Below are 83,172 nucleotides of genomic sequence, written 5' to 3'. Positions count from 1 at the left end.
GGCATACAAGTATGAAGTGAAAGAACAAGCAGTAGACGGATATCAAACAGAAGTAAAAGGTTATGACATCACGAATACAAAGGTTGGTCAAACAAAAGTAGAAGGAACGAAGGTGTGGAAGGATGGAAACGGTGAAGGGCGTCCAGAAACAATCAAAGTCGACCTACTACAGAATGGCAAGGTAATCGATACAAAAGAAGTAAGCGCAGCAAGCGAATGGAAATATGCGTTTACAGATTTAGCGGCATACGATGCCGAAGGTAAGGCATACAAGTATGAAGTGAAAGAACAAGCAGTAGACGGATATCAAACAGAAGTAAAAGGTTATGACATCACGAATACAAAGGTTGGCAAAACAAAAGTAGAAGGAACGAAAACATGGAAAGACGATAACGCGAAAGATCGTCCGGAAATGATTAAAGTAGACCTACTACAAAATGGTACAGTGATTGCGACGCAAGAAGTAAGTAAAGCAACAGGCTGGAAATACGAATACAAAGATTTAGCGGCATATGATGCCGAAGGTAAGGCATACAAGTATGAAGTGAAAGAACAACCAATCGACGGATACAAATCCGAAGTGAAAGGTTATGACATCACGAATACAAAGATTGGTCAAACAAAAGTAGAAGGAACGAAGGTATGGAAGGACGGAAACGGTGAAGGGCGTCCAGAAACAATCAAAGTCGACCTACTACAAAATGGCAAGGTAATCGATACAAAAGAAGTAAGCGCAGCAAGCGAATGGAAATATGCGTTTACAGATTTAGTGGCATACGATGCCGAAGGTAAGGCATATAAGTATGAAGTAAAAGAACAACCAGTAGACGGATATCAATCCGCAGTCAAAGGATATGACATTACGAATACAAAAGTAAGCAAGACGAAAGTAGAAGGAACGAAAACATGGAAAGACGATAATGCGAAAGATCGTCCAACAATGATTAAAGTAGATTTACTACAAAATGGTAAAGTAGTAGACACAAAAGAAGTAAGCAAAGCAACAAATTGGAAGTACACATTTGAAAACCTACAAGCATACGATGCAAACGGAGTAGCATACAAGTATGAAGTAAAAGAACAAGCAGTAGACGGATATCAAACAGGAGTACATGGTTATGACATCACGAATACTAAAGTTGGTCAAACAAAAGTAGAAGGAACGAAAACGTGGAAAGACGATAATGCGAAAGATCGTCCGACGATGATTAAAGTAGACTTACTACAAAATGGCCAAGTAATCGCAACACAAGAAGTAACAGAAGTGACAGGCTGGAAATATGAATTCAAAGATTTAGCGGCATACGATGCTGAAGGTAAGGCATATAAGTATGAAGTGAAAGAACAAGCAGTAGATGGATATCAATCCGCAGTCAAAGGATATGACATCACAAATACAAAAGTAGGCGAAACGAAAGTAGAAGGAACAAAGACTTGGAACGATAACAACGCAACAGATCGTCCGAAAGCAATTAAAGTAGACTTACTACAAAATGGTAAAGTAGTAAACACAAAAGAAGTAACAGCAGCAACAAATTGGAAGTACACATTTGAAAACCTACAAGCATACGATACAAACGGTGTAGCTTACGAGTATAAAGTGAAAGAACAACCGGTAGACGGATACAAATCTAAGGTAAACGGTAATGACATCACAAATACAAAAGTAGGCCAAACAGAAGTAGAAGGAACGAAGACATGGAAAGACGATAATGCGAAAAATCGTCCTTCAATGATCAAAGTAGACTTACTACAAAATGGCCAAGTAATCGCAACACAAGAAGTGAGCGCAGCAAGCGAATGGAAATATGCGTTTAAAGATTTAGCAGCATATGATGAGAATGGTGTAGCTTACAAGTATGAAGTGAAAGAACAAGCAGTAGACGGATATCAATCAAAAGTCAAAGGTAATGACATCACAAATACAAAAGTAGGCCAAACAAAAGTAGAAGGAACGAAGACATGGAAAGACGATAATGCGAAAGATCGTCCTTCAATGATTAAAGTAGACTTACTACAAAATGACCAAGTAATCGCAACACAAGAAGTGAGCGCAGCAAGCGAATGGAAATATGTGTTTACAGATTTAGTGGCATATGATGCTGAAGGAAAAGCATATAAGTATGAAGTGAAAGAGCAACCAGTAGATGGATATCAATCCGAAGTCAAAGGATATGACATCACGAATACAAAAGTAAGCCAAACAAAAGTAGAAGGAACAAAAATGTGGAAAGACGATAATGCGAAAGATCGTCCGAAAGCAATTAAAGTAGACTTACTACAAAGCGGTAAAGTGATTGCGACGCAAGAAGTAAGCAAAGCAACAGGCTGGAAATATGAATTTAAAGATTTAGCAGCATATGATGCAGACGGAAAAGCATACAAGTATGAAGTGAAAGAACAAGCAGTAGACGGATATCAAACAGAAGTACATGGTTATGACATCACGAATACAAAGGTTGGTCAAACAAAAGTAGAAGGAACGAAAACGTGGAAAGACGATAATGCGAAAGAACGTCCTTCAATGATTAAAGTAGACTTACTACAAAGTGGCCAAGTAATCGCAACACAAGAAGTGAGTACAGAAAGTGATTGGAAATATGAATTTAAAGATTTAGCAGCATATGATGCTGAAGGTAAGGCGTACAAGTATGAAGTGAAAGAACAACCAGTAGCGGGATACAAATCCGAAGTAAATGGTTATGACATCACGAATACAAAAATCAAGGACGAACCAGGTGTAGATCCAAAAGATCCAAGCACAGATCCAAAAGATCCAAGCACAGATCCAAACACAAATACAGACAAAAATAGCGATTCAAAAGTTCCACCTAATAAAGAAAATGATAAGCCAACATTACTTCCTAACACAGGAGGAACATCAGCAGAAATGATTTCAATTCTTGGAGGTATGGTATTGTTCCTTTTAGGTGGAATTCTATTCGCTCGTCAGCGAATAGAATAATAAAAAAGCTTTAGATTATTGATTACATCGTAATCTGAGTAGCAGATAAATTAAAAAATTACTATTGATATTGCTCCCTTTAGGTAAGTATTCAAAAACACTTCACGATAAAGTGAAGGGAAGAATGCAACCTGAAGGGTTTTTTTTATAGAAAAAAGAGAACAGTTTCAAGTTGGACTCAATCAGCGGCCGAATAATATGGTCAGCTTTCATAGAGCTAAGCGGCTCTAAAGTAACAATGAAATCGTTTTTGATAAGTCGATTATGTATTGGACCATAAGCTTAGAATGTGGTGTGGTATCTCATGTAATTTAAGATCAATGACCATGTTCCGTTAAGTTTTGGATGAATGCATAGCCATTTTTATGGCTAATTTAGAAATAGTATTTTGTAAAGCTTTGCTCGTGAGTAGCTGCATCAGCGTTTGTTTCAGGAATAAAGGCATTTGTTCCTAAAAATAACTGTTAAAGCTAACACAACTGCAAGAATAATCTTTTCATAGTAGAAAGCCTTCTTTATTAGATGTAATTACTAGTATTATTCTACATGGTAATACCATTCAATAATACAATTACATTAATATATTACGTTTTATATTATACATAATAAATCGTATAATTGATATACTTAAATTAATGTAGTAAGATTTTTTTAGGGTAATAACGCCATGTAACAAATATGCTATTATACATATTTATTTTTCCTTAATAAAAAGCCACCGATTAATCGGTAGCTTGAAATAGTATTAAGCAGCTTTTTGACCTGTTTGAGTAACAGGTTTTTGAAGGGTGTTATAAACACCAGTTCCGATAACTTCTAATGCCATTTTCATACGTTCTGGTGAAATGTTCTCAAATACGTTATCTTGAGGCGTGTGATATACTTTTTCGATATGATAGATTAATGGATTCCAACTATCGACGCCCATCCAAATAAATAGTGCAGAAGGGATACCCACTTCAGCAAATGGTACGTGATCACTAGAGCCAAATTTTCCTTGAAGAACGAGGTTATTATTTAATTGTTTACCTGCTTGTAAGGCAGCATCTGTTACAAGGTTTGTTGAGCCATCAGGAGTCATTACATATAAATTCTTTGCTTTATCATAATTTGTTGCAACCATGTCTGCGTTAAAGACACCTAAAATTCGATCACGTTCCTTTTGGGACAGACTATTAACATAATAATCAGAGCCAAGTAGGCCAGTTTCCTCAGAACCAAAAGCAATAAAACGAATTTCTTTATCAGTTTCTACATTTTGAAAAGCACGAGCCAGTTCTAATACTAATCCTGTACCAGAAGCATTATCATTTGCCCCAGGTGCTCCAACGACACTATCGTAGTGTGAACTTACAACGACAGCTTTTTCATTACCTGTACTATTTTTTGGTTTCTTTTTAGCGATGACATTTAAGGATGTTAAATTAGATTCATGTCTCGATTTTAGGGAAAGAATTGTTGCCTCTTTTTTAGCGATTTCTTCTTTAAACGCATTTCCTTGAGCATAAGCAAGACCGAAGACAGGGATAGACTGTTTTTTAGTTAAGCGAGGATTGAAAGTTTGTCCGTAGTTTCCACGCCCTCCAATTAAACTGTATAAAAGAACACCTTTTGCCCCTTTACTAACAGCATTCTCAACTTGTTTATTATAATCTGCTACTGTTGCACCCCTTTCGAATAAAACAATTTTTCCGTTTACCTCATTTGGAATATCGTCCAATTTTGTACCACCTTGAACAAAGATAAGCGGAGCTGTAACAGCTTCTGTAGAAATTAGTGAATTTGGAGCAGCACCAGCTTGCCAATTACGCTTTGTCCCTAATGGTGATTCGATAAATCCAACGTATTGATCCGGCACTTGAAAGGGTTGGTACTCTACTTCATATCCCATTGATTTAAGCTTCATACCAACATAGCGAGAAGCCCATTCTTCTGATTTTGTACCACCTGGACGGGGACCGATTGTTTCGGATAAGAAACGGATATGCTCGATGGCGCGGTTTGCATCAACTTGTTTTGTAATAGGTGGAGTCTGTGTAATTTCTGACGTGGAATCAGCTTTTGCTTGTCCGATTGGAGCTAAGCTAACGGCGAGTGATACAGCAAGCAAGGAGCTTACTATTTTTTGTTTCAGTGATTTTCTCATTTTTTCCTCTCCCATTCTTCTATTCTCTCTGACTGACAAAAGAAGACGGTTAACGACTTTATTTTACCTTTATATGTATGAATTTTCAATAAATGTATGTTGAGAAATAAAAAACGCTATATGCATATTTACATATTTTTAGCGGAGATATGTATGCTATCATTTTAAATGAAGGATCGCTTTCAGTTCTGAAGGCTCCTACATTGCATGAATCTAGTGTACCCAAACTTTAGATTATGTAGGGAAAAGAGATCCGTTATAGGATTTCTTTTCTTTTGTTTGAATCATGTGATGATAACTATGTTTCCGCATTTCATAATTATCATCAGTGATATATGTAAGGCATCCATATGAAAATACGAGGCTGTTCAAGAGTTTTCCGTACTTTTGGACAGCCTCACCCCGTTAAAAAGGTGATACTTTGATGTATCACCTTTTTATTTTTATAAGCTTTCTGTTTATGGGGATGTTACATAATCAAAAACAGCCGCTTTAGTAGAAGGAATCTACAAAACGGCTATTTTTGATTATAGTTGAGTTAAAATAATTGGCTCGCCACGAGTGACGACAACTGTATGTTCACATTGTGCAACAAGGCTTTTATCTGGTGTAACGAATGTCCAACCATCATCACCGCGCTCAATGATATGATCAGCTTTCATAGAGATGAATGGTTCTACAGCGATAACAAGACCGTCTTTTAGAAGCGCATTATCCATTGGATCATAGTAGCTTAAGATGTGGTTTGGAGCTTCGTGTAAGCTAAGACCAATACCGTGACCAGTTAAGTTTTGAATAACGTTATATCCACTTTTATGTGCAAAGTTAGAAACAGCACGACCAATTTGATTTTGTTTTGAGCCAGCTTTTACTTTTTTCATTGCTTCCCAAAATGAGTCTACTGCTGCTTGGCAAAGTTTTTCTTTTTCTTCATCGTCACCAAGAACAAATGAGATACCTGTATCTGCATAATATCCGTCAAGTGCTGCCGATACGTCTACGTTTACTAAATCGCCTTCTTTTAATACGCGATCGCTTGGAATACCGTGAGCAACTTCTTCGTTTACACTAATGCAAGTTACACCTGGGAATTTATATTCTTTTTCAGGCGCTGAAATAGCACCGTTCTCGTCTAATACTTTTTTACCAATTAAATCAAGCTCTTTCGTTGTCATACCTGGCTTCGCTTGTTTTTTCATTTCTTCGCGTGCAAGTGCAACGATGCGGCCGATTTTTCGTAAACCTTCTAAATCTTGTTCATTACGAATAATCATGAAAACCACTGTCCTTCCTCGAATATATGTCTTATCCGATTGTATCATGTTTGTTTTTGTACTGCTACTCGCGTGCGGTATACAGGCTGATTCCTCTCATAAAGAATACATGACAATTGTCATATGGATATCATGACGCATCATACTGTTTCCTAACTTTTCCAGAACATACAATGTAAATATAAGAAACAGCGGGGGTGGAGAGATGGAAAAGATTATTGAAGTAAATGGTGTTTCTAAAACATTTAAACATAAAAAAGCAGTAAATAACGTTTCATTTCATGTAAATAAAGGGCAAATAGTAGCATTACTCGGCCCGAATGGTGCGGGGAAAACAACGACAATTTCAATGATGCTCGGGTTAAAAGATCCGACAGAAGGGAATGTTTCTATATTTGGAAAGAGCCCGAAACATAGAGATGTTCGTAATAGCCTCGGTGCGATGCTGCAAGAAGTAAGTGTAATTGACAGCATCACGGTAGAAGAAGCAATCGAGCTATTCCGTAGCTATTATACGAATCCAGTAGCGAAAGAAACATTACTTCAGCTATCAAATTTAGAATCAGAGCGAAAGCAAAGATGTGAGAAATTATCGGGTGGCCAAAAGAGAAGGTTAAATTTTGCACTGGCACTTGCAGGAAATCCAGAGTTGTTATTTTTAGATGAACCAACTGTAGGGATGGATATCACGTCTCGAAAAACGTTTTGGGAAACGATTAGAAAGTTAGCAAGTGAAGGGAAAACGATTATTTTAACGACGCACTATTTAGAAGAAGCGGATGCATTAGCAGATCGAATTTTATTATTTGCGAATGGAAAAATCATTGCAGATGGTACGCCAGATGAAATGAAAGCGACGATTTCTCGAAAAACGATCTCGTTTTATTCGAAAGAGAAAATTCCTAAGAGTTTACTAAAGGAATTACCGCATGTAACAGAAGTACAGTCAAATGAAGGGCGCTTCACTTTAACGACGGAAGATACAGATGCCACTTTACAAGCAATTTATCAGAGGAATCTACCTGTAACAGACGTTTCAGTTGAACGTGGAAGCCTCGATGAAGCATTTGAACAGTTTGTTGCAAATCAGAAGGAGGGAATCGCATGAGAGCATTATGGATGCAATGTAAAATAGAGGTTTTACGTACGTTCCGCAATAAATTATTCATCTTTTTCTCATTATTAATGCCAGTTATGTTTTATTACATCTTTACAAATGTTGTTCAAGTCCCGCAAAACGGAGATGCGTGGAAAGCACATTATTTAATTTCAATGGCGACTTTCAGTATTGTAGGGACTGCCCTTTTTAGTTTCGGTGTGAGACTTTCTCAGGAAAAAGGGCAAGGATGGACACATTTGTTAAAAATTACACCGCTTCCAGAGGGGGCATATTTAGCAGCTAAAATTATTGCTCAAACAGTAGTGAATGCTTTTTCAATCTTAGTTATTTTTATGGCAGGAATATTAATTAATAATGTTGAGTTAACGATAGGCCAATGGATTGGTGCAGGATTATGGCTATTACTAGGCGTGACACCATTTTTAGCCCTTGGAACAGTAATAGGTTCAATTAAGAAGGCGGATGCAGCAGCTGGTTTAGCCAATATTTTAAATATGAGTCTAGCTGTAATTGGCGGGTTATGGATGCCAATTGAAGTGTTCCCGAAAATATTAAGATCTATCGGTGAATGGACACCAACATACCACTTTGGAAGCGGTGCATGGGACATTGTAGCTGGAAAATCGATTGGGTGGGAAAATATCGCGGTACTAGGAGGTTATTTCCTTATATTTGTTGTAGTATCAATATATATAAGAAAAAGACAGGAAGCGGTATAAATGATAGAGAAGAAGAGGTTTGAAGTTTTTCCGAAACAGATGGGTTTCTTCCCGTATATGTGGTTAGTGTATCTGTTATTTCCGATTTACCATCTAACGCAGGTATCAGGGTGGAAACTTGGGATAGGGAGCGGTATGTTGGTGCTTTTTATTATCACATACCGTCAACTTTATTTTGTTAATAAGACGTTCATTTTATGGGCATGTATTCAAATGGTACTCATCTTTTTATTTGCCTTATTTTATAATGCTTTTATGATATTTTTTGGTTTTTTCACGGCAAGTGCGATGGGCTTTGCGCCAAGTAAGAAAGTATTTCGAGTGTTGTTAGGACTGTTGATTACAATGCTTGGGGCCTTTATATTCGTATATTTTAAGCATTTAACAACTACAAATTTAGTGAATATAGTTCCAATGTTTATTTTAATGCTTCTTACGCCATTTGGAATGCGTAATTTTAATCAAAAAAAGATGTTAAAGAATCAATTAAATGAAGCGAACGAGCAAATTAAAGATTTAGTAAAACGTGAAGAACGGCAGCGAATTGCAAGAGATCTTCATGATACGTTAGGGCATACGTTATCTCTTATTACTTTAAAAAGTCAGCTCGTGGAGAAGTTAATTGTAAAAAATCCAGAGCGTGCAAGTATAGAAGCGAAAGAAATTACACAAACATCTCGTACCGCTTTAAAGCAGCTAAGGGAATTAATTTCTGATATGCGCATGATTACAGTAGAAGAAGAGCTTGAACAAATAAAAGCGATTTTGCAAGCAGCTAATATTGAATTAGAAGTGAAGCAGGAAGCGAGTGCGAGTTCGTTATCACCAATTGAACAAAATATTTTAGGAATGTGTTTACGTGAGGCAGTAACGAATGTCGTGAAGCATAGTAAGGCAACAGTGTGCATTGTTTCCATATTAGAATCACAAGGTGAATTGATTTTAAAAGTAGAAGATAATGGCATCGGTTTAGAGGAGCAAAATCATGATGGAAATGGTATCCGTGGTATGAAAGAGCGAATTGCCCTAATTGATGGTCTAGTGGAGCTAGATACCGTTAATCCAGGGACGCTGTTAACGGTGAAGGTTCCAATTGTAATTAGAACGGGGAAAGATGAGGTGAGGGCATGATTCGAATTATTATTGCGGAAGATCAACGGATGCTTCGTGGTGCATTAGGAGCCCTGCTTGATCTAGAAGATGATATCGAAGTAATTGGGCAAGCAGCGAACGGGGAAGAGGCGCTAAAATTAATCGAATCGCTAAAACCCGATATAAGTATTATGGATATTGAAATGCCAATTCAAAGTGGTTTAGATGTTGCTGAAACGTTAAAGAAAGAAAAATCATCTTGTAAAGTAATGATTTTAACAACATTTGCACGACCGGGCTATTTTGAAAGGGCGATGAAAGCTGGTGTGCACGGATATTTATTAAAAGATAGCCCAAGTGAGGATTTAGCTTCGGCGATTCGTAACGTAATGAAAGGGAAACGAGAGATTTCTCAAGAGTTAATGTTTGGCTTATGGCAAGAGCAGAATCCGTTATCGGATCGTGAAAAAGAAGTGCTGGTACTTGCGAAAGAGGGAAAGACAGCAAATGAAATTGCGAAGGCACTTTATCTTTCACCTGGTACAGTGCGTAATTATATTTCTGAAGTATTAACGAAGCTCGATGCGAAAAATAGGATTGAGGCAATTACAATTGCGGAAGAAAAGGGATGGATATGAAAAAGAAGTTTACCTATAATCGGTAAACTTCTTTTTTGCTTATTTTCCTTGTTGTACTTCTACTACTTTACTAATTTTTGCTAGAGCCTTATATCCATGTGCTTGGAAAGCCTTTTCGAATTCTGTTGCTGTCATATTACCATATAAGTCTTTTGCAGCTTGTACAATGTGAGATTGAAGTGATTCAAAATCTTCTGCTGAAGTTGCGTAGTTTTGCAATGCACGCATAACAACTTTACTTACTTTTTCATTTCCTTGTCTTTGAACAGATATACCGTTATACGTTTTACCTTCAGCTAATTGATATAATACATGGCTGATAATTCCAGAATTCACGTGAGATTCTTGATCATTTCCATCATTATAGAAATCTTTTAAGTTTGTGTATAGTTTGTTGCCGCCGTCACCAATTTCCCCTGGGATGTCACGAATTGTTAGACCACCTAACGTATCACCCATAATCCAATTTCCTTTATCTTTCTTTACGTAATATTCTATTTGTGTACCCCAAAAATCTGCTAGACCTTCATTTAGCGCAGATGTTTCAGCACTTGGATATCGCACAATTTTATTTTTCGTCGTACCACTAAATACAGCATGTCCAAATTCATGAGCTGTTACGTCAAGAGCAGAGGTTAATTTTCCATTTAGCCCGTCACCAAAGACCATTTGATTCCAACCTGGATGCCAAAATGCATTTACATAGTTTTCTTTTACACCATCACTAACTTCAGTAGAATCAAATCCGTGGACGCTAGCAACAACTTTTGAGTCTTTATTATCGTAACTTTTCAGATTATGTTCTTTCTTAAAATAGTCGTAAATATCACTCATATTTTTCATAACACCAGCTGCTTCTTTATCTAAGAAGTTAGAGTTATCGCTTGAAATAAGTGTCCCTGGATAACCAGCTTGGCTATCGCCACCAAGGGAATCAGCGTAGTTTGCGTTGTAAATATAAAGACCATTTCCGCGGGATAAATCAGCTAAATAAAATTTTCCATCAGAGCCTTTCGCAATATTAAATAATACATTTTCTTGTAGCGCATTTTTCCCAGTTCCTTGTTCTTTCGCTGGTGATAGTTTAGGTGCTGTTACTTGATTAATAGTTTTATTCTCTTTATTTTTAATAAACTTTTCTTGGAAAAGTACTTCACCAGTTTGTAAGTCCATGATTGCATTTCCGTTTATAACTTGTTCATTGTTTTCATAAGTAAATGTAAGGACCGTTGCGTATGTATAGTAGCCATCTTTTTTCTTATAAACTACCGTTTCGCTAGAAAATTCTGTTTCTGTCGCATCACTTGGAATTTGAAGTATATTGCGTAATTTAGATTTTACTTCATTTTTCGACAAAAAATTTGTTATAGTAAGATTAAGTTGTTGGTCTAAATTTTGGGCAACTTTACCACTAACAGTTGTAATTACTCCATTTTTATCTACTTTTACAATGAGATCTTGACCATATACTTTATAATTTTTGTATGTTTGTGCAAGGCGTAATTCGGTTTGATTTTCTTTTGTTTCTTTATTTGTAGGTTGAAAATCGACATTCTTTTCAGTAGTAACTTGCTCTTGTTGAGCTTTAGCCCCATTTACCTCACCTTTTAAATACTTTTTAGCAATATTCTCTTTTGTATCGTTTTGAGGTTGTGTTAATTTTCCGATTGTTAAACCAGGCTGAGCAATTTCAACTTTCACTTCATTTTTATCTAATTCTTGAGCGTGAATAGCTTCTGTTGATAAAGGACAAAGAAGACCGAATGTAACGAAAGCACTAGCAAGTTTTCTATAATTCATCTATAAAACTCCTAATCTTGTATTGTGTATGTGAGATGAATTGTATGAGGAATTTGCCGAATTTTATATATATTATGCATTATTTCATATCAAAAATTGTCGAATTCACATTATTGTAGTGGTATGACAACTTAAAAAAATTAGATTGTTATAATGGGATGGTGAGTAAGTATGCACGCAGAAAAATTAGGAAGTGAAATAAAGAAAATTAGGGTAATGAGAGGATTAACACAGAAACAACTCTCCGATAATGTATGTCATCAATCGGAAGTGAGCCGAATTGAATCGGGCGCGGTATACCCAAGTATGGATATACTGCAAGGTATAGCAGCAAAATTACAAGTTCCCATTATTCATTTTTATGAGGTACTCATTTATTCCGATATTGAGAGGAAAAAGCTATTTAAAGATAGAATTCAAATGTTGAGTAAGAAGAAACAATATGCTGAAATTTATAGCATTGTTTCAAATGAATTAAAAAAAGAAAAGTTTCATCCAGAATTTAATCAGTTTCTTCTTTGGTACTATTACTTATCTGCATATGTTTTACAGAAAATTAATTTTGAATATTGCATTTTAGAGTTAAAAAAAATTGTACATCAATCATACGGAGGGATAGATGTATTTCAAAATTTATATATTGAAAATTCTATTGCAAGTATTTGTGCAGAAAATAATCAATTAGATAGGGCAATAACTTCATTTCGAGCTATTTTAGAACGGTTAGAATCGCTACATAATAATGAGGCATTCACAGTTAAGGTTCGATACAATTATGCAAAAGCTTTATATTTGAGTGATCAGTTTGAAGAGGCATTGTATCAAGTAAATGAAGCGATTGAAGCTTCTCGGTATATGGGAAGTATGGAATTAATCGGTCAATTGTATTATCAAAAGGGCGAGTGTCTTGAGAAATTAGAGTATTCATCAGATGATATTAAAGAAGTGTATAAAAAAGCGTCTTTCTTCTTTGATTTATTAGATTTACATTCTTACAAAGAGACGTTATTAAAAAAAAAGAAGTATTTAAATTAAAATGATTTGGAATATGTATAGTGGTATATTTCGTAAGTTACATCCACAAAAAGTAATTAAATATCCAAAAAATGGGTATGCATAATTGCATAAGTTGTGGATAAATTTTCATGATATATTAAAAGAAAACGATGTGGGTGATGGAATATGAAAAAACTACTTATTGGTAGTCTATTAACGTTAGCAATGGCATGGGGTATTTCATTAACAGATACAGCTTTAGAGAAAAGCCAAGTAATTTCTCATAATGATCAAGAGGTACAATTAGCTTCAGATTTACCATTTGAACATTAAAAAAACAACCGTCTTACTTAGACGGTTGTTTTTTTGTGGAGTAACCTCCAAACGTCTTTACTAGAAACAGGTTTGCTAAAGAGGAATCCTTGAATGTGGTCACAGTTTTGCTCGTGTAAAAACTTCCATTGTTCTTCTGTTTCTACACCTTCCGCAATAACCTCTAAATTTAATTCTTTTGATAGCGTAATAATGGAAGCGATAATGGCTTCTTCTAAAGGGCTATTTGTAATTCCACAAATAAATTCTCGAGCAATTTTTAATGTATTGATTGGATATTTCGTTAAATAAGCTAAAGAACTATAACCAGTTCCAAAATCATCAATTGAAATTTGAATACCGAGATTTTGAAGTTCTTCTAGTTTAGCAATTACAGAATGATTTTGATTAATCGCGATACTTTCCGTAATCTCAATATCTAGTGCTTCCGGTTTTAGTTCGGTTTCTTCCAAGACTTTTGAAATAGTTGGGATTAAATCTGAACGGTTAAATTGAACAACAGATAAATTCACACCAACCTTTAAGTGAGAAAACCCTTGGTTATGCCACTTCTTTGCTTCTAAGCAGGCTGTACGTAAAATCCAATTACCAAGTTCAATAATAAATCCTGTCTCCTCTGCTAGAGGGATGAATTGGGCAGGTGATACAATTCCGAGTTTTGGGTGTTTCCAACGAATTAACGCCTCGAAACCGATAATTTGTTTTGTTTTTGTGTTTACTTGTGGCTGGTATTCAAGGAAAAATTCATTTTGTTGTAGTGCTTTTGAAAGCTCACCTTCTAGGAAGTGTATTTCATTTTGCGCAATACTCATTTCTTTTGAGAAGAAAACGAATCTGTTTTTTCCATTTGCTTTTGCTCGATACATAGCCATATCTGCATTTTTCATTAATTCGGTTACATCGGTTCCATAGTCAGGGTACATTGCAATTCCGATACTCGGTGTAACAGAAAGTTCTTCATCTTTAATAAAGTAAGGCTTATTTAAGATAGTTAAAATTTGTTCAGCTATAAAAGAAGCACTTTTTTCAGAATACATATCTGGTAATAGAATCGTAAATTCATCTCCGCCTTGGCGGGCAACGATATCTTTTGAACGTAAACATCCACGTAATCTTTTTGCTACTTCAATTAATAATAAATCCCCGACATCATGGCCGAGTCGATCGTTAATTTTTTTAAATCGATCTAGGTCGAGGAACATAACCGCAACGTCATTAGTGTTGTTTTGAGCTAGATTTAAAATCGTTTTTAAATCTTTTTCGAATTTCCGTCGATTCGGTAGTCCTGTAAGTGCATCATGGAAAGCCATATGCTCTACTTGCTTTTGTTTTTCATATAAAGTTGTAATATCACGTGCTATACCAAACATCCCAACAACTTCTTTATTTATAAAAATAGGGATGAATGTAATGTGAAGGTGATAATAATAGCCTTCTTTTTCTTTTGTACGAATTTCTAGAGTTTGTGGTCTACCTTCTTTTGTAATTTGTAAAGATTTCTTCAATAATTCATGATCTTGTGGATCAATGAAGTGTTGAAGAGAATAGCTTGTTACTTCACAATAATAGGCTGTAAATAAACTTTCACAAGCCTTATTAGATTGTTGAAAAATCCCGTTCATATTTAAAGAAAAAACAGCATCAGGATGATCTTCGAATAAAGATTTATAACGTTGTTCACTTTTTGATAGTGCAGATGCGCCTTCTTCAACTTTACCTTCTAGTTGTGTAGTCAACTGTTCGTACGTATCGATTAATACTTGATTATCTTTCCACATGTAAAGTTGTCGTAGGAATAATAAGATAAGTGATAATACGAGACCGATTAACATGAACTTATCATCCCAAGGTTGAATGACAATAAAGGAAAAAGTAATGATTATACTAAAATAAGGTAATATAAAGCGTACATAATCGAATCGATAATATTTAGTCTTAGTTTCATGTTGCATTGGTTTATCTAAAATGTATAGTATGGACGATAAACCGATTAATAAAATTGAAGCAGTATGTATTAAATAAGAGACTTCAGAAGAAGTTTCCATTCCTGATCTTAACTGGAACAGGTGTATATATCCGTAAACAAGTATGATAGTGAAGCCGACAATTAATGAGATTCTACTAGAAGAATACTGTTCTCTTCTATATAAGCTAATAACGGCGTAAATTACTAATGATTGTGCAATGAAATATCCAATTAAAACCCATGTATCTGTTGTTAACATACGAAAGCTTGAAATGTCTAAAATAAAGGTTAAGGTAAAGTAAATATTCATAATGACAATAAAGATGCTATCGAATGAAAATTGAGCAAGGCCTCTAATAGAGTAATGTTTTATAAACTTTATAGCAAAGCCAGAAAAGAGCAAAATATATTGTATGATGAAGAAAGGCAATGCCTTATATGAGAATATGACTTGATCATATATAGAAAGTGAATGAAGAAATAAAGTTATCTCCATAGCTAATCCACATATACAAGTGCATAGTACTAGAACCCAAAATAGTTTGTCACCGTGCTTCATCTTCTTAATTGCTTTATATAAGCAATAGCAAGAAAAGAGTGCAGCAAAACAAAATAAGAAGAGAATTCCAATTTCTTTTATATTCAAGTCCTTAGGGATAAGGAATATCCAAAGAGAAAATATAATAATATACATCATGACAAATTGTACATATTTTTTTTGATTGATCATATAATGGCTCCGTTTCAATAAAGTTGAATCACAGGGGGAAAATGCTAATTTAAATAATAGCATATAAAACAGGAGCTTTTTTACTATAAGAAATACTTTTTGAAAAAAATAGCGCAACGTTACAATTTACCATTGTATTGTTGCGCCTTTTATTCTTTTCACTCCCCTTATAGAAGAGATTTCATCTATTAACTGAAGAAGTGCTAAATCCTTTTGTTTACTTTCAATCATAATATCGAAATCATGGTCAATTTTTTTTGTAATGTGTAAAAAGGGTTTAATAAACTCTAAATCAATATAATTTGCGTGAGCCCTAAATTCTTTTACGGATTTAGGAGAAGAAATATGAACTTTAGGAAGGACATTTGTATGTGACCAAGTTTTAAATATCATAGGAAGTAATTCTTCTAGCGGTTCATTACAAAGGTTCGCTATGTGGTGATGATAATCGAACACGAAAGGGATTTGCTCTTTTTGACAAATAGCCAAAGTTTCAGAAGTTGTATATGTTTTATCGTCATTTTCAAGAGTCATTTGTCTTTTTACATGGTATGGAAGTTTTTGTATGTTTTCATGAAAACGTTCGATTGCCTTTTCCTTATTTCCATACGCGCCACCTACATGGATATTAATGTAGGAAGAATCTGCAATTCCCATAGCATTTAACACGTTATAATGATAGGTCATATCTGTAATTGCATTAGTTGTAATATGTGGTTTGTCGCTTGTAAATAGTGTGAATTGATTGGGATGGAAACTTATGCGCAAATTGTGTTCCTGAATTAATGCCCCTATTTTACGCCAAAGCGGTGCAAATATTTGGATGTAATCAAATTTAACTTCAGGATGTGTTGCAAGCGGGACGATAGAAGATGATAAACGATATAATGGAATTTCGTGTGCAATATTGTAATGAAGGATGCGTATTGTGTGTTCTAGATTTTGCAGTGTAACATTATACAATTTATCTGCACGCTCTTGTTTTTTTAGTTTTTTCCAGCTTGTAAATGTTATTGTTTTGGCAGGCGAACAGTCCCATAATGCCATAGCATGTGAGACATATCCAAATCGAATTATCATATGTGATGCACCTCCTTGGCCCTTGAAATTTCTCTATAAAAAGAACGCGAGTATCGTTCCTATCCATTCCTTTCCTCTATCGATAATGGAGAGGGGATTGACATCTTCAAAGGAAAGTAATAAGGAGCGTTCCAAATCTTCCTCGAATTTACGTTTTACTTCTTGTATGAAATGTTTATCGTATAAAAGGCAATTGATTTCATGGTTAATATATATACTTCTCATATCGAAATTAGCAGTTCCGATATCACAAGTATGATCGTCTACTATAATAATTTTTGCGTGGAAAAATCCTTGCTGAAAAGCGTAAATATCACAACCAGCTTGTATTAACTTTCGGCAATATGGGAATTTTGCTTCTCGAACGAGGGCGTGATCAGCTTTTTGTGGAACGAGAATAGTTATTTGAACCCCACGTTTTCGCGCTTTTAATAATGCATTCATAATTTTTTTTCCAGGAATAAAATATGGTGTACCGATAAAGAGTTCTTTTTTCGCGCTTTCGATTAAATGTAAAAATGTATTTTGTAAATAGGCACCATCAGTAGGGATGAAACGATGTAGAATGGTCCCTGGTTGTTGCATAGGAAAATAAAGAGATGAATCTAATAAATTTTGGTCTGTATCGTCGAGCCAATCATGTAAAAATTGTTTTTGTAAATCTTGTATCCCTTCTCCTGTAAGACGTAAATGATAATCTCGCCATAACCCTAACCTTTGATTATGCCCTAAATATTCTTCGCCAATGTTAAATCCACCAATATAACCAATTTTCCCGTCAATAACTGTAATTTTTCTATGGTTTCTTTGATTTGCAGAAAAGAAAGGAAAAGGAAATTTCACTTTATGACAAAATGAAAAAGAGACACCATGCTTTTGTAGCGAGTAAATCGCTTCTTTTGATAAATAATGACTTCCAAACCGGTCGAGTAAAAGTCTTACTTCAATTCCTTCTTGTGCTTTATCGATAAGTAACTTTAAAAACGTACGACTTATATCATCGTTTTTTACAATAAAAAATAAAACGTGCACATGGTGTTTAGCTTGTTTTATATCAGTAAAGAGAGCATCGTATAGATCATTTCCGTATGTATAAAGGCGAAAATCACTTTGACGTAAAGGGAAAGAACGAGAACGTACACGCTTTAAATGAACAATTCTCCCATATGAAAGGTCGATTGTAATCCAGAGAGCGCTGCCTAATAACAAGAGAGATAAGAAAAACATAAGTAAATTCCCTCCTTCACGGTCTTTTCACCATCAATTTTTTACAAATCAAAATTTCACTGTATCCCGCTATTTGCGGGCAGTAAGACTCCCACCTCGAAATTGGGTTAAAGCAAAGAAGTTGGTTTGGATTCGGACCGCCCGTAAAATCCCGATTGGTGAGGACTAATAATCAGTAGGGAATAAACAGCTCCCTACTGATTAAAGTTTCACTTTATAGTTTCACCGAAATAAACAGCTTTATTAAAAAATGTGTTGTTGTATAACAAAAAACTGTTGACTGAATGCTCACTCATTATATAATGGGAATAGGGGATATAATTCAGAAAATTATATATTTTCGAAGATTCTAAAAAAGAAAGAGAGCTTACAAAGAGAGGGGTAGCATAAAATGAATAGCTTACTAATCATTAATTGGCTGGCTGCCATTGCTGTTATTGCTTATGCGGGGTATTTGTTTGTATATCTTATACGAACAAGGATGGCCTACATACAATTAGGAAAAAAGATTGAATTTGACCGTCGTTTTAAAGAGCGTTGGGATCTTCTTAAGGTCAATGTTTTCGGTCAGAAAAAGCTGCTGAAAGATAAAAAGAGCGGCATCATTCACGTTATGTTCTTTTACGGATTTATTCTTGTCCAATTTGGAGCAATTGACTTCGTTTGGAAAGGACTTGCACCAGGATCGCATCTTCCACTTGGACTACTATACCCTGCATTTACATTCTTCCAGGAAATTGTCACACTCGTTATTTTAATTGCAGTCTTTTGGGCTTTTCATAGACGCTATATTGAAAAGCTTGTTCGTTTGAAACGTAATTTTAAATCAGGCCTTGTTCTTATCTTTATTGGTGGCTTAATGATTTCTGTGCTACTTGGTAATGGGATGGGAATTATATGGCACGGCGAGGAGCTTTCATGGAGTGAACCTATCGCTTCTGCAATCGCTTACGTTTTCTCGGGATTAAATGAAACCGTAGCCATTTCAGTGTTCTATTTCTCTTGGTGGGTGCATTTACTAATTTTGTTAACGTTTTTAGTTTATGTTCCACAATCAAAACATGCGCATTTAATTGCTGGACCAGTTAACGTGTTTTTTGGTCGTCTTTCAAATCCGGGAAAACTTGAAAAAATTGATTTTGAAGATGAAACACAAGAAACATTCGGTGTTGGTAAAATTGAAGACTTTAGACAAAATCAACTTATCGACTTATATTCCTGCGTCGAATGTGGTCGTTGTACAAATATGTGTCCGGCAACAGGAACAGGGAAAATGTTATCACCGATGGATTTAATTTTAAAACTTCGTGATCATTTAACTGATAAAGGAGCAGCGGTAACATCAAAAGCACCGTGGGTTCCAGTTGTTGCTTTTAATAATACACAAGGAAATCAGTTAGCGATGATGGCAGCTGGAAAAGGACAACAAGAATCAGCGGCTACAGCGCTAGCGTACGACCCAAGTTTAATCGGAGACGTTATTACAGAAGAAGAGATTTGGGCATGTACAACGTGTCGTAACTGTGAGGACCAGTGCCCAGTTATGAATGAGCATGTTGACAAAATTATTGATTTACGCCGCTATCTCGTTTTAACAGAAGGAAAAATGGACGCGGAAGCGCAGCGTGCAATGACAAACATTGAGCGTCAAGGTAATCCGTGGGGACTGAACCGTAAAGAGCGTGAAACATGGCGCCAAGGTGACGATGAAGTAACAGTTCCAACTGTAAAGGAGAAATCAAAAGCTGGCGAAGAGTTTGAATACTTATTCTGGGTCGGATCAATGGGTTCGTATGACAATCGCAGTCAGAAGATTGCGATATCATTTGCGAAGCTAATGAATGAAGCAGGCATTTCATTCGCAATTCTTGGTAATAAGGAAAAGAACTCTGGTGATACACCGCGCCGCCTTGGAAATGAATTTGTATTCCAGGAAATGGCGACTAAAAATATTGAAGAATTTGAAAAAGCAGGAGTGAAGAAAATCGTTACGATTGACCCTCATGCTTATAACACTTTTAAAAATGAGTACCCGGACTTTGGCTTACAAGCAGAAGTCTATCATCATACAGAATTACTAGCCCAGTGGGTGAAGGAAGGTCGTTTAAAACCTGTCCATTCTATTGAAGAGACAGTTACGTACCATGATTCCTGTTACTTAGGAAGATACAACGAAGTATACGAAGCGCCGCGCGATATTCTAAAAGCAATTCCAGGTGTAAACCTTGTAGAAATGGCGCGTAACCGTGAAACGGGAATGTGCTGTGGTGCGGGTGGCGGCCTAATGTGGATGGAAGAAACGACAGGTTCTCGTATTAACGTTGCTCGTACAGAACAAGCGCTAGCTGTACAGCCGTCAATTATCGGTACAGGATGCCCGTATTGCTTAACGATGATTAGTGATGGCACGAAAGCGAAAGAAGTTGAAGAAACAGTTCAAACTTTGGACGTAACAGAGATTTTAGAACGCTCAGTTATCGGACAGAAGAAAGAAGCAATGTAGTTTGTAGGAATTCATTCAAATTTAGAAAGAGGTGCAATAATTGCACCTCTTCTAGGCGCAAGGATACCGAGCGAGCGCTCGGTGCTAAAAAAAGAAATGGGGGAAAGAAACATGAGTAAAACAGTTATTTTAAGTGCTGCAAGAACACCGGTTGGAAAATTTGGAGGAACTTTAAAAGACGTGAAAGCAACAGAGCTTGGAGGAATCGCAATTAAGGCAGCGCTTGAAAGGGCGAATGTTTCCGCTAGTGATGTTGAAGAAGTTATATTTGGAACGGTTATCCAAGGAGGGCAAGGACAAATTCCATCACGCCAAGCAGCAAGAGCGGCCGGCATTCCTTGGGAAGTGCAGACAGAAACAATAAATAAAGTTTGTGCATCAGGGCTTCGCGCAGTTACGTTAGCAGATCAAATTATTCGTACTGGTGATCAATCACTGATTGTAGCTGGTGGAATGGAATCGATGAGTAACAGCCCTTACATTTTACGAGGGGCAAGATGGGGATACAGAATGGGTAACAACGAAGTTATCGATTTAAACGTTGCAGACGGTTTAACATGCGCATTTTCAGGTATACACATGGGTGTTTATGGCGGAGAAGTTGCGAAGGAAGATGGAATCTCTCGCGAAGCACAAGATGAATGGGCATATCGTAGCCATCAACGTGCGGTTTCGGCACATAAAGAAGGGCGTTTTGAAGAGGAGATTGTACCAGTAACAATTCAGCAAAGAAAAGGCGATCCTATCATCGTGGCTAAGGATGAGGCGCCACGCGCGGATACAACGATTGAAAAATTAGCGAAATTAAAGCCTGTATTTGATAAGACGTCAGCGGTGACAGCAGGTAATGCTCCGGGACTAAATGATGGCGGTGCTGCACTTGTATTAATGAGCGAGGACAGAGCGAAGCAAGAAGGAAGAAAACCATTAGCGACAATTTTGGCGCATACGGCGATTGCGGTAGAATCGAAGGATTTCCCAAGAACGCCAGGTTATGCAATTAATGAATTGCTGAAAAAGACAGGTAAGACAATTGAAGACATAGATCTATTTGAAATCAATGAGGCATTTGCGGCTGTAGCAATTGCAAGTACAGAAATCGCAGGGATCGATCCGGAAAAATTGAATGTAAATGGCGGTGCTGTAGCAATGGGGCATCCAATTGGAGCGAGCGGAGCACGTATTATCGTTACACTTATCCACGCACTGAAGCAGCGCGGCGGCGGAATTGGAATTGCTTCTATTTGTAGCGGTGGCGGTCAAGGTGATGCAGTGATGATTGAAGTTCACTAATTAAGATTAGAAGATATATAGTTTATTAACAATTAAGGGGGAAGAAAAAATGAGTGTACAAAAGATTGTTGTAATTGGTGCAGGGCAAATGGGTTCAGGTATCGCACAAGTGTGTGCAATGGCAGGCTATGATGTGAAAGTGCAAGATTTAAAGCAAGAGCAATTAGATAGAGGGCTAGCTGTTATTTCGAAAAATTTAGCCCGCCAAGTAGAAAAAGGCCGTATGAAGGAAGAAGAGAAAGATGCGACTTTAAATCGTCTTACATGGACGCTTGATTTAAATAGTGTCAAAGAAGCTGATCTTATTATTGAAGCGGCTGTTGAAAAAATGGATATTAAAAAGAAAATTTTTGCGAATTTAGATGAAATCGCTCCAGAACACGCAATTTTAGCGACGAATACGTCATCGTTACCAATTACGGAAATTGCAGCGGTAACGAAACGTCCTGAGAAAGTAATCGGCATGCACTTTATGAATCCAGTTCCAGTTATGAAACTCGTTGAAATTATTCGTGGTTTAGCTACAGATGATGCAGTGTACGAAACGATTGAGGATATTACGAAAAAAATCGGGAAAGTGCCAGTTGAAGTAAATGATTTCCCAGGGTTTGTATCGAACCGTATTTTATTACCGATGATTAACGAAGCGATTTATACGTTATACGAAGGAGTGGCGACGAAAGAAGCAATTGATGAAGTAATGAAACTCGGTATGAATCATCCGATGGGACCACTTACGTTAGCTGACTTTATCGGTTTAGATACGTGTTTATACATTATGGAAGTGTTGCATGAAGGATTAGGAGATAGTAAATATCGCCCATGTCCATTATTACGTAAGTATGTGAATGCAGGATGGTTAGGACGTAAAACGGGTCGTGGTTTCTACGTTTACGAATAAAGGCCTCCCTTTATTGAAGTAGTGGTCTTACCAGATTGTTAAAAAGATATATAGCAAACGGAGGCGAAGTACATGAATTTTCACTTTACTGAAGAGCAACAAATGATGAGGAAAATGGTTCGAGATTTTGCACAGAAGGAAATAGCTCCCTTTGTTCCTAGTATGGAACAAGGGGTGTTCCCGAAAGAGATTTTGCAAAAGATGGGTGAGCTTGGACTAATGGGTATTCCAGCGCCTGCAAAATATGGCGGGGCAGAAATGGATTTTATTTCTTACATCCTAGCAATTAAGGAAATTTCAAAAGTAAGTGCAACGGTTGGTGTAATTTTGGCTGTACATACGTCAGTTGGAATGAATCCGATTTTATACTTCGGAACAGAAGAACAGAAGCAGAAATATGTTTCTAAACTGGCGACTGGTGAATATTTAGGCGCATTTGCTCTAACAGAACCGAATGCAGGATCAGATGCAGGTAGTTTGAAATCAAGAGCTGTAAAGAAAGACGATCACTACATCATTAATGGATCGAAAGTCTTTATTACAAATGGTGGTGAAGCAAGTACATATATCGTCTTCGCGTCTACAAATCCAGATGCGGGGAAAAGCGGGATTTCAGCATTTATAGTAGAGAAAGATACACCAGGCTTAATCATTGGAAAAGATGAGCATAAGATGGGTCTTCTTGGTTCTCGTACAGTGCAACTTACGTTTGAAGATATGAAAGTGCCGGTCGAGAATTTACTTGGTGAAGAAGGACAAGGATTTAAGGTGGCGATGGCGAATTTAGATGTTGGGCGAATTGGAATCGGAGCGCAAGCATTAGGAATCGCGGAAGCGGCGCTTGCATGTGCGATTGATTATGCGAAAGAGCGTGAGCAATTCGGAAAGCCAATTGCGGCGCAGCAAGGACTCGGATTCAAACTTGCAGATATGGCAACAAGTGTAGAAGCATCGCGATTACTTGTATACAGAGCAGCATCGCTAAGAGCACAAGGATTACCATGCGGTAAAGAAGCTTCTATTGCGAAATTATTTGCTTCTAAGACGGCTGTTGAAGTTGCGATTGAAGCGGTGCAAGTATTTGGTGGTTATGGTTATACGAAAGATTATCCAGTAGAAAGATTTTTCCGTGATGCGAAGATCACACAAATATATGAAGGAACGAGCGAAATACAAAAGCTTGTAATTAGTCGAGCTTTATAAAAAGGCAGAGGGGGAGACGGGAATGCATTTTAAATTATCAGAAGAACATGAAATGATAAGAAAAATGGTTCGGGATTTTGCAAGGAATGAAGTAGCACCGACAGCAGCAGAGCGTGATGAGGAAGAGCGATTTGATCGCGCTTTATTCGATCAAATGGCAGAGCTTGGTTTAACCGGTATTCCGTGGCCTGAAGAATACGGCGGAATTGGAAGCGATTACTTGGCGTATGTAATTGCCGTTGAAGAATTATCCCGCGTTTGTGCTTCTACAGGTGTAACGTTGTCTGCACATACTTCACTTGCTGGATGGCCAATTTTTAAATTTGGAACGGAAGAGCAAAAACAAAAGTTTTTGCGCCCAATGGCTGAAGGGAAGAAAATTGGTGCATATGGCTTAACAGAACCAAGCTCTGGATCAGATGCTGGTGGAATGAGGACGACTGCAAAACGAGATGGAGACCATTACATTTTAAATGGTTCGAAAATCTTTATTACAAATGGCGGTATTGCTGATATTTATGTTGTTTTTGCATTAACAGATCCTGATTCGAAGCAGCGCGGCACGAGTGCATTTATTGTGGAGAGTGATATGCTAGGATTTTCGGTTGGGAAGAAGGAAAGTAAGCTAGGGATTCGTTCTTCGCCAACAACTGAAATTATATTTGAAGACTGCCGTATTCCTGTAGAGAATTTACTAGGGGAAGAGGGCCAAGGATTTAAAGTTGCGATGCAGACATTAGATGGCGGCCGTAATGGTATTGCGGCACAAGCAGTCGGTATTGCACAATCCGCTTTAGATGCTTCTGTAGAATATGCAAGAGAACGTCATCAGTTTGGGAAGCCAATTGCGGCGCAACAAGGAATTGGCTTTAAACTTGCGGATATGGCAACGGATGTAGAGGCAGCGCGTCTTTTAACATATCAAGCGGCTTGGCTTGAATCTGAAGGGCTTCCGTATGGGAAAGAGTCAGCGATGTCAAAAGTATTTGCAGGTGATACAGCGATGAAGGTAACGACTGAAGCGGTACAAGTATTTGGTGGTTATGGTTATACGAAAGATTATCCAGTAGAGCGTTATATGCGCGATGCAAAGATTACACAAATATATGAGGGAACACAAGAGATTCAAAGGCTTGTAATTTCTCGTATGTTAACGAAGTAGGAACAAAAGCGTAGGTATTTTCCTACGCTTTTTACTTCCAAAAATAATAGAGAGAGGTGAAGGGATGGTTAAACATAATGTACATGCGTCAGTGAAAGATGAAAAATTAGTTGCGTTAAGACGTGAACAAATGATTAAAGGTGCGGTGCAGCTGTTTAAGCAAAAAGGATTCCCACGTACAACAACGAGAGAAATTGCGAAAGCGGCTGGATTTAGTATCGGAACACTTTATGAGTATATTCGCACAAAAGATGATGTATTATATTTAGTTTGTGATAGTATTTATGAACATGTAAAAGAGCGGTTAGAGGAAGTAGTGTGTACAGAGAAGGGAAGTATAGAAAGCTTAAAGATAGCGATAATGAATTATTTTAAAGTGATGGATGAATTGCAAGAAGAAGTATTAATTATGTATCAAGAGGTACGTTTTTTACCGAAAGAATCACTCCCATATGTATTAGAAAAAGAGTTTCAAATGGTCGGGATGTTTGAGGATATTTTAGAGCAGTGTACGGAAAATGGGACATTTACACTAAATAAAAAGGAAATACAGCTTCTTGCACATAATATTTTCATACAAGGACAAATGTGGGGATTTAGACGTTGGGCCCTGCAAAAACTGTATACTCTCGAAGAATATACAGAAATGCAAATTAGGTATGTACTGCAAGGAGCACATATGTCTCCGAAATAAAGAATGGACAAATTATAATTTTATTGCCCGTAAATAGCGGGATAAAAGTTTCCCGTTTTTTTTGTAGCATATTTGTGCGACTTTTGTTTATAATGAATAGTATGGATTTTTTTAAGCAGACCGTTATATATAAGCTTATATTTGAAGAAAGGAAGTGCCGCATAAGTGGGTTTTAAGCAATATTCACCAGAAGAGCTAAAAGAATGTTCAATGATTGAAGTTGTACATAGTGTTTTAGGGAATAAAAGACAAGCAACGACATTCAACGAGTTGGTTCAAGAAATCGCTCAAGTGCTGGGACTATCTCAAGGGCAAGTTAATACGAAACTCGCACAATTTTATACAGATTTAAACATCGATGGACGTTTCATTAATTTAGGAGAAAATCGTTGGGGGCTACGTAGCTGGTACCCATATGAGCAAATTGATGAAGAAATTCTGCCTCAGCCAAAACCGAAGAAGAAACGTAAAGTTGAAGAAGACGGTTTTGACGACTACATTGAAGAAGATGATGTAGAAGAAGTAGAAGAAGAAGTAGAAGAAGATGTAGTAGATTTGGACAAAGTTCTTGAAGACGAAGACGCAGATGATGAAGATGATGATCTTGATGATTTAGAAGAAGATAATGAAGACTTCGCAGAAGAAGAACTTGAGTATGATGAAACTGAAGAAGAAGAAGAGGAAGAGCGGTAGTTCTTGACTTTTCATTATCGTCCATGTAGAATCATTTTTGGGCTCTTTAAAAAAAGACGATAATACTTTTAAAGTGTAAATATAAAAGAAAATTGCTCCCTACTTATTACTTTATGTGATGAGGGGAGCAATTTTCTTTTTTGTTTTTTGTTTAGAAAATAAAAAGAGCCTAACAATAAGATAGATACAGTGTTATCTACATACGTTGCGCTTTGCAACGGTGATTATATAACAACGAAGTAGAAGGGAGTATTTTCATGACTAAGTATATTTTTGTAACAGGCGGTGTAGTATCGTCTTTAGGTAAAGGTATTACAGCAGCATCTCTTGGAAGACTTTTAAAGAATCGTGGTTTAAACGTAACTATTCAAAAGTTTGATCCATACATTAACGTAGACCCAGGGACTATGAGCCCCTACCAACACGGTGAGGTATTCGTAACAGATGATGGTGCAGAAACGGACTTAGACCTAGGTCACTATGAGCGTTTTATCGACATCAACTTAAACAAATACAGCAACGTAACAACAGGTAAAATTTACTCTTCAGTTCTTCAAAAAGAGCGCCGTGGTGAATATTTAGGAGGAACAGTTCAAGTTATTCCTCACATTACTAACGAAATTAAAGAACGTGTATATCGTTCTGGTCGCGAAACAAATGCCGACGTTGTTATTACAGAAATCGGTGGAACTGTTGGTGATATCGAGTCTTTACCATTCTTAGAAGCAATTCGTCAAATTAAGAGCGACATCGGTCGTGACAATGTAATGTACATTCACTGTACGTTAATCCCGTACTTAAAAGCAGCGGGTGAAATGAAAACAAAACCAACGCAACATAGCGTTAAAGAGCTTCGCAGCTTAGGTATTCAACCAAATATTATCGTTGTTCGTACAGAACTACCTGTTTCTCAGGACATGAAAGACAAGCTTGCATTATTCTGTGACATCGATACAAAAGCAGTTATCGAAGCACGCGATGCAGATACTTTATATGCGGTTCCATTATCTCTTCAAGAACAAAACATGGACCAAATCGTTTGTGATCACTTGAAGTTAGACAATCCAGCTGCAGATATGACAGATTGGACTGCGCTAGTTAATAAAGTACGTAACCTTTCTAAGAAAACAAAAATCGCTCTTGTTGGTAAATACGTAGAGCTTCAAGATGCATACATTTCTGTTGTAGAAGCGCTTCGTCATGCAGGTTATTCATTCGACACAGATGTAGAAGTGAAATGGGTAAATGCTGAGCACGTAACAGCAGAGAACGTAAAAGAATTAGTTGGCGACACAGATGGTATCCTTGTACCAGGTGGCTTCGGCGATCGTGGTGTAGAAGGTAAAATCGTTGCAATTCAATATGCTCGTGAAAACAAAGTTCCATTCTTAGGAATTTGCCTAGGTATGCAACTTGCATCAATCGAATTCGCACGTAACGTATTAGGATTAGAAGGGGCTAACTCTTCCGAAATTAATCCTGACACACCTTATGCAATCATCGATTTATTACCAGAACAAAAAGATGTAGAAGATTTAGGTGGTACACTTCGCCTTGGTCTATATCCATGTAAGCTTGCTGAAGAAACAAATGCTTACAATGCTTACAATGAGCCGGTTGTATATGAGCGTCATCGTCATCGTTATGAGTTCAACAATCAATTCCGTCCAGATATGGAAAAAGCAGGATTTGTATTCTCTGGTACAAGCCCAGACGGTCGTCTAGTGGAAATTATTGAATTACAAGATCACCCTTGGTTCGTGGCAGCACAGTTCCATCCAGAACTTGTATCTCGTCCAAACCGTCCACAACCATTGTTCCATGACTTCGTAAGTGCTTCTATTACGAATAAAGAGAGCAAGTAATAAAAAAAAGCGCCTGAAATAGGGCGCTTTTTTTAATATTCGTTTAACATTTCATCAATTGTAAATTTCAATCCGTGATAAGCAAATAAAGCTATAATTAAACTTGGGAACCCATAGCGGTTACCTTCATCATCTGGAATAAGACCTTTTAACAGCTTTGTATCAATATGTACATCTGTATATTGTTCCAGTGATTCAACACCTTCTTGAATAGCCGAGATTCCAACGATAGATTGGCCTTCTGCATGAAGTTTTTTCGCGGTTTTTATAATTTCTTCATCTGTCGAAAAACGACTAATAAGAAGTACGCGGTCCGCAGAAGTCACTGCCGCCGGTTCACCGTTTTCTATTAAACGTTTTGCTTGTTTCATTGGTTCGGCGCCAAATAATGCTTCTGAAACAATACCTTCCATTTCGTTTGTACCATGCAAGTAAATGAAGCCATCGCCAACTAACGCCTGGGCAAGTAGACGAGCGCTATCTTCTATATTCATTTCCTCTTTTTGAGAAATTTTGGAGAAATATCCACTTAATTGAGTCGAGAAAATTTTTAACATGTTGTTGCTCCTTTCTTTCGTGTTAGCTGGTTCTCATTATAGCTTATTTTTTTTGGAAAGGGGAAATAGTAGGGTGGCATAACAAAATAGGAAACGGTAAAATAAGAAAGAATAGGAAGGGATTTGGCAAAGAGTAGCGAAAATAAACCGATAAGATATAAGAAGCTTTAAATCTTGTACTTACACAGAAAGGTTGGGAGTTATGGAAGGGAAAATTTTAATCGTTGATGATCAATATGGCATTCGTGTTTTATTGCATGAAGTGTTCCAAAAAGAAGGTTATCAGACGTTCCAAGCAGCGAATGGATTTCAAGCTTTAGATATCGTGAAAAAAGATAATCCGGATTTAGTAGTGTTAGATATGAAAATCCCAGGTATGGATGGTATAGAGATTTTAAAACATGTAAAAGAAATTGATGAGAGTATTAAAGTGATTTTAATGACTGCTTATGGAGAATTGGATATGATTCAAGAAGCGAAAGATTTAGGAGCTTTAATGCACTTTGCTAAACCGTTTGATATTGATGAGATTCGTCAAGCAGTGAGAGATCAGCTTGCTGTAGAGGCGTAAAAAATGAATTTTTTATAAAAAATATGGAAAAAAGCGTTTACATGGACTATTGAGCAGGTGAATACAGTTGAGTTTTTGAGTACAAGTTGTTATCCTATTGAGTGTAGAAAGAAGTCCGGTATGTAAATATACATATTTTACCTTATTCTGGTCATACTACCAGCGATAAGAATTTATCGGATACAAAAAACGTTTTTTAGGAGGATTCACCATGCCTTTAGTTTCTATGAAAGAAATGCTAAACACAGCACTAGAAGGAAAATACGCAGTTGGTCAATTCAACATGAACAACTTAGAGTGGACTCAAGCTATCTTAGCTGCTGCGGAAGAAGAAAAATCTCCTGTAATCTTAGGTGTATCTGAGGGTGCAGCTCGTCATATGACTGGTTTCAAAACAGTTGTAGCTATGGTTAAAGCTTTAATCGAAGAAATGAACATTTCTGTTCCTGTAGCGATTCACCTTGACCATGGTTCAAGCTTCGAAAAATGTAAAGAAGCAATTGATGCAGGTTTCACATCTGTAATGATCGACGCTTCTCACCACCCATTCGATGAAAACGTTGAAACTACTAAAAAAGTGGTAGAATACGCACACGCTCGTAACGTATCTGTTGAAGCTGAGCTTGGAACAGTTGGCGGACAAGAAGACGACATCATCGCTGAAGGCGTAATTTACGCTGATCCAGCAGAGTGTAAGCACCTTGTTGAAGCAACAGGTATCGATTGCCTAGCTCCAGCTCTAGGTTCTGTACACGGTCCTTACAAAGGTGAGCCTAACTTAGGATTCGCTGAAATGGAACAAGTTCGTGACTTCACTGGCGTACCTTTAGTATTACACGGTGGTACTGGTATCCCAACTGCTGATATCGTAAAAGCTATTTCTCTAGGTACTTCAAAAATTAACGTAAACACTGAGAACCAAATTGAGTTTACAAAAGCTGTTCGTGAAGCATTAAACAAAGACCAAGAAGTTTACGATCCTCGTAAATATATTGGACCTGGCCGCGACGCTATCAAAGCAACTGTTGCTGGTAAAATGCGTGAGTTCGGTTCTAACGGTAAGGCGTAAGAATAAAATTCCGTTTTGGAAACCGTCTAGTCTTTTAGACGGTTTCCTTTCGTTGTATAATGAAAGCGCGAACAAGTCTAAAGATTTTATAAAGTGAATTTTTGGTTTGCAAATATAGAAAATAATGTGCATAGTCCTATTAATAAATGTGGTAAGTATCTGAATTGAGTAATTTGATTCGATGAATAGTTAATCTTCATCTATTTGTACAGCAGGGGAGCTACAGGTGATGGTTTTCTACTTATTGAGTTTCGGGATGGAAAGAGTGATTGAGATTCTTAAGGGGGAATCTTCTACTTCTTATAAAGAAGTAGAAGATAAATACATTCACAAGAAGGGAGCTCAATATGGAAAAGTTGCTAATTGAAGGCGGAAGAGCTTTAAATGGAACAATTCGTGTGAGTGGTGCAAAGAACAGTGCTGTTGCACTAATTCCAGCGACAATTTTAGCAGATACTCCAGTAACTATTGGCGGTGTTCCTAATATTTCGGACGTGAAAATGTTAGGAGACTTACTAGAGGAAATTGGAGGGAAAGTAACTTATGGGCAGGAAGAAGAGATGGTAGTCGATCCTTCTAACATGGTTGCGATGCCTTTACCAAATGGAAAAGTGAAAAAATTGCGCGCCTCTTATTATTTAATGGGTGCAATGCTTGGCCGTTTTAAAAAAGCTGTTATTGGGCTTCCAGGTGGATGTCATTTAGGGCCACGACCGATTGATCAGCATATTAAAGGGTTTGAAGCGTTAGGGGCATATGTTACAAATGAACAAGGTGCCATTTATTTAAGAGCAGACGAACTACGTGGGGCACGTATTTATTTAGATGTTGTTAGTGTAGGAGCTACAATTAATATTATGCTAGCGGCTGTACGAGCGAAAGGTAGAACTGTTATTGAAAATGCAGCGAAAGAACCAGAGATTATTGATGTAGCTACATTGTTAACGAGTATGGGAGCACGTATTAAAGGTGCTGGTACAGACGTAATCCGAATTGATGGTGTGGATTCACTGCACGGTTGTCACCACACTATTATTCCAGACCGTATTGAAGCTGGTACGTATATGATTTTAGGAGCAGCATCAGGAGGAGAAGTAACAGTTGATAATGTTATTCCTCAGCATTTAGAATCCGTTACTGCGAAGCTAAGAGAAGCTGGTGTTCAAATTGAAACGAACGATGACCAAATTACAGTGAACGGCAATAGAAGGTTAAAAGTAGTTGATGTAAAAACGCTTGTATATCCAGGGTTTCCAACGGATTTACAACAGCCGTTTACAACGCTTTTAACAAAAGCGCATGGAACAGGAGTTGTAACTGATACAATTTACAGCGCACGTTTCAAGCATATTGATGAATTGCGCCGTATGAACGCGCAAATTAAAGTAGAAGGCCGTTCAGCAATTGTGACTGGACCGGTTTTATTGCAAGGTGCGAAGGTGAAAGCGAGTGACCTCCGAGCTGGTGCGTCCCTTGTTATTGCGGGTTTAATGGCAGATGGCATTACAGAAGTAACGGGACTTGATCATATTGATCGAGGTTACGAAAATATAGTAGACAAGCTTAAAGGGCTTGGTGCAAACATTTGGCGAGAACAAATGACAAAGCAAGAAATTGAAGAAATGAAGAATGCATAAAGTGAAACTTTAATCAGTATGGGGTATCCCACGCCGATTATTAACCCTCACCAATCGGGATAAGGTGGTGATACTTCCGTTAATGGGGAGCGAAGAATCACTACTAACGGAAGTACACTTTATAGAAAAACAAGGTTCACAAAATACGGCAGAAATATAAAGACTTAAAGGAGAGGGATTATCGTGGAAAGAAGTTTATCTATGGAGTTAGTACGTGTAACAGAGGCTGCAGCATTATCATCAGCGCGTTGGATGGGGCGCGGAAAAAAAGATGAGGCAGATGGTGCAGCAACATCAGCTATGCGTGATGTATTTGATACAATTCCGATGAAAGGTACAGTTGTAATTGGCGAAGGTGAAATGGATGAAGCGCCAATGCTATATATCGGAGAAAAATTGGGTACAGGATATGGACCACGCGTAGACGTTGCAGTTGATCCTTTAGAAGGGACAAATATCGTAGCGGCTGGCGGCTGGAATGCGCTTGCTGTTATTGCAATTGCAGATCACGGCAATTTGTTACATGCTCCTGACATGTACATGGATAAAATAGCGGTTGGTCCAGAAGCAGTTGGTGCAGTTGATATTGACGCACCTATTATCGACAACTTACGTGCAGTTGCGAAAGCGAAAAATAAAGATATCGAAGATGTTGTAGCGACAGTTTTAAACCGTCCACGTCATCAAGCAATTATCGAAGAAATTCGTAAAGCTGGTGCTCGTATTAAATTAATTAACGATGGAGATGTAGCTGGAGCAATCAATACAGCATTTGACCGTACTGGTGTAGATATTCTATTCGGTTCTGGTGGAGCACCTGAAGGTGTATTAGCTGCGGTCGCATTAAAATGCTTAGGTGGAGAAATTCACGGGAAGCTCTTACCTCAAAACGAAGCTGAACTAGCTCGTTGTAAAAGAATGGGTATTGAAGATATCAATCGTATCCTTCGTATGGAAGACTTAGTAAAAGGTGACGATGCAATCTTTGCAGCAACAGGTGTAACAGACGGAGAACTATTACGAGGCGTTCAATTTAAAGGTAGCGTCGGAACAACACAATCCCTTGTTATGCGTGCAAAATCAGGCACAGTACGCTTCGTAGACGGCCGCCATAGCTTAAATAAAAAACCGAATTTGGTTATTAAATAAAAAGCGGAGGTGGCTCGTTTAGAAGGGGAAGGCATTGGAGCTCCTGACGAAGAGGCGTTTTTTGCCTCGCAGGAAGGGGTGAAGTGGCTGACCCTTCTAGCCACCGGAGCTGGATTAAATAAAAAGCGTAAGCGGCTCGTTTAGAATCGCAGGACACTTTAAGCTCTCGACCTTGAAGCGCTCTTTGCTTCGAGTGAGAGAGCGAAATGACCGGAGATTCTAGCTGCTGAAGCTGGATTAAGTAAAAAGTGCAAGCAGCTCGTTCAGAATGGGAGGGGGATGGAGCTCCTGACGAAGAGGCGCTTTTTGCCTCGCAGGAAGAAGCGAAACCACCGGAGATTCTAGCTGCTGAAGCTGGATTAAATAAAAGCAGAAATGCCTTATCTATTCTGCCTTAAAATCAGGTGAGTAGAAAAAAGAAAGAAATATGAAAAGGCGAAGACAAATTTTCTTGTCTTCGCTTCTTGTATTTGTGTTTCAACGTATTGATTAAAACTAGATAAAAGGGTTACAATAGTGAATATTATCCTACTTGAACTTATTGCCTTTCATTATTATTTATTTGCCTTCCGTATTTTTCCCTTTACCCATGTGAAAAGAGAATAAAGTTAAAGTGTGGTGTCTGAATGAATTTGTCAATTGCAGCATTAGAAAACATGAAATTAAAAGAGTTATACGAGCTTGCGAAGGAATTTAAGATTTCGTATTACAGCAAGTTAACGAAAAAAGAGCTAATCTTCTCTATCTTAAAAGCTCGAGCAGAAAAAGAAGGTTTCTTTTTCATGGAAGGCGTATTAGAAATTATTCAATCAGAAGGATTTGGATTCTTACGTCCTATCAATTATTCTCCAAGCTCAGAAGATATTTATATCTCGGCTTCGCAAATTCGTCGTTTCGATTTACGTAATGGAGATAAGGTTTCTGGTAAAGTACGACCTCCGAAAGAAAATGAGCGCTATTTTGGATTGCTACAAGTTGAAGCTGTAAATGGAGATGATCCAGACTCAGCAAAAGAGCGTGTACATTTCCCTGCATTAACACCGTTATACCCAGATCGCCAAATGAAATTGGAGACGGAAACGAAAAAGTTACCGACACGCATCATGGATTTAATCGCACCAGTTGGATTTGGACAACGTGGTTTAATTGTTGCGCCTCCAAAGGCTGGTAAAACAAGTCTGTTAAAAGAAATTGCACACAGTGTCACAACAAATCATCCGGAAGCAGAATTAATTGTACTTTTAATTGATGAGCGTCCAGAGGAAGTAACAGATATTGAACGTTCTGTTAAAGGTGATGTTGTAAGTTCTACTTTTGATGAAGTGCCAGAGAATCATATTAAAGTAGCGGAGCTTGTATTAGAGCGTGCAATGCGTCTTGTAGAACATAAAAGGGACGTTGTCATTTTAATGGATAGTATTACCCGTTTAGCGCGTGCTTACAACCTTGTTATTCCGCCAAGTGGTAGAACCTTATCGGGTGGTATTGATCCTGCTGCTTTTCATAGACCGAAGCGTTTCTTTGGGGCTGCGCGTAATATCGAAGAGGGCGGTAGCCTAACGATTTTAGCAACAGCGCTTGTTGATACAGGGTCTCGTATGGATGATGTAATTTACGAGGAGTTTAAAGGAACTGGAAATATGGAACTTCACTTAGATCGCTCATTAGCTGAGCGCCGTATCTTCCCAGCGATTGATATTCGTCGCTCTGGTACGCGTAAAGAAGACCTATTAATTCCGAAAGAACATTTAGACAAGCTGTGGGGTATTCGTAAAACAATGCGTGATACACCAGACTTTGTTGAAGGCTTCTTACGTAAACTTCGTCAAACAAAGACAAATGAAGAATTTTTACAAAACATTGTTGCAGACTCAAAAAGGTATGTAACCACTAAGTAAAGGGAAAAGATGGGGACTCGCTTATTTCGTAGTAAGCGAGTTTTTTATGTTTTTAAGGGAATGTTAGAGAGAGTAATATATGGAAAAAATTTGTTTTTTAAGATGGAAATCATATTTGGATTGAGAGCTTGAAGTGCCCTACGATTCTGGGCGAGCCGCTTGCGCTTTAAGGTGTATCTAGTTCCATCTCCAGCGGCTAGAATGGTCGGTGGCTTCGCGTCTTCCTACGAGGCAAAAAGCGCCTCTTGGTCGAGAGCTTGAAGTGATCTGCGATTCTAAACGAGCCGCTTGTGCTTTTAGGTATTATCCAGCTCCAACGGCTAGAATCTCCGGCCATTTCGCTCTCTCGGTCGAAGCAAAAAGCGCTTCTTGGTCGAGAGCTTGAAGTGACCTGGATTCTGAACGAGCCGCTTGTGCTTTTAATTTTTAAAAAGACAAAAACAGGTAGTTGCAAAATGGAGTTAGCCTTGTTATAATTTCATCATATGTGTTTCATCAATATAGTTGTGTAAGCAGCTGAAGATGAAAAACTCTGTTTCGAAAATGATTCAGGGCGGAAGGAGATGAAAAGAATGAAAGCAGGAATCCATCCAAATTACAATAAAGTTGTATTTATGGACACGAACACTGGCTTCAAATTCTTAAGCGGGTCTACAAAAGGCTCTAGCGAAACTGTTGAGTGGGAAGATGGTAACACTTATCCATTACTAAAAATTGAGATCAGTTCTGATTCTCACCCATTCTACACTGGACGTCAGAAGTTTGCTACTGCAGACGGACGTGTTGACCGCTTCAATAAGAAATACGGCATCAAGTAATAAAGAACATAAAACAGGCAAGTGTATGTATTCGCTTGTCTGTTTTTTTTGCAAAAATATTAAACCTTTACCCTACTTTGGATTAGGAAAGTAGATGAAAGGAGAGCTCAATGTACTTAATGAATCAAAATGGTTGGATTGAAGTGATTTGCGGGAGTATGTTTTCTGGGAAATCAGAAGAGCTCATCCGCCGTATACGCCGTACACAATTTGCGAAACAACATGCGATTGTATTTAAACCATGTATTGATAATCGTTATAGTGAAGAAGATGTTGTATCACATAATGGATTAAAGGTTAAAGCAGTTCCTGTTTCAGCTTCAAAAGATATATTTAACCATGTAACAGAAGAAATGGATGTTATTGCAATCGATGAGGTACAATTTTTTGATGGGGACATTGTGGAAGTGGTGCAAGTATTGGCAAATCGTGGCTATCGTGTCATTGTAGCTGGATTAGACCAAGATTTCCGTGGTCTACCATTTGGACAAGTTCCTCAGCTGATGGCGATTGCTGAACATGTAACTAAATTGCAGGCAGTTTGTTCTGAATGTGGATCTCCTGCAAGTCGTACGCAACGTTTAATCGATGGAGAACCAGCGGCATTTGATGATCCAATTATTTTAGTTGGGGCTTCAGAATCGTATGAACCACGTTGTCGTCATTGTCATGCAGTACCTACAAAACAAAGATAAGTGAAACTCGCTATGTAGAGCGGGTTTTTTTCGAAAATAGATGAAGATTGGTGGCAAGCTCTTCGTGTCTAAGAACCGCCGCTACTCAAGGTGAAAAGCACCTTTTGTGCGAGAGAACCTTAGCCAGTCAGAGCTGAGCGAGCCGCTTGCGCTTTAAATATTATCTAGCTCCAGCGGCTAGAATGGTCGGTGGTTTCGCTTCTTCCTGCGAGGCAAAGAGCGCCTCTCTGTCAGAAGCTCCAACCTCCTCCCATTCTGAGCGAGCCGCTTGCGCTTTAAATATTATCTAGCTCCAGCGGCTAGAATGGTCGGTGGTTTCGCTTCTTCCTGCGAGGCAAAGAGCGCCTCTCTGTCAGAAGCTCCAACCTCCTCCCATTCTGAGCGAGCCGCTTGCGCTTTAAATATTATCTAGCTCCAGCGGCTAGAATCTCCGGCCATTTCACTCCCTCGCTCGAAGCAAAAAGCGCTTCAAGGTCGAGAGTTCCAATGTCCTGCGATCCTGAGCAAGCCGCTTGCGCTTTTAAATATAATTTGCGTTTTTTTGATTAAGTACCATATACTATTTGTATTAGATACTAGGATGTAGAGGTGAATGGTGTGTTAGATCGTTTGCAAGCTGTAGAAGATCGTTATGAGAAGTTGAATGAGTTGTTAAGTGACCCAGAGGTTATTAGCGATACAAATAAGCTTCGTGAGTATTCAAAAGAGCAATCTGATATTCAGGACACGGTAGAGGTGTACCGTGAGTATAAAGATGTTCGTGAGCAATTACGAGATGCAAAAGCAATGTTAGAAGATAAGTTAGACGCTGATATGCGTGATATGGTAAAAGAAGAGGTTTCTGAATTAGAAGGACAAGAGAAAACATTATCAGAACGTCTGAAAATTTTACTTGTTCCAAAAGACCCTAATGATGATAAAAACGTTATCGTTGAGGTTCGTGGCGCTGCTGGTGGTGACGAGGCAGCTTTATTTGCTGGTGATTTATATCGTATGTATAGCCGTTATGCTGAGGTGCAAGGTTGGAAAACTGAAATTATCGAAGCAAGCTATACAGAGTTAGGTGGATATAAAGAGATTATCTTTATGATTAATGGTAAAGGTGCTTTCGCGAAGCTGAAATTCGAGAATGGTGCTCACCGTGTGCAACGTGTTCCTGAAACGGAATCTGGCGGACGTATTCATACATCTACAGCAACTGTAGCTGTACTACCAGAGGCAGAAGAAGTAGAAATTAATATTCATGAAAAAGATGTTCGTGTTGATACGTTTGCTTCTAGTGGTCCTGGTGGACAAAGCGTTAATACAACGATGTCAGCGGTACGTTTAACGCATTTACCGACTGGTGTAGTTGTATCTTGTCAGGATGAGAAATCACAAATTAAGAATAAAGAAAAAGCGATGAAAGTATTACGCGCACGTGTTTATGATAAATTTAGACAAGAAGCGCAAGCTGAGTATGATCAAAACCGTAAACAAGCTGTTGGTACGGGAGATCGTTCAGAGCGTATTCGTACGTATAACTTCCCGCAAAACCGTGTTACAGACCATCGAATCGGTTTAACGATTCAAAAGCTAGATCAAATCCTACAAGGTAAGTTAGATGATTTCATCAATGCCTTAGTGATGGAAGATCAGGCGCAAAAGATGGAGGCAGCTGAGTAATGCGTGTCTATGAAGCCCTGAAATGGGCTTCTTCTTTTTTACAGGAAAATGGACGAGATGAAAATGCGGGAGAAGTTGTCCTTTGTCATGTATTAAAGACGAACAGAACCGGAATGCTCATGAATATGCGTGAAGAAATAACTGCGGAACAAGAGAAAAGTTTTGCACAATTTATCCACAAGCATGTGGAAGGTATTCCAATCCAATATATGCTCGGTTATGAAATGTTTTATGGCCGATCATTCTTTGTAAATGAAGAGGTATTGATACCAAGACCGGAAACAGAGGAACTTATAGTTGGAGTGCTAGAGAGAATTGAGCGCCATTTCGGTAATGAGGAGCTTCACATAGCGGATATTGGAACAGGTAGTGGAGCGATTTCTATTACGCTCGCTTTAGAAAATAAAAATCTTCATGTGTATACAGTAGATATCGCACAGGAGTCGATTGAAGTTGCAAAAGAAAATGCAAAAACTTTAGGGGCGGATGTAACTTTCTATCACGGCGATTTACTGTCTCCGTTTTATGAAACAGGTCAGAAGTTAGATGTTGTTGTTTCCAATCCTCCGTATATACCAGAGGAAGATTGGCGTGGTCTTTCTACTGTTGTGAAGGAGCATGAGCCGAAGCGTGCGCTTGTTGGTGGGGAAGATGGACTAGATTTCTATCGTCGTTTTATGGAGGAATTGCCGAATGTATTACAGAACAAGGCGATTGTGGCGTTTGAAATTGGTGTAGGGCAAGGTGAAGATGTGAAAGCATTATTACAGCAAACTTTCCCGCGCGCTCAAGTTGAAGTTGTATTTGATATTAATGGAAAAGATCGCATGGTATTTGCAGAGATGGAGTAAGGCATAAGCCTTACTCTATTTTTTGTATGAAAAATTCGTAACTACTCAGCCATACATTTTATTTAGAATTTTGGTAAGGGGAATTATTTCAGCGAAAATACGCACCTTATTACCTATACATAGCCAGTTACTCTCGCCAATTAAAAAAATGCTTTTCTATCGGTTTTTTATATAGATTTTGAATTTAATAGTTTAGAAAGATGAAAGTCTGTCCACACTGTTTCTAGAGGGGACGGTGGAGGAAATGAAAAAACAAGTTATTGCTTACTTTCTTTTATTATTAATTGGTGCACAGTTACTTGTGCAGTTTGGATATATGAAAGCTGATGCAAAAGGGCCTACTGTTATTCCGAAAGAGGCCGTTCGATTACGTATTTTAGCTAATAGTGATTCCGATAAAGATCAGGCGTTAAAGCGTAAAGTACGCGATGAAGTAAAAGCGCAAATTGATGGATGGGTAGCGGATTTAACGTCATTTGAAGAAGCTCGAAAAGTAATTCAAAATCATATTCCTGAAATTGAAAAGACAGTGGCAAATACACTGGAAAGAGAAGGAAGTAAAGAGGCGTTTCAAGTGAAATTCGGTAAGAATGTGAAATTTCCTACAAAGGTATATGGGAATTTTATTTATCCGGCAGGAGAATATGAAGCGGTACTTATTACAATTGGAAAAGGTGAAGGTGCAAACTGGTGGTGTGTATTATTTCCACCGATGTGTTTCTTAGATTTTTCAAGTGGTACAGCTGTAAGGAAAGAAGAACATGTTGTGAAAGCTGAATCTCCTGAAGAGGAGCAGGTGAGACAATCAGATGAGGAAGTAGTGGATGTACCGGAGAAGAAAGAGGATAAGGTGAAAGAAAAGAAAGTAGTAAAGCCGGAAAAAGCTGAAAAAGTAACAGCACAGGAAAAGAAAGTAGTAAAACACGAAACACAAGTAGAAGAACAGCCTGTAAAAAAAGTAGAAACAAAAACTGTGGAAAAAGTGGAGAAACCTGTGGAGCAAAAACAAGAAAAGAAAAATGAGTATGTAACAGTAGAAGAGGAAGAGAAACCAGAGGTTAAATTATTTATCGTCGAAGCTTTTACATCTTTATTCTCTAAATAGTGCTATTAATAAATCCTTCCTCATATATATCAATGAGGAGGGATTTACTATGAAGAACGTGTATTTTGCTACGAAAGCAGATGTAGAAAGATTACATTCTTTTTTCGGACAAGCTAATAAAAAAGATGATAAAATAAATGAGTTGTACGCACAATTTATGATCTTGGAAGAGGCGGGAGAAATACGAGCGGTAATTGGATATGAACAAAGTGGAGAAAATGCACTTATCCGTTCTTGTTTATTCACACCTAATGTGGATAAACAGACTTTCTTATATTTTTTCGAGATGTTTTTGCAGTATATGAAAGAAAAAGATATTCGACAATTGTACTTACTCACAAATCATCCACAATCTGTGACCATCTTTCAGTTTTTTAACTTTGTCATTATAGAGAAAGAGGAAGTGCCAGAGGAAATTCGACAGTTAGAACACTTTTGTAAAAATATAAAAGAGCTAAATGCAATAATACTAAATTGTCAGCTATTCACAAAGTTATCCACGGATTAACAAGGTTTATCCACATTTTGTGGATAAACCTTGTTTGTCTTTTGGATAAATCTCATAGTAAACTAAAAATAGACAAGTATTTCATGGTAGAAAAGGACGTGGGAAAAAATGCATACAAATATGTGGGTTGTGGATAATGTTGTGGAAAGAAAAAAATATTATCCACAATTAAAAGAAGCAGCGAGATTATTAAGAGAAAATGAAGCGGTGGCCTTCCCAACGGAAACGGTATATGGGTTAGGAGCAAATGCAATGGATGATGAAGCGATAGCGAAAATTTTTGAAGCGAAAGGGAGACCGAGCGATAATCCACTGATTGTCCACATAGGAACAAAATCTCAGTTAGATGGTATCGTAAGAGAAATTCCGCCGGTTGCAGAAAAGTTAATGGAGCATTTTTGGCCAGGACCATTAACAATCATTTTACCGAGAAAAAAAGGGATTTCAGAGAGGGTTACGGCAGGACTTAATACAGTCGGAGTGAGGATGCCAGATCATCCAGTAGCGCTCGCCCTTATTGAAGAGGCAAACGTGCCTGTTGCGGCACCGAGTGCGAATCGTTCAGGACGCCCAAGTCCAACGTTAGCTTCTCATGTGTATGAAGATTTAAATGGGAAAATTGCTGGTATTGTTGATGGCGGGGCAACAGGAGTAGGCGTTGAATCAACTGTAATTGATTGTACGAGCGAGGTTCCGACGATTTTACGTCCAGGTGGGATTACGAAGGAGCAATTAGAGGCCGTGATAGGAAATGTTTCTTTAGATCCAGCTTTAAAGGATGAGAAAGAAAAACCGAAATCACCTGGAATGAAATATACACATTATGCACCGAAAGCGCCACTTAGTATTGTTGAAGGGTCCCGTGAGTTTATTCAACGTATTGTGGATGAGAAAAAGAAAGAAGGATTTAAAGTAGGTGTATTAACGACAGAAGAGTATCAGCATGTGTATAGTGCAGATGTTGTATTGTCTTGTGGTGTGCGAAGCGATTTAGCCAGCGTTGCGACTAAGTTATATGATGTGCTTAGAACGTTTGATGCAAGTGAAGTAGATGTTATTTTTAGTGAATCATTCCCGAATGAAGGCATAGGAAATGCAATTATGAATCGTTTAACAAAAGCTGCGGGACATCAGATTATTATTGAATGATAATGTACCTTTAGCAAACAGAATATTTCTCCTCGGATAAGCATATTGTGAAGTAGCACGTCCGAGGGGGGATATGAATGACACTTGAACAATTAATACCTTTAATAATTATGGCATTTGCCCTGGGGATGGATGCATTTTCAGTGAGCCTCGGTATGGGGATGGTAACATTAAAGTTAAGACAAATCCTTTATATAGGTATGACGATTGGAATATTTCATATTATTATGCCATTTATCGGAATGGTACTAGGACGTTTTCTATCAGAGAGGTATGGGGATGTCGCAAATTTTGCAGGAGCTATTTTATTAATTGGGCTAGGGTTCTATATCGTATATTCGTCTATTTTAGAAGGGGAAGAGACTAGAACTGCTCCAATTGGAATTAGTTTATTTGTATTTGCATTTGGTGTCAGTATAGATAGTTTTTCAGTAGGTCTTAGTCTTGGAATTTACGGAGCAGAGACAATTATTACGATATTATTGTTCGGACTAATAAGTATGTTACTGGCTTGGATGGGTTTATTGCTTGGTAGCCATGCCAAAAATATACTTGGCACATACGGTGAAATAGTAGGTGGTATTATTCTTGTTGGGTTTGGATTGTATCTCCTTTTTCCTATATAATTTTATGTAGGAGGGAATTATGAACAAGCTATTGGAATGGTATGTTAAGCTTTTAACCTTCTTTCCTCGATGGCTAAGAAGACTTATAATATTGGGTGTTATTTTGCAAATTTCGATGTTAGGTTGGATTAAGTTAATTCGTGAATGGTGAGATAGTTCCTTTCTGTGCATAGTTTCGTTTGTACTATATTGATCACACTAAAAAATTAGAAATATAGAAAGGATGAGATGAATGACGAGATTGAAGCAAGTTTTTGGTATTATTATTAGTTTTTTTGTTTTTTGGTTCAGTATGCTCGGTGTACAAATGTTTGCTGAGTTTTTAGATATTGAGTCATTGAAGTTTGTTGCAGGAAAATCAGAGGCGGCGCGTACTTTTTATTCTCCGTACCCGTTTTTAATTGTTTTCCTTATTACGTTACTTTCCTTATATTTCTTTGTAATAAAGCTTGGTAGATCTAAAAAAGAGAAATTCCCGGCATTAGAGGAGAAGAACGAAGAATTACGATAAAAAACCCCCCGCTTTCAGCGGGGGGTTATGTTTAGGTGATGGAAGTGAACGGGCCCCTTGCGCTTTTAGGGGATATATCCAGTTCCAGTGGCCAGCTTCACCTCCTAGGCCCTTGAGTCTAAGAACCTTCCCCACGAGAAGATAAAAAGCATCTTCTGTGAGGAAGAATCTTAGCCACCGGGTCTGGGCAGTCGGTTCCGCTTTTAAATGTATCCAGCTCCAGCGGCTAGAATGGTCGGTGGCTTCGCGCCTTCCTGCGAGGCAAAAAGCGCCTTTAGGACGAAAGAACCTTAGCTGGTCAGAGCTGAACGAGTCGCCTCCACTTTTAGATAGGCCTCACTAATTCAAATTGTTCTCCTAGTTTTGCATAGTTGTGTCCTGCTAGGCGGCTTATTGGTTTTAGTTCTTCGGCGTGAATTCGACCGTTTTCGTATAAGTGTTCAGCGACGTGAAAGCGAACGACGCGGCCGATTAGTAGGTCACAAGCTGGCGAGTCTTCGGTTCCGCCGAGTGGGATAGCGCGTTCTAATATGCACTCCATTCGAATGTTTGCTTCTTTAACCCCTGGTACTGAAATGACATCACTGTCAATCGGTGTTAGTTTTGCTAATTCGATTTCACTTTCATTAGGAGGGAGGTTGGCTGCTGTTTCGTTGATCGCTTCTACGTAAGATTCATCAGAAATATGTACGACAAATTCCCCTTTTTCTATTGCGTTTCTGGAAGTGTCTTTCGGTTTTCCTTCTTTGCGTTGTACGGAAACTGAGATAAGTGGTGGATTGGCAGCGACGATATTGAAATAACTATAGGGCGCACCGTTCAATACACCATCTTTAGTTACAGAAGTAACGAATGCAACAGGACGTGGAATGATACTTCCTGTTAGTAATTTGTAATTATCTTTTTCGGTTTGTTCGTTTGGATTAATGGATAACATGTTGTAATCCCCTTTCTAAATATGAATACTTATTGTTTGTTTACAAGATATCAATGGGAATCTCCTGCTGAAAATAATATTTTTTTGATGATGTGAAAAAGAGATTACCTCAATTTGAAGTAATCTCTTTTTTGGTAAATATCTCGAAATAGAGATAAATATTAAAGTAAAACGTATGCGCCAGGACCGATTAAAGCTACACCAACTGCAACGGCGATTAAAATTAAATTATATTCAAATCCGTCTTGTGTTACCCAGTAACCATTTTTTCCGTGAACAATGAAGATTGCCATTAACATTGTTCCAACGATAAATAATGAACCAATTACAGTGAAAATACCTGCTGCAAATAAGAAACCACCTAATAATTCAGTTGCGCCAGCCATAAATGCCATGAATACACCAGGGCGTAACCCGATTGATTCCATCCAGCCACCTGTTCCTTTTAAGCCATAACCGCCGAACCAACCGAATAATTTTTGAGCGCCATGACCCATGAATGTAATACCTATAATAAGACGAATAATAAGAAGACCGATATCCATCATTTAAAAAACCTCCTAAAAGTTATTAACTTATCTTATGTAAGTAATAATAAAATAGTTACTTACTTTAGTCAAGTGGATTTTGAAAAAAGTTTGAAATTAATTTTACAAATTAACAACAAAAAATAAAATGTAGTAAAGACCTCTAGACAAGTAAGTGAAAAAAAGAGAAAATATAAGTAGAAGTTAACTTCTTATTGTTATTCAGACAATCAGAATTGACTGGAATTTTGTGAGGCGCTACAATAAGAGTCTAGTAGTAATGACATGATTTATTTCGAAAGCGTTTTTACAGTATAACATTCGAAGTATGAAGTCTTACGTGTATTTCGATCTTGAATAGAGATTGCCCTATAAACTTTTAGGTAAATTATAAGGAGGACTATCCTATGTTTAAAAAATTATTCGGTTTTGGTTCAAAAACAAATGAAGAAACAATCGTAGCTCCATTAACTGGAGCAGTGAAAAATATTGAAGAAGTACCAGATCCAGTATTCGCTGGTCGTATGATGGGTGACGGTGTTGCAATCGATCCTACTGAAGGTGTAGTTGTATCTCCAGTTGATGGTGAAATCGTACAATTATTCCACACGAAACATGCTATTGGAATTAAAGCGAAAAACGGTACAGAAATTTTAATCCACGTTGGATTAGAAACTGTAAAAATGGAAGGTGAAGGTTTCGAAGCTCACGTTTCTGAAGGACAAGCTGTAAAAGCTGGAGATAAATTAATCTCATTCGACTTAGAATTAATTCGTGAAAAAGCGAAAAGCACAATTACTCCAATCGTTATTACAAACACAGATGCAGCTGAGTCTATTAAGACAACTGTAGGTGTAACAGCTACAAAAGGTTCAACAGAAGTAATGAAAGTTACAATGAAATAATTATTGTATGAAAGGAATCTATTTCGTATGAAATGGATTCCTTATTTTGTTTCGTAGTGTGTTCATTATGTATGGTAAAATACTTTGGGCACTTGGAAATAGGGTTTCACATATGTGAATAAGGCGCATTTTTCTTAGAAAAAATATAAGAGAAATGCGCCTTTCGTATATTCACATTTCTTTTGTTCTATTCTAATGTACGCTATGATGAATGGTAAGAAATTGAACAAAGGGGTGGGTTTAGATGAAACGAGTGTTATTTGTTTGCACTGGAAATACATGCCGTAGTCCGATGGCTGAGGCTTTGCTTCGTCATTATGGAGAAGGTAAATTTGAAGTGCAATCTGCTGGTGTTTTCGCCTATCCTGGAAGCGATGCGTCGGTACATGCAAAGGAAGCTTTGGCCGAAAAAGGAATTGTAATCGATCATGCCGCGCAGCAGGTAAACGATACTTTGGTTGATTGGGCGGATATTGTAGTAACAATGACGGAAAACCATAAGCAAATTGTACTTGGGCATTATCCGAGTGTTGAAAAGAAATTGGATACATTATATGGATTAACTGAAGGTGTAAGTAAGGATATTTCAGATCCATTTGGCGGATCGCTTTCTACTTATAAAGAAACGTTAGAAGAGATGGAAAAACTTGTACAAACTTTACTGAAAAAACATTCAGAAGGTTGATGTTTCGTGTATAATACGATATTGGAGATCACTTCGCTTCATTAAAGGTAGCGAGTGTGAAATGAAGATGATTGATTGAAACTTTGGAGGGGTAAAAATGAAAGTAGTAGTAGCATCTGATCACGGCGGTATGAATATCCGTAAAGAACTTGTAAGTTTATTAGAAGAGTTAAATATTGAATATATTGATTTAGGTTGTGAATGTGAAGCTGGTTCTGTTGATTACCCTGATTTTGCGTTTCCAGCAGCAGAAATGGTCGCGAATGGTGAGGTAGATCGTGGCATTTTAGTTTGCGGGACAGGCATTGGCATGTCAATCGCAGCAAACAAAGTAAATGGTATTCGTTGTGCATTAGTTCATGATACTTTCAGTGCGAAAGCGACGAGAGAGCATAATGACACTAACATGTTAGCGATGGGCGAGCGTGTAATTGGAGCTGGTCTAGCGCGTGATATCGCGAAAATTTGGCTAACAACTGACTATGAAGGTGGCCGTCACGAAAACCGCGTAGGAAAAATTAAAACGTACGAAACAAAGTAATAGATTCTAACTATAAGTAGTATGAAATATAATTTGGTGAACCAACCTGTGAAAGGAAGAGGCGTAATGACAGAAATCGTAAAGGTAAGAGAACAGCTACAAATGTCGCTTTCTGATTTCCAAGAACAAGCCACGCTGCAAAGAGGCCAAATTTTTGTAGTGGGGTGTAGCACGAGCGAAGTGCTAGGTGAAAGAATTGGAACATCAGGAACGATGGAAGTGGCAGAGGCGATTTTTTCTGAATTAAAACAATTTCAAGAGAGAACAGGTATTGAATTGGCGTTTCAATGTTGTGAGCATTTAAATCGTGCTTTAGTAGTTGAGAGAGATGTAGCGATGAAATATCAATTTGAAATTGTAACAGTTACGCCTGTTAGATCAGCAGGTGGTGCATTAGCGACGTATGCGTATCACAATTTTAAAGATCCGGTAGTAATTGAGTTTATTAAAGCAGATGCAGGAATGGATATCGGCGATACATTTATCGGTATGCATTTAAAGCATGTAGCTGTACCGGTTCGTACAAGTGTGAAGGAAATAGGAAGTGCGCATGTAACGATGGCGAAAACACGTGGGAAACTAATAGGTGGAGCACGTGCTGTTTATGCGGCAAATGAAGAAGCTATTTCTTGCCGTTAAACATTATAAAGTCTTATAACAGCCTTATATCGAAAGGTAAAAGGTATGTAGTCTGACTTTATAATAGAAGAAAGAAAAGACCAATTTTGGTCTTTTTTTTTCTTTTATGATATAGAAAGTCATGTTAGAATGTAGTTGAAAACATGAAGGTTCGAAAGAATTACAACCTGAATTTTCGTTTTTTCTGAATAAATGAGAAAAAACTATTGGGAATTGATGTAATTCGTTCAGAAAAGGGGGATTTTGGTGAATCATTTAAAACGTCAAGATGAAAAGGTATTTGCTGCAATTGAGGCAGAACTAGGAAGACAGCGTTCAAAGATCGAGTTAATTGCTTCGGAAAACTTCGTAAGTGAAGCAGTAATGGAGGCGCAAGGTTCTGTTCTAACGAATAAGTATGCTGAAGGATATCCTGGAAAACGTTACTATGGTGGTTGTGAACACGTAGACGTAGTAGAAGATATCGCACGTGATCGCGCGAAAGAAATTTTTGGCGCAGAGCATGTAAATGTTCAACCACATTCTGGTGCACAAGCGAACATGGCAGTATACTTCACGATTTTAGAGCAAGGCGATACAGTACTTGGCATGAATTTATCTCATGGTGGTCACTTAACACACGGAAGCCCTGTTAACTTCAGTGGAGTACAATATAATTTCGTAGAATATGGCGTGGATGCTGAATCTCACCGTATTAATTACGATGATGTATTAGCAAAAGCGAAAGAACATAAACCAAAATTAATCGTTGCAGGTGCAAGTGCATATCCTCGTGTTATCGATTTCAAACGATTCCGTGAGATTGCAGATGAAGTGGGCGCGTACTTAATGGTTGATATGGCACATATCGCCGGTTTAGTAGCAGCGGGTTTACATCCAAATCCAGTACCACATGCACATTTTGTTACAACAACAACACATAAAACATTACGCGGCCCACGTGGCGGTATGATTTTATGTGAAGAGCAATTTGCAAAACAAATTGATAAATCAATCTTCCCTGGTATTCAAGGTGGCCCACTTATGCATGTAATTGCTGCAAAAGCTGTTGCATTTGGTGAAACACTACAAGATGAGTTTAAAACATATGCACAAAATATCATTAATAATGCGAATCGTTTAGCTGAAGGTCTTCAAAAGGAAGGACTTACACTTGTTTCTGGTGGAACAGACAATCATTTAATCTTAATTGATGTTCGTAACTTGGAAATTACAGGTAAAGTAGCAGAGCACGTATTAGATGAAGTTGGTATTACAGTGAATAAAAATACGATTCCATTTGAAACAGCAAGTCCATTTGTAACAAGCGGTGTACGTATCGGTACAGCGGCGGTAACATCACGTGATTTCGGTTTAGAAGAAATGGATGAGATTGCAGCAATTATTGCTCATACATTAAAAAATCATGAGAATGAAGCTGAACTAGAAGAAGCGCGCAAACGTGTAGAAGCGTTAACGAGCAAATTCCCAATGTATACAAATCTATAATAGATTAAAAAAGACTGCTGAAACGTAATTGTTTTAGTAGTCTTTTTTTGTGGACATATATTGTTTTTAAAGTATGTATACAAATGATGAATAAATTTTGGCGATATAATGAAGGATACAGCTCCCATAATTGGTAAAGATACTAGATAGATTCATCGTAAAATCATGATTTTACCAAATTTGCCCTTGAATATTAGTAGCGTTTTCTTTACAATCGTAAATAGTGTAAAGAAGCGTGTAAACGCATGAATATCATCTAAAGGAGAGATTCACATGGGAAAACTGTATGTATTTGATCACCCGTTAATTCAACATAAGATTACATATATTCGCGATAAGAATACAGGTACGAAAGATTTTCGTGAATTAGTGGACGAAGTAGCAAGCTTAATGGCTTTCGAGATTACTCGTGACCTTCCACTTGAAGACATTGAAATTGAAACACCTGTAAGCAAAGCGACAACAAAAGTGATCGCTGGTAAAAAACTTGGTTTAATTCCGATTTTACGTGCAGGTTTAGGAATGGTTGATGGAATTCTGAAATTAATTCCAGCAGCAAAAGTAGGACACGTTGGCTTATACCGTGACCCTGAAACATTGCAACCGGTAGAATACTATGTGAAACTTCCAACGGATGTAGAAGAGCGTGACTTTATCGTACTAGATCCGATGCTAGCAACAGGTGGTTCTGCGGCTGAAGCAATTAATTCTCTGAAAAAGCGCGGTGCAAAGCAAATTAAATTAATGTGTATCGTAGCTGCTCCAGAAGGAGTAAAAGTAGTGCAGGAAGAGCATCCTGATGTTGATATTTATGTAGCGGCATTAGATGAGAAGTTAAATGACCATGGTTATGTAGTTCCAGGTCTTGGTGATGCTGGTGACCGTTTATTCGGAACGAAGTAAGACAACAGACGAGAGGGGGATTCCCCGCTCGTTTTTTTTTCGCCCTCAGCGCACGGGGGAGGGGGAGATAAATATACAGGGTATATACAACATAAGTTATATACACATCACATATAATATAGAAGTCTTACGTCTCGGGGACACTATATTATGGAAGGAAAGCGCTATATCTTAAAAATATAATAGTGACAAACTTGTGAACATTTTCTTCTATTATAAAGAGAAAACTGTTAGAAATTGCATATCTCTAACCAGTATTTAGAAGGGGAACGTTTTCATTTTTGGGAGGAAATGCCTAATACTCAAATTTTTTGATTTTTTACGATTTCTCGTTGACACTGTTAATACCCTATTGTATGCTAACAACGGGGATAGATGGTAGGGCTTTCAGTGACAAAAATGCATCTATTCCGTGACGAAAATGTAAACTTTTTATTTTGTATAGAATTTATGCAGAAAAATGAGTTATTATTAACACATCGTGAATGAGGGTTACATATTGGAGGGATGAATCCTTGCAAAAAAACGATCGCAGCCATATAAAAGCGTATGCTTTAATGTCAGGAATACTTGCTCAGTTAGTTGGTTCTATTCTTATTGGAATCTTTGGTGGGCAATGGATTGATAATAAGGTTGGAACGTTTCCGTTGTTTCTTATTATAGGGTTATTACTCGGGTTAGGAACAGGGGTATACGCAATGATTCGACTCATTCAACATTACTATTCGGGAGAGCAATGATGATAGACGTACATGGACTTGTCCAACGACAAAAGAAATATATGTACTACTTGCTTGCGCTTCTAGTGCTAGGATGGGGAATTACCTCTTACAAGGATGTATTTCTTGGGCTGATTATCGGAACGATTTTCAGTTTTCTTAGTTTGCGCATCATTGCACGTAGAACAGACAAGCTATTAGATCGCGTAACAAATGGAGAAAACGTGAAGTTTAAGGCGACAGCGGTAAGTACATATTCAAGATTCGCCACGATTGGGTTATTAATTTTATTTGCAGCCAAATATCAAGAGTTAATTGCGATGTGGGGCTTAGGTGTAGGATTGCTGACAGGATACCTTGTCATGATCATAGATTTTCTTTATTTAGAGTATACGAGCAGGGAAGAGAGGTGAATTACTAGTGGAACACGGTAAATTAGTTGAATTTCTAGGTTTAACGTTCGATTTGTCATCAGTTATGATGGTTACTGTAGCAGCAGTTATTGTTTTCTTAATCGCTGTTATCGGAACTCGCAGCTTAGCGCTTCGCCCAACCGGGATGCAAAATTTCATGGAATGGGTGTTTGACTTCGTGAAAGGGATTATCAATAGTACGATGGATTGGAAAACAGGTGGACGTTTCTTAACGCTTGGCGTTACGCTTATCATGTTTATCATCGTATCGAACTTCCTTGGTTTACCATTCATGTATTCAACAGTTGAGGCTGGCGAACATATTGCATGGTGGAGATCACCAACGTCTGATCCAGCAGTTGCATTAACATTAGCCGTGATGGTAGTTACCCTCACCCATTATTATGGAATTAAGATGAAGGGTACGAAAGAATATGTTAAAGGTTATTTCCAACCTATGAAATTCTTATTCCCATTAAAGGTTATTGAGGAGTTTGCTAACACATTAACGTTAGGTCTTCGTTTATTTGGTAACATTTACGCAGGTGAAATCTTATTAGGATTACTTGCTAAGTTAGGCGGGGCATCATTCTTAGGAGCATTAGGTGCACTTGTACCGATGTTAGCATGGATGGGATTCAGCGTATTCGTTGGTTCAATCCAGTCATTTATTTTCGTAATGTTAACGATGGTTTATATGGCCCATAAAGTAAGCCATGACCATTAATATAATTTAAGTAAGAAAAAATTTATTTTTTTATAATACAAAGGAGGACAAATTAAATGAGTTTAGGTGTAATCGCAGCTGCAATTGCAATTGGTTTATCAGCATTAGGTGCAGGTATTGGTAACGGTCTTATCGTATCACGTACAATCGAAGGTGTTGCTCGTCAACCAGAATTAAAAGGCGCACTTCAAACAATTATGTTCATCGGGGTTGCATTAGTTGAGGCACTTCCAATTATCGGTGTAGTTATTGCTTTCATCGTAATGAACAAATAAGGGAGACTCCCCTTACATAGATGGCGAAGAGTGTTTTTCCGAACTTTCTTCGCCATTGCTTTATGAACGAAACGTATGTCTTTTTTTTTCATATGATCAATTTAGATATTTTGAAGGGAGTGAATCCTTGTGCCAACTTTATTATTAGGGGCTTCCATTCCATTTGGAACGATTGCTTATACATTGTTCATTTTCTTACTTCTATTAGTAATGCTACGCAAATTCGCGTGGGGTCCTTTAATGGGAATTATGAAAGAACGTGAAGAGCATGTTACTAATGAAATCGACGCTGCAGAAAGAAGTAATGCTGAAGCGAAGAAATTAGTAGAAGAACAACGTGAAATGTTAAAACAATCGCGTGTTGAAGCACAAGAGTTAATCGAAAGAGCGAAGAAACAAGCTGTAGATCAAAAGGATGTTATTGTTGCTGCTGCGAAAGAAGAAGCAGAATCAATTAAAACATCTGCTGTACAAGAAATTCAACGCGAAAAAGAGCAAGCGATTGCTGCTTTACAAGAACAAGTTGCTTCTTTATCTGTTCATATTGCTTCTAAAGTAATTGAAAAAGAATTAAAAGAAGAAGATCAAGTGAAGTTAATTCGCGATTATATTAAAGAAGTAGGAGAAGCGCGATGAGCAATGGGATTGTAGCAAAACGTTATGCTGTCGCTCTTTTTAAAATTGCAAAAGAAAAACACGTATTAGAAATGTTTGAAGAGGAATTACGCCTTGTACAAAACGTTTTTACAAAGAACGGAGAACTACATAGCTTTTTAACGCAACCGAACATTTCAAAAGAGCAGAAGAAAACGTTTCTTGCAAACGTATTCGCATCTGTTTCTGAATCTATTTTAAATACGTTATATATTTTAATTGATAACAAGCGTATTGATATCCTACCTGAAATTGCAAATGAATATGTTGTTCTTGCTAATGAAGAACGTAACGTAGCGGATGCAACTGTATATTCTATTCGTCTTCTATCGGAAGAAGAAAAACTTAACATTGCAGAAGCATTTGCAAAAAAAACAGGAAAAGATGCAATTCGCGTGAAAAATGTTGTGGATGAAGATTTACTAGGCGGCATTAAAGTACGTATTGGAAATCGCATTTACGACGGAAGCTTACAAGGAAAATTAGCACGTATTCAGCGTGAATTAATGAAGAATAGATAGGGGTGAAGCACATGAGCATCAGAGCTGAAGAAATTAGCGCACTGATAAAGCAACAAATCGAGAACTATCAGTCTGAAATCGAAGTTAGTGATGTTGGTACAGTTATCCAAGTCGGTGACGGTATTGCGCGTGCTCATGGTCTTGATAACGTTATGGCTGGTGAACTTGTAGAGTTCTCTAACGGCGTTATGGGACTAGCACAAAACTTAGAGGAAAACAACGTAGGTATCATTATTTTAGGACCTTACACAGAAATCCGTGAAGGTGACGAAGTTCGTCGTACTGGTCGCATCATGCAAGTACCAGTAGGAAAAGAACTAATCGGTCGTGTTGTAAACCCATTAGGTCAACCAGTTGATGGTTTAGGCCCAATCAATACAACAAACACTCGTCCAATCGAAAGTCCAGCACCAGGTGTAATGGATCGTAAATCTGTTCATGAACCACTTCAAACAGGTATTAAAGCGATCGATGCTCTTGTACCAATTGGCCGTGGTCAACGTGAGTTAATCATCGGTGACCGTCAAACAGGTAAAACAGCAGTTGCACTTGATACAATCATTAACCAAAAAGATGAAGATATGATTTGTATCTATGTAGCTATCGGACAAAAAGAATCAACAGTACGTAACGTAGTAGAAACACTACGTAAGCACGGTGCATTAGATTACACAATCGTTGTAACTGCATCAGCTTCTCAACCAGCTCCATTATTATACCTAGCTGCTTATGCTGGTGTAACAATGGGTGAAGAGTTCATGTACAATGGTAAACACGTATTAGTAGTATATGATGACTTATCAAAACAAGCAGCGGCTTACCGTGAGCTTTCATTACTATTACGTCGTCCTCCAGGTCGTGAAGCATATCCAGGGGATGTATTCTACTTACATTCTCGCTTATTAGAGCGTGCAGCAAAATTAAGTGATGCAAGAGGCGGCGGTTCTTTAACTGCACTACCTTTCATCGAAACACAAGCAGGGGACGTATCAGCTTACATCCCAACAAACGTAATTTCGATTACGGATGGACAAATCTTCTTACAATCTGACCTATTCTTCTCTGGCGTACGTCCAGCGATCGATGCGGGTACTTCTGTATCTCGTGTTGGTGGATCTGCTCAGATTAAAGCAATGAGTAAAGTATCAGGTACACTTCGTCTTGACCTTGCATCTTACCGTGAGTTAGAAGCGTTCGCTCAGTTCGGTTCTGACCTTGATAAAGCAACACAAGCGAAATTAAACCGTGGTGCTCGTACAGTTGAGGTATTAAAACAAGGATTACACAAACCATTGCGTGTAGAGAAACAAGTTATCATTCTTTACGCTTTAACACGTGGATTCCTAGATGATATCCCAGTAGCAGATATCACTCGTTTCGAAGAAGAATTCCATGCTTGGTTAGATTCAAATGCAACTGACTTATTAGAAGAAATCCGCACAACTAAGAAACTTGCGGATGACGACAAGTTTGCAGCAGCAATTAACGGATTTAAAAAAGTATTCGTAGCTTCTGAATAATAATGAAAAGTGAAGTCGACTGTTCAGCCCCATCGGCTAAGGTTCTTTCCCACAAAAGGTGCTTTCTACCTTTTGGTGGGGAAGGTTCTTAGACGAAAGGGGCTAGGAGACGGAACTAGATAAATAAAAGCGGAAGCGGCTCGTTCTGAATGTGAGGGGGAAGAAGTGAAGCCACCGAGCATTCAAGCCGCTGGAGCTAGATAGTATATATAAGGCATCTCAAGTTCTGAGATCGCCGACGGTTATGTAAAGGAAAAGAGTAGGTGCACCTATTCTTTTCCTTCAATCATGAGCAAGAATATCTTGCAACGTAGATTAGAAAGAGGATTCTTACTAATCGTGCCAACTTCCGGAAAAAAGGTGGTGAAAACCTGTGGCATCTTTACGCGATATAAAAGCGAAGATTACCTCGACAAAGAAAACGAGTCAAATTACGAAAGCGATGGAGATGGTATCTGCATCTAAGTTAAACCGTGCAGAGCAAAATGCTAAATCTTTCGTTCCGTATATGGAAAAGATTCAAGAAGTAGTAGCGAGCATTGCGCAAGGAAGTAAAGGAATTAATCATCCAATGCTAAATGCGCGTCCTGTAAAGCGTACAGGATACATCGTTATTACATCTGATCGCGGACTAGCAGGTGGTTATAACAGTAACGTATTACGTACAGTAAGTAACGTAGTTCGTGAACGTCATAATATGGATTCAAACCAATATTCAATTATTGTGCTTGGACGACTAGGACGTGATTATTTAAAACGTCGCGGCTTTAACATCATTGATGAAGTAGTTGGATTATCTGACCACCCATCATTTACTGATATTAAAGATCTTGCTTCTCGAGCAATTGCGATGTTCGCAGACGGTGCTTATGATGAGCTGTACATTTACTACAACCATTATGTAAGTAAAATTTCACAAGAAGTAACGGAAAATAAAATTTTACCGCTTACGGATGTGGCGTCTAATAAACCGACGACAGCTTATGAATTCGAACCTTCTGAAGAAGAAATTTTAAAAGTATTATTGCCACAATACGCAGAAAGCTTAGTGTACGGTGCATTACTAGACGGTAAAGCAAGTGAGCACGCGGCGCGTATGACAGCAATGAAGAGTGCTACAGACAACGCAATGGAAGTTATCGATTCACTTACACTTTCATTCAACCGTGCGCGTCAAGCAGCGATTACGCAAGAAATTACGGAAATTGTTGGTGGAGCAGCAGCGTTAGAATAGTAATAAAAAATTAAAAGCCGACTTCTCTTAGAAAGCTGGCTAATTAAAAGAAAGCTAGGAGGGAACCCGATGAATAAAGGGCGCGTTACGCAAATCATGGGTCCGGTTGTAGACGTTAAGTTTGATGGCGGAAAGCTACCAGCAATCTACAACGCCCTTACGGTAAAACAAAGCAACGAAAACGGAGCGAGCATCAACTTAACATTTGAAGTTGCACTTCATTTAGGTGATGACACAGTTCGTACAGTTGCGATGTCTTCCACAGATGGACTTGTTCGTGGCACAGAAGTAGAAGATACTGGTAAAGCAATCTCTGTACCAGTTGGTGATGTAACACTTGGTCGCGTATTCAACGTATTAGGTGATGCAATTGACTTAGATGGTGATGTTCCTGCGGATGTACGTCGTGATCCAATTCACCGTCAAGCACCTGCATTCGAAGAACTATCTACAAGAATAGAAATTCTTGAAACTGGTATTAAAGTAGTAGATTTACTTGCTCCTTACATTAAGGGTGGTAAGATCGGTCTATTCGGTGGTGCCGGTGTAGGTAAAACGGTATTAATTCAGGAATTAATTAACAACATCGCACAAGAGCACGGTGGTATCTCTGTATTCGCTGGTGTAGGTGAGCGTACTCGTGAGGGTAATGACTTATACCACGAAATGAGCGATTCTGGCGTAATTAAGAAAACTGCGATGGTATTTGGACAAATGAACGAGCCACCTGGAGCACGTCAACGTGTTGCATTAACAGGTTTAACAATGGCTGAACATTTCCGTGATGAGCAAGGACAAGACGTACTATTGTTCATCGATAACATCTTCCGTTTCACGCAAGCAGGTTCTGAAGTATCTGCCCTTCTTGGTCGTATGCCATCTGCGGTAGGTTACCAACCAACACTTGCAACAGAAATGGGTCAATTACAAGAGCGTATTACATCTACAAATAAAGGGTCTATCACGTCTATCCAAGCGGTATACGTACCAGCCGATGACTATACTGACCCAGCACCAGCTACAACGTTCGCTCACTTAGATGCAACAACAAACTTAGAGCGTCGTTTAACACAAATGGGTATTTACCCAGCCGTAGATCCATTAGCATCTACGTCTCGTGCACTTTCTCCAGAAATCGTAGGAGAAGAGCATTATGAAGTAGCTCGTCAAGTACAGCAAACTTTACAGCGTTATAAAGAGCTTCAAGATATCATCGCTATCTTAGGTATGGATGAGTTATCTGAAGAAGATAAGTTAGTTGTGCATCGTGCTCGTCGTATTCAATTCTTCTTATCTCAAAACTTCCACGTAGCTGAGCAGTTCACAGGTCAAAAAGGTTCTTACGTACCTGTGAAAAATACAGTTAGTGGCTTCAAAGAAATTCTAGAAGGAAAATATGATGACCTTCCAGAAGATGCATTCCGTCTTGTTGGTAGCATTGAAGAAGTTATTGAAAACGCGAAGAAAATGATGGCGTAAGGCCTTAGGAGGGACGAATTATGAAGACATTTCCAGTCAGTATTGTAACTCCTGATGGACCGGTTTACGAAAAAGAAGTAGAAATGGTAAGCGTAAAAGCAGAGAGTGGGGAAATGGGGATCTTACCAGGTCACATTCCAACTGTTGCACCGTTAAAAATTAGTGCAGTTCGTCTGAAAAATGGTGGGCACACTGATTATGTAGCAGTAAGCGGTGGCTTTATCGAAGTTCGTCCAGATAAAGTAACTGTATTATCATCATCTGCTGAAGAAGCAAACCATATCGATATCCATCGTGCAAATGAATCGAAACGTCGCGCTGAGCAACGTATGCAAGATAAACAAGCGCATGTTGACTTTAGACGTGCAGAAATGGCCTTGCAGCGTGCTGTGAACCGTTTAAACGTTTCTGATATGAAGTAAAAAAATCCGTAAGGGCTCTGACCCTTACGGATTTTTTGTTATGGATATAAATTAAAAGAGGAAAAAAACGCCTCTTTTTTAGGTAGGAGAGAGCATCCAACCATGCATAGAAGCGGTCAGAGCCTTTTTCTGCCCGATGCCAAGTGAAAATCGAGAAATAAAAAGAACTGCAGGTTATCTTTTTGTTATGCATAGCTGTGTTTTATTTAAATGTCGAAACTGAAACTCAATTTAATAGATAGAATGAACTGACAAAATTGGTATAATTATATTGTTGTTTGTATAAGTAGAGAATATATAACAATTTATATTTCATAAAGGAGATGAACAAATGATCGGTGAAATGAAACGAGAAGCATTGTACTCTTTAAAAGGAAAATGGGGACTAGGTGTTGGATCAACGATTTTACATATTATTTTAAGTTATGTTGTTTCAATGGCTGCAATGCTTATACTTTTAATTCCAGGAATTATTATATTTTTCTTAGTTGTTGGTTTAGCGGGTTCAATTGAAGAGGAAGCAATATCAGTCGGTGCAGGTATTACATTTGGAATTTTTTATTGCATAATGATCATTTTGAGTAATGCATCTTATGGTATTACATCATACGGTTATACGAATGTGTTGCTACAAATTAGTAAACGAGAAGATGCTAGAGTAGATTATTTATTTGAAGGATTTCGTGGCTTTAAAAGAATGATGAAAACAATGTGGGCTATGCTTGCGATTTTGTTATATACAGGTACGTGGATTCCGATGTTGTTACTAGGTGTATTCGCGTTTTTTGGTGAGGAAGGGAATGTATCGTTAACGATTGCTTTCTTTGTACTATTAGCTATTTCGATTGTTGTAATGATTGTGATGTATTTTTCTTATGCGATGACGTATTATGTTATGATTGAAAATCCAGATTATAGCGTTTCACAGGCGATGAAGGAAAGTAAGAACCTTATGAAGGGACATAAACTAGACTTATTTCTTCTATGGCTTAGCTTCATAGGATGGGCTATTTTAGCAATTCTTACTCTTGGAATAGGGTTTCTTTGGCTTAGTCCATATGTAGGTACTACGACAGCACATTTTTATCGCTATATTGCAAAAGATGAATTGCAGTAGGGACGTGCTATACTAATAGAATTGTTACGTATTGGAGGCTAATTATGATTAGTGATTTAAAAGGAGAAGCGCTAGATTCACTGGAAGGGAAATGGGGATTAGGTGTAGGGGCTACATTACTTATTTGGATTCTTACGTCAGCTTTTAGTGTTAGTATTAAATTTATTTTTTCACAAGTATGGAACTGGGGAGAATGGAATAGTTCGCTTTCGATAGAGATTATTACAATTTTTATAGTGGGTCCATTAACGCTAGGTGGCTATTGTTTAGCGCTACATATAATTCGGGAAAAAGAAGTTCGTATTGGGCATCTATTCAGCTGGTTTACAGAAGGTACAAAGTTTCTAAAGTCATTTTTAGTATATATACTAGTAAATGTTTATATTTTTTTATGGTTCTTGCTTTTTATTATTCCAGGCATTATTAAATCATTTTCTTATGCGATGACGTATTATGTTTTAAATGATCATCCTGAGTACTCATTGAACCAAGCTATTACAGAAAGCCGTCATATGATGGCTGGACATAAAATGGAGTATTTCATTTTATGTTTAAGTTTTATTGGTTGGTTTATATTAAGCGTGATTACATTAGGAATTGGATTCTTATGGTTAACTCCATATTTTTATACAACAAAAGCAGCTTTTTATGAAGAGATTGCAGAAGAATATTATGAGAAAAAAATTCCAACAATATAAAAACGCCCAGTGTGAACTATTGGTTCATACTGGGTGTTTTTTGTAGGAATTTTATAAACTGTTTACTTGTTAGAGGTTTACTGAAATAGTAACCTTGCATGTATTTACAGTTGTTTTTTTGCAGAAACTTAAGCTGTTTTTCTGTTTCAATTCCTTCAGCAACGACAGAGAGATTTAAAGTATTTGCAAGGGAAAGGATAGTGGAAACGATGGCTCTTTCTTCAGGCCGATGATCGGCTAGTTGTGTAAATTCTTTTGGTACTTTTAATGTATCGATAGGGAAAATTGATAAATAAGCAAGAGAAGAGTAGCCGGTACCGAAGTCATCAATGGACGTTTGAATACCATATTCTTTTAATTGCTTTAGTCTCGATAATGTTTCTTTTTCATCAATCATCGCAATTCGTTCTGTTAGTTCAAGTGTTACATCTTTCGGGTCAATTTTAACGTCCTTTAGTATTTGTGAAATATTTTCGATTAATTGATTTTGTTGAAATTCTTTCGCTGATAAATTGACACTCATTTTTAAGTTTGTGTATCCAAAACTTTGCCATATTTTTAGTTGACGACAAGACTCTCGTAGCACCCAATGCCCAAGTGGGATGACCTGCGGAGTCTCTTCCACAATTGGAATGAACTCACATGGTGAAATGTCACCTAATAGTGGATGTTTCCAACGGATTAAAGCTTCGGCACCGATGATTTTATTCGTTGTAATGTCAACTTGTGGTTGATAGACGAGAAAGAATTCTTTATTTACTAAAGCAAGTGGTAAATCTTTTTCAATTCGAGCTTTTCGCTCCATTTTTTTATATAACTCTTTCGTATAAAGTGAGCTACCATTCTTTCCTTTATTTTTGGTTTCGTACATGGCCATATCAGCATGTTGTAAAATAGATAACGGATCCTCGCCTGCTTCTGGGTATATTGCAATCCCGATACTTGGCGAGATTTGTAAATGTTGATTTTCAATTTCGAATGGCTCATTCATAGATAGTACAATCATATCAGCTATTTTTTGTACATCTCTATCTTCTTTATAATCTTCTATAAGAATTGTGAACTCATCCCCAGCTAACCGAGCAAGTTTCATATTTGACGTCGATATTCGTTCTAGTCTTTTTGCTACAGCAATTAAAAGAAGATCTCCTACCCGGTGACCGAGAGTATCGTTAATAACTTTAAAACGGTCTAAATCGAGAAACATAACAGCAAAAGGTCTTTTCGATAGTTTTGCTCGTACAATTGCTTGTTCTAACTGCAGATGAAATGAACGGCGATTTGCAAGTTCCGTTAAAGTATCATGATATGCTAGGAAATTAATTTGCTCTTGTTGCTGCTTGCTTTCTGTAATATCTTTAATCATTAAATAGGCCCCAGAAATATGTTCCTTTAAAAAGATGGGAACAGCTGTAACATGTAAGTAGTAAATATCTCTATTTTTATGATATGCCCGTATTTCTAAAGAAATAGATTTCCCTTTTTTCACGTGATGAAAGGCAGTAATGATTTCTTCTAAATCTTCTTCATACATAAGTGAATAGTATGGTTGGTTTAATAATTCATTCGTTTGATAACCGAGTAAAGTAGTTCCAGCGTTGTTCACATTGAGAAAATTACCGTACAAATCTAATGTGAAAATTGGATCTGGATGATGCTCGTATAAAGATTTAAACATTTGTTGGTTATGATATAACTCATTTTTTTGTTCTACTAAATCTTCTGTACGTAGTTCGATTTGTTTCTCGAGTTCTAAGCTGAATTGCATTTGTGCTAGCAATAATATTTTATTTTGTCTTCGAACTAACATATGGCGTATGAGAACGAAGGCGAAAGTTACCATAAGTCCAATTACTACGATAGGTGCAAAAACATTTTCGACCAATACAAAAACAATAAGCATCACGACAGAAATATACGGTAATGATAATCGGATTGATTCACCAAATTGAGGCGTTAGTAATATTTGTTCTTGTTTTTCGGGCTCTTTTGTGTGAAGTATACAAGCGATTGCTACCAATAATAAGGTTACTTGATATAATGGAGCAACTGTGAACATAGAGTGCTCAGGCTGGAAGTATTTTATATAAGCATAAATAGAATCCGTAGTAGCATACAAAATTAAAGCACTGCCAAGAAGAGCACCAACTTGCTTTGGTAGTAAGGATAATGGTCTGAATAAAAGGTTGATTCCTATTAAAAGAAAGAGTAGATCAGCCATTGGATACGTGAGTTGAACAAACATGTCGATATATGATGTTGTAAAAATATGAATGGTTCTTTCAATAAGTAAATAGTAGCTTAAAGTAAATTGAGCAGTAACAATAATACAAATATCACATATCGTAAAAAGCTGTTCCAATAAATCTCGGCCATAAATAATTTCATATAGAAAGGCAAATGCAAAGCTAATTAAAAATAATAAGTAAAAAAAGTCTGATGGATCAACGAATGTATAGTAGTCATGCAGAATTAAGCGTTGATAAGCAACTACTATATCGCCGATGAAATAAGAGAAGGATCCGATAGTTAATGTTATCCAAAACAAACGAGATAACCCTTGTTTTATATTTGAAAAATAAAATATATAACTACAAATTGTAATATCAATTAATATGGTACTTATTCCAGTTAATATTTGAAATGGGAGTGCGTACTCATATAAAAAGGACATTGATACGTAATGAATAGCTATATACAACAATGAAATGCTTATAAGAATACTTACATGTGTTTGTTTTTTCATTTATATCACCCACTGTATATACATAAGAACCACCTTTTTTTAGTTTATGTTTTTTATGATTGCTTGAAAACATATAGAATTTCTATATTTATTTTACACATTTATAATGAGTTGTAAAAATAGATTTGCTCAGCAAGTATTAATTGTTGTTTCTGTTCCCAATATATCGACATAGGAATTTGAAGTTTGCTATAATGAATTAAATAGTTGCATTATTTAGAAAAATTTAAAAATAATAAATAATGCAAGTAAGACATATTGTTTACTATGTGAACTTGTTCTTAATTCAGGGGGGAGGGTTTCACAATGGCAAGTGTATATGAAAATAGTTATATGATCGTTTTGATTTTCTTGCTATTAGGTATATTGCTGCCGGTAGTGGCTCTTACATTAGGGAAAATGCTGCGTCCAAACAAACCGAGTGCAGCGAAAGCGACGACGTATGAGAGTGGAATTGAGCCTTTTCATGATGCAAATATTCGGTTTCATGCTCGTTATTACATTTTCGCTTTATTGTTCGTCATCTTTGATGTAGAAACTTTATTTTTATACCCATGGGCTGTTGCATATGACAAGCTTGGTTTATTTGCACTGATTGAAATGCTCATTTTTGTTGTGATGTTGCTAGTTGGATTAGCGTATGCTTGGAAAAAGAAGGTGTTACAATGGTTATAAATTTTGAGGAATTACACCCACAGGAGCGAGCGGAATTAGAAAGGAATATCTTTTTTTCTACATTGGAACAGTTGAAGGGATGGGCGCGGAGCAACTCTTTATGGCCGATGACATTTGGACTGGCATGCTGTGCGATTGAAATGATGGGAGTAGGCTCATCACATTACGATTTAGATCGATTTGGGTCATTTTTTCGGACTTCACCAAGACAATCGGACGTCATGATTGTGTCAGGAACGGTAACGAAGAAAATGGCACCTATTGTTCGGCGCCTATATGATCAAATGCCTGAACCGAAGTGGGTAATTGCGATGGGATCTTGTGCAACGGCCGGTGGTCCGTATGTGAATTCGTATGCTGTTGTGAAAGGTGTAGATCAAATTGTACCAGTTGATGTGTATATTCCTGGATGCCCTCCAAATCCTGCTGCTTTAATTTATGGAATTAATAAATTAAAAGAAAAAATTCGTTACGAGGCAAGGACCGGGAAGCAGGTGACGAATAAATGAGTGATCCAAATAAAGACTTAGAAAGTATGAAAAGAGAAGCGGCCCGTCATGCGAAAGAGGAAGCGCGAAAACGTCTTGCTGCGAAACATGGGGCGGAAATGTCTAAACTTGAAGGAGAACATCGAGAAAAAGAGAAAGCGCTACCAAAAGATAAGGGGATTAATGTAGAAGAAGCAAAGGCGAAAGCCGCAGCAGCTGCAAAGGCAAAAGCAGCGGTATTAGCGAAGCAAAAGCGAGAAGGATCAGAAGAAGTAACGGATGAAGAAAAAGCCAAAGCGAAGGCCGTAGCAGCTGCAAAAGCAAAAGCAGCAGCGTTAGCGAAGCAGAAAGCCTCACAAGGTGAGGGGGATTCTGGAGATGAGAAAGCAAAGGCAATTGCAGCCGCAAAAGCGAAAGCCGCTGCTGCGGCAAGGGCAAAGGGATCTGTAAATAAGATAGAAGACGAACTGCAGCAGGAAGAACCATCAGTTAACCAACCATATTTAAATCGCTATGTGGAGGTTGTTAAGGAGAGGTTAGGAGAATATGCATTAGTAGATTCCTATATTAATAAGCTTTCAAAAGATGTTCCAACGCTTGTGGCGGAGCCTTCGAAATATTATGAAGTGATGGAATTGCTAAGATTCCATGAGGGACTTGCTTTTGATTATATGTCAGAGCTACATGCGACGGATTTTGTGACACATATGGAAGTATACGTTCATTTATTTTCATATGGAAAGAAACAGTCAGTAGCAGTGAAGGTAAAGCTGGATAGGAAAGCGCCGCAAGTAAAATCGGTGACGCCGCTTTGGAAAGGGGCAGATTGGCCGGAGCGTGAAACGTATGATTTGCTCGGTATTGTATTTGAAGGTCATCCTAATTTATCTCGCATTTTAATGCCGGATGATTGGGTGGGGTATCCGCTTAGGAAGGATTATGAACCGTATGATGTGGAGGTGTAGCTTGTGATCCGTACGGAAGAGATGCTCTTAAATGTAGGGCCGCAGCATCCGAGTACACATGGTGTGTTTCGGCTTGTGATTAAGATTGACGGGGAAATTATTAAAGAGGCTACACCGGTTATCGGATATTTGCATCGCGGAACAGAAAAGATAGCTGAGAGCTTGCAATATACACAAATTATCCCGTATACAGATCGAATGGACTATTTATCAGCAATGACGAATAATTACGTCCTTTGCCACGCTGTAGAGACGATGATGGATCTTGAGATTCCAGAGCGTGCTGAATATTTACGGGTACTTGCGATGGAGCTTGGGAGAGTTGCGAGCCATCTCGTCTGGTGGGGAACGAACCTGCTTGATATAGGAGCGGTTAGTCCATTTTTATATGCCTTTCGTGAACGAGAGATGATTATAAATTTATTAAGTGAATTGTGCGGTGCAAGGCTTACTTTCAACTATATGAGAGTCGGTGGCGTGAAGTGGGATGCGCCAGACGGCTGGATTGAAAAGGTGAAAGAGTTTGTTCCGTATATGAGAGAGCAATTGGCAGGTTACCACGACCTCGTTAGCGGAAATGAAATTTTCTTAAATCGTGTGAGGGGCGTTGGCGTATATAGCGCGGAAGAGGCGATCTCGTATTCTTTAAGCGGCGCAAATTTGCGATGCACGGGAGTCCGCTTTGATCTTCGCAAAGATGAGCCGTATTCTATTTATGATCGTTTTGACTTTGATGTTCCTGTTGGGATCTCGGGAGATGCTTGGGACCGCTACGTTTGCCGGATGGAGGAAATTGAGGAGTCATTGAAAATTATTGAGCAAGCAGCCGAGCAGTTCCCGAAAGACGGCGCTGTGCTGGCGAAAGTGCCGAAAATTATTAAAGCACCTAAGGGAGAAGCGTTCGTCCGTATAGAGTCACCGCGGGGAGAGATTGGCTGTTATATTGCTAGTGATGGAAAGAAAGAGCCGTACCGCTTGAAATTTCGCAGACCGTCTTTTTATAATTTGCAAATCTTACCGAAGTTATTGAAAGGTGAAAACATCGCCAATTTAATTACGATTTTAGGTGGGGTTGATATTGTACTTGGGGAGGTTGACGGCTAATGATTGAGACGCTCTTACAATCACCTTCAAGCTGGACGAATTTCTTCATTTTTTTCGGGTTAGCGGTGCTTCTATTATTTGCAGTCCTTGGCTTCGTTACATACGGTATTTTGGCAGAACGGAAAGTGATGGGATTTATGCAAGGACGGATTGGACCAAACCAAGTTGGGGGCCGGTTCGGTTTACTCCAAACGGTAGCTGATGTTTTGAAACTATTATTAAAAGAAGATAGCATTCCGAAAGCTGCAGATAAACCGTTGTTTATATTAGCACCTGTTATTGCATTCGCACCAGCATTTATGGTGCTTGCGGTTATCCCGTTTACTGATAAATTTCAGTTCGCGGATATTGGTGTAGGATTGCTGTATTACATTGCTGTTTCTGGGATTACGACGATCGGAGTTGTAACTGGGGGATGGGCATCAAATAATAAATATTCCCTTTTAGGAGGGATGCGTGCGGCAGCGCAAATGATTTCTTATGAGATTCCACTTGTGATGAGTGTAATTGGCGTCGTTTTGTTAGCTGGTAGTCTTAACTTGAATGAAATTGTAGCGGCGCAGGAAAAGGTATGGTACATTTTCGCACAGCCAATCGGTTTCGTCATTTTCTTAATCGCGGCAGTTGCAGAGTTAAATAGGACACCGTTTGATTTACCCGAAGCGGAGTCAGAACTTGTTTCAGGATACCATACGGAATACTCAGGTTTTCGCTGGGCGTTTTTCATGCTTTCAGAGTATGTGTATTTCTTCGGGATGTCATCTTTAATTACAGTACTCTTTTTAGGAGGCTGGAATCCAGTTATGTTCCTTGGGTTTATTCCAGGAGCTGTATGGTTTGCTTTGAAATTCAGCAGTGTGGTCTTTCTATTGATTTGGTTCCGCGTTACGTTCCCGCGCATAAGAGGTGACCAGTTAATGGAGTTTGGTTGGAAAGTATTATTACCAATCGCACTTGCAAATATTTTCTTAACGGCATTGATTAAGGAGCTATTCTTCTAATCTATAAAGGGGGTGCCAGTAAGAGATGAAAGGACTATTTAAAGGGTTAAAATATACGCTTAGTAATTTGAGTAAGAAAAAGGTGACGTATGATTATCCAAATCAACCGTTGCCATTACCAGACCGATTTCGAGGTATTCAAAAGTTTTATCCAGAGAAATGTATTGTTTGTAATCAGTGTTCCAACATTTGTCCGACAGATTGCATTCAATTAACAGGAAAAAAACATCCTGATCCTACGAAAAAAGGGAAAATTATCGACACGTATGATATTAATTTTGAAATTTGTATTCTTTGCGATTTATGTACAGAAGTTTGTCCGACAGAGGCGATTGTAATGACAAATAACTTTGAACTTGCAGAGTATTCACGTGATGATTTATTTAAAAATCTGCAGTGGCTTGACGAGAACGACGAGAACATCAGGAAGGAGAATAAAGCATGAACGGCGAGTTTGTAGCTTTCTTTATATTATCCTTGTCTGCGATTATCGGCGGCGTTCTTATGCTGAATTTAACGAAAGTAATGCATATGATGCTGGCCCTTGTACTTACGTTCCTTAGCATTGCGGGTTTGTACTTTCTCTTATCAGCCGAATTTATCGGAGTGGCACAAATTTTACTTTACTCTGGTGCAATCACTATTATTATGATTTTTGGCATTATGTTAACGAAACATAACGCGGAAAATGAATCGCGCCTTACTCTTCGAAAATGGATTATCTTCTTTGCGGTTGTAGCATTTGGAGCAGTTATGTATTTCGCTGTTAATAGTATCGATTTTTCAAATCAAAGCACACAAGGAAGTTTACCTCTCCATGAAAATAACACACTTCAAATCGGTACACTTCTCTATTCAAAATATATTATTCCATTCGAATTAACCTCAGTTATTTTACTTGTAGCACTTGTAGGAGCGATTATCCTTGCGAAGAAGGATGAGGGAGAGGAGGATTCCCATGAGTAGCGTTCCGGCTTCTGCGTATTTAACACTTGCGATTATTTTGTTTTGCATCGGCTTATTTGGAGCTTTAACAAAGCGAAATACAGTAATTGTACTAGTTTGTATCGAATTGATGTTAAACGCCGCCAATTTAAATCTAGTAGCGTTTAGTAAATTAGGCTTGTTTCCGAATTTAACAGGACAAATTTTTTCGCTGTTTACGATGTCTGTAGCGGCAGCGGAGGCAGCGGTAGGTCTTGCAATTTTGATTGCTTTGTACCGTAATCGCCCGACAGTTCATGTAGATGAGATGGATACGCTCAAAGGATAGCATTGTGACCGAAAAGGGGGAAGGAAACAATGATCGATTATGCATGGCTCATACCGCTTTTCCCGCTTGTTTCGTTTTTGTTACTTATTGTGTTCGGGAAGAAAATTAGAGAGGGAAGTAGTGTACTAGGTATTTTCTTTACCTTTCTCTCCTTTATATCCGCGGTAGTGGTACTAATAGAACGATTTTCATCCGAGGCAGTGAAGCATAAGTGGGTATGGCTTAGGGTAGGAGATATAGACATATCATTTGGTTTTGAAGTTACCGCATTAGGGGCTTTAATGTTGTTTATCGTTACACTTGTAAGTTTTCTTGTACATGTGTACTCAAAAGGTTATATGAAAGGTGACACCAGATTACCAACCTTTTATGCATATTTAGGGCTCTTTACCTTTGCGATGCTTGGGCTAGTTATATCGACGAATTTATTACAGCTTTATATATTTTGGGAGTTAGTCGGCCTTGGTTCGTTTTTACTTATCGGTTTTTATTTCTTTAAAGAAGAAGCGAAGGCTGCTGCGAAAAAGGCTTTTATTATGACACGCATTGGGGATGTTGGGCTATTTATTGGGATGATATTAATTTTTTGGCACGCAGGTAGTTTTGAATATGACGCGATTTTTAAAGCGATTCATACGGGCGACCTCTCTCCTTCTATGATTACAATAACGGCGATATTAATTTTTATCGGTGCGATGGGGAAATCAGGTCAGTTCCCGCTTCATACATGGTTGCCAGATGCAATGGAAGGACCGACACCTGTTTCGGCGCTTATTCACGCGGCAACGATGGTTGCAGCCGGCGTATATTTAGTAGCGACGATGTTCCCGCTATTTTCAGCAAGTGCGGTAGCGATGCAAACTGTGGCAATCGTTGGGGCGTTCACCGCAATCTTTGCGGCCTCTATCGGTCTAGTGCAAACTGATATTAAGAGGGTTCTTGCTTACTCTACAGTTAGTCAGCTCGGGTATATGATGCTTGCGCTAGGCTCGGCTGGTTATGTAGCTGGTATCTTTCACTTAACGACACACGCCTTTTTTAAAGCATTATTGTTCCTGGCAGCAGGAAGTGTAATTCATGCAGTCCATACGCAAAACATTAATAAAATGGGCGGTTTACAGAAAAAGATGAAAGTAACCGGTGCACTATTTTTAATAGGCACACTTGCAATTAGTGGTGTTCCCCTTCTTTCCGGATTTTTTAGTAAAGATGAAATTTTAGCGGCGGCTTGGATGAATGGCAATTACTTTCTATTCGTTTTAGCAGTAATTGCGGCATTTCTAACAGCATTTTATATGTTCCGTCTATATTTTCTTGTCTTTACGGGGGAAACGAAGACGAAGGAAGAGGTGCATGAATCGCCTCGCACCATGACGTATCCGATGATTGTCCTTGGTGTCCTTGCGGTAGTGGCAGGTTATATAAATACACCGTGGTTCGGAATGTTTCTTGGGGATTGGCTTACGAAAGATATAGGATTCCAGGTGAAGGAAGTGCATGGACCTGTTTGGATTATGGTTGTTGCGACGCTCGTTTCATTTGCGGGAATTGCCCTCGCATATTTCATATATGGCAAGAAATCTATCTCTAGAGATTGGGCCGGCGGAGAAGGGACGTCTCTTTATAACCTTTTGAAAGAAAAATATTATGTGGATGAACTATACAATGCGGCAGTACTTCCTATTACGAAAGGAATCGCTCATGTGCTTCGCTTATTTGAAGTATACGTTGTAGAAGGAATCGCAGTTTTAATTGCTGGACTCGTTAAAGGTATGAGTGGACTAGGATCACGGCTTCAAAACGGGAATGTACAAGTGTATGGAACTGTAACAGCAGTTTCGCTCGCAGTGCTCCTAATTATTTTGTTATATACGGGAGGGGATTTACGGTGAATGGATTGCTATTAACGTTCTTCATTTTTTCCCCGCTTTTAGGAATTCTCTTGCTTTTATTAACGCCGAAACGAGAATCGCGTACAGTGCAGGCGCTTGGTTTATTCGGAACGGCGCTTCCATTTGGAATTGCTATCGTCCTTGCTTGTACATACGCTTCAGGAAAGAGCTTATCGATATTTGATGAAAAGGTGAAATGGATTCAATTTGGGGATTTCACAGCAGTGGACAAAAGGTGGTTTTCAATTTATTACGAGCTCGGCATTGATGGTTTATCGCTTGTAATGATGGTGCTCACAGCCCTTCTAGCGATGCTTGCAGCAATTGCGGCATTTTCTATTAAAAGAAATTTGAAAGCATTCTACATGCTGTTACTCATGTTAGAAATAGGTATGCTCGGTGTCTTCGCTGCTCAAAATTTAATGTTGTTCTTCATGTTCTTTGAGATTACGTTGCCACCAATGTTTTTATTAATTGGCAAGTGGGGGAAATTGTCGAGTGAAAAGGCTGCATATAGTTATTTAATATATAACGGTATTGGATCAGCTATTTTACTTATCGTTTTCTCGGTTTTATTTGCGAAAACAGGTACAACAAATATTGCGGAGCTTAAAGAAATATTAACGAGTGTAGGTGCTGGGAGAGGAATGGCTGTCTCAAGTAGCGTACAGTTCGGCTTGTTTCTTGCCATAATGATTGCTTTTGCGATTAAACTCCCTGTTTTCCCTTTGCATCGCTGGATGGTCAATGTACACATAGAAGCGCATCCTGCTGTAGTTATGCTTCACGCGGGGGTTTTGCTGAAGATTGGCGCGTACGGTATTGTTCGCTTCGGGAAAGGATTATTCCCAGAATATTTTCGTGATTTTGCAACGCTAATTGCGGTTTTAGGGGTAATTAATTTATTGTATGGGGCCTTTCTAGCACTCATCCAAACGGACTTTAGAAAGGTACTTGCTTACTCTAGTATTTCGCATATGGGCATTGTATTAATGGGGCTGGCGGCGTTAAATGCACCAGGTATACAAGGGGCATTGTTCCAAGTTGTGTCTCACGGTTTAATTGCGGCCTTACTCTTCTTCTTGCTTGGCATTATTGAAGAGCGTTTCGGGACTTCGGATATTACAGCACTTGGTGGACTTGCAAAAAGTGTTCCGGTGCTTAGCGGTTTCTTCCTAGCGGGCGGTATGGCATCGCTTGGAATGCCAGGGATGTCCGGATTTATTAGCGAATTCCTTGCCTTTCTCGGTTTATTCCAAGGGAAACCTGTTATCGCCGCCGTCGGTGTAATTGGAATTATTTTAACCGCTGTATACGTATTAAGAGCGACACTTCAAGTGATATTTGGTAAGAAAGAATGGGAAGCGAAATCTGATATACACGGATGGGAGTACGTTCCTGTTATAGTGCTTATCGTTTGTATTATTGCAATTGGGGTAATGCCAGAACTACTAGGGGATCCACTTCAAACTACATTGAAAACATTGGGGGTGAAGTAGGATGGATATGAACACGTTACTTAGCTTATCATGGCATCTCATGGTACCAGAATTCATTATTCTCGGGGCAGCCATCCTTCTTTCCATATGTGATTTGTTTTTTAAGCTAAACCATAGGTACGTTGCGATTGGTGCAATTGCCGCTTCCTTGTTAGCGATAGTGTCATTAATGACGCTATATAGCGAACCGGCAGGAGATATTTTAAATGGATCGTTTGTACTAGATGGATTTTCAAAAGGATTTAAAACGTTGTTATTAGGCGGAGCAGCTCTCGTTTTATGTATGGCAATAAGCGATGACAAAAAGGAGCCTATTCAAGATAAAGGAGAATATTATTATTTGTTTTTAATGGCGCTTCTTGGAGCGATGTTCATGGCTTCTAGCGTTGATTTCATCACATTGTTCGTTGGTTTAGAGTTGCTTTCGCTTTCTTCCTATATTTTAGTAGGAATCCGAAAAAGAAACCGCGCATCGAATGAGGCTGCAATGAAATATGTCATTAACGGAGGAATTGGAACAGCAATTACACTCTTTGGAATGAGCTATTTATACGGTATTACAGGGTCGACCAACATAGTAGAAATGCAAAAGGCATTTACGCAAGGATTGGCCGGGGGCATTCAGTTATTGTTAGCTCTCGCATTTCTACTTTTGCTCGTTGGACTCTCATTCAAAATTGCAACAGTGCCATTTCATATGTGGGCACCAGATGTGTATGAGGGAGCGGCTACACCTGTCACTGCTTTTCTCGGAACGATTTCTAAAATTGCTGGTTTTCTACTCATTACGCGTTTGTTTCTTATGGTGTTTGCAGGTGTGGCAATCCAAGGAGACGCACAATCTTTGTACGGGCGTATGAGTATATATATTGCGGTACTAGCTAGTATTACGATGATTGTTGGGAACGTAGTAGCATTAAAGCAATACAACGTAAAACGTCTATTTGCCTATTCAGGTATCGCGCATGCTGGGTATTTGCTAGTCCCTCTTGTAGCGCTATCGCAGTTTACGATGGATAGTATGTGGTTTTATATGCTTGCATATATGCTTATGAATATAGGAGCATTTGCAATCATCCACGGATTAATCTTACAAAATGATAAGGAAAACATGACGATTTTTACAGGGTTATATAAGCGATCCCCCTTTACAGCTATAGTGATGACGGTCTTTATTTTATCGTTAGCTGGAATACCGGGGACAGCAGGTTTCATCGGAAAAATTAACATTTTTTTAGGGGCACTTCATGTTGAACCTGCTCATTACGTATTAGCTTCTATTATGATGGGGACGACGGTTATTTCATTCGTATATTATTTCCGAATATTACAGCAAATGTTTTTCCGCAAGGGAGAGACAGAAGAAAAGCTCCGATTACCGTTAAATATAAAGATTGTCATGAGTCTTTGCGCAATTTCAATTGTAATACTAGGGATTATGCCGATGATTGGTTACAATTTCTTTTATGAACATTTTCCATTAATGAAGGATTTCTTCTTCTTGGGGAACGTGGTACAATAGTGGAAATAAAAGGTGTAGAGTCCGTACTCTACGCTTTTTATTTTGGAGTAACAGCAAATGAAAACGTCTATAGGTATATGTTTTCCGAGAGAAAATTACGATGTAAGATGCTTATTTGCGTTTGAAAAAGTGTGGCTCCTACTTATTTATGGTATCGTTTTTTACATTTTGCGTAAGTAGTAGCCAAGCAAAAAAAGGGGTCGATTTTTTGGCACATCTTTTAGGGCAACAAGCACTGATTGCCATTGTTTCGCATTTATTGTTTATTACCATTACGTGGTGGGCCTTACAAGGTATTCATATTGAGCGCTTAATGAAGTCTGGAAAAGTGATGCAGACGAGAGTATTACTTATCCTAATTACAATTGCAATTGGGACATCTGTAAGTAACTTTTTCCTTGATTATTTAGGCTATTCAAAGAGTTTAACGTATTTAGTAAAGTAAGTGTATAGAACCTCATATCTCCGTTAACAATGGGGATAGGAGGGGATGAAATTGAAGTTTAAAGCCATTCTTATCGTTATCGTAAGTGTTGTTTTATTTTTGGTTGGATATAAAGAGATGAAACCTATAAGCGATGAACAGAAAATGGAGAGCATGATTGCAGCTTTAGAGAAGAACGATGCAAAAGTAGAGCGGTGGTCATGGTTAGCGCGAGAAACGAAAACAATTTCTAATATACATACGTTTCAAAAATTGTTAAACGATGTGAAGGAAGAGGCAAACATCGAAAGTTGGGAATTAGAACAATCTCCAGATGGATATAAGGCTACATCCTATAAAAAATCTTCTTCACATGAAGAACGAATAGTAGTAACTTGGAGTAAGGAAAATACTAAAGAAAACACTTTTATTATTTTTGAAGTGAGCGGGGCGAAATGGGACCCGAAGTACGTTCAGAACATGGATAAAATTTTTAGTGAAAAACCTATAATTTACACTTGTGTTCAAGGTGTACTGAATGATAAGATTGAAGGTGTTTTGCAAAATAAAACCAATCAGGTTTTGAAAGATCTTTCAGCAAGAGCGATCGAACAGATAGAAGAAAGAGCATTTGTATCAGTCTCCGCATATAATAAAAAGTGGAATGACGCTCTTTCAACAAATAGAGAGAAAATAAATGTGCAAATAGCAATACGTTCTACAAACAACAAAGATACAATTGTGGTTGGCACACCGATCATAACTTCTGAGTATTGAGTGAATAGATACTGAAAAAAGGACACGGAGGGGAATAATTTGGAAAAGATCATCGTCCGTGGCGGAAAGCGGTTAAGCGGCACAGTGCGTGTTGAGGGCGCAAAAAATGCTGTATTACCTATAATCGCTGCAGCCCTATTAGCGAGTGACGGAAAGAATGTACTATCTGAAGTACCAGTATTATCTGATGTATACACAATTAACGAGGTATTACGTCATTTAAATGCTGAAGTCGTATTTGAAAATAACCAAGTAACAATCGATTCTTCTAAAGAATTAAACATTGAGGCACCATTTGAGTATGTACGTAAGATGCGTGCATCTGTTCAAGTAATGGGACCATTATTAGCACGTAACGGTCGTGCTCGTATTGCACTTCCTGGTGGATGTGCAATTGGTTCACGTCCAATTGACCAACATTTAAAAGGCTTCGAAGCAATGGGAGCGAAAGTAAAAGTTGGTAACGGATTTGTTGAGGCACACGTAGAGGGCGAACTAAAAGGAGCTAAAATTTATTTAGACTTCCCAAGCGTAGGCGCGACAGAAAACATTATGTCTGCAGCTACATTAGCAAAAGGGACAACAGTCCTTGAAAACGCAGCGAAAGAGCCAGAAATCGTTGACTTAGCTAACTTCTTAAATGCAATGGGAGCGAAAGTACGCGGAGCTGGAACTGGAACGATTCGTATTGAAGGCGTTGAAAAATTATATGGTGCAAACCACCCTATTATTCCTGACCGTATTGAAGCAGGAACATTCATGGTTGCAGCGGCAATTACAGGTGGAGACATCTTAATTGAAAATGCTGTGCCTGAACATTTACGCTCAATTACAGCGAAAATGGAAGAAATGGGTGTTAAAATTATTGAGGAAAATGAAGGTGTACGTGTTATCGGCCCAGATAAGTTAAAAGCGGTTGACATTAAAACTATGCCTCATCCAGGTTTCCCAACAGACATGCAATCACAAATGATGGCATTATTACTACATGCTGATGGAACAAGTATGATTACAGAAACGGTATTCGAAAACCGCTTTATGCACGTTGAAGAATTCCGTCGTATGAATGCTGATATTAAAATCGAAGGTCGTTCTGTAATTATGAACGGTCCAAGTAGCTTGCAAGGAGCTGAAGTTGGCGCAACTGATTTACGTGCTGCAGCAGCATTAATCTTAGCTGGTTTAGTATCAGAAGGTTATACTCGTGTAACAGAGTTAAAACATCTTGACCGCGGTTATGTAGACTTCCATAAGAAATTAGCTGCATTAGGTGCAACTATTGAACGTGTAAACGAAAAAGTAGAAGAAGTGAAAGAACAAGAAGTTTCTGATCTTCACGCTTAATTGAAGTAGTCTCTATGTCTTTTGACATAGGGGCTATTTTTTTTGGGTTATTACTGTTATAGTCAATAAATTCCATACTTATGCACGTCTCAGTGAAAATATTTAGAAAATTTTTGTTTTATTCCACTATTTGCGGTCAGTAAACCCCCACTGATTATAGTTTCACTTTATATCGATACCCCCAAGTATGTTCTAAAAGATCCCGTATTTCCATAAGAATGAAAGGAATCCAACTTTATCCCGCTATTTGCGGTCAATAAAACTCCCACCTCAAAATTCGGCTGAAGCAAAGTAGTTAGGTGTGAGTCGGGCTGCCCGTAAATGCCCGATTGGTTCAACTAATAATCAGTGGGGGATGAACAAAACCCCCCACTGATTAAAGTTTCACTTTATATTGGGGGAATAGGATGAAATTTTCAAAGCCACTTTTCATTACAGTAGCGCTCTTAATAGCGCTCGTTATCATTGTACCTGCTGCTCTTGTTATTCCGTTTGCGAAAGCAAAAGTAGGGGAAGAAGCAGCTTCTAAAACTCCTCCAGCGATAGAAAGTATACCAGCTCCAGGGAAAGTGGATACAGCGGTTCAAGTTGCTGTATATCGTGATCAGCAGAAGAAGGTAGAGACATTACCTATGGAGGAGTATGTGGCCGGTGTAGTAGCTTCTGAGATGAATGCCAGCTTTGAAATAGAGGCGCTAAAGGCGCAGGCATTAGCAGCAAGAACATTTGTAGTGCAGCGTATGCTAAGCGGAGGTAAGAAAAACAACGCGGATGTGACAGATACAGTGAAAGATCAAGTGTACAAAAGCAAAGAGGAATTGAAGAAACAATGGGGTAATAACTACGAAAATAATTTAAAGAAAATTGAGGAAGCCGTTTCGAAAACCGCAGGACAAGTTTTAACGTATGATGGAAAACCAATTTCAGCATCCTTCTTCTCAACGAGTAACGGACGAACAGAAAATGCAGCTGATTATTGGGGAAATGATTATCCGTACTTGAAAAGCGTAGATAGTCCGTGGGATCAAGCCTCTCCAAAATTTACGAGTGAACAAAAATTCACAGTAGCTGATTTTCAAAAACGTCTCGGTGTGAAAGTACTAGCAAACGGAAAGGTTGGTAATATTAAAGACCTTACGGAAGGAAAGCGAGTAAAGGATGTAGAGTTCCAAGGGAAAACATTAACAGGAAAACAAGTTCGTGAAAAGTTAGATTTACGCTCCTCAGACTTTACGTGGAAACAAGAAGGGGATAACATCACCGTTACAACGAAAGGATTCGGTCACGGCGTCGGTATGAGCCAGTACGGTGCGAATGGTATGGCAGCGGAAGGTAAGAAATATACAGAGATAGTCGCTCATTACTATAAAGGCATTGAAATAAAGACGATGAATGATTATGAAGGAAAATTGATGGTGAAGAAGTAGGTGTCAGGGGTTTCCTGATACCTACTTCTTTTTTGTTTAAAATATCATAATCTTCCATTAATCATTTGGTATAATTAGGGAAAACATTTGGGGGAGACAGAATGGCGTTATTGGAGTTGAAACAGGTAGGGAAGATGAACCAGTTGCCGGCAATTGAACTGGAGGTTGAAAAAGGACAATGTGTTGTTTTGCAATGCAATAATCATACAGCTAAGGTGTTGCACCGCATCATTATCGGTGAAGAAGAAGCTTCAACTGGCAATGTACTATTTGAAGGCACAACGATTGGAAAGAAGAATTATTCCCGCATTGGTTTTTGTTTTTTGAAAGATGAAGCATACGATCGTTTGAAAGTGAGGGAGTACTTCAAGTTTATATTAGGGCTTTATGAATCTAACATGAGTATGGAAGAAGTAGTACAATATGTCGGTCTTCTAGATAAGTTAAATGTTAAAATAGAAAAACTGTCATTTTCAGAAAAACGTCGCCTTCATATCGGGCGAGTTATGATTCATAATCCGGATTTAGTTATTTTAGAAGAGCCGGAGCAAAATGTCGATACAGAAAGTACGATCATTATTCGAAAAGCGATTATGAAAATGAAAGAGCAAGGAAAGGCAATCTTTATTACGTCCTCCTTTTTATCAGATGCCCTTTCGCTGACAGAAGATGTGTACATATTAAACAACGATGGTGTGAAAAAGATAGAAATAGAGCAAGAGGAAGTTGAAGAAGTCGATGAAGAAAAAGTAGTTCAAATGATTCCGCAAATGAAACTTGAACGAATCCCAGCGAAAGTGAATGATAAAATCATTTTACTGGATCCGATGGAAATCCATTTCATTGAAACACAAAATGGAGTGACACATATTCATGTGCGCGAAGGTGATTTCGTATGTGCATTAACATTAAGTGAACTAGAAGTGAGATTAACAGGATTCGGGTTCTTCAGATGTCATCGCTCGTACCTCGTTAATTTACAAAGAGTACGAGAAGTCATTACGTGGACACGTAATAGTTTTAGTTTAATTTTGGATGACGAAAGAAAAAGTTCAATCCCGCTTTCAAAAGGAAGAATGGATGAATTAAAAGGTGTAATTGGGATATAAAAATGCTCCAATAAGCTCAAAATACGATTCATTCAACAGTAAAAATACTCCTTTTACTGGTATTTTACTGCGTAAACCCTTTGTTTTTCATATGATTGAGTCAAGAAAAGCGAAACAAACAAACGAAAAGTGCTAAAGCGACCTTCATCTATAAAAAGAAAAACAAAGGGGATGACGAAATGACATTGGCAATTGAAATGAAAGATGTAATGAAAAGTTTCGATGGAAAAACGGCCCTTCGAAATGTAAATATTGAGGTAAAGCAAGGAGAAATCTTTGGATTCCTCGGACCGAGTGGATCTGGAAAAACGACAACCGTAAAAATATTAACATCTCAATTGCTTCATAGTATTGGAACGGTACGAGTGTTGGGGAAAGACATTACAGAACCAAGCAGCATCGATTACAAACGAATCGGCATTTTAACAGACAATAGCGGCTTATACGAAAGACTTAGCATTTATGATAACTTACTATTATTTTGTGACTTATACGATTGCAAAAAAGAACGAATTGATGAAGTGTTAGCACAAGTGAACTTATTGGATGATAAAAAAACACAAGTGAAAAAATTGTCAAAAGGAATGAAGCAGCGCGTCACACTAGCGAGAGCGATTCTTCACAAACCAGATATCCTCTTCTTAGATGAACCAACATCTGCACTTGATCCAGTAAATGTGCAAAACATTCATAAAATCTTAAAAGACTTAAATAAAGAAGGAACAACGATTTTTTTAACGACGCACAACATGGACGAAGCAGAGACGCTTTGTAACCGTATTGCCTTTCTGTGCGGCGGAGAAATTGTAGCGCTTGATACACCAGAAAACTTGCGATTAAAGTACGCGAAAGATCAAATACAAGTTGTGTTAAAAGATAAACAAAAAGAAACAGTGAAAAAAGACGAATTAGGTGCAAAACGTATTTCAGAATGGATGAACAAAGGAGAATTACTATCCATTCATTCACACGAACCAACTTTAGGTGATATCTTTATTGAAGTTACTGGGAGGGGATTATAATGACATTTTCAATGAGACGTGTATCGGCTATTTTTAGAAAAGAAGTACAAGATTTTAAGACGAATTCACAAGTGTTGTTAATGGCATTTTTACCAATTATATTTTCATTTTTATTTAGCAGATTTGGAGCGGGAAAGGAAATGTTAGGCACTACTACTATAACGGCCTTCCTATTTGTCGCAGGCTTTGTTCAATCTATGGTAATCGCAGAAGAAAAAGAAAAACATACACTACGTGTGTTAATGTTATCCCCAGCATCTTCTGTTGAAGTTCTTCTTGGAAAGAGTTTATTAACAGCGGGTCTGACGATGGTCATTTGTATTGCAAATTTATTCATTTTAGATCAGTTAAATATCAATCTTCCATTGGTAGGATTGATATTCCTATGTGGAACTATTTTATTTATCGTGCTTGGAACAATGATCGGATTGCTTGCATCTTCTGTACCACAAACATCATTAATTGGAATGCCTATTTTAATGACGATGTATTTAGCTGTACAATTTGAGTCACTAGTTGAAAATAAAATAATTAAGACGATGATTGAATATCTTCCAACATCTCATATTGTAAAAGCAATTAACAGCTTAGTAGGTGGGGCAGGATTTAGTAGTATTGGTGGGCATGTATTAAATATTGCAGTTTGGCTTATCATTTCGCTTATTGTATGTTTAATCGTATATAAAAAGAAACAATTAGACTAAAAACTGAGCCAAAAGTGCTCAGTTTTTTCCTTTTTCTATCATTTCCTCGGAAATTTTGCAATTCCTATACATATTTTTACAGATTTTGTCGAAAAGTAATTAGTTATAGGTTGTATAGGATGAGTGAATATTGTTCAAAATGATTGCTGAGGTGATGATGGAATGCGAGGAAGAAATAGTAAAAAGTCGCAAAAAGTAGTACATTTATTTCAAAAAAGATGGGTGTTTCCGGCACTATACATTGCTTGTGCAGCGGTAATCTTAATGGTTGCGCTATGGTTCCAGGGAGCTAATCCAAAGAAAGCTCCGAACCAAGGTCAAGCAACACCGTATACACAAACGGAAGATCCGGCAGTACCAGTAACAAAATCTTCAGAAGTAGTGAAAATGCCAACTGCAGCAAATGCAGAAGTAGTAGTACAGAAGAAATTCTATGAAGATGCAGCATCAGAGGCGGAACAAGAAAAAGCACTTGTCTTTTATAACAACACATATTCCCCGAATAAAGGAATTGACATTGCTGCGAAAAACGGAAAAGAATTTGATGTTACAGCTGCTTTAAGTGGTACAGTAACGAAAGCTGAAAAAGATTCACTTCTTGGTTATGTTGTAACAGTAGATAGTGGAAATGGTGTAGCAGCATCTTATCAAAGCTTAGGCAGTGTGAAAGTAGAAAAAGGTGCAAGAGTCGCGCAAGGTGAAGTGTTAGGAAAATCAGGTCTAAATGCAATGAATAAAGATGCAGGTTCTTACGTTCACTTTGAAGTACGTAAAGACAATGTGGCTGTGAACCCTGAGCGTTATTTAAATAAATCAGTAGCAGAAATTAAAGCTGATGCAGGTGCTGCAAAGGCGACAAATGCTTCTGGTAAAAAAGCTGATGACAAATCTCAAAAAGAAGAAAAGTCAACAAGCACGAAACCAGAAAGTAAAACAGAAGATAAGTCTCAAAAAGAAGAGAAATCGACAAGCGGTTCGACTAGTGATAAAGAGACGAACGGTAAACAAGATGAGAAATCTCAAAAAGAAGAGAAATCAACAAGCGGTTCGACTAGTGATAAAGAGACGAACGGCAAACAAGATGACAAATCTCAAAAAGAAGAAAAATCAACGAATGGTTCTACAGAATCATCTAACGGTTCTTCTTCACAAGAATAATAAAGTAAAAAAATCAGTTCTCATTAGGAGAGCTGATTTTTTTATCCCGCTATTTGCGGGCAGTAAGACTCCCGCCTCAAAATTCAGCTGGAGCAAAGAAGTTAGGTGGGAGATCCACTGCCCGTAAACGCCCGATTGGTGAAGGCTAATAATCAGTGGGGGGATGAACCCCTCCTCACTGATTATTTTCATATAAAAATAATCAGTTTCGGGAAAAAATTTGCAATAACAAGGAAAAATGACGAGATTCTCGAATATATATTACAAAAGGGAGGGGATACTGTGTCATTTTTATCTGTTCTGTCGATTGCTATCATTTTATTGTTTGTTTTATTCGCTTTATATTATTATATTGCCGGTAAGAAAGAAGTCCCCCACCATCAGTTGTTAGAAGAAGAATATGAAAGAGAAGAGTGACACCTTTTATAAAGAGGTGTCACTTTTTTTCGCCATAATTGTCATCGTTAACGTATTTCTCACAAAAAAACGTAATTTTTCTTAACTTAGTCCGCAAAAATAGTGAACATGTAGCATATATCAGTAGTGCGGGCAATACAATGGTATAAACCAATGCAAAGAGAGTGTTTGAGGTGAGAAATCGTGAATCATTTCATTATAAATCCAAGAATGTTTAACGCTTACAAACAGCACTCACATTTACTTCATAGTCGTATGCAGCGAGTCTCATTTCACACTTCTCACATCCAATTTAGGGAGGCGAGTGGTGTGCACGATTACATCAAAGAGAGAACTATCAAGATTGGCAAGTATATCGTGGAGACAAGAAAGACAGTGCGTGTAATCGCAAAGGAGTTTGGGGTATCAAAGAGTACAGTCCATAAAGATTTAACAGAACGTTTGCCAGAAATTAATCCAGAGCTCGCAAATGAAGTGAAAGAAATTCTTGATTATCATAAGTCTATTCGTCATTTAAGAGGTGGAGAAGCAACAAAGCAAAAGTACCGAAAAGAAGATACAGAAAACCCTGTGCGCCAATAAATCTAAAATAGCAAACATTCCTTGCGAATTCGGTAATATTTTTCAGAAGAATTCTTTTTGCGAATATTACGTTTCTGTTAAATTTATGATAAAATCAGAAATTAGGTGTAAAAGAATTCGGGTGTAACCTGATTTTGAATATCGAGGAGGAAATGACGGGAATGTTTGCGCGAGATATCGGAATTGACCTAGGTACGGCTAACGTATTAATTCATGTTAAAGGTAAGGGTATTGTATTAAATGAGCCATCTGTTGTGGCAATTGATCGTAATAGTGGAAAAGTATTAGCAGTAGGTGAAGAAGCAAGAAGTATGGTGGGACGTACACCTGGTAATATTGTAGCAATTCGTCCGCTTAAAGATGGTGTAATCGCAGATTTCGAAATTACAGAAGCAATGTTAAAGTATTTCATTAACAAATTGGACGTGAAGAGCTTCTTTTCAAAACCTCGCATTTTAATTTGCTGTCCAACAAATATCACATCTGTAGAACAAAAAGCAATTCGTGAGGCTGCTGAACGTTCAGGTGGTAAAACAGTATTTTTAGAAGAAGAACCAAAAGTAGCCGCAGTTGGTGCTGGTATGGAAATCTTCCAGCCAAGCGGAAACATGGTTGTTGATATTGGTGGAGGTACAACAGATATTGCCGTACTTTCTATGGGTGATATTGTTACCTCTTCCTCTATCAAAATGGCTGGCGATAAGTTTGATATGGAAATCTTAAACTACGTTAAACGTAAGTATAAGCTATTAATTGGAGAACGTACTTCAGAAAATATTAAAATTAAAGTTGGTACAGTATTCCCAGGTGCACGTAGTGAAGAGCTTGAAATTCGCGGACGTGACATGGTAACAGGTTTACCACGTACAATTACAGTATGCTCTGAAGAGATTACAGAAGCACTAAAAGAAGACGCAGCTATCATTGTACAAGCTGCAAAAGGCGTACTAGAGCGCACACCACCAGAACTATCTGCGGACATTATCGACCGCGGTGTTATTCTAACAGGCGGTGGAGCTTTATTGCACGGTATCGACATGCTTCTAGCAGAAGAATTAAAGGTACCAGTATTAATCGCTGAGAACCCAATGCAATGTGTTGCTATTGGTACAGGTATTATGTTAGAGAATATCGATAAATTACCACGTCGTGCATTGAAATAAAGTGAGAAAGAGCTAAGGGAAAACCTTAGTTCTTTTTTTTGATTTTTTTAATTCTAATTTTTTACGAAAACGGAAGAAAAATAGAGGAAAATAAAGAAATAAGGTGATATATCCATATATATGGTTAAATTTAATGTTTTCTTATTTGAAAACGTATGTAATATAATGATTCGGAATACGACATTAAGGCAAAGAATGTTTAAATACATATTGCCTTTCCCTAATTTGGGCACACACTCTTTTCTACCTCCGTGTCAGTTGCTGAGA

The 83,172-nt window shown here is 38.1% G+C and carries 82 protein-coding genes; 72 read left to right on the top strand and 10 right to left on the bottom strand.

Annotated features, from left to right (window positions below; translation table 11 throughout):
• Positions 1 to 2,965, top strand: a 2,965-nt coding sequence (locus tag SB773_RS04470) for a Cna B-type domain-containing protein (RefSeq protein ID WP_410588767.1), incomplete at its 5' end; no start/stop codon positions are given.
• A 745-nt stretch (positions 2,966 to 3,710) separates the two neighbouring features.
• Here SB773_RS04470 and SB773_RS04465 read toward each other — a convergent pair.
• Positions 3,711 to 5,111, bottom strand: a complete 1,401-nt coding sequence (locus tag SB773_RS04465; RefSeq protein WP_410588765.1) for a M28 family metallopeptidase — start codon at positions 5,109 to 5,111, stop codon at positions 3,711 to 3,713.
• Positions 5,112 to 5,638: 527 nt separating this feature from the next.
• Positions 5,639 to 6,433 (bottom strand): type I methionyl aminopeptidase, encoded by a 795-nt coding sequence (gene map, locus SB773_RS04460; protein ID WP_016121123.1) that lies wholly within the window; start codon positions 6,431 to 6,433, stop codon positions 5,639 to 5,641.
• Between the two features lie 157 nt (positions 6,434 to 6,590).
• Here map and SB773_RS04455 point away from each other — a divergent pair, with 157 nt between their 5' ends.
• The 4 genes from SB773_RS04455 to SB773_RS04440 are packed head-to-tail and all read left to right on the top strand — an operon-like array spanning position 6,591 to position 9,954.
• On the top strand, positions 6,591 to 7,493 hold the full coding sequence (locus SB773_RS04455; protein ID WP_061673819.1) for an ABC transporter ATP-binding protein: 903 nt from the start codon (positions 6,591 to 6,593) through the stop codon (positions 7,491 to 7,493).
• Positions 7,490 to 8,224, top strand: coding sequence for an ABC transporter permease (locus SB773_RS04450; RefSeq protein ID WP_016093649.1), 735 nt, complete (start codon positions 7,490 to 7,492; stop codon positions 8,222 to 8,224). Before SB773_RS04455 ends, SB773_RS04450 begins: the two co-directional genes overlap by 4 nt.
• The gene (locus SB773_RS04445) at positions 8,225 to 9,355 is read left to right on the top strand and encodes a sensor histidine kinase (RefSeq protein WP_410588762.1); all 1,131 of its coding nucleotides are present in this window, start codon (positions 8,225 to 8,227) and stop codon (positions 9,353 to 9,355) included.
• Positions 9,352 to 9,954 (top strand): response regulator transcription factor, encoded by a 603-nt coding sequence (locus SB773_RS04440; RefSeq protein ID WP_410588760.1) that lies wholly within the window; start codon positions 9,352 to 9,354, stop codon positions 9,952 to 9,954. The genes SB773_RS04445 and SB773_RS04440 overlap by 4 nt, the downstream gene beginning before the upstream one ends.
• A 39-nt stretch (positions 9,955 to 9,993) precedes the next feature.
• On the opposite strand, the gene SB773_RS04435 is transcribed toward SB773_RS04440, so the two are convergent.
• Entirely contained in the window at positions 9,994 to 11,754 is a 1,761-nt protein-coding gene (locus SB773_RS04435; RefSeq protein WP_410588758.1) for a M4 family metallopeptidase, read from the bottom strand.
• Positions 11,755 to 11,925: 171 nt separating this feature from the next.
• Here SB773_RS04435 and SB773_RS04430 point away from each other — a divergent pair, with 171 nt between their 5' ends.
• Positions 11,926 to 12,789, top strand: a complete 864-nt coding sequence (locus SB773_RS04430) for a helix-turn-helix domain-containing protein (protein WP_002130082.1) — start codon at positions 11,926 to 11,928, stop codon at positions 12,787 to 12,789.
• A 147-nt stretch (positions 12,790 to 12,936) separates the two neighbouring features.
• Complete coding sequence (gene papR, locus SB773_RS04425) at positions 12,937 to 13,083, top strand: quorum-sensing peptide PapR (RefSeq protein ID WP_000734740.1); 147 nt, start codon at positions 12,937 to 12,939, stop codon at positions 13,081 to 13,083.
• A 17-nt stretch (positions 13,084 to 13,100) separates the two neighbouring features.
• On the opposite strand, the gene SB773_RS04420 is transcribed toward papR, so the two are convergent.
• The 3 genes from SB773_RS04420 to cls form a co-directional block, all read right to left on the bottom strand.
• Positions 13,101 to 15,779 (bottom strand): DUF4084 domain-containing protein, encoded by a 2,679-nt coding sequence (locus SB773_RS04420; RefSeq protein ID WP_016121121.1) that lies wholly within the window; start codon positions 15,777 to 15,779, stop codon positions 13,101 to 13,103.
• A 126-nt stretch (positions 15,780 to 15,905) separates the two neighbouring features.
• Entirely contained in the window at positions 15,906 to 16,859 is a 954-nt protein-coding gene (gene uvsE / locus SB773_RS04415) for a UV DNA damage repair endonuclease UvsE (protein ID WP_410588755.1), read from the bottom strand.
• Between the two features lie 33 nt (positions 16,860 to 16,892).
• Entirely contained in the window at positions 16,893 to 18,086 is a 1,194-nt protein-coding gene (cls, locus tag SB773_RS04410) for a cardiolipin synthase (RefSeq protein WP_002143887.1), read from the bottom strand.
• 391 nt (positions 18,087 to 18,477) lie between these two features.
• Between cls and SB773_RS04405 the strand changes: the two genes are divergently transcribed.
• From SB773_RS04405 to pyrG, 8 genes are all read left to right on the top strand, one after another.
• Positions 18,478 to 20,589 (top strand): (Fe-S)-binding protein, encoded by a 2,112-nt coding sequence (locus SB773_RS04405; protein ID WP_410588752.1) that lies wholly within the window; start codon positions 18,478 to 18,480, stop codon positions 20,587 to 20,589.
• 9 nt (positions 20,590 to 20,598) lie between these two features.
• The gene (locus SB773_RS04400) at positions 20,599 to 21,882 is read left to right on the top strand and encodes an acetyl-CoA C-acetyltransferase (protein WP_410588785.1); all 1,284 of its coding nucleotides are present in this window, start codon (positions 20,599 to 20,601) and stop codon (positions 21,880 to 21,882) included.
• A 49-nt stretch (positions 21,883 to 21,931) separates the two neighbouring features.
• Positions 21,932 to 22,783: a 3-hydroxybutyryl-CoA dehydrogenase gene (locus tag SB773_RS04395; RefSeq protein ID WP_002016322.1), complete on the top strand. Its 852-nt coding sequence runs from the start codon at positions 21,932 to 21,934 to the stop codon at positions 22,781 to 22,783.
• 72 nt (positions 22,784 to 22,855) lie between these two features.
• Entirely contained in the window at positions 22,856 to 23,986 is a 1,131-nt protein-coding gene (locus SB773_RS04390; protein WP_410588750.1) for an acyl-CoA dehydrogenase, read from the top strand.
• A 22-nt stretch (positions 23,987 to 24,008) separates the two neighbouring features.
• Complete coding sequence (acdA, locus tag SB773_RS04385) at positions 24,009 to 25,148, top strand: acyl-CoA dehydrogenase AcdA (protein ID WP_410588748.1); 1,140 nt, start codon at positions 24,009 to 24,011, stop codon at positions 25,146 to 25,148.
• A gap of 64 nt (positions 25,149 to 25,212) precedes the next feature.
• Positions 25,213 to 25,842 carry a TetR/AcrR family transcriptional regulator gene (locus SB773_RS04380; RefSeq protein WP_002034889.1) on the top strand — a complete coding sequence of 210 codons (630 nt, stop codon included), beginning with the start codon at positions 25,213 to 25,215 and terminating at the stop codon, positions 25,840 to 25,842.
• 165 nt (positions 25,843 to 26,007) lie between these two features.
• Positions 26,008 to 26,535, top strand: a complete 528-nt coding sequence (rpoE, locus tag SB773_RS04375; protein ID WP_002143883.1) for a DNA-directed RNA polymerase subunit delta — start codon at positions 26,008 to 26,010, stop codon at positions 26,533 to 26,535.
• 257 nt (positions 26,536 to 26,792) lie between these two features.
• Entirely contained in the window at positions 26,793 to 28,400 is a 1,608-nt protein-coding gene (pyrG, locus tag SB773_RS04370; RefSeq protein WP_002016314.1) for a CTP synthase, read from the top strand.
• 32 nt (positions 28,401 to 28,432) lie between these two features.
• On the opposite strand, the gene SB773_RS04365 is transcribed toward pyrG, so the two are convergent.
• A complete protein-coding gene (locus SB773_RS04365; protein WP_410588745.1) occupies positions 28,433 to 28,957 on the bottom strand; it encodes a DUF2529 domain-containing protein in 525 nt (174 codons plus the stop codon).
• Positions 28,958 to 29,159: 202 nt separating this feature from the next.
• On the opposite strand from SB773_RS04365, the gene spo0F reads away from it, so the two are divergent.
• From spo0F to SB773_RS04285, 16 genes are all read left to right on the top strand, one after another.
• On the top strand, positions 29,160 to 29,528 hold the full coding sequence (gene spo0F / locus SB773_RS04360; RefSeq protein WP_000398592.1) for a sporulation initiation phosphotransferase Spo0F: 369 nt from the start codon (positions 29,160 to 29,162) through the stop codon (positions 29,526 to 29,528).
• A 211-nt stretch (positions 29,529 to 29,739) separates the two neighbouring features.
• The gene (locus SB773_RS04355; protein WP_002016312.1) at positions 29,740 to 30,597 is read left to right on the top strand and encodes a class II fructose-bisphosphate aldolase; all 858 of its coding nucleotides are present in this window, start codon (positions 29,740 to 29,742) and stop codon (positions 30,595 to 30,597) included.
• A 347-nt stretch (positions 30,598 to 30,944) separates the two neighbouring features.
• Positions 30,945 to 32,234: a UDP-N-acetylglucosamine 1-carboxyvinyltransferase gene (gene murA, locus SB773_RS04350; protein WP_002034893.1), complete on the top strand. Its 1,290-nt coding sequence runs from the start codon at positions 30,945 to 30,947 to the stop codon at positions 32,232 to 32,234.
• Between the two features lie 183 nt (positions 32,235 to 32,417).
• On the top strand, positions 32,418 to 33,383 hold the full coding sequence (gene glpX, locus SB773_RS04345; protein ID WP_002016310.1) for a class II fructose-bisphosphatase: 966 nt from the start codon (positions 32,418 to 32,420) through the stop codon (positions 33,381 to 33,383).
• 248 nt (positions 33,384 to 33,631) lie between these two features.
• The gene (locus tag SB773_RS04340; RefSeq protein ID WP_410588741.1) at positions 33,632 to 33,781 is read left to right on the top strand and encodes a hypothetical protein; all 150 of its coding nucleotides are present in this window, start codon (positions 33,632 to 33,634) and stop codon (positions 33,779 to 33,781) included.
• 228 nt (positions 33,782 to 34,009) lie between these two features.
• Entirely contained in the window at positions 34,010 to 35,281 is a 1,272-nt protein-coding gene (gene rho, locus SB773_RS04335) for a transcription termination factor Rho (RefSeq protein ID WP_002016308.1), read from the top strand.
• A gap of 572 nt (positions 35,282 to 35,853) precedes the next feature.
• The gene (locus tag SB773_RS04330; RefSeq protein ID WP_000643447.1) at positions 35,854 to 36,099 is read left to right on the top strand and encodes a type B 50S ribosomal protein L31; all 246 of its coding nucleotides are present in this window, start codon (positions 35,854 to 35,856) and stop codon (positions 36,097 to 36,099) included.
• Between the two features lie 110 nt (positions 36,100 to 36,209).
• The gene (locus SB773_RS04325; protein WP_002016305.1) at positions 36,210 to 36,794 is read left to right on the top strand and encodes a thymidine kinase; all 585 of its coding nucleotides are present in this window, start codon (positions 36,210 to 36,212) and stop codon (positions 36,792 to 36,794) included.
• A gap of 597 nt (positions 36,795 to 37,391) precedes the next feature.
• Positions 37,392 to 38,459 (top strand): peptide chain release factor 1, encoded by a 1,068-nt coding sequence (gene prfA, locus SB773_RS04320; RefSeq protein ID WP_002113060.1) that lies wholly within the window; start codon positions 37,392 to 37,394, stop codon positions 38,457 to 38,459.
• Entirely contained in the window at positions 38,459 to 39,310 is an 852-nt protein-coding gene (gene prmC / locus SB773_RS04315; protein WP_410588738.1) for a peptide chain release factor N(5)-glutamine methyltransferase, read from the top strand. Before prfA ends, prmC begins: the two co-directional genes overlap by 1 nt.
• 244 nt (positions 39,311 to 39,554) lie before the next feature.
• Positions 39,555 to 40,415 carry a stage II sporulation protein R gene (spoIIR, locus tag SB773_RS04310; RefSeq protein WP_131246472.1) on the top strand — a complete coding sequence of 287 codons (861 nt, stop codon included), beginning with the start codon at positions 39,555 to 39,557 and terminating at the stop codon, positions 40,413 to 40,415.
• Positions 40,416 to 40,464: 49 nt separating this feature from the next.
• On the top strand, positions 40,465 to 40,923 hold the full coding sequence (locus tag SB773_RS04305; protein WP_002016300.1) for a GNAT family N-acetyltransferase: 459 nt from the start codon (positions 40,465 to 40,467) through the stop codon (positions 40,921 to 40,923).
• A gap of 108 nt (positions 40,924 to 41,031) precedes the next feature.
• Positions 41,032 to 42,072 (top strand): L-threonylcarbamoyladenylate synthase, encoded by a 1,041-nt coding sequence (locus SB773_RS04300; RefSeq protein ID WP_002016299.1) that lies wholly within the window; start codon positions 41,032 to 41,034, stop codon positions 42,070 to 42,072.
• Positions 42,073 to 42,149: 77 nt separating this feature from the next.
• Entirely contained in the window at positions 42,150 to 42,698 is a 549-nt protein-coding gene (locus SB773_RS04295; RefSeq protein ID WP_002016298.1) for a manganese efflux pump MntP, read from the top strand.
• A gap of 19 nt (positions 42,699 to 42,717) precedes the next feature.
• Positions 42,718 to 42,849 carry a hypothetical protein gene (locus SB773_RS04290; protein ID WP_002139014.1) on the top strand — a complete coding sequence of 44 codons (132 nt, stop codon included), beginning with the start codon at positions 42,718 to 42,720 and terminating at the stop codon, positions 42,847 to 42,849.
• 81 nt (positions 42,850 to 42,930) lie between these two features.
• The gene (locus tag SB773_RS04285; RefSeq protein WP_002034899.1) at positions 42,931 to 43,209 is read left to right on the top strand and encodes a DUF3935 domain-containing protein; all 279 of its coding nucleotides are present in this window, start codon (positions 42,931 to 42,933) and stop codon (positions 43,207 to 43,209) included.
• Positions 43,210 to 43,534: 325 nt separating this feature from the next.
• Here the strand turns inward: SB773_RS04285 and SB773_RS04280 are convergent, their stop codons facing one another.
• Together SB773_RS04280 and SB773_RS04275 are read right to left on the bottom strand one after the other, a co-directional pair.
• On the bottom strand, positions 43,535 to 44,146 hold the full coding sequence (locus tag SB773_RS04280) for a flavin reductase family protein (protein WP_002034901.1): 612 nt from the start codon (positions 44,144 to 44,146) through the stop codon (positions 43,535 to 43,537).
• Between the two features lie 161 nt (positions 44,147 to 44,307).
• Positions 44,308 to 44,694 carry a DoxX family protein gene (locus tag SB773_RS04275; protein ID WP_410588733.1) on the bottom strand — a complete coding sequence of 129 codons (387 nt, stop codon included), beginning with the start codon at positions 44,692 to 44,694 and terminating at the stop codon, positions 44,308 to 44,310.
• 386 nt (positions 44,695 to 45,080) lie between these two features.
• Between SB773_RS04275 and SB773_RS04270 the strand changes: the two genes are divergently transcribed.
• The 19 genes from SB773_RS04270 to SB773_RS04180 all read left to right on the top strand — a co-directional run bounded on the left by SB773_RS04270 (position 45,081) and on the right by SB773_RS04180 (position 59,613).
• On the top strand, positions 45,081 to 45,578 hold the full coding sequence (locus SB773_RS04270; protein WP_002016294.1) for a PTS sugar transporter subunit IIA: 498 nt from the start codon (positions 45,081 to 45,083) through the stop codon (positions 45,576 to 45,578).
• 244 nt (positions 45,579 to 45,822) lie between these two features.
• Positions 45,823 to 46,263, top strand: coding sequence for a low molecular weight protein arginine phosphatase (locus SB773_RS04265; RefSeq protein WP_215576716.1), 441 nt, complete (start codon positions 45,823 to 45,825; stop codon positions 46,261 to 46,263).
• Positions 46,264 to 46,360: 97 nt separating this feature from the next.
• Positions 46,361 to 46,804: a ribose 5-phosphate isomerase B gene (gene rpiB, locus SB773_RS04260; RefSeq protein WP_000869917.1), complete on the top strand. Its 444-nt coding sequence runs from the start codon at positions 46,361 to 46,363 to the stop codon at positions 46,802 to 46,804.
• Positions 46,805 to 46,870: 66 nt separating this feature from the next.
• Positions 46,871 to 47,443, top strand: coding sequence for a TIGR01440 family protein (locus SB773_RS04255; protein WP_410588730.1), 573 nt, complete (start codon positions 46,871 to 46,873; stop codon positions 47,441 to 47,443).
• Positions 47,444 to 47,689: 246 nt separating this feature from the next.
• Positions 47,690 to 48,931: a serine hydroxymethyltransferase gene (glyA, locus tag SB773_RS04250; RefSeq protein WP_002034906.1), complete on the top strand. Its 1,242-nt coding sequence runs from the start codon at positions 47,690 to 47,692 to the stop codon at positions 48,929 to 48,931.
• 273 nt (positions 48,932 to 49,204) lie between these two features.
• On the top strand, positions 49,205 to 49,834 hold the full coding sequence (upp, locus tag SB773_RS04245; RefSeq protein ID WP_002034907.1) for a uracil phosphoribosyltransferase: 630 nt from the start codon (positions 49,205 to 49,207) through the stop codon (positions 49,832 to 49,834).
• 375 nt (positions 49,835 to 50,209) lie between these two features.
• Entirely contained in the window at positions 50,210 to 50,323 is a 114-nt protein-coding gene (locus tag SB773_RS04240) for a DUF4024 domain-containing protein (protein ID WP_000232963.1), read from the top strand.
• A gap of 26 nt (positions 50,324 to 50,349) precedes the next feature.
• Positions 50,350 to 50,574, top strand: coding sequence for an AtpZ/AtpI family protein (locus tag SB773_RS04235; protein WP_002089742.1), 225 nt, complete (start codon positions 50,350 to 50,352; stop codon positions 50,572 to 50,574).
• A complete protein-coding gene (locus SB773_RS04230) occupies positions 50,574 to 50,966 on the top strand; it encodes an ATP synthase subunit I (protein ID WP_002016288.1) in 393 nt (130 codons plus the stop codon). The genes SB773_RS04235 and SB773_RS04230 overlap by 1 nt, the downstream gene beginning before the upstream one ends.
• Before the next feature lie 7 nt (positions 50,967 to 50,973).
• The gene (gene atpB, locus SB773_RS04225) at positions 50,974 to 51,693 is read left to right on the top strand and encodes a F0F1 ATP synthase subunit A (RefSeq protein ID WP_000399874.1); all 720 of its coding nucleotides are present in this window, start codon (positions 50,974 to 50,976) and stop codon (positions 51,691 to 51,693) included.
• A 56-nt stretch (positions 51,694 to 51,749) separates the two neighbouring features.
• Complete coding sequence (gene atpE, locus SB773_RS04220) at positions 51,750 to 51,968, top strand: F0F1 ATP synthase subunit C (protein ID WP_000052064.1); 219 nt, start codon at positions 51,750 to 51,752, stop codon at positions 51,966 to 51,968.
• Positions 51,969 to 52,097: 129 nt separating this feature from the next.
• The gene (gene atpF / locus SB773_RS04215) at positions 52,098 to 52,604 is read left to right on the top strand and encodes a F0F1 ATP synthase subunit B (RefSeq protein ID WP_002016287.1); all 507 of its coding nucleotides are present in this window, start codon (positions 52,098 to 52,100) and stop codon (positions 52,602 to 52,604) included.
• Positions 52,601 to 53,143 carry a F0F1 ATP synthase subunit delta gene (gene atpH / locus SB773_RS04210; RefSeq protein ID WP_002130060.1) on the top strand — a complete coding sequence of 181 codons (543 nt, stop codon included), beginning with the start codon at positions 52,601 to 52,603 and terminating at the stop codon, positions 53,141 to 53,143. Before atpF ends, atpH begins: the two co-directional genes overlap by 4 nt.
• Positions 53,144 to 53,154: 11 nt before the next feature.
• Positions 53,155 to 54,663, top strand: coding sequence for a F0F1 ATP synthase subunit alpha (gene atpA, locus SB773_RS04205; RefSeq protein WP_002034911.1), 1,509 nt, complete (start codon positions 53,155 to 53,157; stop codon positions 54,661 to 54,663).
• A gap of 373 nt (positions 54,664 to 55,036) precedes the next feature.
• Positions 55,037 to 55,897, top strand: a complete 861-nt coding sequence (gene atpG / locus SB773_RS04200) for a F0F1 ATP synthase subunit gamma (protein ID WP_002034912.1) — start codon at positions 55,037 to 55,039, stop codon at positions 55,895 to 55,897.
• A 69-nt stretch (positions 55,898 to 55,966) separates the two neighbouring features.
• The gene (gene atpD, locus SB773_RS04195; RefSeq protein ID WP_002034913.1) at positions 55,967 to 57,376 is read left to right on the top strand and encodes a F0F1 ATP synthase subunit beta; all 1,410 of its coding nucleotides are present in this window, start codon (positions 55,967 to 55,969) and stop codon (positions 57,374 to 57,376) included.
• Between the two features lie 20 nt (positions 57,377 to 57,396).
• A complete protein-coding gene (gene atpC / locus SB773_RS04190) occupies positions 57,397 to 57,798 on the top strand; it encodes a F0F1 ATP synthase subunit epsilon (RefSeq protein ID WP_002016279.1) in 402 nt (133 codons plus the stop codon).
• 331 nt (positions 57,799 to 58,129) lie between these two features.
• The gene (locus tag SB773_RS04185; RefSeq protein ID WP_060749194.1) at positions 58,130 to 58,915 is read left to right on the top strand and encodes a DUF975 family protein; all 786 of its coding nucleotides are present in this window, start codon (positions 58,130 to 58,132) and stop codon (positions 58,913 to 58,915) included.
• 44 nt (positions 58,916 to 58,959) lie between these two features.
• Positions 58,960 to 59,613, top strand: a complete 654-nt coding sequence (locus SB773_RS04180; RefSeq protein ID WP_002143866.1) for a DUF975 family protein — start codon at positions 58,960 to 58,962, stop codon at positions 59,611 to 59,613.
• A gap of 16 nt (positions 59,614 to 59,629) precedes the next feature.
• Here the strand turns inward: SB773_RS04180 and SB773_RS04175 are convergent, their stop codons facing one another.
• Entirely contained in the window at positions 59,630 to 62,359 is a 2,730-nt protein-coding gene (locus SB773_RS04175) for an EAL domain-containing protein (RefSeq protein WP_131246476.1), read from the bottom strand.
• Positions 62,360 to 62,665: 306 nt separating this feature from the next.
• Between SB773_RS04175 and nuoA the strand changes: the two genes are divergently transcribed.
• From nuoA to mreB, 22 genes are all read left to right on the top strand, one after another.
• The gene (gene nuoA / locus SB773_RS04170) at positions 62,666 to 63,034 is read left to right on the top strand and encodes an NADH-quinone oxidoreductase subunit NuoA (protein ID WP_000179270.1); all 369 of its coding nucleotides are present in this window, start codon (positions 62,666 to 62,668) and stop codon (positions 63,032 to 63,034) included.
• Positions 63,025 to 63,543, top strand: a complete 519-nt coding sequence (nuoB, locus tag SB773_RS04165) for an NADH-quinone oxidoreductase subunit NuoB (RefSeq protein ID WP_002089729.1) — start codon at positions 63,025 to 63,027, stop codon at positions 63,541 to 63,543. Before nuoA ends, nuoB begins: the two co-directional genes overlap by 10 nt.
• The gene (locus SB773_RS04160) at positions 63,540 to 64,487 is read left to right on the top strand and encodes an NADH-quinone oxidoreductase subunit C (protein WP_410588721.1); all 948 of its coding nucleotides are present in this window, start codon (positions 63,540 to 63,542) and stop codon (positions 64,485 to 64,487) included. The genes nuoB and SB773_RS04160 overlap by 4 nt, the downstream gene beginning before the upstream one ends.
• A 3-nt stretch (positions 64,488 to 64,490) precedes the next feature.
• A complete protein-coding gene (nuoD, locus tag SB773_RS04155) occupies positions 64,491 to 65,591 on the top strand; it encodes an NADH-quinone oxidoreductase subunit NuoD (RefSeq protein ID WP_063219445.1) in 1,101 nt (366 codons plus the stop codon).
• The gene (gene nuoH, locus SB773_RS04150; RefSeq protein ID WP_002068471.1) at positions 65,591 to 66,592 is read left to right on the top strand and encodes an NADH-quinone oxidoreductase subunit NuoH; all 1,002 of its coding nucleotides are present in this window, start codon (positions 65,591 to 65,593) and stop codon (positions 66,590 to 66,592) included. Before nuoD ends, nuoH begins: the two co-directional genes overlap by 1 nt.
• A gap of 25 nt (positions 66,593 to 66,617) precedes the next feature.
• The gene (gene nuoI / locus SB773_RS04145) at positions 66,618 to 67,037 is read left to right on the top strand and encodes an NADH-quinone oxidoreductase subunit NuoI (protein ID WP_002016193.1); all 420 of its coding nucleotides are present in this window, start codon (positions 66,618 to 66,620) and stop codon (positions 67,035 to 67,037) included.
• The gene (locus tag SB773_RS04140; RefSeq protein WP_001012819.1) at positions 67,034 to 67,558 is read left to right on the top strand and encodes an NADH-quinone oxidoreductase subunit J; all 525 of its coding nucleotides are present in this window, start codon (positions 67,034 to 67,036) and stop codon (positions 67,556 to 67,558) included. Before nuoI ends, SB773_RS04140 begins: the two co-directional genes overlap by 4 nt.
• Positions 67,551 to 67,865, top strand: coding sequence for an NADH-quinone oxidoreductase subunit NuoK (gene nuoK, locus SB773_RS04135; protein WP_000100081.1), 315 nt, complete (start codon positions 67,551 to 67,553; stop codon positions 67,863 to 67,865). Before SB773_RS04140 ends, nuoK begins: the two co-directional genes overlap by 8 nt.
• 29 nt (positions 67,866 to 67,894) lie before the next feature.
• The gene (gene nuoL / locus SB773_RS04130; protein ID WP_410588717.1) at positions 67,895 to 69,757 is read left to right on the top strand and encodes an NADH-quinone oxidoreductase subunit L; all 1,863 of its coding nucleotides are present in this window, start codon (positions 67,895 to 67,897) and stop codon (positions 69,755 to 69,757) included.
• Positions 69,754 to 71,256, top strand: a complete 1,503-nt coding sequence (locus SB773_RS04125) for an NADH-quinone oxidoreductase subunit M (RefSeq protein ID WP_410588715.1) — start codon at positions 69,754 to 69,756, stop codon at positions 71,254 to 71,256. The genes nuoL and SB773_RS04125 overlap by 4 nt, the downstream gene beginning before the upstream one ends.
• 7 nt (positions 71,257 to 71,263) lie before the next feature.
• The gene (gene nuoN / locus SB773_RS04120; protein ID WP_410588783.1) at positions 71,264 to 72,778 is read left to right on the top strand and encodes an NADH-quinone oxidoreductase subunit NuoN; all 1,515 of its coding nucleotides are present in this window, start codon (positions 71,264 to 71,266) and stop codon (positions 72,776 to 72,778) included.
• Between the two features lie 208 nt (positions 72,779 to 72,986).
• Complete coding sequence (locus tag SB773_RS04115) at positions 72,987 to 73,223, top strand: DUF1146 family protein (protein WP_002016201.1); 237 nt, start codon at positions 72,987 to 72,989, stop codon at positions 73,221 to 73,223.
• 51 nt (positions 73,224 to 73,274) lie between these two features.
• Positions 73,275 to 73,979, top strand: coding sequence for a YwmB family TATA-box binding protein (locus SB773_RS04110; RefSeq protein WP_002139032.1), 705 nt, complete (start codon positions 73,275 to 73,277; stop codon positions 73,977 to 73,979).
• Between the two features lie 39 nt (positions 73,980 to 74,018).
• Positions 74,019 to 75,323, top strand: a complete 1,305-nt coding sequence (gene murA / locus SB773_RS04105) for a UDP-N-acetylglucosamine 1-carboxyvinyltransferase (protein ID WP_002068497.1) — start codon at positions 74,019 to 74,021, stop codon at positions 75,321 to 75,323.
• Between the two features lie 407 nt (positions 75,324 to 75,730).
• Positions 75,731 to 76,750 carry a stage II sporulation protein D gene (spoIID, locus tag SB773_RS04100; protein WP_002035202.1) on the top strand — a complete coding sequence of 340 codons (1,020 nt, stop codon included), beginning with the start codon at positions 75,731 to 75,733 and terminating at the stop codon, positions 76,748 to 76,750.
• A 101-nt stretch (positions 76,751 to 76,851) separates the two neighbouring features.
• On the top strand, positions 76,852 to 77,859 hold the full coding sequence (locus tag SB773_RS04095) for a LytTR family transcriptional regulator DNA-binding domain-containing protein (RefSeq protein WP_328056975.1): 1,008 nt from the start codon (positions 76,852 to 76,854) through the stop codon (positions 77,857 to 77,859).
• A 179-nt stretch (positions 77,860 to 78,038) separates the two neighbouring features.
• Entirely contained in the window at positions 78,039 to 78,881 is an 843-nt protein-coding gene (locus tag SB773_RS04090; RefSeq protein ID WP_328056976.1) for an ABC transporter ATP-binding protein, read from the top strand.
• A complete protein-coding gene (locus SB773_RS04085) occupies positions 78,881 to 79,585 on the top strand; it encodes an ABC transporter permease (RefSeq protein WP_002143850.1) in 705 nt (234 codons plus the stop codon). The genes SB773_RS04090 and SB773_RS04085 overlap by 1 nt, the downstream gene beginning before the upstream one ends.
• A gap of 162 nt (positions 79,586 to 79,747) precedes the next feature.
• Positions 79,748 to 80,743, top strand: coding sequence for a stage II sporulation protein SpoIIQ (gene spoIIQ / locus SB773_RS04080; RefSeq protein WP_410588711.1), 996 nt, complete (start codon positions 79,748 to 79,750; stop codon positions 80,741 to 80,743).
• Positions 80,744 to 81,025: 282 nt separating this feature from the next.
• Positions 81,026 to 81,160, top strand: coding sequence for a hypothetical protein (locus tag SB773_RS04075; protein WP_002016211.1), 135 nt, complete (start codon positions 81,026 to 81,028; stop codon positions 81,158 to 81,160).
• A gap of 309 nt (positions 81,161 to 81,469) precedes the next feature.
• Entirely contained in the window at positions 81,470 to 81,742 is a 273-nt protein-coding gene (spoIIID, locus tag SB773_RS04070; protein WP_002089714.1) for a sporulation transcriptional regulator SpoIIID, read from the top strand.
• Between the two features lie 161 nt (positions 81,743 to 81,903).
• Positions 81,904 to 82,905 (top strand): rod shape-determining protein, encoded by a 1,002-nt coding sequence (gene mreB, locus SB773_RS04065; RefSeq protein ID WP_002130035.1) that lies wholly within the window; start codon positions 81,904 to 81,906, stop codon positions 82,903 to 82,905.
• Positions 82,906 to 83,172: the final 267 nt, after the last annotated feature.

This window comes from Bacillus sp. SIMBA_074 (assembly GCF_046534555.1).
Classification (GTDB): domain Bacteria; phylum Bacillota; class Bacilli; order Bacillales; family Bacillaceae_G; genus Bacillus_A; species Bacillus_A mycoides.
Note: the sequence above shows the minus strand (reverse complement) of the source record. Positions and strands in the feature narration are given on the sequence as shown.

What these genes read in the sequence shown, in the direction of transcription:
- SB773_RS04465 (WP_410588765.1), bottom strand. Translation starts at nt 5,111, where the DNA reads ATGAGAAAATCACTGAAACAAAAAATAGTAAGCTCCTTGCTTGCTGTA.
- map (WP_016121123.1), bottom strand. Translation starts at nt 6,433, where the DNA reads ATGATACAATCGGATAAGACATATATTCGAGGAAGGACAGTGGTTTTC.
- SB773_RS04455 (WP_061673819.1), top strand. Translation starts at nt 6,591, where the DNA reads ATGGAAAAGATTATTGAAGTAAATGGTGTTTCTAAAACATTTAAACAT.
- SB773_RS04450 (WP_016093649.1), top strand. Translation starts at nt 7,490, where the DNA reads ATGAGAGCATTATGGATGCAATGTAAAATAGAGGTTTTACGTACGTTC.
- SB773_RS04445 (WP_410588762.1), top strand. Translation starts at nt 8,225, where the DNA reads ATGATAGAGAAGAAGAGGTTTGAAGTTTTTCCGAAACAGATGGGTTTC.
- SB773_RS04440 (WP_410588760.1), top strand. Translation starts at nt 9,352, where the DNA reads ATGATTCGAATTATTATTGCGGAAGATCAACGGATGCTTCGTGGTGCA.
- SB773_RS04435 (WP_410588758.1), bottom strand. Translation starts at nt 11,754, where the DNA reads ATGAATTATAGAAAACTTGCTAGTGCTTTCGTTACATTCGGTCTTCTT.
- SB773_RS04430 (WP_002130082.1), top strand. Translation starts at nt 11,926, where the DNA reads ATGCACGCAGAAAAATTAGGAAGTGAAATAAAGAAAATTAGGGTAATG.
- papR (WP_000734740.1), top strand. Translation starts at nt 12,937, where the DNA reads ATGAAAAAACTACTTATTGGTAGTCTATTAACGTTAGCAATGGCATGG.
- SB773_RS04420 (WP_016121121.1), bottom strand. Translation starts at nt 15,779, where the DNA reads ATGATCAATCAAAAAAAATATGTACAATTTGTCATGATGTATATTATT.
- uvsE (WP_410588755.1), bottom strand. Translation starts at nt 16,859, where the DNA reads ATGATAATTCGATTTGGATATGTCTCACATGCTATGGCATTATGGGAC.
- cls (WP_002143887.1), bottom strand. Translation starts at nt 18,086, where the DNA reads ATGTTTTTCTTATCTCTCTTGTTATTAGGCAGCGCTCTCTGGATTACA.
- SB773_RS04405 (WP_410588752.1), top strand. Translation starts at nt 18,478, where the DNA reads ATGAATAGCTTACTAATCATTAATTGGCTGGCTGCCATTGCTGTTATT.
- SB773_RS04395 (WP_002016322.1), top strand. Translation starts at nt 21,932, where the DNA reads ATGAGTGTACAAAAGATTGTTGTAATTGGTGCAGGGCAAATGGGTTCA.
- SB773_RS04390 (WP_410588750.1), top strand. Translation starts at nt 22,856, where the DNA reads ATGAATTTTCACTTTACTGAAGAGCAACAAATGATGAGGAAAATGGTT.
- acdA (WP_410588748.1), top strand. Translation starts at nt 24,009, where the DNA reads ATGCATTTTAAATTATCAGAAGAACATGAAATGATAAGAAAAATGGTT.
- SB773_RS04380 (WP_002034889.1), top strand. Translation starts at nt 25,213, where the DNA reads ATGGTTAAACATAATGTACATGCGTCAGTGAAAGATGAAAAATTAGTT.
- pyrG (WP_002016314.1), top strand. Translation starts at nt 26,793, where the DNA reads ATGACTAAGTATATTTTTGTAACAGGCGGTGTAGTATCGTCTTTAGGT.
- SB773_RS04365 (WP_410588745.1), bottom strand. Translation starts at nt 28,957, where the DNA reads ATGTTAAAAATTTTCTCGACTCAATTAAGTGGATATTTCTCCAAAATT.
- spo0F (WP_000398592.1), top strand. Translation starts at nt 29,160, where the DNA reads ATGGAAGGGAAAATTTTAATCGTTGATGATCAATATGGCATTCGTGTT.
- SB773_RS04355 (WP_002016312.1), top strand. Translation starts at nt 29,740, where the DNA reads ATGCCTTTAGTTTCTATGAAAGAAATGCTAAACACAGCACTAGAAGGA.
- murA (WP_002034893.1), top strand. Translation starts at nt 30,945, where the DNA reads ATGGAAAAGTTGCTAATTGAAGGCGGAAGAGCTTTAAATGGAACAATT.
- rho (WP_002016308.1), top strand. Translation starts at nt 34,010, where the DNA reads ATGAATTTGTCAATTGCAGCATTAGAAAACATGAAATTAAAAGAGTTA.
- SB773_RS04330 (WP_000643447.1), top strand. Translation starts at nt 35,854, where the DNA reads ATGAAAGCAGGAATCCATCCAAATTACAATAAAGTTGTATTTATGGAC.
- SB773_RS04325 (WP_002016305.1), top strand. Translation starts at nt 36,210, where the DNA reads ATGTACTTAATGAATCAAAATGGTTGGATTGAAGTGATTTGCGGGAGT.
- prmC (WP_410588738.1), top strand. Translation starts at nt 38,459, where the DNA reads ATGCGTGTCTATGAAGCCCTGAAATGGGCTTCTTCTTTTTTACAGGAA.
- spoIIR (WP_131246472.1), top strand. Translation starts at nt 39,555, where the DNA reads ATGAAAAAACAAGTTATTGCTTACTTTCTTTTATTATTAATTGGTGCA.
- SB773_RS04305 (WP_002016300.1), top strand. Translation starts at nt 40,465, where the DNA reads ATGAAGAACGTGTATTTTGCTACGAAAGCAGATGTAGAAAGATTACAT.
- SB773_RS04300 (WP_002016299.1), top strand. Translation starts at nt 41,032, where the DNA reads ATGCATACAAATATGTGGGTTGTGGATAATGTTGTGGAAAGAAAAAAA.
- SB773_RS04295 (WP_002016298.1), top strand. Translation starts at nt 42,150, where the DNA reads ATGACACTTGAACAATTAATACCTTTAATAATTATGGCATTTGCCCTG.
- SB773_RS04290 (WP_002139014.1), top strand. Translation starts at nt 42,718, where the DNA reads ATGAACAAGCTATTGGAATGGTATGTTAAGCTTTTAACCTTCTTTCCT.
- SB773_RS04285 (WP_002034899.1), top strand. Translation starts at nt 42,931, where the DNA reads ATGACGAGATTGAAGCAAGTTTTTGGTATTATTATTAGTTTTTTTGTT.
- SB773_RS04280 (WP_002034901.1), bottom strand. Translation starts at nt 44,146, where the DNA reads ATGTTATCCATTAATCCAAACGAACAAACCGAAAAAGATAATTACAAA.
- SB773_RS04275 (WP_410588733.1), bottom strand. Translation starts at nt 44,694, where the DNA reads ATGATGGATATCGGTCTTCTTATTATTCGTCTTATTATAGGTATTACA.
- SB773_RS04270 (WP_002016294.1), top strand. Translation starts at nt 45,081, where the DNA reads ATGTTTAAAAAATTATTCGGTTTTGGTTCAAAAACAAATGAAGAAACA.
- SB773_RS04265 (WP_215576716.1), top strand. Translation starts at nt 45,823, where the DNA reads ATGAAACGAGTGTTATTTGTTTGCACTGGAAATACATGCCGTAGTCCG.
- rpiB (WP_000869917.1), top strand. Translation starts at nt 46,361, where the DNA reads ATGAAAGTAGTAGTAGCATCTGATCACGGCGGTATGAATATCCGTAAA.
- SB773_RS04255 (WP_410588730.1), top strand. Translation starts at nt 46,871, where the DNA reads ATGACAGAAATCGTAAAGGTAAGAGAACAGCTACAAATGTCGCTTTCT.
- upp (WP_002034907.1), top strand. Translation starts at nt 49,205, where the DNA reads ATGGGAAAACTGTATGTATTTGATCACCCGTTAATTCAACATAAGATT.
- SB773_RS04240 (WP_000232963.1), top strand. Translation starts at nt 50,210, where the DNA reads ATGGTAGGGCTTTCAGTGACAAAAATGCATCTATTCCGTGACGAAAAT.
- SB773_RS04230 (WP_002016288.1), top strand. Translation starts at nt 50,574, where the DNA reads ATGATAGACGTACATGGACTTGTCCAACGACAAAAGAAATATATGTAC.
- atpE (WP_000052064.1), top strand. Translation starts at nt 51,750, where the DNA reads ATGAGTTTAGGTGTAATCGCAGCTGCAATTGCAATTGGTTTATCAGCA.
- atpH (WP_002130060.1), top strand. Translation starts at nt 52,601, where the DNA reads ATGAGCAATGGGATTGTAGCAAAACGTTATGCTGTCGCTCTTTTTAAA.
- atpA (WP_002034911.1), top strand. Translation starts at nt 53,155, where the DNA reads ATGAGCATCAGAGCTGAAGAAATTAGCGCACTGATAAAGCAACAAATC.
- atpD (WP_002034913.1), top strand. Translation starts at nt 55,967, where the DNA reads ATGAATAAAGGGCGCGTTACGCAAATCATGGGTCCGGTTGTAGACGTT.
- atpC (WP_002016279.1), top strand. Translation starts at nt 57,397, where the DNA reads ATGAAGACATTTCCAGTCAGTATTGTAACTCCTGATGGACCGGTTTAC.
- SB773_RS04185 (WP_060749194.1), top strand. Translation starts at nt 58,130, where the DNA reads ATGATCGGTGAAATGAAACGAGAAGCATTGTACTCTTTAAAAGGAAAA.
- SB773_RS04180 (WP_002143866.1), top strand. Translation starts at nt 58,960, where the DNA reads ATGATTAGTGATTTAAAAGGAGAAGCGCTAGATTCACTGGAAGGGAAA.
- SB773_RS04175 (WP_131246476.1), bottom strand. Translation starts at nt 62,359, where the DNA reads ATGAAAAAACAAACACATGTAAGTATTCTTATAAGCATTTCATTGTTG.
- nuoA (WP_000179270.1), top strand. Translation starts at nt 62,666, where the DNA reads ATGGCAAGTGTATATGAAAATAGTTATATGATCGTTTTGATTTTCTTG.
- nuoB (WP_002089729.1), top strand. Translation starts at nt 63,025, where the DNA reads ATGGTTATAAATTTTGAGGAATTACACCCACAGGAGCGAGCGGAATTA.
- SB773_RS04160 (WP_410588721.1), top strand. Translation starts at nt 63,540, where the DNA reads ATGAGTGATCCAAATAAAGACTTAGAAAGTATGAAAAGAGAAGCGGCC.
- nuoH (WP_002068471.1), top strand. Translation starts at nt 65,591, where the DNA reads ATGATTGAGACGCTCTTACAATCACCTTCAAGCTGGACGAATTTCTTC.
- nuoI (WP_002016193.1), top strand. Translation starts at nt 66,618, where the DNA reads ATGAAAGGACTATTTAAAGGGTTAAAATATACGCTTAGTAATTTGAGT.
- SB773_RS04140 (WP_001012819.1), top strand. Translation starts at nt 67,034, where the DNA reads ATGAACGGCGAGTTTGTAGCTTTCTTTATATTATCCTTGTCTGCGATT.
- nuoK (WP_000100081.1), top strand. Translation starts at nt 67,551, where the DNA reads ATGAGTAGCGTTCCGGCTTCTGCGTATTTAACACTTGCGATTATTTTG.
- nuoL (WP_410588717.1), top strand. Translation starts at nt 67,895, where the DNA reads ATGATCGATTATGCATGGCTCATACCGCTTTTCCCGCTTGTTTCGTTT.
- nuoN (WP_410588783.1), top strand. Translation starts at nt 71,264, where the DNA reads ATGAACACGTTACTTAGCTTATCATGGCATCTCATGGTACCAGAATTC.
- spoIID (WP_002035202.1), top strand. Translation starts at nt 75,731, where the DNA reads ATGAAATTTTCAAAGCCACTTTTCATTACAGTAGCGCTCTTAATAGCG.
- SB773_RS04095 (WP_328056975.1), top strand. Translation starts at nt 76,852, where the DNA reads ATGGCGTTATTGGAGTTGAAACAGGTAGGGAAGATGAACCAGTTGCCG.
- SB773_RS04090 (WP_328056976.1), top strand. Translation starts at nt 78,039, where the DNA reads ATGACATTGGCAATTGAAATGAAAGATGTAATGAAAAGTTTCGATGGA.
- SB773_RS04085 (WP_002143850.1), top strand. Translation starts at nt 78,881, where the DNA reads ATGACATTTTCAATGAGACGTGTATCGGCTATTTTTAGAAAAGAAGTA.
- spoIIQ (WP_410588711.1), top strand. Translation starts at nt 79,748, where the DNA reads ATGCGAGGAAGAAATAGTAAAAAGTCGCAAAAAGTAGTACATTTATTT.
- mreB (WP_002130035.1), top strand. Translation starts at nt 81,904, where the DNA reads ATGTTTGCGCGAGATATCGGAATTGACCTAGGTACGGCTAACGTATTA.